We start from the raw sequence: 111768 nt of genomic DNA, 5'->3' as shown, positions 1-111768 counted from the left end.
TTGTCGGTGCGTTTGTCACCGACCTGGTTTTCTGGGGGACTGCCGATGCCTTCTGGGCACGAGCATCGATGTGGCTGATCGGGGCAGCCATAGTAATGGCCCTTCTCGCTGCGACAGCCGGTTTTATCGACTTCCTCAACGAGCCGCGCATTCGCGCCTTGTCCGACGCCTGGTACCACATGCTGGGCAACTTGACCGCGGTCGTTGTGGCACTGATCAATTTCTACCTTCGCTATGCACAAGGCGCCGAAGCCGCGGTCCGCCCATGGGGTGCGCTCTTGTCGTTCATAGTGGTCTGCATACTGCTGTTCACCGGCTGGAAGGGCTGGGAGATGGTGTATCGGCACCACGTTGCAGTTCTGGATACACCAGCGGATGCGCCAGCGAAGCCTTCGACAACCACTGCCACGGATACTCGTCACGCTGGTCGGGACCGGCACGCCGCATGAGGCCATAATCCCGAAAAGTGGATACCGGTTTCCAAAAAGATATCGGTTAGACAAGTAGCGCCCATACCGAATGCATCGGATGGGCGCTACTTTAGATAAGGCCCGACATGTCGGAGAAGGCCATGGCCTTGCGCAGCACCTCGGCGAAGCGCTCGCCGGCGGCTTCACGAGGGCCGCTATTGTCGATCGAGGTGACACCCGGTCCGGACAGCGCCACATTGGCACTGCGCGCCAGCCGTGCCAGCACTTCGCCGCGCGATTCGCGACCGCGCAATGCCAGCCGCTCGGCCAGGATATCCGGTGTAGCCGTGATCTCGACGACAGCCAGATTGGCGTAGCGCTCCCGCAGGGCCGGGATGATCGCGCGCGAGACGTTGGCGATCGCGACACGGCCGTTTGAGACCGACCAATCGACTTCGGCCGGGATGCCATAGCGCAGGCCATGCGCCTCCCAGGAAATCGCGAAGGCGCCATCCGCTTCGGCCTCGACGAAGGCAACGTCGGCGAGCGTGTCGTGATCCTCGGTGGCCGCATCGCTCGGCCGGGTGATCACCCGGCGCACGAACTCCAGCCGGCTCTCGTCGGCAAACACGGCGCGCGCATAGCCGATCACCGTGTCCTTGCCGGCACCGCTCGGCCCGACGACGGCGACGAAGACACCGTCGCGGATCGGAAATCCCGTAGCGGACAATTCACGCTCGACCGATGCCGATACCATCATGCGACTCGGCGTCCCTGCCGCCAGACCGTGCGGACGACCGGGACATGGTCGTCGACGCGCACGCGAACCAGATCGGCGCGCCGGCCGGGCTCGATGACACCGCGATCGCTGAGGCCGACCGCCTCGGCCGGGTTCTTCGAGACCATCGCCACCGCCTGTGGCAAGGAAATGCCCTCGACCACGTCGCCGAGGAAGAAGGCTGACTGGATCAGACTGAAGGGAATGTAGTCCGACGACAGGATATCGAGCAGGCCATCGCCGGCCAGCGTGCGGGCCGAGACATTGCCCGAATGCGACGCGCCGCGCATGACGTTCGGCGCGCCCATCAATACGCCGAGCCCTGCCTCTTTTGAAGCCCGCGCCGCCTCCTCAGTGGTCGGGAACTCGGCGACGCGCACACCTTGCTCGATCGCTTCGTCGACATGGCCGACGGTTGCGTCGTCATGGCTGGCGAGCACGATGCCGCGCTCTTGGCAGGCAGCGGCGATGAAGCTGCGGTTCGGGCTCGAATTCCTCGCCGATTCCGCCATCCGCTTTTCGCAGAATTTCTGGAAATCGTGATCGGTCAGCTTCAGCTTGCGCTGGTAGTAATAGGCGTAGGTTTCCAAATTGACGAACTGGCGCTGTCCGGGCGCATGGTCCATCAGCGACGCCAGCCTGACCCGCTCGTCGCCGTCGAAATTGGCGAAGGCCGTGAGGCAGTCCGGCGCCGAAACCTCGCAACGCAGATGGAGGAAATGGTCGGCCCTGAGCCGGTCCTGCTGCACGCTGTCCTCGATCGCGTCGGCCAGCTTGCGTATGTCGGCGGCCGTCAGGTCGGCATCCTCGTCCATGCCGACGCGCAAGGCGTCGAGCACGGTGGTGATGCCGGCGGTCGCCACCTGCGCGTCATGCGCGAGCACAGCTGCGATCGGGTTCCAGCGCACTTTCGGCCGCGGCGCGTAATGGCCTTCGAGATGGTCGGTGTGGAGCTCGACCAGGCCAGGGATGATGAAGTCGCCGCCCATGTCCTCGCCGCTGCGGCCAGCGCCGGGATCGATGGCGGCGATCACCCCATCGCGCAGCACGATCGACCCTTCGACGATCTGGTCGGCCAGCACAATACGGGCATTGTCAAGAACGGTCTCGGCAGTCATTTCAGGCAGTCCTTGCAGCATTTTGCAGCCAATTGAAAATGAATTGGCGTCGCACCATGCGGTTAAAGCAAATAGTCATTTAGGCAGTTCTTCTGGTCAGGCAGTTCTTCTGGCCGGGCGGCGCCCGAGCGCGTGATGCGACAGCCCCATGAACGGCGCACCCGGTTCAGTTTCCACAAACAGCGTCAGCGCGTCCACCGGCACCGGCCGTTGCAGCACGTCCGCAAACAGGCTGTCGATTGCTAGGCGAAGACGAGGACTTTCCTGTGACGAGACCCGGCCGGACAGCGTCATATGGAAGCGAAACGTCTCGAAGACATAGGGGTAGCCCCACTGGCAGAGATTGCGGAACTCGTCGGGCTTCAGCGAATCGGGGCTGCGCCGCTCGATCTCGGCTTCGGTTAACGGCGCGCGAAAGCGGTCGAAGTCGTGCACCACGTCGTCGGCGAAGCGGTTGAGCGCCTGCAGCGGCGCTTCCGGCACCAGCGCGAAAAAGCCGTCGATCTGGCTGACGATCAGGCGCGGGATGGTCACCACCGGCGTCGCCTCGGCAAAATCGTCGAGTGCTGCGCGAAGCGAGGCTTCCGTCTCGTTGGAAGCCAAGCGGAAAGGCGCCTTCAGCGTCGCATGAAAGCCATAGCGGCGCGCCGAGGCGGTATGGAAGGCAACTTCTGCCGCCGACAACTCGCCCGCAGCCTCGACCGGCTTTGTGGCGGCACCGAATGGGTCGCGACCGAGCCAGTTGGCGGCGATCCGTGCCAGCGGTTCGTCCTGTCGGGGGGTGAAATAGATAGCGTAGCGCATCGAAAGTCCTCGTCAGCCCCGCTGCCATAGGTGATTTCCATGACGAATTGACGAAGCTTTGCGGCGTTTTCGGTAACAAAACCACACGGCCGGGTCGTTAGCCGACGATTTTTCGCTTGGACCAGCGTTGGGGCGAAGGGGAAGTGGTTAGGCCTTCATCAGCCATTCATGCTCGGGCGCGTTGTGGAATTTCCACGTCCGCTTCGGTCCGGCCATGACGTTGAGGTAATAGAGATCATAGCCGTGGCAGGCGGCGCAGGGGTGATAACCCCTGGGTACCAGCACGACGTCGCCGTCCTCGACCGCCATCGCCTCGTCGAGCGAACGAGCACCGCTCTCGTCGGCATCGGTGTAGACGCGCTGGAAAGCAAAGCCCTGTGGCGGGTTGAGGCGGTGATAATAGGTTTCCTCGAGATAGGATTCAGCCGGCAGATTGTCCTGGTCGTGCTTGTGCGGCGGATAGCTCGATGTGTGGCCGCCGGGCGTGATGACCTCGACCACCAGCAGGGAATCGGCCGGCTTGCCTTCCGGCAGGATGTTGGTGACGTAGCGCGTGTTGGTGCCTTTGCCGCGAACCTCCTGGCCGAGATCGTCAGGTCCGATGACACGGACCGGCAGACCGCCGCCCAGTCCTGGCGCCGAACAGACGGCAAGTTCGAGATCGGTATCGGCGCTCACCGACCACTCCGACCCCTGCGGCACATAGACCGACCACGGCTTGCCTTCGAAGGGCGACATGCGCTCGCCGAGCAGGCCGAGTTCCTTGCCGCCGGCCTTGGCCTTACCCTTGCCGGTGACGAACACAAGGCAGACCTCACGATCCGCGGTTTGCCCGGAAGCGCTCTCGCCGGGCCGCAGCCGGTGCAGATCGAAGCCGACATAGGTCCAGCCGGCGCTCTGCGGCGTCACATGGGCGACGCGGCCGTGGCCCTTATTGGCTTTGACGAGCAGCTTAGACATGGTCATTCCTTCGGTTTGGCGTCCGCCGATGGCTTGTCCTCGTCAGCCGGCTTGTAGAGATAGAAGAATTGCCAGACGGCATAGCCGGCGAAGCCGAGCGCGATCACGCCCCAGAACGGTGTGCCGGTAGCGAATTCGATCACCGACCAGACCAGGCAGACCGCGACAACGGCAACGCGCCGCCACAGCGGCCGGAAAAACGGGTGCTCGGAGTCTTTCATCGGATCACCCCCGGGCATCGGATCAGCCCTTCCTCGCGAGCCTCAAGCATTGGGAAAGCCCTGTGTCTCCACCGTGTAGCCCGCCGCCGTCATCACCCGCATCAATTCCTTGTAGCCGACCTGCGCCATCTTGAGCGGCGGGTTCTTCTTCGGATCCTGCTCGGCCTCGACCACGAACCAGCCTTCATAGCCATGGTCAGCTAGCCTCTGGACGATGGCGCCAAAATCCAGCGAACCATCTCCCGGCACGGTGAATGCGCCAAGTGCCACCGCATCGAGGAAGGATTGCTTCTCGCGATCCAGTCCCGCGATCACCTCCATGCGCACGTCTTTCACATGCACGTGGTTGATGCGCCGGTGGTGGTTGTCTATCGCGCGCAGCACATCGCCGCCGGCAAAGGCCAGGTGACCCGCGTCGAGCAGCAATGGAATGCCTTCTCCCGAATAGCGCATGAAGGCGTCGAGCTCTGGCTCGGTCTCCACTACTGCGGCCATATGGTGATGATAGGAGAGCGGCATGCCTTGTTCGGCACACCATTCCCCGAACTGCGTGAGCCGCTTCGCATAGGCTTTCATCTCCTCGTCCGAAAGCCTGGGCTTGCTGGCAAGCGGTTTCGAGCGGTCGCCCTGGATGGAGCGGCCGACTTCACCATAGACGATGCAGGGCGCATTCACCGCCTTGAACAGATCGATCATCGGCTGGATGCGATCCTTGTTTTTCGCCATGTCTTCGTCGACCAGCGTTCCCGAAAACCAGCCGCCGCAAAGCGTCACGTCGGCCTGCCTGAGGATCGGCAGCATGATTTTCGGATCGTTGGGAAAGCGGCGGCCCATTTCCATGCCGGTAAAGCCGGCCGAACGCGACTGGCGCAGGCATTCCTCCAGCGACACATCATCGCTGAGTTCCGCAAGATCGTCGTTCCACCATGCAATGGGGGACATGCCCAGTTTGGCTTTCAAGTCGTCACTCCAGTCTCTGACATTCGAGGCGTTGGCGGGCGCTAAAATCGCCGCCCGCTCAGCGCTTCCTCATATTTCTTGCGCGCCGCATTCACTTGCGGCCGTGCCGAGACTTCCGGCACTGCGACATCCCACCAGCTTCCACCGGCCTCGGTCGAAACCAGTGGGTCGGTGTCGATGACCAGCACGGTCGTTCGCGTATTCTTCTTCGCTTGCGCCAGCGCAGTTTCCAGCCCGGCGATCGACGCGACTTTTTCGGCAATCGCACCCATGCTCGCAGCATGCGCGGCGAAGTCGATCTCGGGCAAGGTCTCGTGACGAGCGTCCTTCAACAGATTGTTGAAGTTGGCGCCGCCGGTCGCCACCTGCAACCGGTTGATGCAGCCATAGCCGCGGTTGTCGAGCAGCACGATGGTCAGCTTGAGGCCGAGCATCACCGACGTCGCGATCTCGGAATTGAGCATCAGGTAGGAGCCGTCGCCGATCATCACGACTACCTCTTCGTCCGGCTTGGCCATCTTGACGCCAAGCCCGCCGGCGATTTCATAGCCCATTGTCGAGAAGCCGTATTCTGCGTGGTAGGAGCCGGGCGCGCCCGCCTGCCATAGCTTGTGCAATTCGCCGGGCAAGCCGCCGGCGGCATGGAGCAGTATCACGCCGGAGCCCATGGCGCGCTGTACGGCGCCGATCACCTGCGCGTCGGATGGATAGGCGGCATTGGTTGACGCCGTCACCTTGCCGGCATCCGCCTGCCAGTCCTTCTTGCCCGTGATCGCATTGTCGGTCCAGCCTGAAGGGGCTTTCCAGCCTTTCAGCGCGGCAGCCAATTCGGCGAGCCCTTCCGCCGCATCGGCGACCAGCGGCAGCGCCTGGTGCTTTCCGGCGTCAAAGGGCTGCACGTTGAGCCCGATGATGGTCCTGCCGGCATGCTTGAACAATGCCCAGGAGCCGGTGGTGAAATCCTGCAGTCTGGTGCCGACGGCAAGCACGACGTCCGCCTCTTCGGCCAGCCCGTTGGCCGCCGAAGTGCCGGTGACGCCGACCGCGCCCATGTTCAACGGATGATCGTCGGGGAGCGAGGATTTGCCGCCTTGCGTCTCACAAACCGGAATGCCGGCGCCTTGCACCAGTTTTGCCAGTTCCTCGGACGCCTGCGAATAGAGTACGCCACCGCCCGCAATCACCAATGGCTTCTTCGCGCTCTTCAGCGCGGTCACTGCAGCTGCTAGCTCTTGGCGGTCCGGGCGCAGCCGGCGCTGGGTCCAGAGTCGCTCGGCAAAGAAGCTCTCGGGGTAGTCATAGGCCTCGGCCTGTACATCCTGGCACAGCGCCAGGGTCACCGGGCCGCATTCGGCGGGATCAGTCAGCACCTGCGTGGCGCGGTTGAGCGCCGGCATGATCTGCTCAGGCCGCGTGATGCGGTCGAAATAGCGCGACACCGGCCGGAGGCAGTCATTGACCGTCGCCGTGCCGTCGGAAAAATCCTCGGCCTGCTGCAGCACTGGGTCGGGAATGCGATTGGCGAAGATGTCGCCGGGGAGAAACAGGACAGGCAACCTGTTTACGTGCGCAAGTGCAGCCGCCGTCACCATGTTGAGCGCACCGGGGCCGATCGAACTTGTCGCCGCCATGAAGCGACGGCGGAAATTGGCCTTGGCGTAGGCGATCGCCGCATGTGCCATCGCCTGCTCGTTATGGGCACGGAAGGTCGGCAGCTCGTCGCGCACCTGGTAAAGCGCCTCGCCGACGCCGGCGACATTGCCGTGGCCGAAGATCGCCCAGACGCCGCCGAAGATCGGCACTTTCTTCCCGTCGATCTCAGTCATCTGCCGGGCAAGAAAGCGGGTCAGCGCCTGCGCCATCGTCAGGCGGATTGTCTTGGTCATGTCGGTTCCTCCGCAGTCCTATTGCCGCGCCTTCTTATGCTGCTTTGCGGCCGCGCGCGGCAAGCCATGCCTCGGTCAGTTTCTCGAAGCGAGAAGCCATGTCGGCAACCGCGTCATCGTCCGACATCTTGCCGGCAAGCCATTGTTCGGCCGCGTTGATGAAGATTGTGCGGCCGACAGCGAAACCCTTGACGATGGGCGCTTTGGCGGTGGCGGCGAAGGCCGCTTCCAGCTCGTCCTGCGGCGCTTCGAGGCCAAGCAGCACAATCCCGCGGCACCACGGATCGTTCTTCAGGATCACCGCCTCGATCTTTGCCCATGCGCCGGCCGATCCCTGCGGTTCGAGCTTCCACCAATCGGGCTTGATGCCGAGTGCGTAGAGTTCCTCGAGCGCGCGCGGTATCGTCATGTCGTCGAGCTTGCCGTGCTTGCCGGCGATGATCTCGACCAGAAGTTCTCTGCCCACTTTCCGCGCGGCCTCGAACAAAGCGCGCAGCTTCTGCTGCTGTTCGGCTTTCAGCTCCGCCGGATCATCGGGATGATAGAAGCACAGGCACTTGATGCAGTGGTCGACCGGCCATTCGGTCAGTTGCGAACCTATGTCTTGCGAGAACTCGAAGCGAAGCGGCCGCGAACCCGGCAGCTCGACCGGCCGGCCGAGCCAGGCGAAGGAATGGTGGGCGAATTCGAACATCGCCTCGCGTCCGTATTTTTCGTCGAGCAGCACGCCGTAGCCGCCGCGGCCGGCCGCGACCTTGGCCGCAGCCTTGACCGTCAGCACCTTGAAAGCTGGGATTCGCGACGGATCGGCGCCGGCTTTTGCCGCGATGTCCTCCAGCTGGACGCGGTGGTCGCAGGCGAACGCCATCAGCGAGGGGATGTCGCGCCGGCGCGTGGTCGCCCAATGGATGTGGTTGATCGCCTCGTCCTTGCGCAGCGCCAGGTGCTTGCTGCCGTTTTTCAGGAAGAACTGCAATTCCTCGAAGGTCGGGTATTCCGGCGCGCAGAGCAGCCGCGATACGGCAAAGGCGCCGCAGGCATTGGCCCAGGTCGCCGCCGTCGCCAGGCTTTCCTCGCCGAGCCAGCCGCGCAGGAAGCCCGACATGAAGGCGTCGCCGGCGCCGAGCACATTGTAGACCTCGATCGGAAACCCCTTGCCGACGACACCGTCCTCGAGGTCGTCACTGATCGGCCCGTCATAGACGATGCAACCCATGGCGCCCCGCTTCAGCACAATGGTTGCCGCCGACAGTGAGCGGATGGTTTTCAGCGCACTCAGGCAATCGTCTGCGCCCGAGGCGATCATGATCTCCTCTTCGGTGCCGACGATGAGGTCACAGTCGGGCAGCACCGTCTTCAACTGCGCCGAGACGCGGTCGGATTTCACATAGCGCTCAAAGCCTTCGGCGTGGCCGGCGAGGCCCCACAGGTTAGGGCGATAGTCGATGTCGAACACCACCTTGCCGCCCTTGGCTTTCATGACACGGATCGCCTTGCGCTGGGCGGCGTCGCTGTTGGGCCGCGAAAAATGCGTGCCGGTGACGACGACGGCGCGTGCCGAAGCGATGAACGCCTCATCGATGTCGTCTTCCGAAAGCGCCATGTCGGCGCAATCGCTGCGATAGAAGATCATCGGCGAGACGCCTTCATCCTCGACCGACAGCAGCACCAGGGCGGTCAGCCGCTCTGGGTCGGTCTTGAGGCCTTGGACCGAAACGCCCTCGCGGGTCAGCTGCTCGCGGATGAAGCGGCCCATCTGCTCATTGCCGACGCGGGTGAGCAGCGCCGAGCGCAGGCCGAGCCTGGCAGTACCGACCGCGATGTTGGCCGGACAGCCGCCGACCGACTTGGCAAAGGAAGTAATGTCCTCGAGGCGCGAGCCGATCTGCTGACCATAGAGATCGACGGAAGCGCGGCCGATCGTGATGATGTCGAGCGGCGCATGTCTCGCTTCCACGGCTTCGCCCATTCGAACCTCCCATCGGCTTGTTGTATTGGGTAACACGCGCGAGCGGCAGCGTGGCGCCGGCAATATGAAATAATAATTCCAATCCATAGTCAATATGGAACGAGCATTCCCAAGGCTGAAAAGTGCTGTGCAAGGCTCGCGCGTTCAGAAACTTTGAGGTCAGACGAACGTCAAGGGTCTACCACTGAAACCAGCTGATTTACCAAGGAAGCGGGCCATCATCGTTGAAGTACCCGGCGGTCGGGCCATCGGCGTCCAAGGTCGCCAGGTGAATGACGATTTCGGCCGCCTGCTGCACCGTGCGGTGACCTTTATACCCGTTGAGATCGGTGGCGGTGTAGCCGGGCGCCGCGGCGTTGACCTTGATGCCTTGGGGCGCGAGTTCCCTGGCGAAAGCCACGGTGATGGCGTTCAAGGCTGTCTTGGAGCTGCCGTAGCCCATCATGTTGACTGCGTGGTTCGCAGTGGTGGGATCGAGCGCCCGGCCGATGGACCCGGTGGAGCTGCTCACCATCACCATCCGGGCAGCAGGTGCTGCCAGCAGCAGCGGCAGGAATGCCTGGGTCACGCGGATCGGGCCGAAGACATTGACGTCGTAGGTGGCCTGGATGTCGGCGATCCGCTGCTGGCTCGGCGGCAGGTCGTAATTGATGGCGACGCCGGCGTTGTTCACCAGCACGTCGAGGCAGGGGCTGGCCTGCCCGAGTGCCTTGGCTGCCGCCGCAACACTGTTTTCCTGCGTGACGTCGAGTTCAAGCCACTCTGCGTCGAGGCCTTCCGCGCGCAATGCCTGCGCCGCCGCCATGCCGCGTTCGGCGCTCCTGGCGCCGAGCCAGACCTTGAAGCCCATGGTCGCCAGTCGCCGGGCGATTTCGCGGCCTATACCCTTGTTGGCGCCGGTCACCAGCGCGGTTTTCGATGTTCTCATAATGGGTGTCTCCATTTTTCTTGTGGAAGACCCACAAATGGCGCGAGGCAGCGGGCGCCGCGCGCCGGAAATTCTCCGGCTCTTGCCTAATCCTCTCACGCCGTTGCGCGGCCGGCGCGAATGCGCGATGCTGGCTCAATGAGCGAAGCGTTGCACGAGTTGATCGAGATCGCCGGCCGCCATGCGCGCGGGCGACGAACAAGCACGGCGGTTCCCCGCGTTTCGATCGGCCGCAGCGAAGTTGCCACGCCGCCATTGCCAGGGGTGTGGGGGTCGGGGATCTTATTCGTATTGCAGGGCGCGAAAACGGTTCTGATCGGCGACCGGGCTCTTCGTTACAATCCGGCCAGCTATTTCATCTACACTGTCGAGACGCCCACCATCAGCCAGATAGTCGAAGCGAGCGCGGCGCGTCCTTATCTGGCCATTGGCTTGACCCTTGACCTGCAAGCCGTCGCCGCGCTCCTCGTCGAGCACGGGCCGACCCTCAGTGGCGACAGTTTCTCCACCTCTCCCGTTGACGACGACCTGCTCGACGCGTTACGTCGAATGATGCGGCTGCTTGACCGGCCAGCGGAGATTCCCGTGCTCGCGACCATGCTCGAGCGGGAGATACTGTTTCGGCTCCTGCAAGGCCCCCAGGGCGGAAAGCTTCGTGAACTTGCGCGTGCCGATGGCCATCTGTCCCGGATTGGCCAGGCGATCGCTTGGATCCGTTCGCATTCCCGTCAGCCGATCCGGGTCGGGGATCTGGCCGAAATCGCCCATATGAGCAGCGCTGCGTTTTATCGTCACTTCAAGGCGGCGACGGCCATGAGCCCAATCCAGTATCAAAAGCAAATCCGCTTGCTGGAAGCCCGCCATCTGCTGATTGCCCAGCCGGGCAACGTGGCGCGTGTCGCCTTCGCTGTCGGCTATGAGAGTGCTACCCAGTTCAGCCGGGAGTATGCCCGCCAGTTCGGATCGCCGCCAGCCCGCGACGCAGCGCGGCTTTTGACAGGAGGCGAAACGGCAATAGAGGTGATCTAAGGCTTGCGCTTCCTGCCGCTATCGCGCCGCTTCTCGCCGACCGCGACGGTCAGCGCCATGGCCAAAGCCATCGTCGCCGACAGCGAGCGGAAGCCGGCGAAATCGGCTTCGGCGACCTCGAACCAGACCCTGGCGAACTGGGCGAGCGGCGAAAAGGAGCTGTCAGTAATCGCCACGATCGGCACGCCTTGCTCCGAAATGACGCGCGCCTCTTCGATGGTGGCCGGGGCATAGGGTGAAAAGCTGATGGCGATGACAGCGTCCCTTGGAGAGGCAAAGCCGATCATCTCTGCATTGAGCCCGGCGGCCGATTCGATCAGTTGATTACGGATCTTGAGCTTACCCAGTGCATAGGCGATGTAGGAGGCGACCGGGTAGGAGCGCCGCTTGGCCAGCACATAAATGGTTTCCGCCTTGGCCAGCACGGCGATCGCATCTTCGAAATGGTCTTCATTCAGCGTGCGCGAAATGTCGTTGAGCGAGGTGCTGGCTGCGGCGACAAAACCGTCGAAAATCGCGCGGTGGCCGGCGCCTTCCTCGGCCTTGGCGCGCAATGCCGCCAGCCTTTCATCGTAGGATGAGTTGCGCTCGCGCAGGCGCTCGCGAAACACCAGCTGCAGGCTGGTGAAACCATCAAAGCCAAGCTGCTGGGCAAAGCGGATCAGGGTCGAAGGCTGGACACCGGCGGAGGCGGCGATGCTGGCAGCGGTGCCGAAGGCGATATCGTCGGGGTTGTCGAGCGCATAGGCGGCGATCTGGGCGATACGTTTCGGCAGGCTCTGACGTCGCTCCAGGATCGTCGCCCGCAGCGTTTCGAAATCGCGAGGCACCCGTTCGTCCATCGTCGCTCCGCCCAGGCTCATCGTTAGTTCCCTCTGTGCCCCATCATAGCGGGCCTGTGCAAGAACACCATAAAAAATGAGGCAAGCGTTCCATTTGCAAACAAAATGGACTAATTCATCCACATAAGTTTGCACACAGGGAGGCAAGGCAGATGGTCAGGGTAGGTCTTATCGGCACGGGCTTCATGGGCAAGTGCCACGCCATTGCCTGGAACGCGGTCGGCACCGTCTTTCCCGATGTCGACAAGCCAAGGCTGGTCCATCTGGGCGAGGTCAACGAGGACCTTGCGAAACGCCGCGCCAGCGAATTCGGCTTCCCCAAGGCATCCGGCGACTGGCGTGCGGTGGTCGACGATCCGGATGTCGATGTCATCTCGCTGACCACGCCGAACCAGTTCCACCCGGAAATGGCCATCGCCATCCTCGAAGCCGGCAAGCATCTGTGGTGTGAGAAGCCGATGGCGCCGAGTTTTGCGGAGGCGCAAGCGATGGCTGCGGCCGCGCAGAAATCCGGCAAGGTTGCCGCGCTGGGCTATAACTATATTCAGAACCCGGCGATCCGCCATATCGGCGCTCTGCTCGACGAGAAGATCATCGGCGAGGTCAACCATCTGCGTATCGAGATGGACGAGGACTTCATGGCCGATCCGGAGGCGCTGTTCTTCTGGAAGCACGAGGCGGCGTCCGGTTACGGCGCGCTCGACGATTTCGCCGTGCATCCGCTGTCGCTCATCGCCGTACTGTTCGGCCGCGTTGCCCGCGTCATGTGCGACATGGCCCGACCCTATGCCGACCGCCGCGTCGCCTCGGGCGTGCGCCGCGCGGTCGAGACCTACGACATCGCCAGCATCCTGATGCATCTCGAAAACGGCATCGCCGGCACGCTACTGGTCAACCGTTCGGCCTGGGGCCGCAAAGGCCGGATCGTCATCCAGATTTTTGGCTCGAAGGGCTCGATCCTGTACGACCAGGAGCGGATGAATGAGTTCCAACTCTATCTGACATCCGACCGGCCGACCGAGCAAGGCTACCGCACCATCCTGGTGGCGCCGCACCACAGGCCTTATGACGCCTTCCTGCCGGCGCCCGGCCACGGCCTCGGCTTCAACGACCTCAAGATTATCGAATGCCGGGAGCTCTTGACGCGGCTTGCCGGCAAGCCGGCGCGGATCATCGACTTCGACGAAGGCCTGGAGATCGAGCGCACCGTGCACGCGATGGCGCGCTCGTTCGCGGAACAGCGCTGGGTGGAGGTGAGGTAGTCTCCCGCTTGGATAGGTCTGGCATCTGCTTTTCGCGATGGTTGCTTCAATCGCCGGCAGCGGGGGCGTTCGTCTCCCAGCCGTTTACCCAGATCTGCCGCAACCGATCGCCTTCGCCCTTGAACCGCAGCCCTGTTGCCCGGCAGTCCCTGATCCGGTCGCTGCGGAAATTGCGGATCGCCTGGCGCAACTCGCACCAGGCGACGATGTTGGCGGTTTCTGCGTAATAGATCAGCGCGATCGGGCGGATGAGGCGCTCGGAGGCGCGGCCAAGTTCGTCGCGATAGGATAGGTCCAGCTTCTCCTCGTCGCGGATGGCGCGCCGTACCAGCGCCAGATCGACCGCGCCGGCCGAAGGCGCGGCGAACCCCCATGCATGCAGCGCATTGGCGTCGAATGTCTGGCGCAAAGGAGGCGGCACCGCGCCGGCGATCTTGACGCTGACGCGTTTGGCCGCCTGCTTGAGCTCGCTGTCGCCCGTGCGCTCCAGCAGTGCGAGCGACAGAACGATCGCCTCCATTTCTTCGATCGAAAACATCAGCGGCGGCAGATCGAATCCGGGGCGCAGGACATAGCCGATGCCTCGCCCGCCCTCAATCGGCACGCGCATTGCCTGCAGCGCGGCAATGTCGCGATAGACGGAGCGCACCGTCACTTCCAGCCGCTCGGCCATCATGGCTGCCGTCACCGGTTGCCTGGCCAGCCGCACGATCTGGATGATCTCGAACAGACGCGACGCCTTGCGCATTTCCTCGCCCGCTTCGATCACAACTGACACTACATCGTCAGTTGAGCTGACCTATACCACTGCTTATCGAATTGAAAATCAACGCATTCCTCAGCGGCTTGACCGGTCGAGGCGACAGGCAACTGACATGGGTTATGCGGAAAATCTCTGGCTGTTCTTCCTCCTCTTGTTCGGCATCATCATCGTGCCCGGCATGGACATGCTTTTCGTGCTCGCCAATGCGCTGACCGGAGGCGGCAAGAGGGGGCTTGCCGCGACCGGCGGCATCATGCTGGGCGGCATGGTGCATACGCTGAACGGCGCTGTCGGCGTCGGTTTGCTGATGCACTTCGTGCCGATCCTCTACAATCCGCTGCTGATTGCCGGCGCTGCCTACATGGCCTTTATCGGCCTGACGCTGATGCGCAGCTCGATCAAGATCGGCCACGAGCGGCTAGCCGGCAGCCGCTCCACTTGGAAGGCGTTTCGCCAGGGGCTGGTGATCTGCTTGATCAATCCCAAAGCCTATCTCTTCGTCTTTGCGGTCTATCCGCAGTTTCTGAAGCCCGCCTACGGCCCGATCTGGATGCAGGCGTCCATCATGGGATTGATGACGATCGCCCTGCAGTTTGCCGTCTATGGCGGGCTTGCCGTTACCGCCGGTCGCAGCCGCAATCTCCTGGTCGCCAATCCCCGGGCGACCGCATTTGCCGGCCGGACGGCCGGACTGCTTCTCGTTGCGGTTTCAGTGCTAACCGCCTGGCAAGGTCTGAAGGCGGCGTGAAGTCCTGGCTTGAAATCAGGAACCCCCGCCTTGTCCTCGCTGGCATCTTCGGCCTCGTCAGGCGGCTCCCGGACGGTCGGCGATCATGGCGCGTCGCACCGACCTGCGCCGCTCGACGGCGTCGGCAAGGCCGTGCAGCACCGTCTCGGTTGTCGCCCAGTCGATGCAGCCATCGGTGATGCTCTGGCCATAGACGAGCGGCTTGCCGGGCATGACGTCCTGCCGGCCGGCGACAAGGTTGCTCTCGATCATGACGCCGATGATGCGCTCGTCGCCTGCCGCGACCTGGCCAGCCACGTCGGCCGCCACCCCTGGCTGGTTTTCCGGCTTCTTGCTGCTGTTGGCGTGGCTGACATCGATCATCAGCCGCGGCGCTACGCCGATCCGGCCGAGTTCCGCGCAGGCAGCAGCAATGCTGGCCGCGTTATAATTCGGCACAATACCGCCGCGCAGGATGACGTGGCAGTCCTCGTTGCCGGTGGTCGTCGCGATGGCACTGCGTCCGCCCTTCGTCACCGCCATGAAATGATGCGGCTGGGCGGCGGATTTCACGGCCTCGGCCGCGATCCGCAAATTGCCGTCGGTGCCGTTCTTGAAGCCGACCGGGCAGGACAGGCCTGATGCCAGTTCGCGGTGGATCTGGCTCTCGGTCGTGCGCGCGCCGATCGCGCCCCAGGCGACGAGGTCGGCGATATATTGCGGGGTGGCCATATCGAGGAATTCGGTCGCCGCCGGCAGGCCGAGATTGTTGACGGCGGAGAGCACGTTGCGGGCCATCCGCAGTCCCTTGTCGATGTTGAAGCTGCCGTCGAGGTCGGGATCGTTGATCAGGCCTTTCCAGCCGACCGTCGTGCGCGGTTTCTCGAAATAGACGCGCATCACAATCTCCAGCCGATCCGACAGGCTTTCCCGAAGCGATGCCAAACGGCTGGCATAGTCTACGGCGGCCGCCGGGTCATGGATCGAACAGGGCCCGACGACGACCACCAGCCGGTCGTCGGTGCCGGTTAGCACGGCGTGGATCGAATTGCGTGACGCGGCAATGGTGCGCGTCGCCGTCAGCGTGCGGGGTATTTCCCGCATCACCTCGTCCGGCGTGCTCAATTCCCTTATTTCTTTGACCCGAAGATCGTCGGTGGTGGTCAACACGGCTTTCTGCTCCTGATTGGGGAGACCTGCCAGCTGAAACAAAAAAAGCCGCCAGGTCTGGCGGCTGTTCGGATTTTTATGCTGCAATCTTCAGATCGAGCGCAATCCTCCCGCCGCCAGCGAGCTCCTAAAGTACCAATACGTGGCGGTCAGGTTGATCATGAGGGCTGATATAGTCGATGCGGAAGCGCTTGTCACGTGCCTGATGAGGAGGAGGTCTACTCCAGCCCATTCGCGATTGGCTGAAGCCCCCCGAACTTCGTCATCCCAGGGCGAAGCAGGAGCGGAGCTCCGTCGCGGAGACCCTGGGATCCATGCCGTTGCCTTGGCCAAGGAGTGCTGCGGAACTGAATTCTGCATTGTAGCGACGCCTGGATGTCACGGCATGGATCCTCGGGTCTGCGCCGCGTCGCTGCGCTCCTTGCTCCGCCCGTGGATGACGAAGTGATGGGCAGCGTTCCGCTAGACTTGCCGGCGTTATTCCGGTGACGCCCCGGCGATGCTCTGATCGTAGTCGACCAGCGACCCGGTCATGACGCCGGACTGCGGGCTGATCATATAGCTGATCAACCGGGCAAGCTGCGCCGGCTTCACCAATTGGCCCATCGGCTGCGCGGCTTCGGCCTTCTCCAACCAGTCCTCCGGCGCGTCGTGCCATTTCTTCTGCACGATCGCCTCGCCCTCGGTGTCCATCCAGCCGGGCAGCACCGCATTGCAGCGGATGCGATTGCCGCGATAGGCATTGGCGACATTCTTGGTCAGTGTCGCCAGCGCTCCCTTGCTCGACGAATAGGGTGCCAGGAACGACTGGCCGCAATGCGCCGACATCGACAGCACGTTGACGATCGAGCCTGGCGCCTGGCGCGCCAGCAGATGCTTCACCACGCCCTGCATCAGAAAGAACGGGCCGCGCACATTGGTCTGGAATATCTGGTCGAACAGATCCTCGGAGGTCTCGACCAGCGAGCCGCGAGCCGAGGTGGCAGCGGCGTTGACCAGCGCGTTGACGGTACCGAAATGGCCAATCGCCGTTTCGACCGCACGCTTGCAGTCGGCCACTTTTGAGACGTCGGCGCTGATGAAGATGGCATCGACGCCTGCGCGCTTGAGAGCGGCGACAGCCTTGTCGCCCTTCTCCTGCGAGCGGCCGATCAGCGCCAGTGCCCGGCAGCCCTCATCGGCCAGCGCTTCGGCGACGGCAAAGCCGATGCCTTGTGCGCCGCCGGTGACGATGGCGCGTGTTTCGGAATTGCGACCGGCTGAACCGTTCATCGCCTTGCTCCTGTGCTTGATAGTCAGATTGTTTTATCGAGGCGGACGGTCTTGCCTTCCTTGGCCGATTTCAGCGCCGCATCTGCCAGCCTGAGCGCCACCAGCCCGTCCTTGCCGCTCGGCGCCGCCTTCGTGCCTGACGTCGCTGCCGCGATGAAGGCAGCGATCTCGTTGGCATAGGCGTCGAGATAACGGGTCATGAAGAAGTCGTGCAGCGGCGGCCGCGTATAGCCTTTCTCATTGGCCAGTTCGATCGACACCGGCCGCTGGTTCTCGGCCGCAATCATGCCTTTCGAGCCATGCACCTCGATGCGCTGATCGTAGCCATAGGTGGCGCGGCGCGAGTTGGAGATGACGCATTGCTTGCCGGAGGCAGTTTCGAGGATGACGCTGACGCTGTCGAAGTCGCCGGCCTCGCCGATCTTCTTGTCGACCAGCACCGAAGCGTGTGCGCTGACCGCCACCGGCTCCTCGCCGAGCAGGAAGCGCGCCATGTCGAAATCATGAATGGTCATGTCGCGGAAGATGCCGCCCGAGCGGCCGATATAGTCGAGCGGCGGCGGGCCGGGATCGCGCGAGGTGATGGTCACCATCTCGACCGTGCCGATGGCACCGTCGTCGATCGCCTTGCGCACGGCGGCAAAATGCGGATCGAAGCGGCGGTTGAAGCCGACCATCAGGGTGGCGCCGGTCTTGTCGACGACGGCCAGGCATTGTTCCACCCTGCCGGCGTCGAGGTCGATCGGCTTTTCGCAGAAGATCGCTTTACCCGCTTTGGCGAAGCGTTCGATCAGATCGGCATGAGTGTCGGTCGGCGTGCAGATGATGACCGCATCGATATCGCCAGCCTTCTCGATGTCATCGATGCTGCGCACTTCGGCGCCATAGGCAGCGGCCAGATCGGCCGCCGCCTTCTCGAAGGCGTCGGCAACTGCAACCAGCCTGGCCTGCGGATTGGAACCAACGGCGCGAGCATGGACCTTGCCGATACGACCGGCACCGAGAAGAGCAAAGCGAAGAGGCATGAAGAATTTTCCTTTGAAGATGGTTCGGAAGGGAAAGCGTGTAAGCGCCTGTAGCCTGGCGTTGGCCGTTACGCCGCAAGCTCCGCTTGCCCGGTCTTGGCACCGGTGATGTAGGAGACGATATCGTTGCCGTCGGTATCCTGCTTGCGCAAATTGGCGACGATGCGGCCGCGCCGGAACACGACGATGCGGTCGACCAGGTCGAACACCTGGCGCATGTTGTGAGAGATCAGGATCAGCGGTTCGCCATTCTCCTTCAGCGTGCGGATGATGTTTTCGACCTGCATCGTCTCCTGCACTCCGAGTGCCGCCGTCGGCTCATCCATGATGATGAGCTTGGAAGCAAAGGTCGCGGTTCTGGCGATCGCTACGCACTGGCGCTGGCCACCCGACATATGGCGGATGGTGTTGGAAAGATTGGGAATCTTGACTGCGGTGCGGACCAAGGCTGCCTCGGTCGCCTTGCGCATGAATTTGCGATCGAGGATCGAGAAGGGTCCGAGATTGAACAGCACTCGCTCGCGGCCGAGGAATAGGTTCGACGGTACGTCGAGGTCGTCGGCGAGCGCCAGGTTCTGGAACACCGTCTCGATGCCCGCCTCGCGGGCTTCGATAGGCCCGGCGAAATTCACTTCCTTGCCGTCGAACCACATCCTGCCGCTGGTGCGCTGCTCTACGCCGGTAATCTGGCGCACGAAGGTCGATTTGCCGGCACCGTTGTCGCCCATGATGGCGACATGCTCGCCCTTGCGCAGCTCGAAGTTGGCACCTTCCAGCGCATGGACGCCGCCATAATACTTGGTCAGGTTTTCGGTCTTCAGGACGATGTCCGACATGATCAAGCCCTCATTGCCCGCAGGCGTTGGCGCCACTGGTCGAGTACGACTGCGCCGACGATGATCACGCCCTTGACCATCTCCTGATAATAGGCGTCGAGGCGCAGAAAGGTGAAGCCGGAGATGATGACGCCGAAGATCAGCGAGCCGATCACTGTCCCGATAATCGAGCCGCGACCGCCCGACAGCGACACGCCGCCGATAACTGCCATGGCGATCGCGTCGAGCTCGTACATTACACCCATGCCGGCCTGGGCGGTGAGATTTTTCGAGCTCAGCACCACGGCGGCGAGCGCGGCGAGGACGCCGGCAATGACGTAGACGAGGATCTTGTGGTTGGCGATGTTGATGCCGGACATGCGCGCGGCGTCCTCATTTGAGCCGATTGCATAGCAGTGCTTGCCATATTTGGTGTAGCTCAGGATCAGCTGGAACAGCACCGCGAGTGATATGAAAATGATGACCGGCATCAGCCCCTTGCCGATGGCGGCGAAACTCTCGGTCGGAAACGAGATCGGCTGTCCCTTCGACCACCATTTGGCGATGCCGCGCGCGGTGACCATCATGCCGAGCGTGGCGATGAACGGCGGAATGCGCGTGTAGGCGATCAATGCACCGTTGACCAGACCGGCCAGCAGACCGCAGCCGATCGCGACCAGCACCGGCACGATCACCGGGAGGTCGGTCCAGCCCTGGGCGATGAACATTGCCTTGGGGTTCGGGTTGCCGTTGACCGTCGCCACCTGGGCGAAGCTCATGGCTATCATCGCCGTGGCGCCGACGATCGAACCCGAGGACAGATCGATGCCGCCGGTAATGATCACCTGCGTCACGCCGATGGCGATGATGCCGACGATCGACACCTGCAGGATGATGATCTGCAGGCGCGCTTCGTTGAAGATCGCATCGATATTGTCGCGGGTATTGAACAGGAAGCTGTCGCCCAGGAAAACCCGGCCGATCAGCTCGAAAGCGCCGACCAGGATGACGAGCGCCAGGAAGACGTTGAATTCGGCCGGCCATGCGCGCCGCTTCGCATCATAGCTGAGCCCGCCGACGCCGTGAGATGTCTGTGCCAATCGTGCTTCCTCCGTCAGCCGCGGTCTCCACTCGGCGCTGTTCACGCCGAGAGGGAAAAAGCGGAGCGGCGCCTGTCTTACTTTGGCGCGCCGCTCCGTATCGGACAGGTCCGCCTCAGTTCTTCTTCAGGAACTTGTCGATGTTTGCCGGCGTGACCAGCTGGAACGGGATGTAGACCTTGTGCTCGACCTTCTCGCCCTTCGCCAGCTTGAGCGCTGCGTCAAGCGCGCCGGCGCCCTGGCCGGCTGCGTCCTGGAACACCGTCGCATCGAGGTCGCCCGACTGCATCGCCGCAAGCGCATCCTGGGTAGCGTCGACGCCGCCGACGACAACCGACTTCATGTCGATGTTGGCGGCCTTCATCGCCTGGATGGCGCCGATGGCGCTTTCGTCATTGTTGGCGATGACGCCGTCGAACGGCTTGCCTGTCGACAGCCAGTTGGTCATCAGGTTCTGCGCTTCTTCGCGCTTCCAGTTCGACGTCTGCTTGTCGATGATCTTGATGAAGCTGCACTCCGGCGTGGCGATCACGTTGTCAATGTCCTTGGTGCGCTGCACCGCTGCCTGGTTCGACAGCTCGCCCATGATCACATAGACATTGGCTTCAGTCTTGTCGGCCTCCTTGAACAGGCGGCAGACCTCCTTGGTCTCGAGCGTGCCGGAATCGGCTTCGTTCGAGGCGACGAAGGCCTGGTTTTCGGGCAGCGTGTCGACGTTGACCGGCTCGCGATTGACATAGACCAGTGGAATCTTGGCAGCGGCGGCTGCGTCCGACATCGCCTGGGTGGCCGAGGTGTCGACCGGGTTGACGATGATGGCGTCGACGCCCGAGGCGGCGAAGTTCTTGATCTGGTCGAGTTGCTTGGCGACGTCGTTCTGCGCATCCTCCACCTGCAGTTCGACGCCGTCCATGCCCTTGGCCTGCTCAATCATGCCGTTGCGCAGCACGGTGAGAAAATTGTCGTCGAACAACGCCATCGACACGCCGATCTTGGCAGCAAAGGCGGACGAACTCATCAGCGCCGCGAACGCGACGCCCAAAAGCAGTTTTTTCATTTTATCTCTCCTCCACATTGGTGTCCGGCTGCACCGATCTACCCGGAATCCCCGATCTCGCAGGGAATTCTCTCCCGATTGCCATTTTCAGTTCCGGAAGGCATTTGCCTGAAACAGATCTTCCGGAACGAAAGAACCAAAATACTCAGTTGGTGAAATATTTATTCCATTTCGCGTGGGCGTCAAGCGAGATTTCGCTATGAGGAATGGATTTTCGGCATTTCGAGCGCTTTTAGACGGACGCTAACGCAAGCCAGGCCTGAAAGCGTTCTGATAGATTACATCATGTCTGCCGCCGATGACCGCGACGTCAGATGTTTTCCGGCAGATAAATGTCGAAGGGCAGAAAGGTCTGGCCCGGCGCATTCGCAGCGCCGGTCTCGATGGCGTGCGCCATCAGCCCGACAAGCTCGCGGCAAAGCGCTGCCAGAGGCGTCGAGATCACCATCGTCAGGAAACTATCCGCCAGCGCCGCGCGGGAGTCGGGCGTGATCTCGTTGCAGACGACCGCTGGCATCTCTGCCGGCTTTGCCTCCCTCAGCGCCGAGATCGCGCCTTCCATGCCGCCACCGGCAACATAGCAGCCGGCAAGATCGGGGTGGCGGGCCAGAAGCTCGATCATTGCATCATGCGTGATCTGGTTCGCTTCCAGATTGACCAACGTCTCGAGGAGAGTGAATTCCGGCGCCTGCTCGCGAAAAAAGGAGCGAAAACCGATCTCGCGAAGCTCGTGGCCGTGGAAGCGATGGCTGCCGACGAAGAGGGCGACCTTGCCAGGTCTCTTCGCGGCCTTCGAGATCATCCAGGCAGCGGTACGGCCGACCTTGCGATTGTCGAGGCCGACATAGCCCTCGCGAATACCGGACGCAAAGTCGGAAAGCAGGGAGAACACCGGTACGTCATTGGCTTTGAGCGCCTCGACGGCGACCGTCAGCGTCGGGTGATCAGGCCCGACCAGGGCGACGGCCCTGGATTTGGCGGCCAGCTTGCGCATCCGCTCGACGATCTCGTCCGGCGCCAGCGAAGCGGCGAAGTCGATGGTCGCCACGCCGCGAAAGCGCAGCGACTGCGATACCGCCAGTTCAAGCTCGCGGGCAAATTCACTGTAGAAGACGTCCTCCCGCCGCAACAGCAGGAACCCGAGCCGGTATTCGGGCAATTCATGGCGCATCCGCTGCTTGATCAGCCCGGCTGCGTGATAGCCGATGCTGGTGGCGGCCTCATAGACGCGGCGCGCGGTTTCCTCGCGCACCGGCAAGCGGTTGTTCAGCACCCGGTCGACGGTGGCAACGCTGACCCCCGAAATGCGTGCCAGGTCGGTGATCGTCGGCCGTTTCGCCATCGCTGCCTCGCTCTACTGTCCGGCTCCTTTTTACACCATTCTGATGGAAAATGATAGAAACTATCTTTGTGATATTGAGCCTATCAGAGCTCGGCGCTATTTTGAACGCTGACCGAATATGATCGAGGCCTCCGCCATGGTGGATATTGGACTCCGAACCGGGAACACGACCTCCGCAGCAGCGTCCCGACGCGACTACAGCCTGATCGGCCGCGACGCGAAGCTCGCCGTCGAGAGCGGGCTGGCGGCGGCCGAGTGGTATCACACCGACGTGCCGCGCAAGCAGATGAAGGAGCTGATGCAGCGCTCCGACGGCCCGGCGATCCGCGATACCATCATCTGGCTCGGCGCCATGATCCTCAGCGGCGCCGGCGCCGCCTGGTTCTGGGGCAGTTGGTGGTGCGTGCCGTTCTTCTTCGTCTACGGCGTCCTCTACGGTTCCTCCACCGATTCACGCTGGCACGAATGCGGCCACGGCACCGCCTTCAGGACGCAGTGGATGAACGACGTGGTCTATCAGATCGCCTGCTTCATGATCATGCGCAATCCGGTGACCTGGCGCTGGAGCCATACGCGCCACCATACCGATACCATCATCGTCGGCCGCGATCCGGAGATATCGGTGATGCGTCCGCCCGATCTGCTGCGCGTCGTGCTCAACTTCGTCGGCATTCTCGACGCCTGGCACGCGATGAGTGACATGCTGCGCAATGCAGCCGGCATCATCAGCCCGGCCGAAAGAACCTTCATTCCCGAGCAGGAGCAGCCGAAGGCAATTCGCATTGCCCGCATCTGGACGGCGATCTATGCCGCGACCGTCGCGCTGGCGGTTTATACCGGCTCGTTCCTGCCGCTGATGCTGGTCGGTCTGCCCAGGCTTTATGGTGCCTGGCATCATGTCATGGTCGGCCTGCTGCAGCATGGCGGCCTGGCTGAAAACGTCACCGATCACCGGCTCAACAGCCGCACCGTCTACATGAACCCGATAAGCCGCTTCATCTACTGGAACATGAACTACCACGTCGAACATCACATGTTTCCCATGGTGCCCTATCATGCGCTGCCCAGGCTGCATGAACTGATCAAGCACGATCTGCCGGCGCCGACGCCGTCCATCCTGGCCGGCTACCGCGAGATGATACCGGCTTTCCTGCGCCAGCTGCGCAATGAGGATTATTTCATCAAGCGCGAACTGCCGCCGACGGCGAGGTCCTATCGCGAGGATTTCCACAACGATAACGCTGCCGCTGCTGTGGCTGCCGAATGACAAGCCTATGCCGAGGGCGCCAAGAATTGGGGGGAGGCGTAAATGAGCGACTGGGTCGAGGCCTGTGACGCCGGGGACATAGACGAAGAGGACGTGATGCGCTTCGACCATGGCGGCCGCACCTTCGCCGTCTACCGCAGCCCCGACGACGAGTATTTCGCCACCGACGGGCTTTGCACACATGAGAAGGTGCATCTGGCCGACGGGCTGGTCATGGATGACATCATCGAATGCCCGAAGCATAATGGCCGCTTCAACTACAAGACAGGGGCTGCCAGGGGCGCGCCGGTCTGCGTCGATCTAAGAACTTATCCGGTCAAAGTCGACGCCGGCAAAGTCCTTGTCCGGATCGGTTGATGATGACGAAGGGAATGGTCATCATCGGCGCCGGCGAATGCGGCGGGCGCGCTGCCCTTGCGCTGCGCGAACTCGACTATGATGGCCCGGTGACGCTGGTCGGCGACGAGCCGCATCTTCCCTATGAGCGGCCGCCGCTGTCGAAAGACGCGATGGTCGCCGACGCGCCCCTGATCAAGGCGATCGCCAGTGAGGCGGTCCTGGCCGAAAGATCGATCAGGCATATCCATTCGCTTCAGGCTGTGGCGATCGACCGCGCGGCGCATGTCGTGCGCCTCTCCGACGGTTCCGTCCTGACCTATGACAAGCTCCTGCTGGCGACCGGTTCGGTGCCGCGCAAGCTGCCGATGCCGGGCCTTGACGGGCGCTGCGTCTATCTGCGGACCTTCAACGACGCGCTGGCCATTCGCGCCCATCTCAGCGCCGGAAATCGCATCGCCATCATTGGCGGCGGCTTCATCGGGCTTGAGCTTGCCGCGGCGGCACGCAGACTGGGTGCGGCGGTCACAGTTATCGAGGCGCAGCCGCGCATTCTGATGCGCGGCGTGCCGGCCGAGATCGCCGAGATCATCCATCAGGCGCATGAAGCCGAAGGCGTCAAAATCCTGTGCGGCAAGGGCATCGCCGCCATTGCCGATGACGGCGCCGAAGTGCGCATCGCGCTTGCCGGTGGACACGACATTGTCGCCGATCTTGCCGTGATCGGCATCGGCGCCGTTCCGGTGACCGGACTTGCCGCGGAGGCGGGGCTGTTCATCGACAATGGCATCGCGGTCGACGCCGAGCTTCGCACCAGCGACCCCGATATCTTTGCCGCCGGCGATTGCTGCTCGTTTCCGCTCGCCATCTATGGCGGCCGGCGCGTGCGGCTCGAAGCTTGGCGCAATGCGCAGGAGCAGGGCGCGCTCGCCGCCAGGAACATGCTTGGCGCCGGCGAGGCGCATGCGGCGGTGCCGTGGTTCTGGTCGGATCAGTACGGCCTGACCTTGCAGATCGCCGGCCTGTCGGACGAAGGCCGCAGCATTGTGCGCCGCGATCTCGGCGACGGCGCCTTCATCCTGTTCCACCTCGCCGAGGACGGCAGGCTGGTTGCGGCAAGCGGCATTGGCCCCGGCAACGCGGTCGCGCGCGACGTAAGGCTGGCCGAGATGCTGATTGCAAAGCAGGCAAAGCCGGCGCCGGAAGCGCTAGGCTCGCAAACGATCAAGCTGAAGTCGCTGCTGGCGGCTTGATCCGCCGCGTGGATAGTTGGCCGAACGCGTTCGGCTAAAACAGCGCCTTCAGCTCCGGCAGCTTGTCGTTGACCAGCCAGCCATAGTAATTTTCCTCCGGCAGCTTTTCCGGCTCGCCCGCGGCGCGGCGCTTGTCGTTCTCGGCTTTCAGCGCATAGGCACGCTGTTCGGGATTGCCGACATTGTAGAGCGTCGACGTGATGCCGGGATTGCCTGAGATGTCGAAGCCGGCAATGCTTTCATAGGCGTCGATCGACTTCCGGATTGTCGCCGCGACATAAGGCAGGGTCAGGTCAGGGTCCATGATGGTCTTGTAGACCGCGTTCGGGTCGCCGACGTCGAGTTCCGGCAGGCCGGAAACCTTGTGCACGAGATCGCTCATCTGCAGCGCCGTCAGCGGATTGAGCTGGCCAAGGCCAAAAGTCTGGCCGGCATAATAAGGTTGGAAGAAAGTGGCGCCGAAGCGGTCGTTGGGAAAGCTCTCGCCGTTGACGGTTTTGCCGCGGAACGACCGGTTCCACACCTGTTCGCGGCACTCCCAAAGATCGTAGCTGTCGGACTTCCCATCGCATTTCGCAAATTGGGGCCGTCGCACGAAATCGGTGATGTCCTCGCCATCATAGGCAAAGGAGAGCTTGCTCGACAGATACGAGATCGCCTTGACGTAATAGGTCTGCAGCCGGTCATAGGCATCGACATTATAGGTATGCTCGCCGACGACGGCTCCAACGATATGCATTGGGTCGATGCCATAGGCCGCGGCTGCCTGCTTGATCTTGCCGCGCAGTTCGGCATCGTTCTGGAGCAGCGCAAAGACTTTTCGGTATTTCGCCTGGAACGTGCTGTTGGTCGCCTGGGTGCGCCGGCTCGATGCGCCCGGTATGTCGGGCTGCTCGGTGTTGCGGTTGCCCGGCGGCACCATCGTTGCCGCTTGCGCGGCGAACATGGCTGCCGCCAGCGTCAGCCCCAAAATGACGAGGATCAGTTTTTTCATGCGCCGCCGCCCAAATAATCGCCGGCAAACTAGGTAATGCTCCACCGGGAGTCGAGAGACGCCTGCACCGGACGGGACGAAAGCTTGCCGGATGCTTCCATTTGGCCACACATCGGGGAGGCCGGGCCGACTTAAGCGGAGACCGGGAGCAATTCCCCGGCCTCTTCGAGGATGGAGCGTCTCCTACAGGATGAAACGCGACAAATCCGTGTTTCTGGAGAGGTCGCCGACGTGCTTCTCGACATAGGCGGCATCGATGGTCACCGAGGTGCCGTTGCGGTCCGGCGCGTCATAGGAGATATCGTCCAGCACCCGCTCCATCACCGTCTGCAGCCGCCTGGCGCCAATGTTCTCGACGCTGGCGTTGAGGTCCACGGCGATGCCGGCCAACGAATCGATCGCGTCATCGGTGAAGACCAGGTCGACGCCTTCGGTCTTCATCAGCGCGATATACTGCTTGATCAGGCTGGCTTCGGTCTCGGTGAGGATGCGGACGAAATCGTCCTTCTCAAGCGCCCGCAGCTCGACGCGGATCGGCAGGCGGCCCTGCAATTCCGGCAGCAGGTCGGAGGGCTTGGCGACGTGGAACGCGCCCGAGGCGATGAACAGGATGTGGTCGGTCTTCACCGGTCCGTATTTGGTCGCAACCGTGGTGCCTTCGACCAGCGGCAGCAGGTCGCGCTGCACGCCTTCACGCGAAACACCGGCACCGATGCCGCCTTCGCGCGAGGCGATTTTGTCGATCTCGTCAAGAAAGACGATGCCGTCATTCTCGGTCGATTCGAGTGCCCTGCGCACCACTTCGTCCTGATCGAGCAGCTTGTCGGACTCGTCGCCGATCAACAGCCCGTAGGACTCCTTGACCGTCGTCTTGCGCAACTTGGTCTTCTTGCCGCCCATCGCCTTCGACAGCATGTCGTTGATATTGAGCACGCCGATATTGGCGCCCGGCATGCCGGGGATCTCGAAGCCGGGCATGCCGCCATTGCCGGTATCGGCCACTTCGATCTCGATCTCCTTGTTGTCGAGTTCGCCGTCGCGCAGCTTCTTGCGGAAACTGTCGCGGGTGGCCGGGCTTGCCGTCTTGCCGACGAGGGCTTCGAGCACCCTTTCCTCGGCGTTGATGTGGGCACGCGCCTTGACGTCCTCGCGCATCTTCTCGCGCACCAGCCCGATGGCGATCTCGACCAGATCGCGGATGATCTGCTCGACATCGCGGCCGACATAGCCGACCTCCGTAAACTTGGTGGCTTCGACCTTGACGAAAGGCGCACCGGCAAGGCGCGCCAGGCGGCGCGATATCTCGGTCTTGCCGACACCGGTCGGGCCGATCATCAGGATGTTCTTCGGCATCACCTCTTCGCGCATCTGGCCCTCGAGCTGCTGGCGGCGCCAGCGGTTGCGCAAGGCAATCGCCACGGCGCGCTTGGCGTCTTTCTGGCCGATGATGAAGCGGTCGAGTTCCGAAACGATTTCGCGGGGAGAGAAGGTGCTCATGTCACTAAATTCCACTTTGCCACTGCCGAATGGACTCGAACGGATGCAGCAGCATGATCACGTTGAGTGTCAGATTGTCCCGGATGAGATAGCCGACACCGAATTCGAAGATGAGGGCGAGGGTTACGATCACCCATATAGGAAGCCTTCGCGCCATGACAAACCCCAGCACCATGGCCAACGTGTCGGACACCGAATTGATGATGCTGTCGCCATAATAGTCGAGCGAGATCGTGCCGGCGCGGTAGCGATCGATGATGAAAGGGCTGTTCTCAAGCAGTTCCCAGCCGCCCTCCACCACCACCGCAAAGGCCAGCCTGAGCCCGATCGGCGAGCGCGGGAAAAGGCACCACGCCAGCGCATAGAACAGGAAGCCGTGAATGATGTGCGAGAAGCTGTACCAGTCGGAAATATGCTGGGAATTTTCCGAGCTCTGCACGATGCCATGCCACAGCTTGACGTAGCCGCAGGTGCAAATCGGCGTCCGCCCCATGCCGTAGAGGACCCCTGCCTGGAAGATGACCAGGCCGAGAACCAGCAGAAGCCCCATTCGCCAGCTGTCTTCGTAGGCCGAGACGGTTTTGTCGCTGGATACGCTCATGCTGCTATTGCCCCTCTTCTGCGTTACCCTGTTCGGCATCACCCTGTTCGGCATCACCCTCTGGGGCATCAATCGCCATCAGCACGGCATCGCCATATTCCGACTTCCTGCGATCGATAGCCGTGAAACCGGCCTTTTCATAGGCACGGATAGCCCGTGCATTGGCGGGATCCGGGTCGATGATGACGCGCGGCGCACCTTCCTCGAAAAGCTGTTTGACGAACTGCCGGACGATCGCCGAGCCGTGGCCGATCCCGACAAGCCCCGGCACGCCGATCGACAGATCGATGCCGAGCGTGCCGAACGGCTGGTCTCTATAGGGATGGCCGTCCTCCAGATGCGGATCGTAGCTCTGCAAATAGCCGAAGGGCTTTCCGTCGAGCTCGATAATCAGCGGCTCGACCGAAATGCTGTCGATATGTTCGCGGATCTCCGCGATCTCGGCCTCTGGATCGTTCCACCATTCGGCGACATGCGGCTCGGCAAGCCAGCCGGCGATCATCGGCAGGTCCCTCTCGGTCACCGGCCGAAAACCATAGCGGAGGCTCCGCTCAGGCGGCATCGAGGGTTTCGACGACGAAGCTGTTGTTGGTGTAGACGCAAATGTCTGACGCGATCTGCATCGCCTTGCGGGCGATCTCCTCTGCGCCCTTGTCGCTATCTATCAGCGCGCGTGCCGCTGCCAGCGCGTAATTGCCGCCCGAGCCGATCGCCATGACGCCAAATTCGGGCTCCAGCACGTCGCCGGTGCCGGTCAGCGCCAGCGACACCGACTTGTCGGCCACCAGCATCATCGCTTCCAGCCGCCGCAAATAGCGGTCGGTGCGCCAGTCCTTGGCGAGCTCGACGCAGGCGCGTGTCAGCTGGTCGGGATATTGTTCGAGCTTGGCTTCGAGCCGCTCGAGCAGAGTGAAGGCATCGGCGGTGGCGCCGGCGAAGCCGGCGATGACGTTGCCGCCCTTGCCGATGCGGCGTACCTTCTTGGCGTTGCCTTTCATGATGGTCTGGCCGAGGCTGACCTGGCCGTCGCCCGCGATCACCACCTTGCCGCCCTTGCGCACGGTCAGGATGGTCGTGGCATGCATGGTCAGTTCATTCGACATTTTCTGCTCCGATAAGCACCGATCCCATCGAGGCGATCGGCGCGTTACGAGTGACTTGATCGGCCATATGTATGCATAGGCCGGACGATTGCAAACCGGCCATCCGCCGGGCCGGATAGTGCTCCGCAGCGGTAACTGGCAATCGCCGGATCATGCTGCTAGAAGGCTTTCGTTTTCAGGCATGTGAACGCCTGAATCGTGCAAATCTGAGACAAGGATGAGGTCATGGCGCCCCGTTCCGCCGAGATAAGCCGCAAGACCAAGGAAACCGACATCTCCGTGTCGGTTCAGGTCGACGGCTCGGGCAAATCCGACATTTCGACGGGCGTCGGCTTCTTCGACCATATGCTGGACCAGTTGTCGCGCCATTCGCTGATCGACATGACGGTGAAGGCCAAGGGCGACCTGCACATAGACGACCACCACACGGTCGAGGATACTGGTATCGCGCTTGGGCAGGCGCTGGCCACGGCATTGGGCGAGCGGCGCGGCATCATGCGCTACGCGTCGATCGATCTTGCCATGGACGAGACACTGACGCGGGCGGCAATCGATGTCTCCGGCCGGCCTTTTCTGGTCTGGAATGTTTCATTCTCGTCGCCGAAGATCGGTACGTTCGACACCGAGCTGGTGCGCGAATTCTTCCACGCGCTGGCGCAGAATGCCGGCATCACGCTGCATGTCACCAATTATTACGGCGCCAACAACCACCACATCGCTGAGACCTGCTTCAAGGCCGTGGCGCGTGTGTTGCGTTCGGCACTTGAGCGCGACCCGCGCCAGCCGGATGCGGTTCCCTCCACCAAGGGATCCCTGAAAGGGTAACGCCATGGCCATCTATGTCGTGATGGAGCCGCCAGGCCGCAGCGAAAGCGTGGACGCCACCTTTGTGCGCGATGGCTTTGCCTGGCTCGGCTTCCTGGTACCCCCGCTGTGGCTGGCCTGGCACCGGCTGTGGGTCGAGGCGGCATTGGCCTTTGTCGCCATGGGGCTGCTGTCGATGCTGGGCGAAAGGCTGGGCCAGGAAACAGCCGGCTCGCTTTTATCCCTGCTTGTCATGCTCTTTGTCGGACTGGAAGGGCAGGGCTTGCGGATCGCAGCCCTGCGCCGTCGCGGCTGGCATGAATGGGGCGTGGTCGAGGCCGACAGGCTCGACGACGCCGACATCCGCTATGCATTGGAAGCCGAAGCCCAGTCGGATGAACAACCGCCGGTGCAACGCATCGTTCCGGACGCAGCACTTGCCCGGCCGGCGCAGATGGGCATGGCGCTGGGGCTGAACCATATTCCGGGAAAGCCCTGAGATGCGGGTCGCGATCATCGACTACGGGTCGGGCAATCTGCGCTCGGCCGCCAAGGCCTTCGAGCGCGCCGCGCATGAAGCCGGCATTGCCGCCGCGATCGAACTCACCGCCGATGCCGAGCGGGTCAGGACCGCCGACCGCATCGTCCTGCCCGGCGTCGGCGCCTATGCCGATTGCGCCGCTGGACTGCGCGCGGTCGCCGGCATGTGGGAAGCGGTGGAGGAGGCGGCGATCGCCAAGGCTCGGCCGTTCCTTGGCATCTGCGTCGGCATGCAGCTGATGTCGGAGCGAGGCCTGGAGAAGACCGTCACAAAGGGCTTTGGCTGGATCGCCGGCGACGTCAAGGAGATCACGCCGGCCGATCCGACACTGAAAATCCCGCAGATCGGCTGGAACACGATTGACCTGAAGCGCAAGCATCCGCTGTTTTCCGGCATTGCGACGGGCGGCAAGGGACTGCACGCCTATTTCGTCCACTCCTACCATCTCGACGCACGGAAGGAGGATGAGGTGCTGGCGGTTGCCGACTATGGCGGCCCGGTAACGGCCGCTGTCGCCCGCGACAACCTTGCCGGAACGCAATTCCACCCCGAGAAGAGCCAGGCGCTGGGCCTGGCGCTGATCACCAATTTCCTAGGCTGGAGGCCCTGAATCATGAGCAAGAAGGGCTATTGGATGGCAATGGTCGATGTCCACGATCCCGAGATCTACAAGCAGTACATCGAGGCCAATGCCGCGGCTTTCGCGAAATACGGCGCGACGTTCCCGGTGCGCGCCGGGCGGTATACCAGCCCGGAAGGGCCGACAGGCAATCGCCACGTGCTGGTGGAATTCGAATCCTATGAAAAGGCGATGGAATGCTACGGCTCGCCTGAGTACCAGGAGGCCTTGAAGTACAGGCTCGCCGGCTCGACCGGCCACTTTGTCATCGTCGAAGGCGCCTGAAGGTGTTTCTGTTTCCGGCGATAGACCTCAAGGACGGCAAATGCGTGCGCCTCCGGCATGGCGACATGGCGACCGCGACGATCTACAATGACGATCCCGCGGCTCAGGCACGCGCCTTCGAAGAGCAGGGCTTCGAATGGCTGCACGTCGTCGACCTCAACGGCGCCTTCAAGGGCCAGAGCGTCAACAGCGCGGCGGTCGGCGCCATCCTCAAGGCGACGAACAATCCGGTGCAGCTCGGCGGCGGCATCCGCACCCTGGCGCAAATCGAGGACTGGCTCGACCGTGGGCTGGCCCGCGTCATTCTTGGCACCGTGGCGGTGCGCGATCCGGATCTGGTCAGGCAGGCGTGCAAGGCGTTCCCGGGCAAGATCGCCGTCGGCATCGACGCCAAGGGCGGCAAGGTCGCGGTCGAAGGCTGGGCCGAGGCATCGAGCCTCGGCGTCATCGAACTGGCGAGGAAATTCGAAGGCGCCGGCGTTGCTGCCATCATCTACACCGACATCGATCGCGACGGGGTGCTGACCGGCATCAACTGGGACGCCACCATCGATCTCGCCGAGGCGGTTTCGATCCCGGTCATCGCCTCGGGCGGGCTCGCCTCGATCGCCGACATCGTGCGCATGACCATGCCCGATGCGCAGAAGCTCGAAGGCGCGATCTCTGGCCGCGCGCTCTACGACGGCCGCATCGATCCGGTCGAGGCACTGGCGATCCTGCGCGGCAAACCGATGGCAGGGGCGTCATCATGAAAGTCTCGATTATCCTCGCTCCCTACGACAGCGGGCACTATCACGAAGGGTGTGGCGAGGGGCCGGACGCCATCATCGGCGGGGGGCTCGTCGAAGCCCTGACCGTGGCTGGCCATGATGTTACCGTCGAAGATATCGGCAAGGTCGGAGACGAGCAGGGGCGCGAAATTGCAACCGGCTTCGCCGTCTGCAACGCCGTCGCGGCCAAGGTCGGCCTCGCCCGCGACGGAGGAGGCTTCCCCATTGTCCTTGCTGGAAATTGCCTGACCGCCGTCGGTGCGGTCGCCGGTGAAGTTGCGGATTCGATCATCTGGATCGACCAGCATGGCGATCTCAACACGCCGGAGACGTCCGCCTACGGCTTTCTCGAGGGCATGGCGCTGGCGGCGACGCTCGGGCTCTGCTGGCGTCCGATGGCGGCAGCGATTCCGGGGTTCCGGCCGATAGACCCGGCGCGCTGCATCCTGATCGATGCCCGCGACCTCGATCCCGACGAAAAGCGCCTGCTGGAAACTTTGCCGATCATGCGCACCGAATGTGCCGGTGCACTCGATAGAGTCGGAAAGCTCACAGCGGCAGGGGCTGTGCGGGCACATCTGCATCTCGACCTGGATGTCCTCGATCCGGATGTGTTGCAGGTGAACCGCTACGCGCATCCGGGCGGCCCGAGCCCGGAACAGCTACGGCAGCTTGCCTGCGGACTGGCCAGGTCAATCCCGATCGTCGGCGTGACGCTCTCGGCCTACGACCCGGCCTTTGATTCCCAGGCCGAGGTTCCGCCCATCGTCGGCCAGCTGCTTGTCGATTTTCTTGCGGCGATCGAGAGGATCTGATGCTGAAAGCCCGCGTCATCCCCTGTCTCGACGTCAAGAACGGCCGCGTCGTCAAGGGCGTCAATTTCGTCGACCTGGTCGATGCCGGCGATCCCGTCGAAGCGGCAAAAGCCTATGATGCGGCCGGCGCCGACGAGCTCTGCTTTCTCGACATCACCGCCTCGTCGGAAAACCGCGAGACCATTTTCGATGTCATCGCCCGCACCGCCGAACAATGTTTCATGCCGCTGACCGTTGGCGGTGGCGTCCGTCAGGTCGCCGACATCAGGAAGCTGCTTTTGGCCGGCGCCGACAAGGTGTCGATCAATACGGCGGCGGTGAAGACCCCAGATTTTGTCGCCGAGGCTGCCGACAAATTCGGCAACCAGTGCATCGTCGTCGCCATCGATGCCAAGAAAGTGTCCGCTGCGAGCGAGGCTGATCGCTGGGAGATATTCACCCATGGCGGCCGCGAGAAGACCGGCATCGATGCCGTCGAGTTCGCTCGGCGAGTGGTCGATCTCGGCGCCGGCGAGATCCTGCTGACATCGATGGACCGCGACGGCACCAAGGCCGGCTACGACATAGCCCTAACCCGCGCGGTCGCCGACGCCGTACGCGTGCCGGTTATCGCTTCCGGCGGCGTCGGCACGCTCGACCACCTGGTCGAAGGCATTCGCGATGGCCATGCCGGCGCGGTGCTGGCGGCGTCGATCTTCCATTTCGGCACCTACAGCATCGCCGAGGCTAAGCTGCATATGGCTCAGGCCGGACTGCCGATGCGGCTGGACTCGCCGGGTAATCGGTCCTAGAGCCTTTCCGGCTAAGAAGAGGCTGTAAACGCCGTCATGACTGAGTTCTCGCTCTCCGATCTGGAGAAGATCATTGGCGAACGCGCACGTTCCGGCGATCCGGATTCGTGGACGGCCAAGCTCTTTCAGCGCGGCATGAGCAAGGCAGCGCAGAAACTCGGCGAAGAGGCGGTCGAAACGGTGATCGCAGCCGTCAGCGCCGACAGGGCCGCGCTTGTTTCGGAAAGCGCCGATCTCATTTATCATTGGCTTGTCGTTCTTGGCGTAGCGGGCATTCCGCTGAGCGATGTGCTCAACGAGCTTGAACGCCGCACCGGTCGTTCGGGCATCGCCGAAAAGGCGTCTCGGCTGGACCGGGGCTGATCGCTGCGGAGGAACTCGATGGACCAGCTCGCTCCTACCGAGAAGTATTCACCCTATCGTTTCTTCTCGGCCGAGCAATGGTCGCGGTTCCGCGCCGATACGCCGATGACGCTGACCGCAGACGAGATCCATCGTCTGCGGTCGCTGAACGATCCGGTCGATCTCCACGAGGTCGAGCGCATTTACCTTTCGATGTCACGGCTGTTGTCGGCCCATGTCGAAGCCAGTCAACTCCTGTTCAGGCAACGCCAGGTCTTCTTCAACGCGCTGGACGTGGCCAAGACACCGTTCATCATCGGCATTGCCGGTTCCGTGGCGGTCGGCAAATCGACCACGGCGCGCGTCCTAAAGGAGCTGCTGGCGCGCTGGCCGTCGAGTCCCAAGGTCGACCTGGTCACCACCGACGGTTTCCTGCTGCCGAACGAAGTACTGCGCCGCAACAATCTGATGGAGCGCAAGGGCTTTCCCGACAGCTACGACGTCGGCGCGCTGCTGCGCTTCCTGTCCGGCATCAAATCGGCGCAGCGTAACGTCCTCGCGCCAGTCTATTCGCACCTGACCTATGACGTCATTCCGGGCGAGTTCCAGACCATTGACCGGCCGGACATCCTGATTTTCGAAGGCATCAATGTCCTGCAGCCGGGCAAGCTGCCGAAGGACGGCAAGATCGTGCCTTTCCTGTCGGATTTCTTCGATTTCGCCATCTATATCGATGCCGAGGAGGTGCTGATCCATCACTGGTATATCGCCCGCTTCATGCGGCTGCGCGAAACCGCCTTCCGCGACCCGGCTTCCTTCTTCCATCGCTATTCGCAACTTTCCGAGGATGCGGCCCGCGCCATCGCCGAGGGCCTGTGGACCAACATCAATCTGAAGAATTTGCGCGAGAATATATTGCCGACCCGCGCCCGAGCCGATCTCATCCTGCGCAAGGGCGCCAACCATCTGGTCGAGGAAGTGGCGCTCCGAAAACTTTGAAATCCTGAGGCATTCCTTAAAGTCATCTTAACCCAGTCTTCCTATTGTCGGGCTTGATCTGCGGGCTCGGCAAACAATGAATGCGCCATTCCTAAATATTGATCGGCCGGCAGCTGGCCGCGCCGCACGTCCGGGCAGCGGCGCCGCAACGATTGCCCTGATCGTGCCGGTCCACAATGAGGAAGGCGCGATTGCCCCCTTCCTGAAGGCCGTGTGTGAAAGCACTGCTCCGCTGAAGGACAAAGGCGTTGCCCTCGAGTTCATCTTCGTCAACGACGGCAGCAGCGATACGACGCTCGAAAAGCTGATCGAAGCTCAACAAACCGATCCACGCATCCACGTAATCGACCTTTCGCGCAATTTCGGCAAGGAAGCGGCGATGACCGCGGGTCTCGACAGCTGCGATGCCGATGCAGCGATTCCGATGGATGTCGATATGCAGGATCCGCCGCATGTCATTCCGCTGCTTGTGGAAAAGTGGCGCGAGGGTTTCGAGGTCGTTCTGGCCAAGCGAGCCAACCGGTCGAGCGACAGTTTTCTCAAGCAGCGCTCCGCCTCGATGTTCTACCGCGTTCACAACTGGATCGCGCAGCAGAAGATCCCGCACGATGTCGGCGACTTCCGTTTGATCGACCGTCAGGTCATCCAGGCGCTGCGGTCTTTGCCCGAACGCCGTCGTTTCATGAAGGGCCTGTTCGCCTGGGTCGGGTTCCGCACCGCAAGCGTCGAATATGTCCGCGATCAGCGCATCGCCGGCCAGTCGAAATTCTCCGGCTGGAAGCTGTGGAACTTCGCGCTCGAAGGCATTACCAGCTTCTCCACCGCTCCGCTTGAAATCTGGACCTATGTCGGCGCAACGATTTCCGCACTGTCGTTCCTCTACGGCCTGCTGATCGTCGCCAAGACAATGATCTTTGGCGTTGATGTTCCCGGCTACGCCTCGCTGCTGGTCAGTGTTCTTTTCCTTGGCGGCATCCAGTTACTCGGCATCGGCATCATCGGACAGTACCTCGGCAGGGTCTACGCGGAGATCAAGCAGCGTCCGATCTACATTGTGCGCCGCAAATATGAGGGAATGAGCTGATGGAGCTCGACGCCTACCGACAGATGGCCGCCACCGAAGACGAGCATTGGTGGTTCTGCGGGCGTCGCGCCATCGCAGAGGCGGTCATTCGCAGCATCGACCTGCCCGAAAAGGCGCGCATCGTCGAGATCGGCGCCGGCACCGGCGGCAACATCCGGATGCTGGAGCAGTTCGGCGCCGTGACGGCAGTCGAGATGAGCGATCTCGCACGCAGGATTGCCTGGGGAAAGACCGGCCGCGACTTCCTTGCCGGACATCTGCCGGACAACATTCCTGTCACGCCGCAAAGCTGCGACCTGGTTTGCCTGTTCGACGTGCTGGAACATGTCGCCGAAGACGAGGCGTCGCTTGCCGCTATCCGCCAGATGCTGAAACCAGCCGGCAGCGTCATCCTTACGGTGCCCGCACACCAATGGTTGTGGAGCACGCATGATGTGGGGCTGCATCATATGCGGCGCTATTCACGCAATCTGCTGCGTGAACGAATTGAAAGGGCTGGTTTCACGATCGACCGGCTGAGCTACACAAATGCCGCACTCTTTCCTGTAGCGGCGCTGGCACGGCTGGTGGACAGGTTGCGCAAGTCGGCCTTGCCAGCCGGCCATGCCACGCCGCCGAAACCACTGAATGCGGCGATGAAGGCAGTGTTTTCGGCGGAAGGCCGCATCATACCAAATGCAAGCCTGCCCTTCGGTGTTTCGCTGCTGGCGGTATTCCGCAAGGACGACGCCGTCGAAACCGGTCGCCTCGACGAGAAATTGGCAGCTTGACCGCGTAATGGGCACCGGCTCGTATCGTCGACTATCGCGCTTTGCGCTAATTGGCATTGCGTCGACGCTGATCTATGCCGTTTGTGCTTTCCTACTGTCGCGTGGGCAGGCAACGGCGGCCCTGCCGGCGGCGCTCACATCGTTTGCGGCCTACGCCGTTGCCGCGCTGTTCTCCTACACCGGACATAAATATTTCACCTTCACCTCGGGCGGCAGCCACGCGATGGAACTGCCCCGCTTCCTCCTGCTCACTGCTTCCGGCCTCGCTGTCGCGATCGCCCTGCCAGGGCTTTTGACCCAGATGCTCGGCGTCCCTGCCGCAGTCCCGATCCTGCTTACCTGCATTGCCGTGCCGGTCATCAACTATGTCGTCCTCGGGCGCTGGGTGTTTCGTGGTTTCTAGCGCGCGATCGCTCAGTGAACTGCTGCCCGGCGCCAACCGCTTCGCGCCGTTTGCGGGCGTAGCGGGTGCTCCGTTGCTGCTGGCCAGCCTGGTCGTCACATACGCCGTCTGGCTATCGACCGTTGCAATTCCGGCCAATGTCGACGTGTCGTGGCTTCTGGTTGTCTGCGACCGCCTGCTTGGCGGGGAGCGGCTCAACACGGACATCGTGGAGACCAACCCACCTTTCTCGATCTGGCTCTACATGCCGTTCATGCTGCTGGAAAAGCTCACTGACATACGTGCGGAATTCTGGCTGACGCTTGGCGTCGTTTGCCTGAGCCTGGCCAGTCTTTTCGTTTTCGTCCGCATTCTCGCGCGCGATGAACCGGTCTACCGGCAGCCCCATGCGCTGTGGGCGGCAGCGGCGGCCCTGTTTTTGATCCTCTGTTTCATGCCGGATCAATTCGGCCAACGCGAGCACTTCGCATTGATTGCCATTTTGCCTTGGCTGGCGTTGCAATGCACACGTCAGCGGACCCCGGATTTCAGCGCGGGCTCGCGCCTGGAGCACATGGTCGCGGGCTTCGGCGCGGCGGTCGTGGTCATCGTCAAGCCGCCCTATTTTGCGCTGGCCTTCATGTTGCCGTCACTCTGTCTTGCGGTTGAAAGGCGGTCGCTGAAACCGCTCTTCGTCGTGGAGAACGTGCTTGGCGCTGCGATCGTGGCCGCCTATGTCGCGTCCATCGCGCTCTTCGACCGCGCTTATGTCGGCGAAGTCCTGCCCTTGGTCAGAGAGGTCTATCTTCCGTTGAGGGCCTCTTCCGCCGATATGCTGGCAAACTGGCCAAAAGTGGTGCTGCTTCTGGCCGCCGCCACCGTGCTTGTGGCCGGCGGCCTGAGACAGACGAGCTGGGACGTCAGGATTCCGCTTCTGACCGCACTGGGGTTCATTCCGGCGTTCATCATCATGGGCAAGGGTTGGCCCAATCACGCGTTGCCGATGGTCGTTGTTGCAGCACTTGCATTTGGCATCCAGCTTGTGCGGTTCGGCACATTCCGCAGTGCAGGCTTCGTTCGTAAGGCCGCCCTGATCTTCGGTTGCGTGCTGGTGCTGCAAATAGCGGTCAGGGCACAGTACGCGGCGCTGACGACGGACGACGGCCCGATCGCCCGGTCTGTCGCCGCGATCCGCTCGACGGTCGAAACCCCGACCATCATGTCGATTGCCGACCAGATGCAGGTTGCCCATCCCCTCGCCAGGCTGGTCGACGGCAGGTTCATATCACGCCATCCGAGCGCCTGGGCGGTCTCCAACGCGGACACGCTCGCCCGCGTCACCGGCGATCTCGAACGGAGACGAGAACTTGAAAGCATCCGCGATCGGGTGATCGGCGAATACGCCGCCGAGATATCAGCGAAGAAGCCCGATATCGTGCTGTCAGGCTCGCCCGCGTGGACTGCCCTGATGCTGCAGGACAAGCGGATCGCTGCCGCTTTGGCCGACTATCGTCTGCTGCACGCCGAGCCGGAAATCACTGTCTATCTGCATTACACGGGGTCCGCACCGCTCCAAACCGATTGAGCAGAGGCTACCAGAAAACCATGGCACGGCTGGATCCAATCGCTCCGCTGAACGACATATGGCTCGAGCTCGAGAGCCTCGGTGCAACATCATGAGCGTCTCGAACGACATTGACGGCTTGAGCCGCTGGCCCGGCCGGGATATCGCAGCGTCGCTGCTTCCTAGCCGCAATGTCCTGGCCGTTGCCACAGTCATCGTCTTCTCGATCTTCTGGCAGCGGCGTTGGGGGACTGTTCCCGATACCAGCTGGCTGATCACGGTCTGCGAGCGTATGCTGTCCGGTGAGCGGCTTTACTCGCAAATCTATGAGACCAATCCTCCATTCAGCGTCTGGCTCTATCTGCCACCAGTGGCTGCGGCCAGAATGCTGGGCGCCGCGCCGGAAATCCTGGTTGAGGCCTGGACATACCTTGCCGTGCTTATCGGACTTTCGCTCTCGGGCGTGATCGTCAAGCGTGCGGGTTTCACCGAAACTGCATCATTGTTTGCACTGGGGCCGGCGTTTTGCGCAATGTTGGTGATCTTCCCCGGCAACGCCTTCAGCGAGCGGGAGCATATCGGCATGGCGCTTTTCATGCCGCTGCTGGCGCTTCATGCCTGGCGCGCGCGCAGAGATGCAGCTGCCCAACCAGGCCCGCGGCTTGCCTTACTCGCCGGCCTGTCGGGCAGCATTCTGCTGCTGGTCAAGCCCTACTATGCGATCATGGTGTTGGCGCCGGCGCTGGTCGTTGCAGTGCGCCGGCGCAGTCTGAAATCGATCTTCGCCCTGGAACACTGGGTCATTGGCGGCATCTGCGTTGTCTATCTCAGCACGGTCACGCTGATCCATCCGGAATTCATGCGCGATATCTATCCCCTCTTGGCCGATGTTTATGGAAAGATCGGCATCTTTTGGCCGATTGTGATCGGCTACGGTTTCTCGTGGTGTTTCCTTGTCTTCCTGATCTGGCGGCTGTGGCCTGCCATGCGGTTTCCAGAGCTGGCGGCGGTAGCGTTGGCGGCATCGATCGCCGGCATGTTTCCTCTGTTCTACCAAGCGAAAGGCTGGTCTTATCATGCCTATCCCGCGATCTTTTGCGCCGTGGCAGCCATTTTCTGCCTGCTGGCGGTGCCCAGGATCGTGCAGCAGCAGCCAAAGCTGTTGGCGTTCGTGACGGCTCCTTCGCGAGCTTGGGCACTGGCGGGGGTGGCAATCGCTTTCTTGCCGTACTGGAGCACCCAGAAACCAGGGCCGGCGCTGGTTGCCACCATTCGCGCCGCCACCGATCGGCCGACCGTAGCGTTGGTCAGTTCGGATATTTCCTCGGGACATCCGTTGAACCGCATGATCGATGGGCAGTTCGTTTCGACCCATGTCAGCGATTGGCTTGGAGCGTTCGCACTTTCCCTGTCCCGGCAGGCAGCCCTCTCGGGTGACACCGCCGAAGCCACGCGTTACCAGGCCATCATGGCGCGTTACGTCGAAAGCAAACGCGAAGAATTCGCGCGTCTGCGTCCGGATGTCGTCGTCTTCAAGAAAAACAACACAATGTGGACAAGCCAACTGATGGGGCGTTTTGGCTTCGACGCCATCCTGGCGCACTACCGCATTCTCGTCGAGGACGAGACCGAGCGCATCTATCTGCGCGATGATTATGTCCGCCCGGGCCACCGGCCACCCGAACAGCCTATTTCGGCACCGTCACCCGTCGCAGCGTCAGATTGATGCGGCCGCCATTCCTGAGCAATGCCGAGGTCGACGGGTAGATACGGTCGACGCCGTGAAAGCAGAGCCGCCCTTCGCCGCCAAGCACGACGACGTCGCCGCTCTTCAGCCTGAACGATTTGGTGGCGCCGTCGCGCGTCGTCTGACCGACCCGGAACAGGCAATCGTCGCCGAGCGACACCGAGACGACGGGCGCGGAGAAATCGCTCTCGTCGCGGTCCTGGTGAAGACCCATCTTGGCATCCTGCGAATAGAAATTGACCAGGCACGCCTCTGGCGGGTGCGCATAGGCAGCTACGTCCCGCCACAGTTCGAGCAGCATCTCCGGGATCGGCGGCCACGGCCTTCCGGTCACGGGGTGAGTCGGCTGGTAGCGATAGCCCTGCTCCTTGTCTGTGACCCAGCCAAGCGGGCCGCAATTGGTCATGCGCACGCTCATCTCCTTGCCGGTGCGCGGCATCGCCGGCACGAACAGTGGGGCCTCCTGCACGACCTGCCTGATGTCTTCCACCAGCACTTCCTGCATGGCGCGCGACAGGTAGCCGGGCATATGGCGGACGCCTTTGGGCAGTACGAGCATCGCGTCGCTTGATCCGTTGGTCTGGAGAAATCAGAATGCCACCGTCAAACGAAAACGGCGACCCCGAAAGCCGCCTCCGACGGTGGCTGCGCGCTTTAACCGGCGATCTGGAATCCGAAGCCGCTTCGGCTGTCAGTCATCCCCGACCCGGCCGCGCAGTTTCTTGATCGAACCGCGCCCGGCCTTGGTCTTCAGCCGTCTTTCGACCGCGCCCTTGGACGGCCTTGTCTTCTTGCGCGGCGGTGGTGGTGGTTCGGCGGCCTTGGCGACCAGTGCCGTCAGCCGCGCCCGGGCGTCCGCCCGGTTCTGCTCCTGGGTGCGGAAGCGTCCGGCTTCGATGACGATGACGCCGTCCTTGGTGGCGCGCTGGCCGGCGAGCTTGATGGTCCGTTCGCGCACACGCTCCGACAGGCCTGGAGCATTGGCGGCATCGAATCGCAATTGCACCGCCGTCGCCACCTTGTTGACGTTCTGGCCGCCCGGGCCCGACGAACGGATGAAGTCCTCGTGCAGGTCGCCCGGATTAATCACCGCATCGTCGGTGATGATGATCTTGTCGTCGGCGTTCATGCCGCAGTCATGGCGCGGCAGGCGAAAAAAGAAAAGGCCCGATCGAAGCCGGGCCTTGAAGCATCACCAGGGGCGACGGCTATTCAGCCGCTACCTGCATGCGTGGTGCAGCGCCGAGCACGGTGGCGTCGACATGGGCCTCGAACTTTTCGAAATTGTCGACGAACATGCCGACCAGCCTTGCCGCCTGCCGGTCATAGGCGGGCTTGTCGATCCAGGTCGATCTCGGGTCGAGAATGGCGCGGTCGACGCCGGCAACCGTCACCGGTACGTCGAAACCGAAATTGGCGTCGGTCCGGAAGTCGGCCGCTTTCAGCGAGCCGTCGAGCGCTGCCGCAAGCAGCGCCCGCGTTGCCTTGATCGGCATCCGCTTGCCGGTGCCGTAGGCGCCGCCGGTCCAGCCGGTATTGACCAGCCAGCAATCGACACCGTGGTGTGCGATGAGCTCGCGCAGCAGATTGCCGTATTCCGATGGATGCCGCGGCATGAACGGTGCGCCGAAGCATGTCGAAAATGTCGCTTCGGGTTCGGTAACGCCCTTCTCGGTCCCCGCCACCTTGGCGGTATAGCCGGAGAGGAAATGGTACATAGCCTGCGCCGGGGTCAGCCGCGCGATCGGCGGCATCACACCGAATGCATCGGCGGTCAGCATGATGATGTTTTTCGGGTGGCTGGCGCGCCCCGTCTTGCTGGCGTTGGGGATGAAGTGGAGCGGGTAGGCGCAGCGCGTGTTTTCGGTCAGCCCGCCGTCGTCGAAATCCGGCACGCGACCGGCGTCGAGCGCCACATTCTCCAGCACCGTGCCGAAGCGCTGGGTGGTGGCGAAGATCTCCGGCTCGGCTTCGGCCGAAAGCTTGATCGTCTTGGCATAGCAGCCGCCTTCGAAATTGAAGATGCCGTGCGGTCCCCAGCCATGCTCGTCATCGCCGACCAGCGTGCGCGACGGATCGGCCGACAACGTCGTCTTGCCGGTCCCGGAAAGGCCGAAGAAAACGGCCGCGTCGCCGGCCGGCCCTTCATTGGCCGAGCAATGCATCGGCATCACGCCTTTTGTCGGCAGCAGATAGTTGAGCACGGTGAACACCGACTTCTTCATCTCGCCGGCATAGGAGGTACCGCCAATCAACACGATCATGCGCGAAAGATCGACGGCAATCACCGTTTCGCCGCGCGTGCCGTGGCGGGCGGGATCGGCGCGGAACGACGGCAGGTCGATGATCGTCAAATCGGGCATGAAATGCTCGAGTTCGGCGGCTGCCGGTCGGATGAGCAGATTGCGGATGAACAAGGAGTGCCAGGCAAGCTCCGTGATCACCCTGGTTGGCAGCTTCAGCTCCTCGTCGGCACCGCCGACCAGGTCCTGCACATAAAGGTCCTTTTCAGCCGCATGGGCGCGAAAATCGGCAAGCAGCGTATCGAACTGTCCTGGCGAAATCGCCTTGTTGTTGTCCCACCATACATGCGGCGCCGTGCTTTCGTCGCGCACCACGAATTTGTCCCTGGGCGAGCGGCCCGTGTGCTGTCCGGTTTCGGCGGCAAGCGCGCCATGCGCGGTGAGTCGGGCCTCGCCACGGCGGATTGCCTCCTCGTAGAGCGCGGCCGCGCCGAAATTATAGCGCACCACGCCAGTGGTTCTCAGGCCGATCCGATCGATTGCGCATGCAGGATTGCGTTTGCCGGCTTCCGACATGGGTGTCCCTTCTTCGATTTACCGCGTCTTTACCGGCGAATTCCGGAACTCCCATTGCAGGAGCTAAAAAAGTCAAAACCAGAAAAGGCGAATGATATCAAATCATTAATCGATTTAAATATTTTGAAAGTTGTTTAAATCGTTTATATGTGCAAAAACACTGATGGTTGCCCAAAGGATTGGTGATGTTCATTCGTCCGAGGTGCAATTGTGGCCGCCGGCATGCCGCGCGTGACAGCGGATAGAGCCTATGCCACATTTTGTACCTAATTTGTCCTGCAAAAGCCCCTTCTCGACGAAAGAAGGGACAGCTCATGAGGGAGCCGCTTGAAATGGCAACAATCGCGCTTGTCGACGACGATCGCAACATTCTGACTTCGGTTTCGATCGCCCTCGAATCCGAGGGTTATCGGGTCGAAACCTACACGGATGGGGCGTCGGCGCTGGAGGGACTGGCGGCGCGCCCGCCGAACCTCGCCATCCTCGACATCAAGATGCCGCGCATGGACGGCATGGAGCTGCTGCGCCGGATGCGTCAGAAATCCGACCTGCCGGTAATCTTCCTGACCTCCAAGGACGATGAGATCGATGAACTGTTCGGCCTCAAGATGGGCGCCGACGACTTCATCCGCAAACCCTTCTCGCAGCGTCTTCTGGTCGAACGCGTCCGCGCCGTGCTGCGCCGCGCCAGCACCCGCGAGGCGGCGGCCAAGGCGCCCAACCAGCAGGCTCGGTCGCTTGAGCGCGGCCAGCTTGTCATGGACCAGGAGCGCCACACGTGCACCTGGAAGGGCGAGCCGGTGACGCTTACCGTCACCGAGTTCCTCATCCTGCATTCGCTGGCCCAGCGTCCGGGCGTCGTAAAAAGCCGTGATGCGCTGATGGATTCGGCTTATGATGAGCAGGTGTATGTCGATGATCGCACCATCGACAGTCACATCAAGCGGCTGCGCAAAAAGTTCAAGGCCGTCGATGATGACTTCGAAATGATCGAAACCCTTTACGGAGTCGGGTATCGGTTCCGCGAAGCATGAGTTAATGCATGTCGCCCAAAAGTGGTCCCGGTTTTTGGGACAACGACATGCATCAAAACGCTAATGCATGTCGCCCAAAAGTGGTCCCGGTTTTGGGGCAACGGCATGCATCAAACTAAAGACTGAGCGGGGGCTGCTATTCGATGGCAGTGCAAGTTGAGCGAGTGAGACGGTCGGGCGCCGCCAGGCGCCCGCCGCGGATTCTGCCCGCCTTCGTGTCGAAAATTACGGTGCCGATGCGCCGGTTTCTCGGCCATCACATCTTTTCCAGCCTGACGCGGCGCATCCTCTTTCTCAACCTTGCCGGCCTTGCGGTCCTGGTCACCGGCATTCTCTATCTCAACACCTTTCGCGACGGGCTGATCGACGCCCGTGTCGAGAGCCTGATGACTCAAGGCGAGATCATCGCCGGCGCGATCGCCGCCTCGGCGACGGTCGAGACCGATTCGATCAGCATCGATCCGGAGAAGCTGCTCGAGTTGCAGGCCGGCGAAAGCCTAGGCCCCGGCTCCGACCAGCTCGACAACCTCGATTTCCCGATCAATCCGGAGCGCGTGGCGCCGGTGCTCAGGCGATTGATCTCGCCGACGCGCACACGCGCCCGCATTTACGACCGCGACGCCAACCTGCTGCTCGATTCCCGCCATCTCTATTCGCGCGGCCAGATCCTTCGCTACGATCTGCCGCCGGTCGAAGAGGAACAGCCGGATCTTCTGGAGCGCATCCAGAAATTCGTCTTTGATTTCTTCCGCAACAAGCAGCTGCCCGTCTATCGCGAGCAGCCGGGTGGCAACGGTGCCGCGTTTCCGGAAGTGGTCAAGGCGCTTACCGGCAGTCCGTCGACGATCGTGCGGATCTCGGAGCAGGGCGAGCAGATCGTTTCAGTGGCGGTGCCGATCCAGCGCTTCCGTGCCGTTCTCGGCGTGCTGATGCTGTCGACCGAAGGCGGCGACATCGACAAGATCGTCGCGGCCGAGCGCAAGGCGATCCTGCGCGTGTTCGGCATTGCCGCCCTGGTTACCGCCATCCTGTCGATGCTGCTGGCCTCCACCATCGCCAACCCGCTGCGCCGGCTTTCCGCGGCGGCGGTCAGGGTTCGCCGCGGCGTCAAGAACCGTGAGGAAATCCCCGACTTCTCCGACCGCCAGGACGAGATCGGCAATCTGTCGATCGCCGTGCGCGACATGACCAATGCACTCTACGCCCGCATCGAGGCGATCGAAAGTTTTGCCGCGGATGTCTCGCACGAGTTGAAGAACCCGCTCACCTCGCTGCGCAGCGCGGTGGAAACATTGCCGCTGGCCAGGAACGACAATTCGCGTAGCCGGCTGATGGATATCATCCAGCACGATGTGAGGCGGCTTGACCGCTTGATCACCGATATTTCCGATGCCTCCCGTCTCGATGCCGAACTGGCGCGGGAAGACGCGGGAACCGTCGACCTGAAGAAGTTCATCACCGATCTGGTCGCCGTCTCGCGCGAGGCCACGCGCAACAAGAAGGCGGTCGAGATCGAATTCAAGGTCGCCAAACTGCCGCAGGGCGTGAAAGGCTACTTCGTCGTCGGCCATGATCTGAGGATCGGCCAGGTGATCACCAACCTGATCGAGAATGCCCGCTCGTTCGTCCCCGAAGAACGTGGCCACATCACCATATCGCTGGCGCGCGCCGGCAAGTTCAACATCGTCACCGTCGACGACAATGGGCCCGGCATCCGGGCCGATAACATCGATCGCATTTTCGAGCGGTTCTATACCGATCGGCCGGCCGGCGAGGCGTTCGGCCAGAACTCGGGCCTTGGCCTGTCCATATCCAGGCAGATCGTCGAAGCCCATGGCGGCACGCTGAGCGCCGAGAACATCCCGGGCACCAAGCCTGGCGAGATCAAGGGCGCGCGCTTCGTGGTAACGCTGCCGGCCGAAGGCTGACGGATGAATTCCAATCACGCCTGGTCCTATTGTGCAGCCTGAAAATATTCACGGCACCGCGATCCTGATAGGTGATCGCGGCATTCTCATCACCGGACCGTCCGGCTTGGGCAAGACGACGCTGGCGCTCGCCTTGATCGATCATTGCAGCCAGCGCGGGCTGTTTTCCCGGCTGATCGGCGATGACCAGCTCTATGCCGCCGATTGCGAGGGGCGGCTGGTCTGCCGCGCACCAGCCAGCATAGCCGGCCTCGTCGAGGTGCCGGGATTCGGCCCCAAGCCGATACAGTTCGAGCCAAGCTGCGTGATCGACCTCATTATCCGGCTGGTGCCAGCCGGCAAAATGGCCCGCTTCCAGGAAGACTGGAGCGAACTCGTTTTCGGCGTACCAGTGCCGCGCATCGATCTTGCCGGGCGCAATGTCGCGGCGGCCTTGCCGGCAGTGATGTCGCGCCTGTCGATTGCGCCTTTCCTGTGATCCGATTTCGATTTTTTGCTGCAATGCGTCAAATTGGCCTGGGCCGGCGCAATTTTGGGCTTGTCAACGGGCCTTGCGTCGACAAGATAGCGCTCCCGCCACCTGGAACGGTCGGCGAGCATAAAATGCGCCTGTGAAGCGGCCATGACGGGAGCCACCAAAGAATGATCGGACTCGTGCTTGTAACGCACGGTCAACTGGCCGCCGAGTTCCGCAATGCGGTGGAACATGTCGTTGGGCCACAAGACAATTTCGAGACCGTGGCGATCGGTGCCGACGACGATATGGAACAGCGCCGCCGCGACATTATCGACGCAGTCGGCCGCGTCGATACGGGATCAGGCGTCATCGTTTTGACCGACATGTTCGGCGGCACGCCCTCCAACCTCGCCATTTCAGTGATGGAATCCGGCCGTATCGAGGTCATTGCCGGCATGAACCTGCCGATGCTGATCAAGCTGTCCAGCGTTCGCAAAGGCGACAACATGACGGCCGCGCTGGATGAGGCGCAGGCTGCCGGCCGCAAATACATCAATGTCGCCAGTCAGCTCCTGAGCAGTAAATGAGTGCGCTGTTGCCGGAAAAGGACAAGATCGTTCGCGACTTTCCGATCGTCAACCAGCGCGGCCTGCACGCGCGCGCCTCTGCCAAGTTCGTTCAAATTGCCAGCGGCTTCAACGCCACGGTCCAGGTCGAGAAGGACGGGGTCAAGGTCGGCGGCACCTCGATCATGGGTCTGATGATGCTGGCGGCGAGCCCCGGTTATTCGATCCGCGTCACCGCCACCGGCCCGGAGGCCGAAGAGGTCATCGATGCGCTGGAGCAACTGGTTGCTTCCCGTTTTGGCGAGGAATGCTGACGTGTTGGTCGCCGCTTAAGACATGCACGGATAAAGATTTCTTTATATCCCATTGTCGTCCGACTCTCGATCTGCTAGTCAGGCCGGCAACTCGCGCCCTCCGGCACGCCTTCGGGGCGGGCGCGTCCCGCAATCAATTCGCATCGGAGCACTGCCATGACGGGTAGCAAGGACTATGTGGTCGCAGACATCGCGCTTGCCGGCTGGGGCCGCAAGGAGATCGAGATCGCCGAAACCGAAATGCCGGGCCTGATGGCCTGCCGCGAGGAATTCGGTGACAAAAAGCCGCTCAAGGGCGCGCGCATCACCGGCTCGCTGCACATGACCATCCAGACGGCGGTGCTGATCGAAACGCTTAAGGCGCTCGGCGCCGATATCCGCTGGGCTTCCTGCAACATCTTCTCGACCCAGGACCACGCTGCCGCGGCCATTGCCGAGGCCGGAATTCCGGTGTTTGCCGTCAAGGGCGAGACGCTGGAGGATTATTGGGTCTACACCGACAAGATCTTCCAGTGGGCCGATGGCGGCACCTCCAACATGATCCTCGACGACGGTGGCGATGCCACCATGTACATCCTGATCGGCGCCCGCGCCGAGGCCGGCGAGGATGTGCTGTCCAATCCGGGCAGCGAAGAGGAAGAGATCCTGTTTGCCCAGATCAAGAAGCGCATGCAGGCATCGCCCGGCTTCTTCACCAAGCAGAAGGAAGCGATCCGCGGCGTCACCGAAGAGACGACGACCGGCGTCAACCGGCTCTATCAGTTGCAGAAAAAAGGCCTGCTGCCGTTCCCGGCGATCAACGTCAATGATTCCGTCACCAAGTCGAAATTCGACAACAAATATGGCTGCAAGGAATCGCTTGTCGACGGCATTCGCCGCGGCACCGACACGATGATGGCCGGCAAGGTCGCGGTCGTCTGCGGCTATGGCGACGTCGGCAAGGGCTCGTCGGCTTCGCTCAAGGGCGCCGGCGCCCGCGTCAAGGTCACCGAGGTCGATCCGATCTGCGCGCTGCAGGCGGCGATGGACGGTTTCGAGGTGGTCACGCTCGAAGACGCAGCGCCGACGGCCGACATCGTCATCACCACCACCGGCAACAAGGACGTCGTTACCCTCGAACACATGCGCCTGATGAAGGACATGGTGATCGTCGGCAACATCGGTCACTTCGACAACGAGATCCAGGTGGCGTCGCTGCGCAACCTGAAATGGACCAACATCAAGCCGCAGGTGGATATGATCACCTTCCCGGACGGCAAGCGGATGATCCTTTTGTCGGAAGGCCGTCTGCTCAACCTCGGCAACGCCACCGGCCACCCGAGCTTCGTCATGTCGGCGTCCTTCACTAACCAGGTGTTGGCCCAGATCGAGCTGTACACCAAGCCCGGTCAGTACGAAAACCAGGTCTATGTCCTGCCGAAGCATCTCGACGAAAAGGTCGCGCGCCTGCATCTCGACAAGCTCGGTGCCCGCCTGACCGAACTGTCCGGCGAACAGGCCGCCTATATCGGCGTCACTCCGCAGGGACCGTTCAAGCCGGAACACTACCGCTATTAACCACGGCGAAACTTACCACTAGATATTGAAGCCGGGCGATTGACTTTTCGCCCGGCTTTATTTTTGCGCTGATTGATTCTTCACGCCGATTCGCGCAAGCGCTATGGTGCTGATTCGCGGTCCGGGGACGAGGCCCGGGCGCACGCATCAGGGCGGTCTTGCATTCAGGCGGCGAAGAGGACCAAGACATGCCGGGGGATAACCCGCCTTGCGCGGGACAGGCCGTTTCCGGCGGCCATAACGATTCAATCACGGGCTCCGCTGCCAGAGGCGGCAGCCTTTTATGGCGTGCCGGCAGCCGTGTCGGGGTGCTGCTTGCTTCTTCCGCGCTGGTTGGTCCGCTGCTTGGCTTTACTGCACATGCCCAAACCCGCGTGGCGCAAAAGGCCGGGCTGTCGGTCAGCACGGTCGAGGTCATGCAACTCGCCATGTTCGTCGGCGTCATGGGGGCGGCATTGCTATCGGCCATCTTTCTGATCCGCGAAAGGGCGCGCACCTCGGCGGAAAATGCCGAGCTCAGGACCCGCATCGCCGACGTTAATGCCGCGCTGCAGCGCTCGGAAGCGCTGCTCCATTCCCGCGATCAGCGCGTGGTCGTATGGGCCGCCGAGAACAAGAAACCAGAGCTTGTCGGGACATTGCCGATCGAGAGCGGCGCGCCAGAGGACCGGGCGGCCTTCCTGGCTTTCGGACGCTGGCTGATGCCGCGTTCGGCGGCCGCACTCGAACATGCCGTCGCAGCGCTGCGGGACAAGGCAAAGCCCTTCGATCTGGTCATCGAATCGCAGGCCGGCCAGCCGCTCGAGGTTCACGGCCGCAAGAGTGCGGCGCATGTATTAGTTCGCTTCGTCTCGCTGTCGGAGACACAGCGAAGCCAGGCCAGGCTGAAGATCGAGAACCAGCGCTTAGCCGCCGACCATGAGACGCTGATCGGCCTTCTGGATGCGCTCAAGATGCCATCATGGCTGCGCACCGTCGACGGGCGGCTGAAATGGGTCAACCGGGCCTATGCCGAAGCGGTCGAGGCCGAGAATGCCGAAGCGGCGGTCCGTGACGGCAAGGAATTCCTCGGCGGCCAGGCGCGCGACACGATCGCTGCGCAGCACAAGTCGCACCCCGTCTTCGAACAGGCGCTCTCCACGGTGATCGAAGGCGACCGGCGTATGTTTGCCGTGACCGACTTTGCCGGGGCGGATGGTTCGGCTGGTCTTGCCTGCGACATCAGCGCCATCGAGGCCATTCGCGGCGAGTATGAGCGGACCGTGCAGAGCCACGCCGATACGCTCGATCAGCTCAACACTGCCGTGGCGATTTTCGATACCGACGAGAAATTGCGGTTTTTCAATCAGGCGTTCCAGAAACTATGGGGCCTCGACAGCGGCTTCCTGCACAGCGCGCCGGACAACGCCTTGCTGCTCGATCGCCTGCGCAGCGAAGGCAAGATTGCCGAGCAGCCCGAATGGCGGCGCTGGAAAGAGAGCTTGCTCGGCGCTTACCGCGCGGTTGAATCGCAGGAGCATTGGTGGCATCTGCCGGACGGCAAGACCATTCGCGTCGTCGCCAACCCGCAGCCCAAGGGCGGCGTGACCTGGGTGTTCGAGAATTTGACCGAGAAGATGGACCTTGAAAGCCGCTACCAGACCGCCGTCCGGGTTCAGGGTGAGACGCTCGACAACCTTGCCGAAGGCGTCGCTGTGTTCGGTCCCGACGGCAGGCTGAGATTGTCCAACCCGGCCTTCGCGGCACTGTGGGGGCTGGATGCCGATGCCTCAAAACCCAACGTCCATGTCTCGACGATCCGCGACCTTTGCGACCGGCGTGCCGTCGACAGTCCGTGGGGCGGGTTCGTTGCCGCCATCACCGGCTTCGACGACGAGCGCCGCGACCGCCACGGCCAAACCGAATTGAACAACGGCACTGTTTTGCGCTACGCCGTCATCCCTTTGCCCAACGGCCAGGTGATGATGACCTTCGTCGACGTTACCGACAGCGTCAATGTCGAGCGGGCGCTGAAGGACAAGAATGAGGCGCTGCAAAAGTCCGACCAGATCAAGAATGAATTCGTGCAGCACGTCTCATATGAGCTGCGCTCGCCACTAACCAACATCATCGGCTTTACCGAGCTTCTTTCACTGCCGTCGACTGGTCCGCTGAACCAGAAGCAACGCGAATATATCGGGCATGTCGGCTCGTCCTCCTCGGTCCTTCTCACCATCGTCAACGACATCCTCGATCTGGCGACGGTGGATGCCGGCATCATGGAACTCGACATTTCCGAAGTTCACATCGATCGAACCATTACGGCCGCCGCCGAACTGGTCGCCGACCGGCTGGAGGAACATGCGATCAAGCTTAGGATCGACGCGGCTGCCGCGCCGAAAACCTTCCATGGCGACGAGATCCGCGTCCGTCAGATACTCTACAATCTGCTTAGCAATGCCGCCAATTACGCGCCGGAGGCGAGCACCATAACGCTCGCCTGCCGCCAGCTTGCCAACGGCGTGGAATTTTCCGTTCACGATGACGGTCCCGGCATGCCGCCGGACCTGCTTGACTCCGTGTTCCGGCGCTTCGAGCCGCGCACCAATGGCGGCCGCCGCCGTGGCGCCGGGCTCGGCCTGTCGATCGTCAAGAGCTTTGTCGAACTGCATGGCGGCAGCGTCCGCATCGAGACCGGCAGGGATAAGGGCACCACGGTTGTTTGCGCCTTTCCCGACACGCCGTCCGGCATCCGCGCGGCGGCCGAGTAGCGCGTTCGATGGCGGTATTGGTGCTGGAGCGTCTTCTCGCCGACGAGGCTGCGACGGCAAGGCTCGGCGAGGATCTCGCCATGTCGCTGCGCATCGGCGACGTGCTCGCTCTCAAGGGCGATCTCGGCGCCGGCAAATCGACCTTGGCACGGGCGCTGATCAGGGCATTGGCCGACGATGCCGGCCTCGACGTGCCGAGCCCGACCTTCACCCTGGTCCAGAGCTACGACGCGCGTGTGCCGGTCCATCATTTCGATCTCTACCGCCTGGGCACGGCATCCGAGCTGGACGAGATGGGCTTCGACGAGGCGCTGACGCAAGGGGCTGCACTGGTCGAATGGCCGGAGCGGGCAGAGGCATATTTGCCGAAAACCTCGGTGCTGGTCGAACTTCTCCAGCAGGGCGACGGCCGACTGGCGAGACTGTCGGGAGAGGGCGCCGCCTTCGAGCGCGCGGCGCGATCGCTGGCGATGCGCGATTTTCTCGGCCAGGCCGGTTGGGGCGAGGCGCAGCGGCGATATTTCATCGGCGATGCCTCGGCTCGCTCCTACGAGATCGTCACGCTTGCCGGCTTTCCGCCGCGCGTGCTGATGAACTCGCCAAGGCTGGTGCTCGGACCGCCAGTCCGCGACGGCAAACCCTATGCCGAGATCGCCCACACCGCGCAATCCGTTTCGGCTTTCGTGGCCATCGACCGGGCCTTGCGGGCCGGCGGTGTCAGCGTCCCGGAAATCCATGACCAGGACCTCGACCAGGGTTTTCTCCTGCTGGAACATCTCGGTTCCCAAGGGTTTCTGGACAAGCGCGGCCAGCCGGTGGCCGAGCGTTATGCGGCGGCGGCCGAACTGCTTGCCATGATGCACGGCAAAACATGGCCGGCCCGCATGCCGGCCGGCCCCGGCGTCTTCCACGAGGTGCCGCCTTTCGACCGCGACGCCATGATGATCGAGGCCGAATTGCTGGTCGACTGGTATGTCCCGGCGATATCAGGCGCTCCGCCAAGCGAGGCGCTGCGCGCCGGTTACCGCAGCGAATGGAATGCGGTGCTCGATCGGCTCGAAGGGCGCGAATACACGCTTATGTTGCGCGACTTCCATTCGCCCAACCTGATCTGGCGCGCTGACCGTTCCGGTCACGATCGCCTCGGCGTCGTCGATGTCCAGGACGCGCTGATCGGACCGTCCGCCTACGACGTCGCGTCGCTCGCCATGGACGCGCGCGTCACCATTTCACCCGAAATCGAAAAGCACACGCTCGCCGCCTATATCGCCGCGCGACGCGCCGCCGGCGCCTTCGACGAGAACGAATTCCGCGAAACCTATGCAATCATGGCCGCACAGCGCAATTCCAAGATCCTCGGCATTTTCGTGCGGCTCGAAAAACGTGACGGCAAGCCTTATTATCTGAAGCATCTGCCGCGTATCCGCGATTATCTTCGCCGGGCGCTGGCGCATCCGGCGCTGGCCGGGCTGCAGGATTTCTACATCGCCCACGGCTTGCTGGAGGAACGCTCGATTTGACGGCTAAGGATTTGGGCCTGAAGGCGTCGGATGAGCAGCCGATGCCGACGACCGCCATGGTGCTCGCCGCCGGGCTCGGCAAGCGCATGCGGCCGATCACCGACACCATGCCGAAGCCGCTGGTCAAGATCGCCGGCAAGACATTGCTCGACTGGGGGCTGGACTGCCTAGCCGAAGCCGGCGTCGCCAAGGCCGTCGTCAACGTCCATTACCTGCCGCAACAGATCGTGGACCATGTAGCCCGCCGCAGTGCGCCGAGAATCGTCATCTCGGATGAGAGCAGCGGCCTGCTCGACTCTGCCGGCGGTATCGTCAAGGCATTGCCCAGCTTAGGGGCGCCCTTCTATGTGCTTAACGCGGACACCTTCTGGATCGACAGCGGCGTTTCCAATGTCAGGCGACTTGCCCTTGCATGGGAGGGCGCGACAATGGACATTCTGCTGATGCTTGCGGATCTCCAGTCGGCAACCGGACATAGCGGCGGCACCGATTTCCTGATGGCGCCGGATGGCGCCTTGCGGCGTGCGAACAACGATCCGGCCGGCCTGATCTATGCCGGCGCCGCAATCATCCATCCGCGCATCTTCAAGGATGCGCCGGCCGGTCCACACTCTCTCAACGCCTATTTCGATGCGGCAATCGCCGCCGGCCGCCTGTTCGGCATGACGATGCGTGGCCACTGGATCACTGTCGGCACACCTGACGCGATCCCGCGGGCGGAAGCAGCGGTCGCCGCTGCGCTTGCCGGCACGCCCGATGCTCTTGCTGAGGCACCCGGCGCTCTTACCGAGTCGAAATGAGCGGCTCCCGCCGCGTTTTCTCGATCCCGCCCGGAGCGCCGTTCCTGCCGACGCTGGCCGAGGCGCTGCTTGCAGGGCGCCTGGTTCCCGGCTTTGCCTATGATGGCGATCCGCTGGTGCTGGCCGATCTCACCATCTATGTGCCGACGCGCCGTGCGGCGCGGGCGCTTCGCGGCGTCTTCGTCGATGCTCTCTCGCGCTCGGGAAGCCGCTCGGCGATCCTGCCGGTCATCCGCCCGCTTGGCGAGTTCGATGAAGATGAAGCCGCCTTCGAGGCAGGAGCTTCGGCCGCCATCGACCTTGCGCCGCCGATCGCCGCGGTAGAGCGTCTTCTGCTGCTTGCGCCGCTGGTGCGGGCGTGGAAACGGCGCCTGCCGGCACATGTCGCGGCATTGTTCGACGAGGAGATAGTCATCCCGGCCTCCGCCGCCGATGCCATCTGGCTGGCGCGCGACCTTGCACGCCTGATGGATGAGATCGAGACCGAAGGCACGGATTGGGCAAGGCTCGCCGACCTTGTAACCGGCAATCTTGCAGGCTGGTGGCAGGTGACGCTCGATTTCCTGAGCATCGTGACCGAGAACTGGCCAAAGCTGCTCGAGGAACGCCATCGCTCCAATCCGGCCGCGCATCGTAATGCCCTGATAAGGCTGGAGGCGGCGCGGCTGAAGCGTAGTCCTCCGGCCGGACCGGTGATCGCCGCCGGTTCCACCGGCTCCATTCCCGCTACCGCCGAGCTGCTTGCCGTGATCGCCGGTCTGCCCAATGGCGCCGTTGTGCTGCCCGGGCTCGACCGGGCGCTGGACGAGCCGTCCTTTACCGCGATCACCACACCGGGCGCGCGCCCGGCCCTGCTTGGCCACCCGCAATACGGCCTGGCAAAGTTGATCGGCAAGATCGGCGTGCCGCGCGCCGATGTCGAGGAGATCGCTGTTGCGCCGCGACCGCTTGCGCTGCGCGCCGCACTTGTCGGCGAAGCGCTGCGGCCGGCGGAGACTACCGAGCTGTGGGCGCAGACGCGCGCCCGCTTTACGGCCGGCGATATTGCCGAGGCCTTCGCCGATGTGACGCTTCTCGAAGCGGCCAGTGAACGCGACGAAGCTGTGGCGATCGCCGTCGCGCTCAAACAGGCCGTCGAACAGCCCGGCCAGCGCGCCGCACTCGTCACCGGCGACCGTGCTCTGGCGCGGCGCGTCGCGGTTGAGCTGTTGCGCTTCGGCGTTGCCGCCGACGATTCCGGCGGCACGCCGCTCATCAACACGCCAGCCGCCAGCCTGCTCAGGCTGGCGCTTCAGGCAGCCTTCCGCCCCGGCGACCCCGTCGCCCTGCTGTCGCTGCTCAAGCATCCGCTGCTTGGCCTCGGCCTGGAGCGGGCAAGCGTGCGCCATGCGGCCGAGATCGTCGAACTCGTGGGGCTGCGCGGCGGCACAGGGCGTCCGGACGTGGCGTCGCTGCCGCAGCTCTTCGACACCCGGCTCCTCGAATTCGACGGCGGCGGCAATCGCCGCCCGCCTTTCTGGCGATCGCGCCTCTCGGTCAGGCGCATTGAGCAGGCCCGCGACCTGCTGATCCGGCTGACGGCCGCGCTGGCGCCGCTGGTTGCTTTTCGAGGCGAGGAGAATGCCGATCTTGCCACGCTTGTGCGCGCCAGTGTCGACGTGCTCGAAAGCCTCGGACGCGCTGCTGACGGCAGCCTTGGCGAGCTCTATGCCGGCGATGCCGGCGAAAAGCTTGCCGAACTCTTGCGCGGTCTGGTCGCGGCCTCGGTGTCGTTCTCCTTCGCCGCTGACGAATGGCCTGACGTGATGGAGGCGCTGATCGCGCCCGAGACGGTCAAGCCGGCGCAGGGCACCGACAGGAACATCGCCATCTGGGGCGTGCTGGAAGCGCGGCTTCAGGACGTCGATACGCTGGTCGTCGGCGGGCTCAACGAAGGCGTGTGGCCGCGCAAGCCGGAGAGTGACCGCTTCATGTCGCGGCTGATGAAGACCGGCATCGATCTTGAACCGCCGGAGCGGCGCATCGGCCTTGCCGCCCATGATTTCCAGATGGCCATGGGCGCCAAAAAAGTGGTGCTGGCTCGCTCCGCCCGTTCCGGCGACGCTCCGTCGGTGCCGTCGCGCTGGCTGCAGCGTATCCTTACCTTCGTCGGCGAGGACCATTCTGCGGCACTTCGCCGGCGCGGCGATGAACTGCTTGCCTGGGCCCGTGCGCTCGATGCCGGCGAAAAGCAGGACTTTGCGCCGCGGCCGCAGCCGAAACCGCCGCTCGCCGCACGGCCGCACCACTTCTCGGTCACCGAAATCGAAACGCTACGTCGCGATCCCTATGCGGTCTATGCCAGAAGGATACTCGGCCTGATGCCGCTCGATCCGGTCATTCGCGATCCGGGCGCCGCCGAGCGCGGCACGCTGTTTCACGCCATTCTCCACTTGTTCTCGCGGACGGTGGCCGACCCGCGCGCGCCGGAGGCGCTGGACGGGCTCATCGCCGCCGGCCGCTCCTGCTTTGCCGACGCGGCCCTGCCCGCCGATGTCGAGGCGGTGTGGTGGCCACGCTTCGAAAAGCTTGCCGCCGGCATCATCGAATGGGAGCGCGGCCGGGCCGCAGCCGTGGCACGGCGGCACGCCGAGGAACGCGCCGAAAAGACCGGTGTCGGCCGATCCGGCGTGACCCTGTCCGGCTATGCCGATCGCATCGATCTGCTGGCTGGCGGAATGGCCGACATCCTCGACTACAAGACCGGCTCGTCGCCATCGAAGGCGCAGGCGCACACGCTGCTCGCGCCGCAACTGGCGCTGGAGGGCGCGCTGCTCAGGCGCGGCGCTTTTGCGGAGCTTGGCGCGCGTGAGCCGTCGCAACTGGCCTTCGTGCGGCTGAAGCCGAATGGCGAGGTGTTCGAGGAATCGATCCTCGAATACAACCGCAAGCCGCGAACCGCCGCCGATCTTGCCGAAGAGGCGTGGGCGCGGCTGGAAAAACTGCTGATCCACTATGCCGATCCGGCGACTGGCTATCTGTCGCGGGCGCTGCCGTTCCGCGAGGGTGAGACCGACGGCGACTACGACCATCTCGCCCGCGTGCTCGAATGGTCCGCCGGCGGCGACGCCGATGACGAGGGAGGGGAGGCGTGAAGAAGGCCTATCCCATTCCGAGCGACACCGCCGCCAGCCAAGCGAGTGCCTCCGACCCGCGAAATTCCGCCTGGGTGTCGGCCAACGCCGGATCGGGCAAGACCCATGTGCTCGCCCAGCGCGTCATCCGGCTTTTGCTGCGCGGCACCGATCCGTCCAAGATCCTGTGCCTGACCTATACGCGTGCCGCCGCCGCCAACATGTCCAACCGGGTGTTTTCCACCCTGTCGCAATGGACGGCGCTTGGCGATGCCGAGCTCGCGGGACGGATAGAGGCGCTGGACGGCCGCCAGCCCGACCGCGAAACCATGCGCCGGGCGCGGCGGTTGTTTGCCGAGGCGCTGGAAACGCCGGGCGGGCTGAAGATCCAGACCATCCACGCCTTCTGCGAATCGGTGCTGCATCAGTTCCCGCTGGAAGCCAATATCCCGGCGCATTTCGAAATGCTTGATCCACAGATGGAGGCTTCGCTGTTTGCCGCCGCCCGCCGCGACATGATTTCGGGCGGCGTTGCAGGCGATGCGGCATTGGCCGAGGCCTTCGCCACCGTGCTGGAGCGCGGTGGCGAACATGGGCTCGACGCACTGCTGGCCGAGATCGTGCGCAAGCGCGATGGTTTGCGTGCGTTCATCTCCGCAGCCGGCGGCCATGGTTTTCAGGCGCTGTTCGACGAGTTTCAGTTTCGCGCCGGCCAGACCGCCGAAGGCATAGCCGCCTCGGTCTGGCCGCTGCCCGGCTTCCTGCCGGATTATCTCGTCACTTTTTCACGGGCGGCCGAGGCCGCCGATGCGCGCATCGTGCTGAACAATCTCTTGCCATACGCCCGTCTTGCCTTCGCCGAGGAGCATCCGGTCCGTCGCCTGAATTTGCTCTCCAAGGCTTTCCTGAGGGCCGACGGCGAGCCTTACGATCCGGCAAAGACGTTTAAAAGGGCATTGCTTGACCGGCTGCCCGATCTTGCCGAACGTTATCTGGCGGCGGTCGACGCCATTCTCGAAATCTCCGACCGGCTGGCCTTGTTCAGGATGCTGGATGGCACGCGTGCCGCGCTGACCATCGCCGACTGGCTGATCGCCCGCTACGAGCAATTGAAGCGCGCCCGCGGCTTCCTCGACTTCAACGACCTGATCACCCGCACGGTCAATCTACTGGCGCGGCCCGACGCCGGCCCATGGGTGCAGTACAAGCTCGACCAGGGCATCGACCACATCCTCCTCGACGAGGCGCAGGACACCAGTCCCGACCAGTGGGAGGTGGTCAAGCGGATGGCGGAGGAGTTCTTTGCCGGGCTCGGCGCACGCGACGCCGTCCACCGCACCATCTTTGCGGTCGGCGACGAAAAGCAGTCGATCTATTCCTTCCAGGGAGCCGCCCCGGATTCCTTTGCCGACAGCCGGCTTTTGTTTGCCGGCAAAGTTAGATCTGCCGCCGCCGCCTTCGCCGATCTCAAGCTGACCTGGTCGTTCCGCTCGACCGAGGATGTTCTTGCCGCCGTCGACCGGGTCTTTGCCGACCCGAACGTGCGGCGCGGCATCAGCCACGATCCTGATCCGCTCGACCACAAGGCGATCCGCACCGATGCGCCGGGTCATGTCGAGGTCTGGCCGTCGCTCGGCGCCGACGTCGTCGACGAACCAGACGATTGGACGCAAGCGGTCGACCATGCCCACGCGCCGGCAGTTCGCGTCGCTGAAAACGTCGCAGCGACCATTGCCGGCTGGATCGGCGGCGGCGAGGTCATCGAAGGGCGTGGCAAGAAACTCCGCCCCGGCGACGTGCTGGTGCTGGTGCGCAAACGCGATCGCTTCGTCCATGCGCTGACGCGGGCGCTGAAGCGCCGCGACATTCCGGTGGCCGGCGCCGACCGGCTCAGCCTGCCCGGCCACATCGCGGTGAAAGACCTGATCGCACTTGGCCATTTTCTCATCCAGCCCGAGGACGATCTGTCGCTGGCCGCCGTGCTGCGCAGCCCGATCTTCGATGTCTCGGAAGAGCAGCTTTTCGCGCTTGCTGCTGAGAGGCCGCCGGGCGTCTCGCTGATCGCCTCGCTGCGCCGGCATGCCGGCGAAAGCGATGCGTTGGCCGCCGTAGTCAGCCGGATCGACACATGGTCGAACGAAGCCGCATTCAAGCCGGTGTTCGAATTCTATGCCGCGGCTCTCGCCCGCGACGGCCTGCGCAAGAAGATGATCGCGCGGCTCGGGCCGGAGGCCGGCGATATCCTCGACGAATTTCTGAATTTCTGCCTGGCCGAGGAGCGAACCGGCCTGCCAGGGCTGGAATCCTTCCTGTCGACGCTGGAAAACGCCGGCCCCGAGATCAAGCGCGAAATGGACCAGACCCGCGACGAGGTTCGCGTCATGACCGTGCATGCCGCCAAAGGCCTGGAAGCGCCGGTGGTATTCCTCGTCGATGGCGGTTCCGCGCCGTTCAGCGACCAGCATCTGCCGAGATTGATGCCGTTCGAAGGCTCGGGCGACTGCTGGGAGGGCAAGGGCTATCTCTGGCGCTCGGGCGGCGATGTCGCCAATGGATTTTCACGCGCCGCATCGGCCCGCGCCCGCGAGCTCGCCGACGACGAATACCGCCGGCTGCTCTATGTCGGCATGACCCGCGCCGAGGATCGGCTGATCGTCTGCGGCTACCATGGCAAGCGGGCGCCGAATACCGGCACCTGGCATTCGATCGTCAGCCGCGCACTGGTCGGTGCCGCGGAGAGCGAAGAACGCCGGCATCGCGCCACTGGCGAGACCGTGCATCGTTTCCAGGTGACGAAGCTGCCGCCCATGCCACTGGCGGCAGTGGATGAGGCACGACAGGCGGAACGCTTTGCGCCACTGCCTGAAACCCTGTTCCGGCCTCTGCCGCCCTTCGAGGAATTGCCGCGGCCGCTCTCGCCGTCCGGCGCCTCGGTGCTGATCGACGAGGCGCGGCAAGCGGTGGCCGACACGCGTTCGCCGGTACTGGATGCCGACGCCGAGCCCGGCTTTGCCGTCATGCGCGGGCTGGCGCTGCACAAATTGCTGCAGATGCTGCCCGGGATCGCCGAGGGAGAACGCCGGGATGCCGCCGAACGCTATCTGGCAAGAGCCGGCGCGGAATGGCCCGACGACGAGCGCGACAAGGCCTTGGCTGGCGTTTTCAGAATTCTTGCCGACAGCCGCTTTGCGCCGCTGTTTGCACCAAACTCGCGCGCTGAAGTCGCCATCATGGGCAGCCTGGGAGTGAGGGGCAAACTGCGCTCGATTTCCGGCAAGATCGACCGGCTGGCAGTGACGCCGGACAAGGTTTCGATCGTCGACTACAAGACCAATCGGCCAGCGCCGGCTACGCTCGCCGAAGTGCCGCAGGCCTATGTATTGCAGCTCGCACTCTATCGCGCGCTGCTTCAGCCGCTCTATCCGGGACGCGAGGTCTCGGCGGCGCTGCTGTTCACCGAGGCGCCGCGGCTGATCGAGCTGCCGGCGGCGGCCATGGACGACGCGCTTGCTAGACTCACGGGAGCGTGACACAACACTTGCTTGAACACGGACGCGATCACCACCACATTTGGTGCGACGAACAAATCGAAAGGATCTCAGCATGGCCACCGTCAAGGTCGACAAGAGCAATTTCCAGGCCGACGTGCTCAACGCCAAGGAGCCGGTCGTGGTCGATTTCTGGGCGGAATGGTGCGGCCCGTGCAAGATGATCGCCCCGGCGCTCGAGGACATTGCCATTGAACTCGGCAGCAAGATAAAGATCGCCAAGCTCAACATCGACGAGAATCCTGAGCTGGCCGCGCAGTTCGGCGTGCGCTCGATCCCGACACTGATGATCTTCAAGGGCGGCGAAGTCGCCGACATGAAGGTCGGTGCTGCGCCGAAAACGGCATTGTCGCACTGGATCAACGGCAGTCTCGCCTGATCCGATCAAAATTTTGCAGAAAAGCCCGGCCTCGCGCCGGGCTTTCTTGTGGCGTCACCGATCCGCAGATCTGGCACTCGCCACTTGCCGTCTCATGCTCTTGTCTGGCTTAAAGCAGGAGAAGCGATATGACCGGATCCGCCAAGGCCACCGTCTTCATCGACAATGAGCGCGTCATCGTCACCGAATACCGCTTCGCCCCGGGCGACAACACCGGCTGGCACCGCCATGGCCACGACTATGTGATCGTGCCGTTGACCGACGGCAAGGTGAAGCTCCTGACCAAGGATGGCGAATCCTTCGCCGAGATGAAGAAGGGCGCGCCGTATTTCCGCAACGAGGGCGTCGAACATGACGTCATCAGCGCAAACGATGGCGAATTCGCCTTCATCGAGGTCGAGCTGAAGTAGTCCACCAACCATCGGCTGCGCCGCTACAATTGTCCGGCGAGGCGCGATCACCAATCCGCGATACGATCGCCGCCGACGAATTGTGCGCTTTTCTCAGTATATTCGAACAGTTCGATCTTCACGCCGTTGGGGTCGCGGATCCAGGCCTGGTAGGTGTCATCGCACGCGCGTTTCTTTGAGGTGATATCAACGCCCTTTGACCTGAGATGGGCGATCGCGGTGTCGATGTTTTCCACTTCGAGGCAGAAGTGGTTGATCTGGTTCAAGTCGCTATAGCTGGCGCCGTCTTTCTGGAACACCTCGACATGGCTACGGCTGCCGCAATTGAGGTAGAAGCCGAAAATCTTCCCGTCGCGCAGGAAATTGAACTGCGTATCCATGCCGAGGACGTCCCGATAGAAGCTTCGCGTCATCTCCAGGTCATTCGCGAAAATGCAAACGTGAGCGAGCTGCTTTACCTTGATCATGATTGGCTCCTCGCGGTGGTCTGATAGGTGTGGCGTTATCGTGGCCAGGCTGAAGCACGCCTCAAACCGGCGGCGTGCCGTTTTCGGCCAATACCGCACCGGCCAGGTAAAGCGATCCGCCAATCAGGATGCGTGGCGGCGGTCCGTCCCATGTGTCGCGCAGCAGCATCAGCGCATTGGCGACGGAACTGACCGGTTCGGCCGACAGGCCGGCCTCGATGGCGCGGGTCGCCAGTTCGTCGTTCGGCACGCCGGCGTCGCTCAGGCTCACCGGCACGGTGTAGACATGCCGGACCAGCCCTTTGAAGGCGCGGAAATAGCCGCTCTGGTCCTTGGTGTTGATCATGCCCGAGATCAGGAACAGCGGCCGCGGGTTCTTTTCCTCCTGCTCGGCCAGCGCCTCGGCGACGACCACGCCGGCGCCGGGATTGTGGCCGCCGTCGAGCCAGATGTCGGCGCCCTTTGGCGCCAGTTCGCTCAGCCGGCCCTGAGGCAGCTTCTGCATCCGGCCCGGCCAGGCAACATTGGCCATCGCCTTCTCGGCGGCGCGGTGGCTGATCTCGAAACCCGCCGCCTTGACCGCCGCGATCGCCGCCGCCGCATTGGCGAATTGGTGGCGTCCCGGCAGGCGCGGCGGCGGCAGGTCCATCAATCCGTCTTCGTCCTGATAGACCATGCGGCCGTTTTCCTCATAGGCAAGGAAGTCCTGGCCATAGAGGAAGGCGGGGCAGTCGAGCCGCTCGGCGGTTTCGATGAGCACCTGCTGGGCCGTCTCGCTTTCCTGCGCGCCGATGACGACCGGGCATCCGCGCTTGATGATGCCGGCCTTTTCGGCGGCGATCAGCTCGACGCGGTCGCCGAGATAGGCTTCGTGGTCGAGCGACACCGGCATGATCACCGACACGGCCGGCTCGGCGATGACATTGGTGGCGTCGAAGCGGCCGCCAAGGCCGACCTCGAGGATGACGGCATCGGCCGGATGTTCGGAAAACAGCAGGAAGGTGACGGCGGTGAGGATTTCGAAGACGGTGATCTTCTGGCCTTGATTGGCTTTGGCGACGCGGGCGATGGCTTCGGCGAAGACCTTGTCGTCCACCAGCTTGCCGCCGCCATCGGCGGCCAGCCGGTAGCGCTCGTGCCAGTTCACCAGATGTGGCGAGGTGTGGACGTGGACGCGGTAGCCGGCGGCTTCGAGCAGCGCCCGTGAAAAGGCGGCACAGGAGCCCTTGCCGTTGGTGCCGGCGATGTGGATGACCCGCGGCAGCTGGTCCTGCGGATTGCCGAGCCGCTCGAGCAGCCGCGAAATGCGGTCGAGCGAAAGGTCGAAGCCCTTCGGGTGAAGCGCCATCAGGCTTTCGATTTCGCGGTCGGCGGCAAGCGTGGTCATGGGAGAATCCTAGGCGCGTGCGCAACGGCACACAACAGCCGCTGGCGCCGCGTGATGTCGCGTCAGGCGTGCGGCCGTGCTTCGGCCGGAATCACCGACGGCGGCAGGATTTCCGGCTCCTGCGGTTTTTGCTCTTCTGGCAGCTTGAGCAGCATTCTCAGCAGCCGTGCAATCGTCTGACGCATCTCCAGCCGCGACACCACCATGTCGACCATGCCATGTTCCATCAGATATTCGGCGCGCTGGAAGCCTTCGGGCAGCTTTTCCCTGATCGTCTGCTCGATGACACGCGGTCCGGCAAAGCCGATCAGGGCGCCTGGTTCGGCAATATGCACGTCACCCAGCATGGCGTAGGAGGCGGTGACGCCGCCGGTCGTCGGGTTGGTCAGGACGACGATGTAGGGAAGGCCGGCCTCCTTCAGCCTGTCGACGCCGACCGTGGTCCGCGGCAACTGCATCAGCGACAGGATGCCTTCCTGCATACGGGCGCCACCGGAGGCTGCAAACAGAATCAGCGGCCGCTTGCGCTGCAAGGCGACCTCGAAGGCATGCACGATGGCGTCGCCGGCCGCCATGCCGAGTGAGCCGCCCATGAAGGCAAAATCCTGCACCGTCACTACCACCGGCAGACCTTCGACGGCGCCCAGCGCATTGATGATGGCGTCTTCCATGCCGGTCTTGGCCTTGGCATCCTTCAGCCGGTCTAGATAGCGCTTCTCATCGCGGAACTTGAGCGGATCCTGAACGACCTTGGGGTTTTCCAGCGTCTCGTATTTGCCGTCGTCGAGGAAGAATTTCAGCCGTTCCTTGGCCGATATCTTCATATGGTGGCCGGAGGACGGGATGACGAACTGGTTCTGCTCCAGATCCTTGTGGAACACCATTTCGCCGGTCTCGGGATCCTTGATCCACAGGTTTTCCGGCATGTCGGTGCGGCGGCCGAGCATCGAATTGATCTTCGGGCGGACGTAATTGGTGATCCAGTTCATCGCTTCGGCTCCTGTCCTTACGAAGAGTTAGACCATGATCCCGAAAAGTGGAAACCGGTTTTCGGCAAAGATCATGGCCAACCAGAAGATCAAGATTATTCGGCGGCAGCAAGGCGTGCCGCGCGAACCCCTTGCGAAAGTCCGCTGACCAGCGTGGCGACGGCCTCGGCCGGATCGGCGGTCTTTTCGCCCTTCGGCCCGAGCACGTTGGCGACGGCATGGACAATCGCGGTGCCGACGACGACGCCGTCGGCCGACGCGCCGATGGTGCGCGCCTGCTCGGCGGTCTTGACGCCGAAGCCGACGCAGACCGGCAGGTGGGTATGGCTCTTGATGCGCTTGACCGCCGCCGCCACCTTGCCGGTGTCGGCCAGCGCCGAACCGGTGATACCGGTCATCGAAACATAATAGACGAAGCCGGAGGTGTTCTGCAGCACCTTGGGCAGGCGCTTGTCGTCGGTGGTCGGCGTCGCCAGCCGGATGAAATTGATGCCGGCCTTGAGTGCCGGGATACAAAGTTCCTCGTCCATCTCAGGCGGCAGGTCGACGACGATCAGCCCGTCTATCCCGCTGGCCAGCGCATCGCTCAGGAAGCGCTCGACGCCGTAGATGTAGATCGGATTGTAATAGCCCATCAAGACGATCGGCGTTTCATTGTCGCCGGCGCGGAATTCCGAGGCCATCTTCAGCGTTTTGACCAGTGTCTGGCCGCCCTTCAGCGCCCGCAGGCCGGCCGCCTGGATCGCTGGGCCGTCGGCCATTGGATCCGAAAACGGCATGCCGAGCTCGATGATGTCGCTGCCGGCGCCGGGCAGCGCCTTCATGATCGACAGGGACGTGTCGTAGTCCGGGTCGCCGCCCATGAAATAGGTGACGAGTGCCGGTCGACCTTCGGCCTTCAGCTTTGCCATGCGGCGGTCGATACGGGTGGCCATGATCAGATCTCCATGCCCAGCATATTGGCCACCGTATGCACGTCCTTGTCGCCGCGGCCGGACAGGTTGACGATGACGATCTGGTCCTTGTCCATATCGGGCACGATCTTCACCGCCTGTGCGATGGCATGGGCCGATTCAAGCGCAGGAATGATGCCCTCGACGCGTGTCGTCAACTGGAACGCCTCCAGCGCCTCTTCGTCGAGGATCGGCACATAGTCGACGCGGCCGGAATCGCGCAGCCATGAGTGCTCCGGCCCGACGCCGGGATAGTCGAGGCCGGCCGAGATCGAGTGGCCGTCCATGATCTGGCCGTCGGCGTTCTGCAGGAGGTAGGTGCGGTTGCCATGCAGCACGCCGGGCGCGCCGGCACTCATCGAGGCGCAATGCTCGATGCCGTCGAGGCCGCGGCCGCCGGCTTCGACGCCGATGATGCGCACCTGCCTGTCGTCGAGGAAGGGATGAAACAGGCCGATGGCGTTGGAACCGCCGCCGACACAAGCGATGATGGTGTCCGGCAGCCGGCCTTCCTGCTCGAGGATCTGGGCGCGCGCCTCGGTGCCGATCACCGACTGGAAGTCGCGCACCAGCTCCGGATAGGGGTGCGGGCCGGCGGCGGTGCCGATCAGGTAATAGGTATCCTCGACATTGGTCACCCAGTCGCGCAGCGCCTCGTTCATGGCGTCCTTCAGCGTGCCGTGGCCGGCGGTCACCGGCCGCACCTCGGCGCCCAGAAGCTTCATGCGAAACACGTTGGGGCTTTGCCGGGCGACATCGGTTGCACCCATATAGACTATGCAGGGAAGCCCGAAGCGCGCCGCCACTGTAGCGGAAGCGACGCCATGCTGGCCGGCACCGGTCTCGGCGATGATCCGCGTCTTGCCCATGCGCTTGGCGAGCAGGATCTGGCCGAGGCAGTTGTTGATCTTGTGCGAGCCGGTGTGGTTCAGGTCCTCGCGCTTGAAATAGACCTTTGCGCCGCCCCCGAGGCCCTTAGCCGCGGAAACCCCGCGAAGATGCCGGGTAAGGCCTTCGGCGAAATAGAGCTTCGAAGGCCGCCCGGCATAGTGCGTCGAGAGATCGGTCAGTTCTGCCTTGAAATCCGGGTCGTTCTTCACCTCGTTCCAGTGCCGCTCCAGCTCGAGGATCAGCGGCATCAGCGTTTCGGCAACGAAACGACCGCCAAAAATGCCGAACATGCCCTGCTCGTCGGGGCCGGTGCGGAAGGAATTGGGTGTCGCCGGCCTGTCCATCGCCGATCTCCTGGTCTGTGGTTTGAAGCGCGGTCAGGCGGCGCGGTTGTCGCGTGCTGTCCCGACGGCCCGGAAAAATTGTTCGATCAGCGCCGGTTCCTTGACGCCCGGCGCGCTCTCCACGCCTGAGGAAACATCTATTCCTGGCGGGTTCGCCAGCCGAAGGGCGTCGCCGATATTGCCGGCATTGAGCCCACCGGAAAGCATGTAATCGACGCCGGCGTCAAGGCCAGCCAGAACGCGCCAGTCGAAGGCGAGACCGTTGCCGCCCGGCAATTCCGAACCCTTAGGCGGCTTGGCATCGAACAGGAAACGGTCGGCAATGCCGATGAAGGGTTTGACCCGCTCGAGATCGGCAGCCTCGCTGACCGGCAGCGCCTTCATCACCGGCAAGCCGTAGCGGGCCTTCACCTCGGCCACCCGCCCGGGCGTTTCGGCGCCGTGAAGCTGCAGCATGTCGGGCTGCATCTTTTCGACGATCTCATCCAGGAACACGTCGCTGGCGTCGACCGTCACCGCAACCGCCTTAGCCTTGGTGCGCGCCGCTTCGCGCAGGCGGCCGGCTTCCGCCGGCTCGACATAGCGCGGGCTTTTGGCAAAGAAAATGAAGCCGACATGGCTGGCGCCGCCGGCCAATGCCGCAGCCAGTGCCTTGTCGGTCTTCAACCCGCATATCTTGATGTCGAGCGCCATGGCGCGGGATTGGCACGAAACGGCCAAAGAGTCGAGAAAAAGCATCCTGTTTGCCGCCAGCGCGGAACGCGCTACCTTGCTAATGTAAGAGCGGAACGCGCCACCTTGCTAATATAAGAGCGCAACGCGCTACTTGCTCAGGCACAAAGGCGGGAGAACAAAGACCATGCCGGAAAAGACCGTCGCGGAACTCAGGCACAAGCTGGCGCAGGCCCATGAGGTCATCGCTCATTTGATGGACAAGGCCGCTTTCAACGGCGCCGAGGCGCACCGGGCGCTGGCCTATTTCAGCAACGACACCTTCGAGCAGGATTTTCTGCCCTGGCCGCGCCATGTCGATGAGGGGTTGCGGCCGGAGGAGTTGAACGCGGCGAATGACGATTGATCGGACAACTACTCGAACGTGATCGCCTGCAGCGCGCCGCCATTGCGCTTGAGCCAGTCCTTGCAGCGGTCAGTGTCCGGGCAAAGCTGCTCGCATAATTTCCAGAATTTCGGGCCGTGGTTCATCTCCTTGAGATGCGCCACCTCATGCGCGACGAGGTAGTTTATCACCGGCCGCGGCGCCATCATGATGCGCCAGGAAAACGACAGATTGCCCTCCGACGTGCACGATCCCCAGCGGCTCGACGTATCCTTGAAGCGGATCGCCTTGGCGCGCTTGCCGACCGCAGCACTGTGCTTGGTCACCAGCGCCTCGATCTCGCGCTTGGCTTCGCGCTTGAGGAAATCGGCGATGCGGCGCGGCAGATGCACGCGTTCGCCATGCACGATCATCAGCGGCCCGCGCTCGTCGCGGGACAGCGTGACGGTGCCGCGTTTCGACGGTTCATGGACGATGCGATGCGGCACGCCGCGCATCGGTATCTTGATGCCGGGCCGCACCTGCGGCCGATTAGGCACTTTGGCCAGCCTTTGCTCCAGCCAGTCCTGATGGCGGTCGAGGAATTTTTCGACCTCGCCGCGGCGCAGCCCCGGCGGCACGGTGATGCGCAGGCCGCGGCCGCCGGAATCGATGCGCAGCGTCAGGCGCCGCGCCCGGTCGTTCTCGACGATCTTGAGCGGCAGAGTGCGGCCGGCAACACAATGCTCGCGCTCCACGACGGGCGTGGGCTTGGGTTTCGTCGGGGTGCGAAAGAAGCCGAAGGACATTCCGGGACGATACGTGATTCGAGGGAAACGACTAGAACAAAAAAGAAACGGCGCCGCTGACGCGACGCCGTTGGATTATCTATCTGCGCACGGGACCTTACTCGTCGAGCAGGCCTGGCGCGCCGCTGGATTTGTTGTTCGTCGTCGACCCGGTGGTGGGTGACGTCGACTTGTTGCGGTTGGCCATGAAGCGGTCGAACTCGTCCTGGTCCTTGGCGCGGCGCAATTCGCGGGCATATTCGTCGAACTCGCTCAGCATCTCGTCGAGCTTGCGGCGTTCCTCGGCAAGCCGCTCGAGTTCCTTTTCGCGCCAGTCGTCGAAAGCGACGTTGCCGGTGCGGGCGGAGCCATGACCCCAGCGCGCGGCCTTGTCGGAACCGCGGCGGCAGCCGGCGAAGATGCCGTCGGTGGCGCGGTTGACGTCACGCTTGAAGCCGTCGAGCCTGTCGCCCCAGATGATGTAGGCGAGCATGGCTAAGCCGAGCGGCCAGAACACCATGAACCCGATCACCATCAACGCGATGGTCGCCGGCGTCCAGGCCGGACGGATCAATGCAGATGTGTTCATTTCTCCCAATCCTTCAGTTGGAGACAGCCAAATCCGGCTGCGTGGAATCGAAATGGGATGGAGAAAACGGCGATTCAAGACAGCAACCGCCAAAACCGGACAAAGGGCTGAAATGATTATCGCTTTTTGAGCTTTTCGAGGAAAAGCACGACCAATCCCGCAATCAGCCCCCAGAACGCCGCGCCGACGCCGAATAACGTCAGCCCCGATGCGGTGACGGCGAAGGTGACGGTGGCGGCCATCCGCTCGTCCTCGTCTTTCAGGGCGATCGATAGCGCATTGGCGAGCGGTGCCATCAGCGCCAGGCCGGCGACCAGCGCGATCAGGCTCGGCGGCAATACGGCGAAGATCGCCACGAGCGAGGCGCCGAACAGGGCAAAGACGAGGTAGGCCAGCGCGTAGAACGGCCCGGTCTTCCAGCGCTCGGCCGGATCGGGATGCACGTCGGGTCCGGTGCAGATCGCTGCCGAGATCGCCGCCAGATTGGTGGTCGAGGCGCCGAACGGCGCCGTCAGCAGCGAAAACAGGCCGGTGACGCCGATCAGCGGCCCGGGTTCGGGATGATAGCCGGCTGCCCTCAGCACGGCGAGGCCGGACAGGTTCTGCGAGGCCATGGTGACGAGGTAGAGCGGCAAAGCGAGGCCGATGATCGCGGTGGCGGTGAACTGCGGCATCACCAGCGTCAAGCTCGAGAGTTCCGGTGCCGGCAGACCGCCGACCCTGCCGGTGAGAAAGGCCGCGAGACCGCCGCCGATCAGCACCAGCAGCACCGACAGCGCCGGGTTGAACAGGCGGATGACGAAGAACGCCGCAACCAGCGGCAGGATCAGCCACGGGTCGACGGGAACGGTTTTCACCGCATTGATGGCGAAGGTGACGACGATGCCGGCCAGCATTCCGGACGCGACCGAAGCCGGTATCCTGGCGATCAGCTTGGTCAAGGGCCGGAACATGCCTGTGGCGATCAGCAGGACCGCGGTGACGATGAAGGCGCCAACCGCCTCGCCCATCGAAAAGCCGGTCGATGCAGCGATCAGCGCCACGCCCGGCGTCGACCAGGCGGTGATGACCGGCATTTTTGTGCGCCAGGACAGCCACAGGCTCTCGATCGCCATCGCCAGGCAAAGCGCCGTCGCCCAGCTTGCGGTCTCAACCTGCGTTGCGCCGACCGCCTTGGCGGCGGCGATGACGATGGCCAGCGTACCGCCGAAGCCGACGATCGCCGCCACAAAGGCAGACATCGGAATGGAAATGCGCATGTCCTTATCCCGCCTGCCGCACCATCGCGTCCACCGCCCGCACCAGCATGTCGAGATCCTGAGGCCGCGACAGACGGTGGTCGCCGTCCGGAATGAGCGACAGCGTGACGTCGTCGGCCGGCAGCAGGCTGACCAGCTTCAGCGCATGGCTCGACGGCACGTCGGGATCGGCCAGTCCTTGCAGGATGTGGACCGGGCAGTGCGTGTCGATCGGCCCGGTCATCACCCGGTTGCTGCGGCCGTCCTCGATCAGTGCGCGCGTGTAGATGTAAGGCTCGGCTGAATAATCCGACGGCTCTTCGAAAAAACCCTTTTTTCTGAGGTCGCGCTTCTGCGCCCCGGTCAGCACCGGCTCCACCAGTTCGAACGTGAAATCAGGCGCCGGGGCCAGCAGCACAAGGCCGGCAACGCTGTTCTCGCCCGCCTTGCGCAATTCCTGCACCATGCGCAGCGCGATCCAGGCGCCCATCGATGAACCGACCAGGATTTGCCTGCCCTGGGTGAAGCGACGGTAAACGGCAAGGCTCTCGTCCACCCATTTCGAGATGGTGCCGTCGGCAAAGGCGCCACTCGATTCGCCGTGGCCGGAATAATCGTGGCGCAGGAAGGCGCGGCCTTGTTTGCGCGTCCATTCCGACAGGGTTTCGGCCTTGGTGCCCAACATGTCGGATTTGTAGCCGCCAAGCCAGACGATGCCGGGCTCGGCACCTGCCGCATGCCTGACGGCGATGCTCGTCCCGTCGACGTCCAGGAAGACCGGGGTGGTGACGCTCATGGTGTATTCCCTCACGCCGGTCTTTTGGCACAAGCGGGGGTTCAACGAAAAGTGCTCTGCTACTTTCTTCGCTTGGTGCAGAGGAGCATTCATCGAGCAGGTGATTTCCTGAGAATGCTGTGCTATTGACTCCGACCGCGCGCTCACCACATTGCGCGTTCGCAATTCTGAACTGAAGAACCCCTTAACGAAACGGCTCAAGGAGACCACGACCATTCGCAGACCTTTCAAAGCAGCGGCGCCCACCAAGGAAGGCCCGCGCTCCAACCGTGACATCCGGGTTCCCCGGGTCCAGCTAATCGACGCCGAAGGCCAGAACCGCGGCGATGTCTCCATCAACGACGCATTGCTGCTCGCCGAAGAGGCTGGGCTCGATCTGGTCGAGATATCGCCCAATGCAGTGCCGCCCGTCGTAAAGATCCTCGATCTCGGCAAGCTGAAATACGCCAACCAGAAGAAGGCGGCCGAGGCGCGCAAGAACCAGAAGGTCATCGAGATCAAGGAGATCAAGATGCGCCCGAACATCGACAGCCACGACTATGAGACCAAGATGAAGGCCGTCCGGCGCTTTTTCGAGGAAGGCGACAAGGTCAAGCTGACGCTGCGCTTCCGCGGTCGCGAGATGGCGCATATGGAACTCGGCATGCAGCTTCTGAACAAGGTTCGCGAGGAAGTGGCGCCCATCGCCAAGGTCGAAGCCGAACCGAAGCTCGAAGGCCGCCAGATGATGATGGTGCTGGCGCCCCGCTAAAGCGCGTTGCGCTTTAGTTCTGTTTTGTGCATGTCGTTGTCCCAAAACCGCTGCGCATTTTTGGGCAACATGCATTAAATCTGCCTGAATCATGTTGCAAGGCGTCCCGGCGATCGGCGGGGCGCCTGTTTCTTGGCCAGACGCTGCGATCGCGAGAGCAAGACGCACTGGTTCCCTCGACGATCGGATTCCCGACATGGTCAATGACGTCAAGCATTCGGAAGCCAAATATGGGCTGGGCAGCTACCAGCACACGCGCAGGATGGTGCTTGCCGTCGCCGTCGTCGTCCTGTTCGCGATGCTTCTGTTCGGGCAGTCGGTTTTTCCGCCCGATACGCCAGTGCATGAAACGATCGAAATGCTCGGCGTCGTGCTGATCTTTCTCGGCATCGTCGGGCGCTTGTGGTCGACGCTCTATATTGGCGGACGCAAATCCTCCGAAGTGGTGACCGGCGGACCCTATTCGATCACCCGCAACCCGCTCTATGTCTTCTCTACCTTAGCTGCCGCCGGTGTCGGCGCACAGATCGGCTCCATCACCGCCACGATCGGCTTTGGAGCGCTCTGCGCGGGTGCCTTTTACATCGTTATCCTGCGCGAGGAGAAATTCCTCAAGGAGGTTCTCGGCGCGCCATACCAGGCCTACCTGGCGAAAGTGCCGCGCTTTTTTCCGAAGCTGTCGCTGTATCAGGAAGGCGACACCGGCGGCTTCAAGCCGCGCCTGCTGCGAACCACGCTGCTGGACGGTCTGGTCTTCCTGGTTGCCTTGCCGGCTTTCGAACTGATCGACGGCGCCCAGCAGTCCGGCATATTGCCGGTGCTGTTCCGTTTCCCCTGAGTACAGTGTTGCTGAGTACAGTGTTGCCGAGCACGGGGTGTTGCGCGCCAGCCCGCTTTGACGTATAGGACCGCCGTTCCCAAAAAAACCGCCCGGCAGGGCATGCCGTGGCGGTTTCATTTGCTTTTCGGGCTTTGGTCGGCCTGAAGCGAACAAAAAGCGCATTGGTGCGCATATAAACGGAGTAGCAAAATGCCCAAGATGAAGACCAAATCGGCCGCCAAGAAGCGGTTCAAGATCACAGGTACGGGTAAAGTTCTGTCGGCTGCGGCCGGCAAGCGTCACGGCATGATCAAGCGTTCCAACAAGTTCATTCGAAATGCCCGCGGCACGATGGTTCTGGCTGAACCGGATGGCAAGAAGGTCATCAAGAATTTTCTGCCGAACGGCCTCTAGGGCATGATGCCAAAAAGTTGCAGACTTTTTGGAAACATCATGCGCCAAAATAAGAGCATTCGGTCTGGACACGCATTTGTTTTACGCAATTCCGAACGGAAAACCGCTAGGCACTTTTCCTGGAATTGCTTTTAAGGAGATCATGACATGGCACGCGTAAAGAGAGGCGTCACCTCGCACGCCAAGCACAAGAAGGTCCTGAAAGCCGCCAAGGGTTTTTACGGCCGTCGCAAGAACACCATCCGCATCGCCAAGCAGGCGGTGGAAAAGTCGCTGCAGTACGCCTATCGCGACCGCAAGAACCGCAAGCGCTCGTTTCGCGCTCTGTGGATCCAGCGCATCAACGCGGCGACGCATGAGCATGGCCTGACCTATGGCCGCTTCATCGACGGTCTCAACAAGGCCGGCATCGAGATCGACCGTAAGATCCTGTCGGATATGGCCATCCACGAGCCGCAGGCCTTCGCCGCACTCGTGGCCAAGGCCAAGGTTGCACTCGAATACCTCAAGAACACCACGCCGAATGCTTTTGAAAGCGCTGTCGCTTAAGACCAGCGCTTCCCAAGCTATTCGACACTTGATTTGGGAAACCCGCGCTGGCAGGGCTGGCGCGGGTTTTTCTTTGCTTCCAATCGGATCTGGAACATGAGTGACATGGAAACTCTCGAAAATTCCCTGATGGCCGAGATTGCCTCGGCCGCCGATGAGCAGGCGATCGAGGCGGTGCGTGTCTCGGCACTCGGCAAGAAGGGCTCGGTTTCCGAGATACTGAAGACACTCGGCTCGATGAGCGCCGAGGAGCGCCAGGTCAAGGGCCCGGCGATCAACGGCCTCAAGAACCGCGTCACCGAGGCGCTTTCTGTTCGCCGCGCCGAGCTGAAGGACGCGGCGATTACGGCACGGCTTGCCGCCGAGAAGGTTGACGTGACGCTGCCGGTCAGGCAATCTCCGGCCGAGCGCGGCCGCATCCATCCGATCAGCCAGGTTATCGACGAGATCGCGGCGATCTTCGGCGATCTCGGCTTTGCCATCGCCGAAGGTCCGGACATCGAGACCGACTATTACAATTTCACCTCGCTGAACTTCCCGGAAGGCCACCCGGCGCGCGAGATGCACGACACCTTCTTCTTCCAGCCGGACGAGCAGGGCGAGCGCAAGCTTTTGCGCACCCACACCTCGCCGGTGCAGATCCGCACCATGGAGATGCAGAAGCCGCCGATCCGCATCGTCATTCCCGGCAAGACCTACCGGCAGGATTCCGATGCCACCCACTCACCGATGTTCCATCAGGTCGAGGGGCTGGTGATCGACAAATCGGCCAACGTCGCCAACATGAAATGGGTGCTGGAGGAGTTCTGCAAGGCCTTCTTCGAGGTGCCGAGCGTCAAGATGCGCTTCCGGCCGTCCTTCTTCCCGTTCACCGAGCCCAGCCTCGAGGTCGACATCCAGTGCGATCGTTCGCGGCCGGGCGAAGTGCGCTTCGGCGAGGGCTCGGACTGGATGGAGATCCTCGGCTGCGGCATGGTCCACCCCAATGTGCTCCGCTACGGCGGCCTCGATCCAGACGAATACCAGGGCTTTGCCTGGGGCATGGGCATCGACCGTATCGCCATGCTGAAATACGGCATGCCAGATCTGCGCGCCTTCTTCGACGCGGATGTGCGCTGGCTGTCGCATTACGGTTTTAGGCCGCTCGACATGCCGACGCTGTTCGGGGGCTTGAGCGCGTGACAACCGGGCCGCAGCAAATCCGCGGGCAGCTCGCCTTCCTGCACATGTCCGACGCGCGGCCGCATAGCTTCAAGTGCAGCGTGCCTAGACCAGACGGAACACAGTCATGAAACTTACCCTCTCCTGGCTCAAGGATCATCTCGAGACCGACGCCTCGCTGGCGGAAATCGTCGAGCGTCTCACCTCGATCGGCCTCGAGGTCGAGCATGTCGACGACCGGGCGAGCCTAGCCCCCTTCGTCATCGCCAAGGTGGTGACGGCGGTGCAGCACCCAGACGCCGACCGGCTTCGCGTGCTGACCATCGACACCGGCGACGGCAAGCCGCCTGTGCAGGTCGTGTGTGGAGCGCCGAACGCCCGCGCCGGCCTGATCGGCGCCTTTGCAGCACCCGGCACCTATATTCCCGGCATCGACGTGACGCTGACCGTCGGCAAGATCCGCGGCGTTGAAAGCCACGGCATGATGTGCTCCGAGCGCGAGCTAGAACTGTCCGAGGAGCATGACGGCATCATCGACCTGCCGGCCGATGCGCCTGTCGGTACCAGCTTCGCCGCCTATGCCCATCTCGACGACCCGCTGATCGAGATCAATCTGACGCCGAACCGGCCGGATGCGACCAGCGTCCATGGCATCGCCCGCGATCTGGCGGCGAGCGGGCTCGGCACGCTGAAGAGCGCACCGATAGAGCCGGTCCCCGGCAAGGGCGAGACGCCGGTCAAGGTGACGATCGAAGCGCCGGAGCTCTGTCCCGGTTTTGCGCTGCGCCTGGTGCGCGGCGTCAAGAACGGCCCGTCGCCGAAATGGCTGCAGCAAAGGCTTCTCGCCATCGGCTTGAGGCCGATCAGCGCGCTCGTCGATATCACCAATTACGTCACCTTCGACCGCGGCCGGCCGCTGCATGTCTTCGACGCTAGGAAGGTCACCGGCAATCTCGCCGTGCGCCGGGCGCGTGACGGCGAAAAGGTGCTGGCGCTCGACGGCCGCGAATACACGCTTACGCCGGAGATGTGCGTGATCGCCGACCAGGACGGCATCGAATCGATCGCCGGCATCATGGGCGGCGAGCATTCCGGCTGCGACGAGAACACCACCGACGTGCTGATCGAGTCGGCGCTTTGGGACCCGATCGCGACCGCCCGCACTGGCCGCACGCTCGGCATCATCACCGATGCACGCTATCGGTTCGAGCGTGGCGTCGACCCGGAAATGATGATTCCCGGCGTGGAGCTGGCGACGAAGCTGGTGCTCGATTTCTGCGGCGGCACGCCGGCGCAAACTGAAGTCGTCGGCTATGCCGGCCATCAGCCGAAGATCGTCTCGTTTCCGTTGTCGGAAGTGAAGCGGCTGACCGGCATCGAAGTGCCGCGCTCGACGAGCCTCGACATTCTTGCCCGCCTCGGCTTCGAGCCGGAGGGCACGGGCGATGTCGTCAATGTGGCGGTCCCGTCCTGGCGGCCGGATGTCGCCGGCAAGGCCGACCTGGTCGAGGAGGTCATGCGCATCCACGGCGTCGACAATATCGCGCCGCAGCCGCTCGGCAGCCACGACGCGGTCAACGCCAAGATCCTGACTGTGCTGCAGATCCGCACCCGCGCCGCCAAACGGGCACTTGCCGTGCGCGGCATGATGGAGGCCGTCACCTGGTCGTTCATTCCGGCAAAACACGCCGAATTGTTCGGCGGCGGCCAGCAGGCGCTGAAGCTTGCCAACCCGATCGCCGCCGATATGTCCGACATGCGGCCATCACTGCTGCCGGGGCTGATCGCGGCAGCGCAACGCAATGCCGACAAGGGCATCGGCGATGTCGCGCTGTTCGAAGTGTCGGGCACTTACGAGGGCGACGGCGCCGACCAGCAGCGGCGTGTTGCCGCCGGCGTGCGGCGCGGCACCGCCAAGCTCGAGGGCTCCGGCCGTCATTGGGCCGGCAACGCCGGCGCGGTCGGTGTCTTCGACGCCAAGGCCGACGCGATCGCAGCACTCGAAGCCTGCGGCGCGCCGGTCGAGCGGCTGCAGATCGAGGCTGGCGGCCCGGCCTGGTATCATCCCGGCCGCTCCGGCACGATCAAACTCGGGCCGAAGGTCGTGCTTGGCACATTCGGCGAATTCCATCCGAAGACGCTGGAGGGGCTGGACGTCTCCGGCCCGCTCTGCGGCTTCGAAGTGTTCATCGATGCGGTGCCCGAGCCGAAGGCCAAGCCGACGCGGACGAAGCCGAGGCTCGATCTGTCCCCCTTCCAGGCGGTCAAGCGTGATTTCGCCTTCGTCGTCGACAAGGCGGTCGAAGCCGGCACACTCGTTCGCGCTGCCCTTGCCGCCGACCGGAAGCTGATTTCCGGTGTCTCGGTGTTCGATGTTTTCGAGGGTGCAGCGCTCGGCGCGGCGAAGAAGTCGATCGCCATCGAAGTGTCGATCCAGCCGGTCGAAAAGACGCTGACCGATGAGGATTTCGAGGCGCTTGCCAAGCGCATCGTCGAGAATGTCGGCAAGCAGACCGGCGGCGTGCTCAGAACCTAGAACGGATGCGATGATGGTTCACACCAGCAAGCTCTCCATCACCTGGCTGGCAACTCACATCGGGACGATCGACGGCTTCCTGGATGACCAGGAATGCGCCGATCTGATCGCTGACAGTGAACGGCGCGGTTTCGAGGCGGCCAAGGTGAACAGCTCCGGCGGCGCCACCGTCCTGAAGGAGCTTCGCAACAACGACCGGGTTGTCTTCGATGACGAGGACCTTGCGGATTTGCTCTTCGTACGGGCGCGGCCTCTGCTCTATCGTGGTCTCGGCGACTGGCGCTTGACCGGGCTGAATGAGCGTTTCCGTTTCTATCGCTATGGGCCGGGCCAGAAGTTCGATTGGCACCATGACGGCTATTTCGAGCGCCACGCCTTGGAGCGCAGTCAGTTCACGTTCATGATTTATCTATCGGATGGATTTGAAGGGGGAGGAACCTCGTTTCGCGGCGAGATGCCGGGCTATGCCGGTAGCAGTCTTCTGGTGAAGCCGAAGAAAGGAATGGCACTGGCGTTCTACCATCCGATCGAGCATCGCGGCGACGAGGTGCTGTCGGGGCGCAAGTACGTCATCCGAACGGACGTGATGTACAAGCGCCAATGAAAGGCTGTTCGTTGTGCCGCTGAGCGAGATGCACCTGACCCCGCTGGAAGTGTTTTTCGTCCAGGAGTTCTGCCGTTCCGCCGGCATTTCTCCTGACATGATGAGTGCGCTGAAAGTCAAAGAACGCAGCCGCGATCCTGTGGGATTCATGACCAGAGTCACTCCCTCATCGGTTGCTCCGGAATTGCGATGCGAGAGTCGGGTGTTCAGTTCGCCCAGGGCAGCGCATGTCGGACCCGACCGGCTTCCTTGCGGCATGGTTTTGTTCTTCGACGAAATTACAGGAAGGCTCGCCGCCATCGAGGGCTTTGTATATGGCGAAGAATGGCCCTCAATCGAAGAACCGGTCTTCTGGGCAGAGCCTGACGAATAATGAACTGATGGATTGCGGAGGCATCGCGAATCGCCTTCCAAGAGCCGATGGACCATCTGCGCTATTCCGGGCTCTCCTTCGAAACTCAGCGCACGGCGTTTCTCGACATCGTCTCGAAAGACGCCCTGATCCATGAAGCGCTGGTTCGCGCGCGCGGTCTCTACCTCCCGGACTGGCTGATCGTTTCCGGCGCGCTCTACAACGGCGTCTGGAACCATCTGACCGGCAAGCATTCGGGCTATGGCATCAGGGATGTCGACCTGTTTTATTTCGACGAAAGCGATCTGTCGTACGAGGCCGAGGATTTGGTCATCCGCCGGGCGGCGAAGCAGTTCGAAGGACTGACGCTGCCGGTCGAAGTGCGCAACCAGGCACGGGTGCATCTGTGGTACGAAGCACGCTTCGGGGAAGCCTATCCCCGCCTTGCTTCGTCCGCCGAGGCGCTATCCTGGTTCGCCTCGAAAACCCACGCGGTCGGCGTCCGCTTCGATGCCGCCGGGCAGCTTGATCTGGTGGCGCCGTTCGGGCTCGACGATATCTTTTCGTTTCGCATCACCCCGAACCGGGCGCTGAACAATCAGCGGACGCATGAGGCCAAGGCTGCGCGGGCGCAGGAGCATTGGCCGCAGATATCGGTCGTACCGTGGTGACTTCCTGAAATTGGAAAATGTCGGCGCGAGGCACCCCCCTCTGTCCTGCCGGACATCTCCCCCTCAAGGAGGGAGATTGGACGTCACCTCGTCTTTCGCCAATCGCGGACGTTGCAGGAGTGAGCGGAGAGCCTAAGCTGCCAATCTCCCCCCTTGAGGGGGAGATGTCCGGCAGGACAGAGGGGGGCGCTGTCCCGCCGACGTCTCGCGACTTTCTGCACCGTGCGGCGTTCAAATGGGGCGCCGAAACGCCCCGTTTCGACTACTGTGTCGTTCACCCATTGACCAGCGCCAGCAGCTCTTCGGTGTAGCGCTTGCCCACCACCTTCTCCGGCGACAGGGCGTCGCCGATGGACGCCACTTCGGCCTGGCTCAGCACGATATCGGCTGCCGCCGTATTCTGCTCCAGATGGCGGATTTTTCGTGCACCAGGGATTGGCACGATGAAGTCGCCCTGATGCAGCACCCAGGCGAGCGCCAGCTGCGCCGGCGTCACGCCCTTCTCGGCGGCCATCTTTTCCAGCACGGCGACGACCGCCGCATTGGCCGCCATGGCGTCGGCCTGGAAGCGCGGCAACCCGCGGCGCCAGTCGTCGGCGCCGAGAACATCGGGCTTGGCGATCGTGCCGGTGAGCAGGCCGCGGCCGAGCGGGCTATAGGGGACAAAGCCGATGCCGAGCTCGCGGCAGACGGCAAACACTTCTTCTTCCGGATCGCGGGTCCACAGCGAATACTCGCTCTGCACGGCGGCGATCGGATGCACGGCATGCGCCCGGCGGATGGTAGCCGCACTCGCCTCCGACAGGCCGAGCGCCCGCACCTTGCCCTCGCGCACCAGCTCGGCCATGGCGCCGACCGTATCCTCGATCGGCACGTTGGGGTCGACGCGGTGCTGGTAGTAGAGGTCGATCACTTCAGTATCCAGCCGCTTCAGCGACGCTTCGGCAACCGCCTTGACATGTTCGGGGCGGCTGTCGACGCCGGCCATGCGCTCCATGCCGCTGCCTTCCTCGAGGATCTTGAAGCCGAATTTGGTTGCGATCGTCACCTTGTCACGCACCGGCTTCAGCGCCTTGCCGACCAGGACCTCGTTCTCGTAGGGGCCATAGACTTCGGCCGTGTCGAAGAAATTGACGCCGATCTCGACGGCGTGGCGCAGCGTGGCGATCGCGTCTGCCTCCGGCTGGCCGCCATAGGCAAAGCTCATCCCCATGCAGCCGAGGCCGACCGGGTAGACGTCGAGTTCATTGCCAAGCTTGCGGGTTTGCATCACCTGTCTCCTTGTTGTGATGGTTGTGATGCCGCAGAGATAGCCTCTTGCGCTGCGTTCGATAATCGGCTCTCATCTGCACGGGCTGTTCCAAGAAATAGATCAATGAAGCGAACCCATCTTTCACAGCTCGCTGTGCTGGCAACTGTCGCCCAATGCGGCAGTTTTCGCGGTGCCGCCAAGGAGCTGGCAATCGCGCCATCCGCGGTCAGCCATGCCGTTTCCAGCCTCGAAGCCCGCCTCGGCGTCCGTCTTCTGGCGCGCAGCACGCGCAGCGTCGCCCCGACCGAGGAAGGCGCGCAGCTGCTCGAGCGTCTCAGGCCGGCGCTGTCGGAGATCGACCTGGCGCTGGAATCGGCGATCGAGGCGCGCGACCGGCCAGCCGGCAATCTGAGGCTCAACGTGCCGCGCACCGCGGCCCATCTGACGCTGACGCCTCGACTCGGCGCCTTTGCCGCGGCCTATCCGGACATCGTGCTGGAGATCGTCATCGAGGACCGCTTCACCGATGTCGTCGAAGGCGGCTTCGACGCCGGCGTGCGGCTGGGCGAGAGCCTGCAGCGCGACATGATCGCGGTGCGTATCGGGCCGAACCTCCGCGGCGCCGTGGTCGGCGCGCCATCCTATTTCGAGACCAGGCCCAGGCCGATCCATCCGCACGATCTTGCCGGCCACCGCTGCATCCGTTTCCGCTTCTCCAGCGGCATTCTCTACCGCTGGGAATTCGAGAAAAACGGCGAAGAGATCGAGATAGCGGTGCAAGGGCCGCTGATCCTCGACGAGGACCATCTGATTGCCAACGCCGCGGTTGACGGCGCCGGGCTCGCCTTCGTGTTCGAGGACTATGTCCGCGACGCGCTAGCCGCCGGGAAGCTCGTTCGCGTGCTGGAGGACTGGTGCCCGCCCTTCGACGGCTTCTTCGTCTATTACCCCAGCCGCCGCCAGATGCGGCCGGCACTCAGGGCCTTTGTCGATTTCTTCGGGATGAGTGCATAGGGGCACCGTCGGAACAGCGGAGGGCAATCTCTTCAGGCTGAATGCTCATCTCACGGCCGTTGGCGGCGCCAGCGCCGGCAATTATTCGTCTCCAAACACAAGTGGAACCGCCTTTCTGGCCTGGAAGAAACCCGACCTGGCATTCGTTCACCGACCATGTCTGCACTGCCCAAAAACCAAACGGCCGGCTACGGCTGGACGGCGATCATCCTTCACTGGCTGATCGCGGCGATCTTTATCGGCCAGTTCGTGCTCGGCTTCGTCATGGTGCGGCTGTCCAGCCAGCGCACCGCCTTCGAGCTGATCCAGCTGCATAAATCCTTCGGCTTTCTGCTGCTTGGGCTGGTCATCCTGCGCATCGCCTGGCGCCTAGGCAGACCGGCCCCGCCGCTGCCGCGCTCGGTCGGGCCGTTCGAGCGCCGGATGGCGCCGCTGGTCCATCTCGCGCTCTATGCGTTTCAGCTCGCTCTGCCGTTGTCCGGCTGGGCGCTGGTCTCGGTCTCGGTGCTGGAGATCCCGAGCGTGCCGTTCAATCTGTTTGTCATGCCCAATCTGCCGCTTGGCGTATCGGACATGGCAGAAAGCTTCTGGGCAGCGACGCACTGGTATCTCGCCTATGCCGGCATCGGACTTGTCGCTTTGCATCTCGCCGCAGCGCTGCGCCACCATTTCTGGCTGAGGGATACCGTGCTGACGCGCATGATCACGGCTTCGTCAGATCGCGACACGGAATAGAGCGGACGGCTCATTCGTTGATGGGGCGAGGACGCAAGAAAGCGTTGCCTACCAAGAGGACCATTTCCATGTACGCGCGCATCTTCGGATTTGCGGCCGCCGCCGCTTGTTTTGCCATACCTGTTTTCGCCGCCGTTGCCCTTGGCGACGCGGCCGGCAGCTACACCATCAGCCCGGGGAGTTCCAGCATCCACTTCTCTATCGGCAAGCTCGGCGGCGGCGGGCTCGACGGCGCTTTCTCCCGCTTCAAGGGCAGTATCCTCATCGACAACAGCGATGTCGGCCGGTCCCAAGTCAATTTCACCATCTTTCCCGAAAGCGTCGGTACCGGCCAAAGCCGCATCGACGCCTTTCTCCGCTCGGACGCGGTTTTCGACGCAGCCAACAATCCGGAGATCCAGTTCCGTTCGACCAGCGTCAAACGGACCGGCGACACGTCAGCCCTTGTCACCGGCCGGCTGACGGCGCGCGGCAAGACCTTTCAGGAAAAATTCACGGCCGAGCTTGGCGGCCTCAAGGCGGGCACGATAAAATTCCACGTCACCGGCAAGGTGTTGCGGTCGCGCTATGGCATGGATGTCGGCACGCCGATTTATTCCAACGTCGTCGACTTCGACATGACGCTGACGGGTAGAAGGGGATAGCCTTTGCAGAACCTGGGTTCCTCGCCCCCGCAAAGCGGGGGAGAGGTGGCCCGGCGAAGCCGGGACGGAGAGGGGGACGACGGCCGCCAAGCCAGAATCCTGCAGGGGCAGGGCGCGGACTGATTATGGTGCGAAGCCCATAACGGGCGCGTGAACAGCCAATTCGGCCGCCGCAAAGGCCCCTCTCCGTGGCGGGCTGCGCCCGAGCCACCTCTCCCCACTTCGTGGGGCGAGGAACCCAGGTTCCGCAAGGGCGCCGGCATCCGGACAAGCCGCAGACGATCGCCCTGTTCGCCGCCATGCTCCCGCATTGGCTTTTCTCTTGAATTAGGGCAAACCTCCAGGCCTGCAATCGAGAGGAGAAAGCTGATGTTCCGATGGGGTGTTTTGTCGACGGCCAAGATCGGCCGCGAGCAGCTTTTGCCGGCAATCGTCGAGGCGGAAAATGGCGTGCTGTCGGCGATCGCCAGCCGCGATCTGTCGAAAGCCCGGGCACTCGGTGAACGCTTCGGCGCGCGCCACGCTTTCGGCTCCTATGAGGAGCTGCTCGCCTCCAGCGACATCGACGGCGTCTACATTCCGCTGCCGACCTCGCAGCATGTCGAATGGACGGCCAAGGCGATCGAGGCCGGCAAGCATGTTCTGGTCGAAAAGCCGCTGGCGCTCGATGCCAAGGACATTCCGCCGCTGATCAAGCTGCGCGATGCCAGGAAGGTTCTGGTCTGCGAAGCCTTCATGGTCGTCTACCATCCGCAATGGATCAAGGTGCGCGAGCTGATCGCCAACGGCGCCATCGGCCGGCTGCGCCATGTCCAGGGCGCGTTCTCCTATTACAATGTCGATCCCAACAACATGCGCAACAAGCTCGATCTCGGCGGTGGCGCGCTGCCCGACATCGGCGTCTATCCGACGGTGTCGACACGCTTTTCGACCGGCAAGGAACCGCTGCGCGTCCAGGCGACGATCGAGCGCGACAAGACATTCGGCACCGACATCTATTCCTCGATCCGCGCCGATTTCGGCGACTTCGAGCTGTCCTTCTACCTGTCGACGCAGATGGCGGCGCGGCAGGTGATGGTGTTCCACGGCGAGAAGGGCTTCATCGAGGTGTTCTCACCGTTCAACGCCGGGCTCTACGACCATCACCGCGTCGAGCTGCACAACCAGAACCACAGCGAGGCGCAGGTGTTCCGCTTTCCCGGCACGCAGCAGTACCGGCTGGAAGTCGAGGCCTTCGCGCGGGCTGCGCAGGGCGGCAAGGACCGAGTCTTCACCCTGGAAGAATCGGTGCTCAACCAGAAGGTCATCGATGCCGTCTTCCGCGCCGGCGAGAAGGAAGGCTGGGAGGCAGTCTAGGCCGGCCGTGATCCCACAACGGGACCGGTTTTTGGACGAGATCATGGCCAAATAAAATGCCCGACGACGCGGATGTGATCATTGTCGGCGCCGGCCTTGCCGGTCTTGTCGCGGCGGCCGAACTGACTGCGGCCGGCAAGAAGGCCATCATCGTCGAGCAGGAGCCGGAACAGTCGCTTGGCGGCCAGGCATTCTGGTCGCTCGGCGGCATCTTCCTTGTCGATTCGCCCGAACAGCGGCGCATGCGCATCCGGGATTCGTATGAGCTGGCGCTCGAGGACTGGCTGGGCACCGCAGCCTTCGATCGCGCGGAAGATCTCTGGCCCCGCCGCTGGGCCGAGGCCTATGTCGGCTTCGCCGCCGGCGAGAAGCGTTCCTGGCTCATGCAGCGCGGCCTGAAATTCTTTCCGGTGGTCGGCTGGGCCGAACGCGGCGGCGGCAATGCCGTCGGCCACGGCAATTCGGTGCCGCGCTTCCACATCACCTGGGGCACCGGGCCTGGCGTGCTCGAACCGTTCGTGCAGCGCGTGCGCGAGGCCGTCAAGCGTGGGCTGATCCGCTTCAAATTCCGTCACCGGGTCAACGAATTGACCCGGACGGGCGGCGTCGTCAACGGCGTGCGTGGCGACCTATTGGCGGCGAGCGATGCCGAGCGCGGCCGCAAGAGCTCGCGCGAGATCGCCGGCGATTTCGAGCTGAAGGCGCAGGCCGTCATCGTCGCCTCCGGCGGCATCGGCGCCAATCACCAGCTGGTTCGGGAGAATTGGCCGCAGCGGCTGGGTGCGCCGCCGAAACGCATGATCACCGGCGTTCCCGATTATGTCGATGGCCGCATGCTGGCGATCGCCGAGGCTGCCGGCGGCAGGCTCATCAACCGCGACCGCATGTGGCACTATGTCGAGGGCGTCAGGAACTGGGCACCGATCTGGACCGATCATGCGATCCGCATCCTGCCCGGCCCGTCATCGCTGTGGCTCGATGCGCGCGGCAAACGCCTGCCGGTGCCGCTCTATCCCGGCTTCGATACGCTGGCGACGCTCAGCCGTATCATGAGCACCGGATACGACTATTCCTGGTTCATCCTGACCAGAAAGATCATCCAGAAGGAGTTCGCGCTGTCGGGCTCCGAGCAGAACCCCGATCTGACGGGGAAAAGCTGGCGCCAGGTGCTTGGCCGCGCCACCAGCGGCGTGCCCGCGCCGGTCAGGGCGTTCATGGAGAAGGGCGATGATTTCATCGTCGAGCCCGAGCTGCCGGCGCTGGTCGCCCGCATGAACGCATTGGCCGGCGGCGAGCCGCTGCTCGAACTGGGGCAGGTCGAGCGCGAAATCCGCGCCCGCGACCGGCAGCTCGACAATCCGTTCTCCAAGGACATGCAGATCACCGCGCTGCGCGGTGCGCGCGCCTATCTCGGCGACCGGCTCATCCGCACCGCAAGGCCGCACAAGCTGCTCGATCCCGCCAATGGCCCGCTGATTGCCGTCAGGCTCGGCATCCTGACCCGCAAGACGCTCGGCGGGCTTGAGACTGACCTCGACAGCCGCGTGCTGGGCACCGGCGGCCAACCGGTCGAGGGGCTGTACGCGGTGGGCGAGGCCGCCGGTTTCGGCGGCGGCGGCATGCACGGCTATGCAGCGCTCGAAGGCACGTTTCTCGGCGGCTGCATCTTTTCCGGCCGCAGCGCTGGACGGGCGGCGGCACGCGCGGTGGGGTGAAACAAAGTCGACCGCAACGCGCTTTAGGCGAAGGGCTGCAAATTGACGTCCTGAAGCTTGGAGCCGGCAAGCAAAGCCTCGAGCACCTGCTTTTTGAGAAACAGGCACTGCGAACGGGCAAGTTTGACGATGCCGGAAACGTCGCCTGCTTCGCAGGCAAGAACCAGTTCCTTTTGCTGGGCGATGATCAACTGGGTGAGGTCGCGCGACTTGAACCCGAGGTGGAGAACCCGCGCCGACTGGTCGAGTATCTGGTCCAGCAGATGCGCCAGTCGTAGATTTCCCGAGAGCTCCGCAAGGGCCAGACGAAAGGCACGATCGGCCGCCAGGAAGGCGACGTGGCTGCGTAGCGTCTCCGGCTTCAGCACCTTTTTCGCTGCCAGCCCGATGTCCTCCAGCCCGCGCTCGGTCATGTTCGATGCCGCCACCTTGAACACTTCCGGTTCGATCAAGCTGCGGACATCGAATATCTCGTTGACGTCGCGCAGGCTGAGCGTTGCAACGACGTAGCCGCGGCGCGGCTCGCTCCTGACCAGCCCTTCCTGCATCAGACGGGCCAACGCCGCGCGGATGGTCGCCTTTTTGATCTGGTATCGATCGCCGATCTGTTTCTCGGTCAGCGCTTCACCGGGGCGCAGCACGCAGGCAATGATGTCGTTCCTCAGCTGCTCATATGCCTGTTCCCTGCGAAGGACGTCGGCGGCTGACAGTGCTGTCGCCTCGACCGTGGCCGGCCTTGCCGGTTCGGCCGTCAACTTCGTCGTTTTCATATTTTGTCCGTCTGGCTGTCCGGTTGACGCTGGCATCGGCATTCGCTAGCGTGAGATGCTCAGATTGGTAATCTGAGCATCTCAGGGAGGATAACTGATATGCCTTTACCCGCCAACTCGCCTCTCTACGCCGTTGCCGACGATATCGTCAATGCCGCGAGGGGACCAGATCCCCTCGAAGCGGTAAGGACGGTCCTGGGCGACTACACCAACCGCTTTCACGCATCGGGAACACTCGCTCACGAAGAAGACGACGACGAGGTGCTTCTGCATGCGAGTCCGAACCTGACGATCTATCACATCACTCTGTCGCCCGGCCTGCAGTACCCGCCTCACAACCACCTGATGGATGCCTTGATCGGCATCTACAAGGGCAGCGAGACGAACTTCATCTATCCCGTTGCCGGCAGCGAACTCGATGTTCCCGAAAGGCAGGACATCGCAGCGCCTGCCGTGGTGCACATGGCGTCAAATACCGTTCATGCGGTTGCGAATACGAGCGGTGCGCGATCGGGTGCGCTGCATGTCTACCTCGGCGATCTTACCCGAACCCACCGGCAGCTGTGGAGTCCGGATAGCAACCAGGCCGAGCCGTTTGACAATGACCGCTATCTGGCCGGCGCTCGGCCCATTCAGCAGTCCGGGCACGAATGAGCGCAGGGGCGTCGCCGGCGGCGAAATTGGCCGTGATCAGCGGACCCGTCGGAATCGCGTCACACTTGTCACTCTCGCCAATCCGCTATCGCCCCTATCCTGGCTCACGACCCAACCCGTCGCGCCTGCGGCGACAAACCAGCAAGGGAGATGCACAATGACGGCACATCAGAATGGCACAGGCGAGCAGACGACGCGGCTCGCGATGAAGACACCACCGGTCGTTTCGCCTGACGCGTGGGAGGCCGCGCGCCAGCAGTTGCTCGTGAAGGAGAAGACCGTGACCCGGGCTCGCGACGCACTGGCCGCCGAGCGCCGGCGGATGCCGTGGATGGCGGTGGAGAAGACCTATACGTTCGAAGGGCCTGACGGAAAGGTGAGCCTGCTCGACCTGTTCGAGGGCCGCCGTCAACTGATCGTCTACCGCGCTTTCTTCGAGCCCGGCGTATTCGGCTGGCCCGACCACGCTTGCCGCGGCTGCTCGCTGGGGGCGGACCAGGTCGGCAATCTTGCCCATCTGAACGCCCGCGACACCACGCTTGCCTACGCCTCGCGCGCACCGCAGGCCGACATTGCGCGGCTGAAGGCGCGGATGGACTGGAAGATGCCCTGGTACACCATCACCGACAGCTTCGATGCCGACTTCGGCGTTGACGAATGGCACGGCCATAACGTGTTCATCCGCGATGGCGATCGCGTGTTCCGTACCTACTTCATCAACAACCGCGGCGACGAGGCGATGGGGACCGTATGGAGCTATCTCGACCTGTCGCCGCTCGGCCGCCAGGAGGTTTGGGAGGATTCGCCCGAGGGCTATCCGCAGACGCCGACGTACAAGTGGTGGAACTGGCACGACAATTACGGCGCCGAAGCCGTTCCCGACAAAAAGTGGGTCGAGGTGTCGGACGCCGGAGAGGCCGCGTTCCGGAACCGCACCGAATAGAACGTCTTTGGCGTCGCGGAAATGCGGCTAGGGCAAATGGATGGAGCGGGATGCACGGTTCGACCGCATCCCGCTCGCTATGTAGGACTACGGACATGAGCGAGATTCATGCAGGCGGATCCACCGGCGATGCGACCCCGGCCGGCCATAGTGCAGCCGATTGGCTGTCCTTTGCGGCCGCGCCGACCTTCGCAACCATGGCGCTGCTGACGCTTCTCGGCGGCGCGCCGGACATGATGTGCTCGACCGGGCAAGAGGCGTCACCGCTGGGCGGCATGGTCCCGATGTACCTGCTGATGAGCGGCTTTCATTTAGGACCTTGGCTGAAGCAGGTTTCCGGCCGGCGACGCCGCCGCAAATAGAGCTGTACCGGCCGACAAAGGCCCGTTCTGGTCGGGAAGACATCCCTCACCATATCCACTCGCCCCTTCCCAAAACCGCTACCGCATCGACAATCCGGGTAAAGCTCGAGCGGGCGCGGCCGGCCGTGTGCCTGGCGCGCAAATAGCCATGCACCAGCCCCGGCTCCTCGAGCCACCAGGCGCGCCCGCCCGCGGCAACGATGCGGTCGCGATAGGCTTCGCCGTCCGACGACAGCGGGTCGCATTCAGCGGTGATCACGACGGTGGGCGGCAGATTGGCGAACTCGGCGTCGGCGAGCGGCCACAGAGTGAGATCGCCGGTGCGATCCTCGCCACCGGTCCTGATGTCCCTGTAGAAAACGAGGTCGCGCGCGGTAAGCATCGGCGCTTCCGCGTGGGTGACGTAGGAACCGGCGGAGCTGTCGCCGCCAAGGCCGGGATAGACCAGAATCTGGCCGATCGGCTTGCGCGCATGGCCGCGCGTTGCGTGACTGACAGCGGCGGCGAGATTGCCGCCGGCACTGTCGCCGCAGAGCAGGACAGGACGCTCGTAAGTCGCCGCCGCCCATTCGAAGGCGCTGATGGCATCGTCGAAGGCGGCCGGATGAAGGTGTTCCGGTGCCAGCCGGTAGTCGACCGAAACCACTTCGTAGCCGGTGCGGCTGCAAAGCTCGGCGCAGAGGTCGTCATGGCTGTCGAGCCCGCCGAGGATAAAACCGCCGCCATGGAAATAAAGCACCATCGCCGCCGCTTCCGGCGCCGGGGCGCGGTAGACGCGGATCGGAATGTGCCATGGTGTGGCAATGGCGGTGGTTTCCGCCGTGACGCCTTGGGGATAGCCGGCAAAGAACTCGCGGCACATCCGGTTATAGATCTGGCGCTGCTCGGCGATGGTGTAGTCGATCGTATCGGGCGGATAATAAGAATTGGTCCGCTCGATGAAGGCCCAGGTCTCGGCGTCGATGAGGGTTTTGTAGTCGGTCATGGGCGCTGGATGGATCGCAATGAATCCGCCTGAACACCCCCCTCTGGCCTGCCGGCCATCTCCCCCTCAAGTGGGGAGATCGGCAGCTTCGGCGAAACCGCCTTTTCTCCGGCGTCGACAATTGGCGAAAGCGATGATGACATCCAATCTCCCCCCTTGAGGGGGAGATGTCCGGCAGGACAGAGGGGGGTGAGCGCCATCATTCCTGCAATACCACTACTTCCCCTTCCACACCGGATCGCGCTTTTCGGCAAAGGCGCGAAAGCCCTCGAGATTGTCCTCCGAGCCGTAGAGTGCGTCAACCGTCGACAGTTGCCGGCGCGTCACCCGGTTCATCGCGTCCTGGAAAGTCAGCGATTCTGCGACCCGGGCCGTCTCCTTGATCGCGGCGAAGACCAGCGGCGGGCCGCTGGCGAGCAGCCGCGCGATCTCCCAGACGCGGTCCTCCAGCCTGTCCTTGGGCAGCACCTCGTTGACCAGGCCCCAGCGATTCGCCTCGGCGACGTCCATCCAGCGGCCGGTGAGCAAAAGGTCCATGGCGACATGGTAGGGGATGCGCTTCGGCAGCTTGATCGTCGCCGCATCGGCCAGCGTGCCGGCGCGGATTTCGGGCAGCGCGAAGGAGGAGTGGTCCGACGCATAGATGAGGTCGCAGGATAGCGCCAGTTCGAAGCCGCCGCCGACCGCCATGCCGTTGACGCAGGCGATCACCGGCTTGTTGAGGTCGCGCAGTTCCTGCAGCCCGCCGAAGCCGCCGACGCCGTAGTCGCCGTCGACCGCGTCGCCGCCGGCCGCGGCCTTCAGGTCCCAGCCGGCGCAGAAGAACTTGTCACCGGCGGTCTTGACGATGGCGACGCGCAAGTCGGGATCGTCGCGAAACGCCTTGAAAGTCTCGCCCATCAGCCGCGACGTCTTCAGGTCGATGGCATTGGCCTTGGGCCGGTCGAGCGTGACTTCGAGGACAGCGCCTTCGCGGCGGGTCGAAATGATTTCAGACATTCTTCTTGTCTCCAAGTACCAGCAGCGCATCGGCGATCCAGGCGCCCTTGCCTTCGGTGCAGACGATCAGCGGATTGATGTCGAGTTCCTCGATCTCGCCGGCGTTTTGCTGCACGAAAGCGGCAATGCCAGATATCGCATCGATTGCCGCTGCAACATCGGCCTTCGGCCGACCGCGATAGCCGTCGAGCAGCGGGAACAGTTTCAGCCCGCGCAAAGCGGCCTCGATATCGTCGCGGGTCGCCGGCAGCATCAGCGTGACGCTGTCGCGCAACAGCTCGACCAGCACGCCGCCGGTGCCGAGCGTCATCACCGCGCCGAACATCGGGTCGCGGGTGAAGCCGACGAGCAGCTCGGCGACGCCGTCGCGCACCATGCGCTCGACATAAAGGCCCGTGCCGAGCGGGCCGAGATCGTGGGCGGCGGTGCTGACGGATTCGGCATCCCTCAAATTGAGCCGGACCGCGTCGAGCTCGGACTTGTGGATGACACCAAGGGCCTTCAGCGCCACCGGGAAGCCGAGCGCCATCGAGGAGATGACAGCTTCGACCGCGTTGCCGGCGCGCTCGCCCTTCGGCACGGGGAGCCCGGCCTCGATGAGCCGCGCCTTCGCCTCGGCCTCGTCCGGCGTGACATGGTCGCCGGCCGGCGCGCCGGACGCCGAAGTGTCGATCGGCTGCGCCTGCGGCTCGCGCCAGGCCCAGCCGATGAAGGCCGCCGCCTGGGCGGCGTCAATGGCTTCGGAGATGCCGAACAGCGGCACCATGCCCCGCGCCATCAGCCCGGCAGTGTATTCCTCGGGCAGGTTCTCCGGCAGCGAGGAGACGATCGCGCCTTGCGCGCTGTTGGTCTTCAGCGCCGATTCGAAGGCACGCAGCGTCGCCCACCAGTCGGTGTCCGAGCAGCGGTCGGGGCGCGGGAAATCGAGCACCAGCATGTTGAGGTCGAAGCCGCCCGACACCATCGCGGTGAAGGTGGCGGTCATCGCCGGCTCGTTGTTCCAGATGAAGGTGTGGTAGTCGAGCGGGTTGGCCACCGCGACCAGCGGCCCGAGCGTCGATTTGACATGCGCGCGGTGCTCGGGGGTGAGTGGCGGAAACGTCACCCAGCGGCCTTCGGCGCTGTCGGCCATCACTGACGCCTCGCCGCCCGAACAGCTCATCGACGACAGCCGGTAGCCGGGCAGGGGGCCGGTGACGTGCAGCAGCTTGAGCGCCTCGATGAAGGCCGGGATCGAATCGATGCGCGCGATGCCGAGCCGCTTCAGGAAGGCGCCGGACGCTGCGTCCGAGCCGGCCAGCGACGCGGTATGGGAAACGGCCGCCTGCCGCGCCTGCTCGGAGCGGCCGACCTTCATGGAGATGACAGGCTTTTTCAGCTCGCGCGCCCGTGCCGCCAGCCTTTCGAAGCCGGCTACCGAATCGAAAGCCTCGATATGCAAGCCGAGCGCGGTGACACGGTCGTCCTCGATCAGGCCGAGCGCCATTTCGGAAAGCCCGGTCTGCGCCTGGTTGCCGGCGGTCATCAGAAAGGCGATCGGCAGGCCGCGCTTCTGCATCGTCATGTTGATGGCGATGTTCGACGACTGGGTGATGATGGCAACGCCGCGACCGCCTTCTGGCAGCCTGATGCCGCCATGCTGGTCGGGCCACAAAAGCGCGCCGTCGGCATAGTTGATGAGCCCGTAGCAGTTCGGCCCGATGATTGGCATTTGGCCCGCCGCCGCGACCAGCTCGGCCTGCAGCCGCTCGCCGTCCTCGTCATAGGCCTCGGTTTCGAGGAAGCCGGCGGCGAAGCAGACCGCACCGCCGGCGCCGCGCTCGGCCAGTGCTTTGACCACTTCGATGGTCAAGTGCCGGTTGACGCCGACGAAAGCGGCATCCGGCGCACCGGGCAATTCGGCCACCGAGCGATAGGCCTTGCGGCCGGCGACCTCGGCCTTGCTCGGATGCACCGGCCAGATCTCGCCGGCAAAGCCCATCTTGATCGATTGCGCGACGACGGCGGCAGCCTGCGCACCACCGAAGACCGCGATCGATTTCGGCCGCAAAAGACGTTCAAGCCTGTGCACGAAGACCCCCCTCTGCCCTGCTGGGCATCTCCCCCTCAAGGGGGGAGATTGGCAGCTGGGCCGCCGGCCCGAGGCATGCAACGGTAATAACTGGCGAAATCAGGAATGGCGGCCGATCTCTCCCCTTGAGGGGGAGATGTCCGATAGGACAGAGGGGGGTGGGAAGGAATGCAAACATTGCGCTGTTCAGCCCCCGAACGGGCGCAGCAGCGCCCGCGAGATGATGTGGCGCTGGATTTCCGAAGTGCCTTCCCAGATGCGCTCGACGCGGGCGTCGCGCCAGATGCGCTCGAGCGGCAAATCGTCCATCAGCCCCATGCCGCCATGGATCTGGATCGCCTCGTCGGCGACGAAGGCAAGCATCTCGGTGGCCTTCAGCTTGGCCATGGCCATGTCCTGGTCGGTGACGGTGCCCTGATCGTACTTCCAGCCGGCTTCGAACACCATCAGGTCGGCGGCCTTCAGCTCGGTCGCCATGTCGGCGAGCTTGAACGACACGCCCTGGAACTTGCCGATCGGCTGGCCGAACTGCTGGCGCTGCGCGGCGTATTCGATGGCGTGGCCAAGCGCCCGCTCGGCGCGGCCGAGGCAGGTGGCGCCGACCTGCAGGCGCGTCGCGCCAAGCCATGAATTGGCGACATCGAAGCCTTTGTGGACCTCGCCGAGCACTTGGGCCCCGGGCAGCCGGCAATCGTCGAATTCGAGGATGGCATTGGTGTAGCCGCGATGCGAGACGTTGCGGTAGCCGTCGCGCACCGTAAAACCCTTGGTGCCCTTGTCGACAAAGAAGGCGGTGATCTTCTTGCGTTTTCCACGCGAAGACTCTTCCTCACCCGAGGCCATGAAGACGATGGCGAAATCGGCGAGGTCCGCATGGCTGATGAAATGCTTGGTGCCGTTCAGCACCCAGTCGTCGCCGTCTTGCACGGCGGTTGCCTTCATGCCGCGCAGATCGGAGCCGGCGCCCGGCTCGGTCATTGCCAGGCAATCCCATTTCTCGCCGCGAATGCAGGGAAACAGATATTTTTCGCGCTGCTCCAGCGTGCCGGCGAGAAGGATGTTCGAAGGCCGCGCCACGCAGGTCCAATGCAGCGCGTAATTGGCGCGGCCGAGTTCCTTTTCATAGAGCAGCCAGGTCACCGTATCGAGCCCGGCGCCGCCGACATCGGCCGGCATGTTGGCGGCATAGAGGCCGGCTTCGATCGCCTTGGCCTTGATCTCCTCGATCAGCTCGCGGCGCAGCACGCCGGTACGCTCCACTTCGCGCTCATGTGGGTAAAGCTCGTTCTCGACGAAGGCCCGCGTCGTCTCGACGATGAGCTTCTGCTCCTCCGAAAGACCAAAATCCATGGTCTCAGCCTTTCTTCCTTTTCTTCGGCTTTTCAGCCTTTGCCTTTTCGGCCGCCTTGGAGGCGGTGGGCTTCTTGGCCGCGAGCTTGGCCAGCTGCCTGGTGTAGTCCTTATGCAGGGCGCCGGCACCCCAGCCTTTGCCTTTGTTCTGCTTCGACAGTGCCTCCATGATGGCGACCAGATTGTCGTCGCGGATCTTTTCGAGCTCGCGGATCGACAGACCGTGCGCCTGATCGTCCGACTGGGTGGCGATCAGCTCGACCAGCTCATCGTTGAACTCCGGCACGTCCATCAGCTTGGTCCACGGCCATTTCAGGCACGGGCCGAACTGCGCCATGAAGTGGCGCATGCCGGCCTCGCCGCCGGCGACGCGATAGACTTGGAACATGCCCATCTGCGCCCAGCGCAGGCCGAAGCCGTAGCGCATGATGTCGTCGAGCTCCTCGACCGTGCAGATGCCGTCCTTGACCAGCCACAGCGCCTCGCGCCAGGCCGCTTCGAGCAGCCGGTCGCCGACGAACGCTTCGATCTCCTTGCGGATCACCACCGGCTTCATGCCGATCGAGGCATACATCTCCGTGGCGACTTCGATCGCCTCGGGAAAGGTCTGTTCGCCGCCGACGATTTCGACCAGCGGCAGCAGATAGACGGGGTTGAACGGATGGCCGACGACCAGCCGCTCCGGGTGCTTCTTCATCGCCACCTGCATGTCGGTCGGTTTGATGCCGGAGGTGGAGGAGCCGATAATGGCGTTGGCCGGTGCATAAAGGTCGATCTCGGCCAGCACGCGGTGCTTCAGGTCGAGCCGCTCCGGCACGCTTTCCTGGATGAAGTCGGCGTCGGCCACCGCCTCGGCGATCGTCTTGGCGAAGGTAAGCTTGCCCTCTTTCGGCAGGCCGCCGGGCAGCATCTGCTTGTAGGCGCGGCGTGCGCCCTTCATCACCTCGCCGACCTTGCGTGACGCCTCGGGATCGGGATCGAAGATCGACACGTCGATGCCGTTGAGCAGCAGCCGCGCCACCCAGCCGGCGCCGATGACGCCGCCGCCGATCGCGGCCGCCTTGTTGATGATGCTCATGCGGAAGCTCCGGTTCTTGTGCGGGCTGTTGCGGGGTCGGTGAGGGCGACACGCTCGCCGGCACGGATCACGGATGCGTCATAGGCCTTGCGCGCGAACACTTCGAGCACGAAGGGCCGGAAGAAATCGATCGGCAATGTCTCGTAGTCGGGATCGAAGCTCGACTGATCCCAGCGTTCGCAAAACTTATCGCAATCGTCGAAGTAGATGTGCCCGGCGAAACGGTCGCGGGCGTGTGGATTGCCGCCGAGGTGGTGGGCGTAATAGAGGCGCTGGAAATCGCCGTGCTTCTCCACCACCCAGGTGCATTGCTCGCGCACAAAAGGCTTCAGGATCGACGCCGCATACTCGTCGTGGTTATAGGGCGCGTAGATGTCGCCAATATCGTGCAGCAAGGCGCAGGCAATCCAGTCGGTGTCGGCGCCGTCGCGCCAGGCCCGTGTTGCCGCTTGCAGTGAATGGCCGAGCCGGGTGATCTTGTAGCCCGAGAGGCCCGCATCAAGCTGGACGAGCGCGTCGAGCAGCCGCTCGCCGGTCTTTGCCGCATAGTCGATCTCGTGCTCGGTGAGGAAGGCATAGTCCTCGCGGTCGCCGTCCTTCATGGCGGTGAATTTCACGGTCTTCATCGGCGGCTCCTCCCAACCGGCTACCGGCTTTCAAAGCGGTGCGCGCTTCGTCAGGTTCAGCTTCTTGCGGACTTCGTCCGGGCCGATGACCCTGGCGCCCATATTCGACACGATGCTGACCGCCCGCTCGACCAGCTGCGCATTGGTCGCCAGCACGCCCTTGTCGAGCCAGAGATTATCCTCCAGTCCGACGCGGACATTGCCGCCGGCCAGCACCGCGGCTGCGACATAGGCCATCTGGTTGCGGCCAATGGCAAAGGCCGACCAGTTCCAGGTCGACGGTACATTGTTGACCATGGCCATGAAGGTGTTGAGGTCGTCCGGCGCGCCCCACGGCACGCCCATGCACAATTGCACCAGCGCGTCCGGCTTCAGCACTTCTTCCTCGACCAATTGCTTGGCGAACCACAGATGCCCGGTGTCGAAGGCCTCGATCTCCGGCTTGACGCCGAGCGCCGTCATCATGCCGCCCATGGCACGCAGCATGCCGGGCGTATTGGTCATGACATAATCGGCCTCGGCGAAATTCATGGTGCCGCAATCGAGCGTGCAGATTTCCGGCAGGCACTGGCTCACATGTTCCATGCGGTTGCTCGCGCCGCCCATGTCCGTGCCTTTTTCGTTCAGCGGCAGCGGCTTCTCCGGCGGGCCGAATACCATGTCACCCCCCATGCCGGCGGTCAGGTTCAGCACCACGTCGACGTCCGCCGCGCGGATGCGCTCGGTTACTTCGCGATAGAGATGCACGTCGCGCCTAGGCTTGCCGGTCTCGGGATCGCGCACATGGCAGTGCACGATTGCAGCACCTGCCTTTGCCGCCTCGATAGCCGAATCGGCGATCTCTCTGGGCGAGCGCGGCACATGCGGGCTGCGGTCCTGCGAACCGCCGGACCCGGTCACGGCACAGGTAATGAAAACCTCACGGTTCATCGCTAACGGCATCGGACTCTCTCCCAATAGAACGTAGGGCAAGAATGCCTGACTTGCCGGAAACTGTTTTGCGTTTTACGAAGATCGTGTGACCAAAAACGAAAAACCGACGATCTTTCGGGCCGAGCGTTTGCCGCTCAAGGTAACGCTGCTGGTATTCTCCGGCTCGTCGATCATGTGCGTCGCGTCGGCCGTCGATCCGTTGCGCGCCGCCAACCGCATTGCCGGTGAGACGCTGTTTGATTTCAGGCTGGTCTCGGTGACAGGCGAGGCGCCGGTCACCACATGCGGCCTGCCGGTGGCGGTCAGCGGCCGCTTCGATGCGGCTGACACAACCGATATGCTGGTCGTCGTCGCCGGCTTCGGCACGCAGAACTACGCCACATCGGCCCTGCTGTCCGGACTGCGCCGGGCGGCGCGCGCGGCACGCGCCTGCGGCGGCGTCGAGGCCGGCACCTGGCTGGTTGCCCGCGCGGGTCTGCTGGAGGGGCGCAGCGCCACCACCCACTGGGAGGACATGGAGGATTTCTCGTCGGCCTTTCCCGGCGTCGACGTGCGCCCCGACCGCTACGTCATCGATGGCCCCGTGTTCACCACCGGCGGCGCCTCGCCGACCTTCGACCTGATGCTGCATCTGATTCGCACGCGGCTCGGCATGGCCGTGGCGCTCGATGTCGCGAGCGTCTTCATCTACGATCAGGCGCGCGCCGCGACGGACGCGCAACCGCTGGTCTCGCTCGGCCGTCTCGACGGCTACGATCCCAGGCTGGCGCAAGCCATTCGGCTGATGGAAGCGCATGTCGACCAGCCGCTGACTATCGCCGCCGTGGCAAAGCGCGCCGGGGTGACGGCACGGACGCTGGAAAGCATCTTTCGCAAGTCGATCGGCGAAACGCCCGGCGCTTATTACCTCAGGCTGCGCCTCGGCGCCGCGCGCCGGCTGGTGGTCGACACGCGCATCGCCATGGCGGACATTGCCGGGCGAACGGGGTTTTCGTCCGCCGCGGCATTTTCCAGAGCGTTTTCAAGAGCGTTCGGCGAAGCGCCGGTCAGGCTGCGTCGGGGATAATGCATGTCGCCCAAAAGCTTGGCCACGGGCTTGACCCGAGGGTGCGGAGCGGTTTTGGGATAACGACATGCATAGACAAAGGTAGATCAGGCAGCGTCCTGGCGGTCGCTGCTGCCGTCGATCTGCGAGCGCATCTGTCTCGCAAGATGGGTCTCGAAGCGGCTGGCGACCGCGCGATCCCATTCGTTTGCACTCAGCGCACCTTGTTTCGGGTGCGGCAGCGCCATCAGCCGGTCGATGATCGATCCAGCCTCGCCAGATGAGAGCAGGGCGTCGATTTCGCGTTCGTGCTGCATATCGTTTCGCCTCCTTCTTTCTGAATCCCGCCACGAACCACACTATAGGAGGTTCGTGACGGCTGTTTGAAGGCAAGAGCGAGGCGATTGATGGGCGATGCCGGGCAAAGTTTTGTCCGCCGCCGCCCATCTTGGGCACGATCGTTCCGGCAGGTCAGGCAGTGCTTCAGCCAAGCCGCATCGACAGTTCAACATCCTCGCCGAACGGCGTGGACATGTAGCCACTCCCGGTCGAGCGCACCCGCTCGAGGTATTCGGGGCAAAGATCTGCGTTGTCGGCAACGACGAAGGCGCCCGGCCTGAGGCGGCTTTCAACCAGACTCAAGATCTCGGGATAGAGCGCTTTGGCGCCGTCGAGCAGAAGCAGGTCGACGCTTTCGGGAAGATCGACGCTTAATGTTTGCAGCGCGTCTCCTTCGCGGATTTCCACCATGTCAATGAGACCGCCTGCTGTCAGATTGCGCCTCGCGCGCGCGACCTTGGATGGCTCGAACTCGCTGGTGATCAGGCGGCCGCCGCCATTGTCCCGCAAGGCTGCGGCAAGGTGCAGGGTCGAGATGCCGAACGAGGTTCCAAATTCAACGATCGTCCTTGCGCCGCTGCCTCGTGCCAGCATGTAGAGCAGCATGCCGGTCTCTCGCGAGACGGGAAGCCAGAGGTCCTTTAGCCGCCCATAGAAATCGAGGTATTCGGTCTTGCTTCGAATGAGGCGGCTCCGCTCCTCGGCGGAGAGTTCCGCCACCGCGGGGCTCGTTGCGGCAGCGGCTTCCTCGAACAGGCGGTCCAGCAGGGGCGCGAGCGGCTTTGTCGTCAGTGTGGTCACAGCGGTCTCCAGTCAAAATTGAATGCGTTCTTGTGCGGCACTCAAAATACGACTAATCATTCGCATTCACTAATCGCATTGGCGCGGCTCTCAATGAGCGATCACCGAAGTCCGCGGATTTCCTCGCGAAAACAGCCGAGGCAGGCCCGCTCGACGGAGCTCGTCGCTGCGATTTTGCAGGCTGCTGTTCAGGTTTTGGCGAAAGAAGGCGCGCAGCGCTTCACCACGGCGCGGGTGGCCGAGAAGGCCGGCGTCAGTGTCGGATCGCTGTATCAGTATTTTCCGAACAAGGCGGCGATCCTGTTCCGGCTCCAGAGCGACGAATGGCGGCAGACGACCAGTTTGCTGCGCGATATCCTCGAGGATATCAGGAAACCGCCGCTTGACCGGCTGCGCGACCTGGTCCACGCCTTCCTCCGCTCGGAGTGTGACGAGGCCGCGGTTCGTGTGGCGCTCGACGACGCCGCGCCGCTTTACCGCGATGCGCCCGAGGCGCAGGCGGCAAGGGCGTCCGGAGACCGCACCATCCAGCTCTTCATGCAGGAGGCGTTGCCCAACGCCTCGCAAGCGACTCGCGAATTGGCCGGCGACTTGATCGTGACGACGCTCAGCACGGTGGGGAAGCAGTTCTCGGAGGCGCCCCGAACCTCCGCGGAGATCGAAGCCTACGCCGACGCCATGGCCGACATGTTTTGCGCCTACCTGTGAGGCTTCGATCACGACCAAGACCGGTCAGCGAACAGGGTCACGTGAATTCGCACGGGGCAAACCTTGGCGTCGGTTTCAGCCCCGCGGAAGTCGTCTTTAGCCGCGTCCGTTGAAAATGCGGCCGCGAACCGGGTACGCCTCAGACGTACCGGTTGACGATGTTCTCGAGCAGTTCCTGGCGGCCGGATCTGGGCTGCGGCTCGATCTTCTCCTTGACGACGCGCTCAGCGATCTCCTCCAGCGTGCGCTTGCCGGCAAGCATCGCCTTGGCCTCGGCCGAATCCCAGCCGGCATAGCGCTCGGCGAGCGGGGCGGACAGCGCCTTGTCCTCGACCATGCGCGCTGCCGCCTTGAGGCCGCGAGCGCAGCAATCCATGCCGCCGATATGGCCGATCAGCAGATCCTGCGGATCGAGCGACTGGCGCCTGAGCTTGGCGTCGAAATTGGTGCCGCCGGTCTTGAAGCCGCCGGCCTGCAGCACCTGGTAATAGGCCAGTGCCATCTCCGGCACATTGTTGGGGAACTGGTCGGTATCCCAGCCCGACTGGTAGTCGTTGCGGTTCATGTCGATCGAGCCGAAAATGCCGAGCGCATTGGCCAGCGCCAGTTCATGCTCGAACGAATGGCCGGCCAGGATGGCGTGGCCCTGCTCGATGTTGAGCTTGACCTCATTCTCCAGTCCGAAACGCTTGAGGAAGCCATAGACGGTGGCGACGTCGTAATCGTATTGGTGCTTGGTTGGCTCCTGCGGCTTCGGCTCGATCAGGATGGTGCCTTCGAAGCCGATCCTGTGCTTGTAGTCGACGACCAGATTGAGAAAGCGGCCGGCCTGTTCCTGCTCGCGGCCAAGGTCGGTGTTGAGCAGCGTCTCATAGCCCTCGCGGCCGCCCCACAGCACGTAGTTCTCGCCGTTCAGCCGCTTGGTGACGTCGATGCAGTGTTTCACCGTCGCCGCCGAATAGGCAAAGACGTCCGGATCGGGATTCGTGGCGGCGCCCGACATGAAGCGGCGGTTGGAGAACAGGTTGGCCGTGCCCCACAATAGCTTGACGCCGGTCTGCTTCATTTTTTTAGCAAAATAATCGGCGATCTCGTCGAGCCGCGCCGCACTTTCGGAAAAGTCCCGGCCCTCCGGCCGCACATCGGCATCGTGGAAGCAGAAATAAGGCGCGCCCAGCAACGAAAACATCTCGAAGGCGACGTCGGCCTTGAGCTTGGCCAACTCCATCGTGTCGGTGCCGCCGGCCTTCGGAAACCACGGCCGCTCAAACGTCTGGCCGCCGAACGGATCGCCGCCCGGCCAGGCAAAGGAATGCCAATAGGCGACGGCAAAGCGCAGATGGTCTTCAAGCCGCTTGCCGGCGACAATCTCGTCGGGATTGTAGAACCGGTAGGCCAGCGGATTGGTCGAATCCGGTCCCTCGTATTTGATCTGCTGGATGTCGCCGAAAAAACCGCTGGTCATGTTCTTTTCCTCTCGCATGGTTCGGCCTGATTACCTCAGGCGTAATTGGTTTCGCGTTGGCGCTGGGTGAAAAGGCTCATGTCAAAGCCACTCAACGAAGGAGACAGACCATGACCGACCTCAACACCATTGCCGAAAACTACATCGCCGCCTGGAACGAGAGCGACGCCGTGCGCAGGAAAGCCTTGCTCGAGGCGACCTTCACCGAGGACATCGGCTACCGCGATCCGATCATGCAGGGCGACGGCCATGACGGCATCGCGGCGCTGATCGACGGCGTGCAGCAGCGCTTTGCCGGCTTCAGGTTCTCGCTGAAAGGCAAGCCGGACGGCTTCGCCGATACCATCCGCTTCTCGTGGAACCTCGGGCCGGACGGCGTCGAGTCCATCATCGAAGGCACTGATATCGGCGTCATCGAAAATGGCCGGCTGAAAAGCATCACCGGCTTTCTCGACAAGGTGCCGGCGCAGTGAGGAAATCTCGGCAAAGTGGGGGCCAAGCACCCCCCTCTGCCCTACCGGGCATCTCCCCCTCAGGGGGGGAGATTGGCTGGCTTTTCTGCTTTCGCCAATCTCCAGCGCAGCAAGCTTGGCATCAGCGCTGGAACTGCTGATCTCCCCCCTTGAGGGGGAGATGCCCGGCAGGGCAGAGGGGGGTAAGCGCCAGCTCACGCGGTTGCAGCCCTGATCGCCGGATAAAGCGCCCGGTAGCGCTGATAAGCATCCGCATAGGCATCGCCGAGGGCGGCGACCGGCTCGACCGTGGTGTCTGTCGCCGGCGCCGTGCACACGGCGCGCGGATCGGCACCGGTCGCCGCAATCAGGCCAAGCCGGGCCGCACCGAAGGCGGCGCCGAAATCGCCGTCGGCTGGAATATCGACTGGCAGGCCAAGCGCGGTGGCGATGGCCTTCAGCCAGTAGCGCGAACGCGAGCCGCCGCCGATCGCCGTCACCCGGGTCAGCGTCGTGCCGGCCTTGGCCAGGGCTTCGAGGCTGTCGCGGAAGGCGAAGGCGACGCCTTCGAGCACGGCCTGGGTCAGCGCCACGCGGCCGGACTCGTGTGCAAGCCCGGTAAACGCGCCACGAATGGCCGAATCATTGTGAGGCGTCCGCTCGCCTGAGAGGTACGGCAGGAAGGAGACGCCGGTCGGCGCCTGCAGCGCATCGCCGAGTTCGGCGGTCAGTTCGCTGGCGCTTTTTCCAGCGATCCCCGACAGCCAGTTGAGCGAATCGGTCGCAGACAGGATGACGCCCATCTGGTGCCAAGTGCCGGGCAGCGCGTGGCAGAAGGTGTGTACCGCACTTTCCGGATTGGGCAGATAGGACGCGTTGGCGGCAAAAAGCACACCGGACGTGCCGAGCGAGACGAAAGCCTGGCCGGCGCCGACCGTGCCCATGCCGCAGGCCGAGGCCGCGTTGTCGCCGGCGCCGCCGGCGATCGGGGTGCCCGTCTGCATGCCCCATTTCGCAGCCAGTTCGCTGCGCAAGGCACCGGCCTTTGCCGTGCCTTCGACCAATGACGGCATCTGCCTTTCGTCGAGCGACGTGGCGGCGAGCAGTTCGGCGGACCAGGCTCGTTTGCCGACATCGAGCCACGACGTGCCAGCCGAATCCGACATTTCCGAAATACGCTCGCCGGTGAGCCAGAGCCGCAAAAAGTCCTTCGGCAGCAGGACCTTTGCCACCTTGGCGAAAACAGCCGGTTCGTTGTTTTTCACCCAGGCCAGCTTCGGCGCGGTGAAGCCGGGAAAGACGATGTTGCCGGTCAGCTTGCGAAAGCGCGGGTCGGCATCGAGCGCGGCCGCCTCGGCGTGGCTGCGTGTGTCGTTCCACAGAATGCAGGGGCGCAGCACCTGGTCGGCGGCATCGAGCAGGGTGGCGCCATGCATATGGCCGGAAAGGCCGATGCCTTTGACCGCCGCGAGCTCCTTCGCATGCGCGGACCTCAGCTCGGCGATCGCCGCTTCGCAGGCGCGGATCCAGTCGGCCGGGTTCTGTTCGGACCAGCCGGGATGCGGGCGCGACACGTCGAGCGGCGCATGGCCGGAACCGACGATGCTCTGCCTTGCATCGATCAGCAGCGCCTTGACGCCCGACGTGCCGAGATCGAGGCCGAGATACATGTTTCCTCCCATGTCCGTCAGGCCTGGCGGCGACGGTCTGTCTTGCTCCCCCGCCTCTGCCTGCGACAAAGGCGGCGAAGATATCCCGGCAATCGTGCCGCCGGACAAGCGCTCCGGTCAACACGCGAAGATTTTTTCGACACTCGAAAAAATCTTGCCGGGGCAGTTTTTAAGGCAAGATTTAGTCTTGGTCAATTCGCCGCGAGAGCGGTTGCGCGCTGTGAAAACAGCGCCGACAACGGGCTGTCCGGCCGTGCAAGCGCGCGTTCCGCCGCAAGCGCCCTCGCCAGCGCGCCATCACCGGAACGCAATGCCGCCTCGATCAGCGTCAGGTCGATGACGTCGCGTTGGGCGTGGCTGCCGCCGAAGCGATGGGCGATTGCCCGGATCGGCCGGATCAGGCGTATCGTCCCGGCATAATTGCCCTCGCCGAATGCCTTGATGGCGAGCGTCAAGGGATGGCCGACATCCCTGGTGAAAGCAGCGTTGTCGTCTTTGCCCTGCATCGCCTCGCGCTGCGCCTCGAGCAAGCCGCTGGCCGGCGCTTCGAGGCCGGCGCCGGTAAACGCCATCATCGCGTGGGCGTCGTTGAAGGCATAATGGCCGGCGCTGGCCTTGGGCAACCAGTTGGCGGCGAGTGCCGTCCAGCGCTCGCCGACATCGACGCCGCCGAGATGCAGCCGCCACAGGATCGCGGAGGCATCGACCATGTTGAGCGCCAGCGTCGAGCGCTCGCCGTAGATCGGCCCGTCATAGAGCGTCAGCACCTCGTCGGTCTCGCCGAGATCGTAATGGAACAGGGCCAGGTGCCACCAATTGTGCACCTGCAGGAAGCTTTCCCGCGTCCACGCTTCGGGATTGGCGCGCATCCACAGAATGCCGTCCTTTTGCCGGCTCTGCATCTCCATGACATGGGCCACCGCATGCTGGGCCCAGCCGTCGCGCGGCTCGAGATCGACCGCCGTGCGGCCAAGCCTTTCGGCACGCGCGTAGTCGCCCATTTCCTCCAGCCCAAAGGCCTGCATGCCGAGTATGGCGTGGTAGCCCGGCATGCCGCTCTGCCAGGACGGCAGCGCGCGGCCGATGCGGTCGCGCAGCATGCGGGCATTGCCGGTGAAGAAGTCGATCTGGTGGCCGGTCTGCAGCGCCAGCGCATCGAGCGGGAACTCGATGGCGATATCCTCCAGCAGCCGAGCGGCCTCGTGCCAGCGTCCCTCCGCAAGGTGGCCAAGGGCGGCGACATGCGCCTGCTCGCGTGTCGTCGCGACAAGCGGCAGCGCTGCCTCGTGGCATGCCTTGGCCACCGCGGTCGCCTCTCGCTCGGTGGCAAGGCCAAAGAGATAGCCCTTGAACACATGCGCCATGACGAAGCCGGGATCTTCGGCGATTGCGCGGTCAACGGAACCGACAGGGTCGCCGATGAAGCACTGCAATTCGCGAACAGCCCGGCTGTAGGGCGAGAGCCCGGCCTCCGTGGCGCCGGACAGTGTCAAGCCGAATGCATCGCTGACCGCCATGGTCTGTCCTCAGTTGCCCGATCGCATCGCCACCGTCGCGATCCCGGCGCCGACCAGCAGCGTGCCGCCGGTGCGATTGAAGATGCGGATCGCCTTTGGATTGCGCACCACGTTGCGCGCCCTTGCCGCGATCAGCGCATAACCGAAGGCATTGGCGAAGGCGAGCGCCAGGAAGGTCGTCTCGAAGATCAGCATCTGTGTCCAGAAATCCGCGTGCCGGTCGAGGAACTGCGGCAGGAAAGCGACGAAGAAGGTGATGCTTTTCGGATTGAGCGCGGTAACCAGCCAGGCGTGCGCCGTCATCTTGGCCGATGACACCGCATCGGTGCGCGGTTCGGCCCTGAGCGCACCGCCGGCGCGAAACAACTTTATGCCGAGATAGATCAGATAGCCGGCGCCGATCACCTTCAGCACGGTGAATACGGTGGCCGACGCCGCCAGCAGCGCGCCGATGCCCAGCATCGACAGTGTCATCGCGGTGAAGTCGCCGAGCGCCACGCCGACTGCCATCGGCAGCGCGGTACGCCAGCCCTGGCCGAGCGCATAGGACACCACCAGCAGGATGGTCGGGCCCGGGATGACCAGAAGGACTGCCGGCGGCAAAGGCGGCCCAGTTTTCGAAGGACATTTTCTTCTCCTCGAGCTCAAAGAAGAGGATAAATCCTTGGCCTCGCGCAGATGTAAAGAGGCAAAAATCGAAAAAGCCCCTCGTTAACGCCAGGCGGCCGGCCTTCACGCTTTTTCAACCATGATTGGTGAAAATACCTGCTATCCGGCCGGACCGTGTTTCCCGCCGATAGCGTAGGGTTTGGGTAAATGCGTGAGTTGCCGCAAGGTCTGTCGCTGCCGCGTAATGGCGACGCAATCGAAACCGAAATACAGCTTTCCCGCCGCACGGTGCTGTCCGGCGGCGGCGCACTGGCGCTGCTCGGCGTCGCCGGCTGCAGTCAGACGCTGGATCTGCCGTCGCTCCAGCTCGACGATGTCACCACCGGCTCGATCCGGCCGATCCGCCCGAGCATCAGCGTCGACAAGAACATCACCAGCCCCGACGTGATGTACGCTTCGCTCACCGACGGTGGCTTCAATGTGCCGGAAGTGCCCTATCTCAAGGTCAAGCCGGAGTTCCGCCGCCAGATCGTCGTCGATCCGACCGGCGAGCAACCCGGCACGATCGTCGTTCACTCGCAGGAGCGGCTGCTCTATCTGGTGCAGCCCGGCGGCGAGGCAATCCGTTACGGCGTCGGCATCGGCAAGGACGGGTTCCGCTGGTCCGGCCGCGCCAACATCCAGTACGGCAAGGAATGGCCGGTCTGGACCCCGCCGCCCGAGATGATCGCCCGCAGGCCGGAGCTGGTAAAATGGCAAAGCGGACAGCCGGGCGGCCTCGACAATCCGCTCGGCGCGCGCGCCCTCTACATCTATCAGAACGGCAGCGACACCGGCTATCGCATCCACGGCTCGCCCGAATGGTGGAGCATCGGACAGGCGATGTCGTCGGGCTGCGTGCGCCTGATCAACCAGGACATCATCGATCTCTACAGCCGCGTCTCCAAGAAAAACCCGGTCGTCGTCGTCTGAACGGCGGCTTCGCTTTCAATGATCACTCTGCCGTTGCGCGATGCCGCAAGACAGGCGAATGTGCCTGCGATTTTCATCGCCCCGGGAGACGTGAACAATGGCCGGAACTTTTGTCATCGCGCAAGGCGGCGGCCCGACCGCCGTCATCAACCAGACCGTGGTGGGCGCCACGCTCGAAATCCGCAAGCGGCATCCCGGCGCCAAAGTCCTTGGTTCCATCCACGGCGTGCGCGGCATTCGTGACGGCAATTACGTCGATCTTTCAGCCATCCCCGAGGACCGCCTGCGGCTGATCGCGGCGACCCCGAGCGCCGCGCTTGGTTCGACGCGCGACAAGCCGGATGCCGCCTATTGCGACCTCATCCTCAACGGCTTGAAGAAAGCCGGCGCCGACGCCTTCATCTATATCGGCGGCAACGACACCTCGGGCACGCAGCAGATCCTGACCGACGCCGCCGGCGGCAAGATCGCCTTCGTGCACGCGCCGAAAACCATCGACAACGATCTCGAGGAGAACGATCACACGCCCGGCTTCATGTCGGCGGCCGAGTTCGTCGCTGGCGCATTCCTTTCGGTCGATCTCGATTTCCGCGCTTTGCCCGGCATCTATGTCGGCATCGTCATGGGGCGGCATGCCGGTTTCCTGACCGCCGCATCCGCGGCATGGCAGCTCGACCAGGACAGCGGCCCGCATCTCGTCTACGTGCCGGAGCGGCCGTTCTCGGCGGCAGGTTTCATCGACGACGTGCGCGCCACGCTCGACCGCCACAAGCGCTGCATCGTTGCCGTCTCCGAAGGCGTCAGCACCGCCGACGGCAAGGCGCTGGTCGAAAGCCTGGTGCCGCCGGAAAGGCTGGAGCGCGACCAGCACGGCAACGTCAAGCTGTCGGGCAGCGACCTGCCGGCAGCCTTGGAGCGCGCGCTCGCCGAGGGGCTGCCGGGCAAGCGGGCGCGCGTCGATGCGCTCGGTTACATGCCGCGCGGCTATGTCGGCGCCATCAGCGCGGTGGACGCGCAGGAGGCCTTCGACGCCGGCGCCTTCGCGGTCACGGTGGCCGACGAGGGCGGCGGTTCGGTGGCGCTGCAATATGACGGCAAGAAAACCGTGCTGAAGAAGGTGCCGCTGAAGAACGTCGCCGGCAAAACGCGCCATATGCCGGATGATTTCATGCTGCCCGATGTCAACCGGCTGTCCGATGCGGGGATGGCCTATCTGAAGCGGCTGGTCCCGCAAAAGTACAAGATCGGCAAGCCGTTCGTCTGATGCCGGCCTTGATCTGATGGACAGCTGGTTCAGCAAAACCATCGTCGATGCCAAGACGACGATGCTGACCGAGCCCTTCGTGCATGAATTCGTGCGCGCCAACATCTGGCATTTGCGCGGCCGCGATGTCGACCTGCTGGTCGACACCGGCATGGGGATCTGCCCGCTGGCGCCGCAGATCGATATGCCGGCCGGCAAGCCGCTGCTCGTCGTCGCCACGCATATCCATCTCGATCATGTCGGCTCGCTGCACGAGTTTCCGTTGCGGGCAGGGCCGCGCCACAGCGCCGCGCAGTTCGACAGCATGGATGAAGCGGTGACCTACGCCTACATGTTCCATGATCTGGAAGGCGCCGTCTCCAGGCTGCCGGCGGAGGGCTGGAAAGCGGCCGATTACAGGATTCAGCCGGCGCCGCTGACTAGGACCCTGGACGAGGGCGATAGGATCGACCTCGGCGACCGTCAATTCCGCGTCCTGCATCTGCCCGGCCACTCTCCGGATTCGATCGCGCTGTTCGACGAGGCAGACGGCCTGTTCTTCGCCGGCGACGCCATCTACGACGCCATGCTGATCGACGACCTGCCGGATTCGGATCGTGCCGCCTATCGCCGCACCATGCAGCGCCTGCTCGAGCTGCCGATCCGCATCGGCCATGGCGGTCATGGACCGAGCTTCGACGGCAGGCGAATGCGCGAGATCGCCACCGCCTATCTCCGCCGGACCGACCGGAAAGGCGAATAGGAGGCCTCTGCTGAGGCGGCGCAAATCTGAAGCGATTTGTCTTGCTCAGCTATTTTGTTCTTGCTTTGTGCCGGCAGCTATGCTAGTAATTTGGGTATGGTGCTGATTCGCCCCAACGACCCGCCGCAAGGCGGGTTTTTGTCTTCGGGTTTCGGCGCCAGCCCGGCAGGGCGGTTGCCAGCCGGAAATTAAATCTTCGTAATATTATCTGGAAACCACGATCGGCGCCCTAGATGCGGGGCTGTCGATCCGGTCGGCCGCCGTGCCAGGCGAGACAGGCAAGGCCGACACGTCGATAAAGCGTTCCGGTGATGGAAAGCTGCGGCGCCCGATCAATCTCTCGCCCGGACAACGGCCATGTCACCAATCAAGACCCTTCGCAGACATCGCGTCGCCGCTCTGCTGGGCGCCGCGCTGATCGTCAGCCCCTTTGCTTTGCCCCTCGCTCCCAGGCTGAATGATGTCCTGGCGGCAACGGTGACCCCTCCCGTCACCGGCATGACCGCTCCCAGCGGTTCGTTCGCGCCGGTCGTGGCGGCCGACAAACCGGCGGTGGTGACCATCACGACGGTCATGGAAGCACAACAGCCGGACACCACGAGCGACGCCTCTCCCTTTGGCGGAACCTCCCCTTTCGACGACTATTTCCGCCATTTCTTCGATGACCAGGGACAGCCCGCCCCCAAGACACCGCCGGAGCAGGCGCCGCGCGCCGAGGCCCTCGGTTCAGGTTTCGTCGTCGGCGCCGACGGCACCATTGTCACCAACAATCACGTTGTCGACGGCGCCCAATCGATCAGGGTGACGCTCGACGACGGCACCGAGCTTCCCGCCAAATTGATCGGCCATGACGCCAAGAACGATCTTGCCGTGCTCAGGGTCAAGGCCGGCAAGCCCTTGCCGACCGTCAAATGGGGCGATTCCGACAAGCTCATGCCGGGCGACCAGGTGCTCGCCTTCGGCAATCCTTTCGGCCTTGGCACCACGGTCACGGCCGGCATCGTCTCGGCCCGCGGCCGCGACCTGCACAGCGGGCCGTTTGACGACTTCATCCAGATCGACGCACCGATCAACCGGGGCAATTCCGGCGGCCCGCTGACGGATGTGAACGGCAATGTCGTCGGCATCAACACGGCGATCTTTTCGCCGAATGGCGGCAGCGTCGGCGTCGGTTTCGCCATTCCCTCGGACCAGGCGCAAAAGGTCGTCGCCAAGCTGATGAAGGGCGGCTCCATCCAGTACGGCTATCTCGGCGTCCAGATCCAGCCGGTGACGCCTGACATGGCGAGCGCCATCGGCCTCGATCACCCCGCCGGCGTGCTGGTCGCGCAGGTCAGCGACGGATCGCCGGCCGCCAAGGCCGGCATCGAGACCGGCGACGTCATCACCAGCTTCGCTGGTCGCGACATAAAGGATCCAAGGGACCTGTCGCGCGGCGTCGCAGACGTTGCGCCCGGCACGAGGGAAACCCTCAATGTCTGGCGCAAGGGGCAAAGCCTGCAGATCTCCGTCGAGGTCGGGCGCAACGAAGACGACATGGCAACGGGATCGGTGACCGGCGATCAGGGTCAGCCGTCGACGGAGCCGGGCCTTCGCGCACCGGCGCTCGGTCTCGGCCTGATGGATGTCACCCCGGATGTGCGTCAGGCAATGAACCTGGCAGGCAACCAGCATGGCGCGCTGGTCGAGCGCGTCGACCCGAACAAGGCGGCGTCGGCTTCCGGCATCCAGCCCGGCGACATCATCGTCGCCGTCGACCAGCATCCGGTGAGAAGCGCCAGGCAGGCTAACCAGGCGATTGTGCAGGCTGCGAAATCCGGCAAGAAATCGGTGCTGCTGCTTGTCGAGCGCGGCGATGCCCAGATGTTTGTCGCCGTGCCCTTCGCCATTGGCTGAAGCAGACGCCGCGCTGCCAAGATCGATGTAGAGCATTGCCGCCGGGCCGGAGCCCAGATTTCGGTTGCCCGCGCGCGCGTCTTCGAGAAAACTGACAAAGGTCGATTGGACCTTGCGCAAATGGATATTCTCGATGGTTACCCGAGGCTTCTCTTCCGGACGAAAGCCCCCGACGGATACGGATGCACGTATCCCGCCGGGGCAATATCTCGAGCAAGGTTTCCCGGTCCTGTCGGCCGGCCCGACGCCGCATGTGCGCACCGAGGATTGGTCGTTCACGCTTAAGCACGGGGCGCGGCCGATCAAGAAGTGGAACTGGGCCGAGTTCAACGCGCTGCCCTTGACCAAGATGACGCGCGACATCCATTGCGTGACCGCATGGACCAAGTTCGACACGGCGTGGCAGGGCGTGCTGGTCGACGACATCCTTGCCGACGCCGGCATCGAGCCGCCCACCGCCTTCACGCTGGCGCTGGGTTTCGACGGCTATTCCACCAACGTGCCGACGAAGGATCTCACCGGCGGCAAGGCGATGGTGGCACTGCTTTACGAAGGCAAGCCGATCACGCCTGACCATGGCGGCCCGGCACGGCTGCTCGTTCCGCATCTCTATTTCTGGAAATCGGCCAAATGGCTGAACGGGTTGCAGTTCACCGAGCGTGACGAGCCGGGTTTCTGGGAGTTGCGAGGCTATCATATCTATGGCGACCCGTGGCGCGAGCAGCGCTACACGAACGATCCATGAGCGACGCACCGGCGGCGCAGTCGCCCTGGCAGACGGTCACCATCACCCGCATCCAAAAGCGCACGCCGCGCGTCACCAGCTTTTTCCTGCAGCCATCGCGGCCCTTCGCTTACCGTGCCGGACAGCATGTCGATGTCAGGCTGACGGCGCCTGACGGCTATCAGGCGCGGCGCTCCTATTCCATCGCCTCGGCACCGGAGACCGGCGAGACCATCGAACTGGCAATTGAAAAACTCGAGGACGGCGAGGTCTCGCCGTTCTTTCACGAGATCGCGGCAGTGGGCGACGAGGTCGAATTGCGCGGGCCGCTCGGCGGCCATTTCGTTTGGTCCGACGGCGATGGCGGCCCGCTCCTGCTCGTCGGCGGTGGGTCGGGCGTGGTGCCGCTGATGTCGATGGTCCGTCACCGGGCGATACGGGGGTCGCTGGTCGCCGCCGCCCTGGTGTTTTCCGCGCGAGTTTGGGACGAGGTGATCTTTCGCGACGAGTTGATCGACCTCGCCGAGCGCCGGGATGGCTTCGA

Annotated in this window: 111 protein-coding genes and 1 pseudogene (2 of these 112 cut by a window edge); 61 read left to right on the top strand and 51 right to left on the bottom strand. The window is 63.4% G+C overall.

Annotated elements, in window-relative coordinates; all coding sequences use genetic code 11:
* A protein-coding gene (locus NKJ40_RS03490) for a DUF2231 domain-containing protein (protein ID WP_352464794.1) crosses the window boundary here: on the top strand, positions 1-449 show its 3' portion. The gene continues 82 nt to the left of window position 1, outside the view; only the last 449 of its 531 coding nucleotides appear in the window; the start codon falls outside the window, past its left edge; it ends in the stop codon at positions 447-449.
* Between the two features lie 91 nt (positions 450-540).
* On the opposite strand, the gene phnN is transcribed toward NKJ40_RS03490, so the two are convergent.
* From phnN to NKJ40_RS03445, 9 genes are all read right to left on the bottom strand, one after another.
* Positions 541-1170 (bottom strand): phosphonate metabolism protein/1,5-bisphosphokinase (PRPP-forming) PhnN, encoded by a 630-nt coding sequence (gene phnN / locus NKJ40_RS03485; protein WP_352464731.1) that lies wholly within the window; start codon positions 1168-1170, stop codon positions 541-543.
* Positions 1167-2306 (bottom strand): alpha-D-ribose 1-methylphosphonate 5-triphosphate diphosphatase, encoded by a 1140-nt coding sequence (locus NKJ40_RS03480; protein ID WP_352464729.1) that lies wholly within the window; start codon positions 2304-2306, stop codon positions 1167-1169. The genes phnN and NKJ40_RS03480 overlap by 4 nt, the downstream gene beginning before the upstream one ends.
* Positions 2307-2402: 96 nt before the next feature.
* Positions 2403-3110: a DUF1045 domain-containing protein gene (locus tag NKJ40_RS03475; RefSeq protein WP_352464727.1), complete on the bottom strand. Its 708-nt coding sequence runs from the start codon at positions 3108-3110 to the stop codon at positions 2403-2405.
* 147 nt (positions 3111-3257) lie between these two features.
* A complete protein-coding gene (gene iolB, locus NKJ40_RS03470) occupies positions 3258-4070 on the bottom strand; it encodes a 5-deoxy-glucuronate isomerase (protein WP_352464725.1) in 813 nt (270 codons plus the stop codon).
* Between the two features lie 2 nt (positions 4071-4072).
* Complete coding sequence (locus tag NKJ40_RS03465) at positions 4073-4291, bottom strand: DUF3329 domain-containing protein (protein WP_254815905.1); 219 nt, start codon at positions 4289-4291, stop codon at positions 4073-4075.
* 42 nt (positions 4292-4333) lie between these two features.
* On the bottom strand, positions 4334-5251 hold the full coding sequence (iolE, locus tag NKJ40_RS03460; protein ID WP_352464723.1) for a myo-inosose-2 dehydratase: 918 nt from the start codon (positions 5249-5251) through the stop codon (positions 4334-4336).
* A 41-nt stretch (positions 5252-5292) separates the two neighbouring features.
* Positions 5293-7137 carry a 3D-(3,5/4)-trihydroxycyclohexane-1,2-dione acylhydrolase (decyclizing) gene (gene iolD / locus NKJ40_RS03455; RefSeq protein ID WP_352464721.1) on the bottom strand — a complete coding sequence of 615 codons (1845 nt, stop codon included), beginning with the start codon at positions 7135-7137 and terminating at the stop codon, positions 5293-5295.
* Between the two features lie 34 nt (positions 7138-7171).
* A complete protein-coding gene (locus tag NKJ40_RS03450; RefSeq protein ID WP_352464719.1) occupies positions 7172-9106 on the bottom strand; it encodes a bifunctional 5-dehydro-2-deoxygluconokinase/5-dehydro-2-deoxyphosphogluconate aldolase in 1935 nt (644 codons plus the stop codon).
* A 199-nt stretch (positions 9107-9305) separates the two neighbouring features.
* Positions 9306-10034 carry an SDR family NAD(P)-dependent oxidoreductase gene (locus NKJ40_RS03445; RefSeq protein WP_352464717.1) on the bottom strand — a complete coding sequence of 243 codons (729 nt, stop codon included), beginning with the start codon at positions 10032-10034 and terminating at the stop codon, positions 9306-9308.
* A 138-nt stretch (positions 10035-10172) separates the two neighbouring features.
* Here NKJ40_RS03445 and NKJ40_RS03440 point away from each other — a divergent pair, with 138 nt between their 5' ends.
* Positions 10173-11063, top strand: a complete 891-nt coding sequence (locus tag NKJ40_RS03440) for an AraC family transcriptional regulator (RefSeq protein ID WP_352464715.1) — start codon at positions 10173-10175, stop codon at positions 11061-11063.
* Here the strand turns inward: NKJ40_RS03440 and NKJ40_RS03435 are convergent.
* A complete protein-coding gene (locus NKJ40_RS03435) occupies positions 11060-11905 on the bottom strand; it encodes a MurR/RpiR family transcriptional regulator (RefSeq protein ID WP_352464792.1) in 846 nt (281 codons plus the stop codon). The genes NKJ40_RS03440 and NKJ40_RS03435 overlap by 4 nt on opposite strands.
* A gap of 152 nt (positions 11906-12057) precedes the next feature.
* Here NKJ40_RS03435 and NKJ40_RS03430 point away from each other — a divergent pair, with 152 nt between their 5' ends.
* A complete protein-coding gene (locus NKJ40_RS03430; RefSeq protein WP_352464714.1) occupies positions 12058-13167 on the top strand; it encodes a Gfo/Idh/MocA family protein in 1110 nt (369 codons plus the stop codon).
* Between the two features lie 46 nt (positions 13168-13213).
* On the opposite strand, the gene NKJ40_RS03425 is transcribed toward NKJ40_RS03430, so the two are convergent.
* Positions 13214-13915, bottom strand: a complete 702-nt coding sequence (locus tag NKJ40_RS03425) for a helix-turn-helix transcriptional regulator (RefSeq protein ID WP_352464790.1) — start codon at positions 13913-13915, stop codon at positions 13214-13216.
* A 127-nt stretch (positions 13916-14042) separates the two neighbouring features.
* Here NKJ40_RS03425 and NKJ40_RS03420 point away from each other — a divergent pair, with 127 nt between their 5' ends.
* Positions 14043-14678: a LysE family translocator gene (locus NKJ40_RS03420; RefSeq protein ID WP_352464713.1), complete on the top strand. Its 636-nt coding sequence runs from the start codon at positions 14043-14045 to the stop codon at positions 14676-14678.
* Between the two features lie 57 nt (positions 14679-14735).
* Here the strand turns inward: NKJ40_RS03420 and NKJ40_RS03415 are convergent, their stop codons facing one another.
* The 7 genes from NKJ40_RS03415 to NKJ40_RS03385 all read right to left on the bottom strand — a co-directional run bounded on the left by NKJ40_RS03415 (position 14736) and on the right by NKJ40_RS03385 (position 22438).
* Positions 14736-15827 (bottom strand): 3-deoxy-7-phosphoheptulonate synthase, encoded by a 1092-nt coding sequence (locus NKJ40_RS03415; RefSeq protein ID WP_352464711.1) that lies wholly within the window; start codon positions 15825-15827, stop codon positions 14736-14738.
* A 477-nt stretch (positions 15828-16304) separates the two neighbouring features.
* Positions 16305-17099, bottom strand: coding sequence for an SDR family oxidoreductase (locus tag NKJ40_RS03410; protein ID WP_352464709.1), 795 nt, complete (start codon positions 17097-17099; stop codon positions 16305-16307).
* 23 nt (positions 17100-17122) lie between these two features.
* A complete protein-coding gene (gene iolG / locus NKJ40_RS03405; RefSeq protein WP_352464708.1) occupies positions 17123-18124 on the bottom strand; it encodes an inositol 2-dehydrogenase in 1002 nt (333 codons plus the stop codon).
* A 68-nt stretch (positions 18125-18192) separates the two neighbouring features.
* Positions 18193-18960 carry an ATP-binding cassette domain-containing protein gene (locus NKJ40_RS03400; protein WP_254815918.1) on the bottom strand — a complete coding sequence of 256 codons (768 nt, stop codon included), beginning with the start codon at positions 18958-18960 and terminating at the stop codon, positions 18193-18195.
* 2 nt (positions 18961-18962) lie between these two features.
* The gene (locus NKJ40_RS03395; protein ID WP_292655972.1) at positions 18963-20039 is read right to left on the bottom strand and encodes an ABC transporter permease; all 1077 of its coding nucleotides are present in this window, start codon (positions 20037-20039) and stop codon (positions 18963-18965) included.
* 115 nt (positions 20040-20154) lie between these two features.
* Complete coding sequence (locus tag NKJ40_RS03390) at positions 20155-21096, bottom strand: sugar ABC transporter substrate-binding protein (protein ID WP_352464706.1); 942 nt, start codon at positions 21094-21096, stop codon at positions 20155-20157.
* A gap of 310 nt (positions 21097-21406) precedes the next feature.
* Positions 21407-22438, bottom strand: coding sequence for a LacI family DNA-binding transcriptional regulator (locus tag NKJ40_RS03385; protein ID WP_352464704.1), 1032 nt, complete (start codon positions 22436-22438; stop codon positions 21407-21409).
* Positions 22439-22574: 136 nt separating this feature from the next.
* Between NKJ40_RS03385 and NKJ40_RS03380 the strand changes: the two genes are divergently transcribed.
* From NKJ40_RS03380 to NKJ40_RS03370, 3 genes are read left to right on the top strand one after another with little or no spacing between them, the layout of a single operon-like run.
* Positions 22575-23705 carry a fatty acid desaturase family protein gene (locus NKJ40_RS03380; RefSeq protein WP_352464702.1) on the top strand — a complete coding sequence of 377 codons (1131 nt, stop codon included), beginning with the start codon at positions 22575-22577 and terminating at the stop codon, positions 23703-23705.
* A 42-nt stretch (positions 23706-23747) separates the two neighbouring features.
* Positions 23748-24062, top strand: coding sequence for a MocE family 2Fe-2S type ferredoxin (locus NKJ40_RS03375; RefSeq protein WP_352464700.1), 315 nt, complete (start codon positions 23748-23750; stop codon positions 24060-24062).
* A 2-nt stretch (positions 24063-24064) separates the two neighbouring features.
* A complete protein-coding gene (locus NKJ40_RS03370) occupies positions 24065-25294 on the top strand; it encodes an NAD(P)/FAD-dependent oxidoreductase (protein WP_352464789.1) in 1230 nt (409 codons plus the stop codon).
* 34 nt (positions 25295-25328) lie between these two features.
* Here NKJ40_RS03370 and NKJ40_RS03365 read toward each other — a convergent pair whose 3' ends face one another.
* The 5 genes from NKJ40_RS03365 to hslV all read right to left on the bottom strand — a co-directional run bounded on the left by NKJ40_RS03365 (position 25329) and on the right by hslV (position 29489).
* Positions 25329-26288 carry a DUF1402 family protein gene (locus NKJ40_RS03365; RefSeq protein ID WP_352464699.1) on the bottom strand — a complete coding sequence of 320 codons (960 nt, stop codon included), beginning with the start codon at positions 26286-26288 and terminating at the stop codon, positions 25329-25331.
* 183 nt (positions 26289-26471) lie between these two features.
* Positions 26472-27785, bottom strand: a complete 1314-nt coding sequence (gene hslU / locus NKJ40_RS03360; RefSeq protein ID WP_352464697.1) for an ATP-dependent protease ATPase subunit HslU — start codon at positions 27783-27785, stop codon at positions 26472-26474.
* Between the two features lie 4 nt (positions 27786-27789).
* On the bottom strand, positions 27790-28386 hold the full coding sequence (locus NKJ40_RS03355) for a DUF2585 domain-containing protein (RefSeq protein WP_352464695.1): 597 nt from the start codon (positions 28384-28386) through the stop codon (positions 27790-27792).
* Between the two features lie 4 nt (positions 28387-28390).
* On the bottom strand, positions 28391-28948 hold the full coding sequence (locus NKJ40_RS03350) for a GNAT family N-acetyltransferase (protein ID WP_352464693.1): 558 nt from the start codon (positions 28946-28948) through the stop codon (positions 28391-28393).
* The gene (hslV, locus tag NKJ40_RS03345; RefSeq protein ID WP_352464691.1) at positions 28938-29489 is read right to left on the bottom strand and encodes an ATP-dependent protease subunit HslV; all 552 of its coding nucleotides are present in this window, start codon (positions 29487-29489) and stop codon (positions 28938-28940) included. The genes NKJ40_RS03350 and hslV overlap by 11 nt, the downstream gene beginning before the upstream one ends.
* A gap of 225 nt (positions 29490-29714) precedes the next feature.
* On the opposite strand from hslV, the gene hisB reads away from it, so the two are divergent.
* From hisB to NKJ40_RS03275, 14 genes are all read left to right on the top strand, one after another.
* Entirely contained in the window at positions 29715-30314 is a 600-nt protein-coding gene (gene hisB, locus NKJ40_RS03340) for an imidazoleglycerol-phosphate dehydratase HisB (protein WP_352464689.1), read from the top strand.
* 4 nt (positions 30315-30318) lie between these two features.
* Positions 30319-30792, top strand: a complete 474-nt coding sequence (locus tag NKJ40_RS03335; RefSeq protein WP_352464687.1) for a DUF2628 domain-containing protein — start codon at positions 30319-30321, stop codon at positions 30790-30792.
* A 1-nt stretch (position 30793) separates the two neighbouring features.
* The gene (gene hisH, locus NKJ40_RS03330) at positions 30794-31444 is read left to right on the top strand and encodes an imidazole glycerol phosphate synthase subunit HisH (RefSeq protein ID WP_352464685.1); all 651 of its coding nucleotides are present in this window, start codon (positions 30794-30796) and stop codon (positions 31442-31444) included.
* Between the two features lie 3 nt (positions 31445-31447).
* Complete coding sequence (locus NKJ40_RS03325; RefSeq protein WP_352464684.1) at positions 31448-31738, top strand: DUF1330 domain-containing protein; 291 nt, start codon at positions 31448-31450, stop codon at positions 31736-31738.
* 2 nt (positions 31739-31740) lie between these two features.
* On the top strand, positions 31741-32490 hold the full coding sequence (gene hisA, locus NKJ40_RS03320) for a 1-(5-phosphoribosyl)-5-[(5-phosphoribosylamino)methylideneamino]imidazole-4-carboxamide isomerase (protein ID WP_352464683.1): 750 nt from the start codon (positions 31741-31743) through the stop codon (positions 32488-32490).
* On the top strand, positions 32487-33323 hold the full coding sequence (locus NKJ40_RS03315; protein WP_352464681.1) for an arginase family protein: 837 nt from the start codon (positions 32487-32489) through the stop codon (positions 33321-33323). The genes hisA and NKJ40_RS03315 overlap by 4 nt, the downstream gene beginning before the upstream one ends.
* Positions 33320-34114: an imidazole glycerol phosphate synthase subunit HisF gene (gene hisF / locus NKJ40_RS03310; protein WP_352464788.1), complete on the top strand. Its 795-nt coding sequence runs from the start codon at positions 33320-33322 to the stop codon at positions 34112-34114. The genes NKJ40_RS03315 and hisF overlap by 4 nt, the downstream gene beginning before the upstream one ends.
* 36 nt (positions 34115-34150) lie before the next feature.
* Complete coding sequence (locus NKJ40_RS03305; RefSeq protein ID WP_292660336.1) at positions 34151-34477, top strand: phosphoribosyl-ATP diphosphatase; 327 nt, start codon at positions 34151-34153, stop codon at positions 34475-34477.
* Between the two features lie 18 nt (positions 34478-34495).
* Positions 34496-35455 carry a type I pantothenate kinase gene (gene coaA / locus NKJ40_RS03300; RefSeq protein ID WP_292660333.1) on the top strand — a complete coding sequence of 320 codons (960 nt, stop codon included), beginning with the start codon at positions 34496-34498 and terminating at the stop codon, positions 35453-35455.
* Between the two features lie 76 nt (positions 35456-35531).
* Positions 35532-36539, top strand: a complete 1008-nt coding sequence (locus NKJ40_RS03295; protein ID WP_352464679.1) for a glycosyltransferase family 2 protein — start codon at positions 35532-35534, stop codon at positions 36537-36539.
* Positions 36539-37309, top strand: coding sequence for a class I SAM-dependent methyltransferase (locus NKJ40_RS03290; protein ID WP_352464677.1), 771 nt, complete (start codon positions 36539-36541; stop codon positions 37307-37309). Before NKJ40_RS03295 ends, NKJ40_RS03290 begins: the two co-directional genes overlap by 1 nt.
* A 7-nt stretch (positions 37310-37316) precedes the next feature.
* A complete protein-coding gene (locus tag NKJ40_RS03285) occupies positions 37317-37712 on the top strand; it encodes a GtrA family protein (RefSeq protein ID WP_352464675.1) in 396 nt (131 codons plus the stop codon).
* Positions 37702-39276: a hypothetical protein gene (locus tag NKJ40_RS03280; RefSeq protein WP_352464673.1), complete on the top strand. Its 1575-nt coding sequence runs from the start codon at positions 37702-37704 to the stop codon at positions 39274-39276. The genes NKJ40_RS03285 and NKJ40_RS03280 overlap by 11 nt, the downstream gene beginning before the upstream one ends.
* Before the next feature lie 91 nt (positions 39277-39367).
* Positions 39368-40981, top strand: a complete 1614-nt coding sequence (locus NKJ40_RS03275; protein ID WP_352464671.1) for a hypothetical protein — start codon at positions 39368-39370, stop codon at positions 40979-40981.
* On the opposite strand, the gene NKJ40_RS03270 is transcribed toward NKJ40_RS03275, so the two are convergent.
* From NKJ40_RS03270 to NKJ40_RS03260, 3 genes are all read right to left on the bottom strand, one after another.
* Complete coding sequence (locus NKJ40_RS03270; protein ID WP_352464669.1) at positions 40944-41561, bottom strand: alpha-ketoglutarate-dependent dioxygenase AlkB family protein; 618 nt, start codon at positions 41559-41561, stop codon at positions 40944-40946. The two genes, NKJ40_RS03275 and NKJ40_RS03270, sit on opposite strands and share 38 nt — an antisense overlap.
* Positions 41562-41693: 132 nt before the next feature.
* Positions 41694-42131 (bottom strand): alternative ribosome rescue aminoacyl-tRNA hydrolase ArfB, encoded by a 438-nt coding sequence (gene arfB, locus NKJ40_RS03265; RefSeq protein WP_352464667.1) that lies wholly within the window; start codon positions 42129-42131, stop codon positions 41694-41696.
* Positions 42132-42210: 79 nt separating this feature from the next.
* On the bottom strand, positions 42211-43821 hold the full coding sequence (locus NKJ40_RS03260) for a phosphoenolpyruvate carboxykinase (protein ID WP_352464666.1): 1611 nt from the start codon (positions 43819-43821) through the stop codon (positions 42211-42213).
* A gap of 332 nt (positions 43822-44153) precedes the next feature.
* Here NKJ40_RS03260 and NKJ40_RS03255 point away from each other — a divergent pair, with 332 nt between their 5' ends.
* The 13 genes from NKJ40_RS03255 (at position 44154) to NKJ40_RS03195 (ending at position 62197) form a co-directional block, all read left to right on the top strand.
* Positions 44154-44855, top strand: a complete 702-nt coding sequence (locus NKJ40_RS03255; RefSeq protein WP_023677547.1) for a response regulator transcription factor — start codon at positions 44154-44156, stop codon at positions 44853-44855.
* A 143-nt stretch (positions 44856-44998) separates the two neighbouring features.
* Complete coding sequence (locus tag NKJ40_RS03250) at positions 44999-46783, top strand: sensor histidine kinase (RefSeq protein ID WP_352464664.1); 1785 nt, start codon at positions 44999-45001, stop codon at positions 46781-46783.
* 31 nt (positions 46784-46814) lie between these two features.
* Positions 46815-47261: an HPr kinase/phosphorylase gene (locus NKJ40_RS03245; RefSeq protein ID WP_352464662.1), complete on the top strand. Its 447-nt coding sequence runs from the start codon at positions 46815-46817 to the stop codon at positions 47259-47261.
* Between the two features lie 164 nt (positions 47262-47425).
* Positions 47426-47827: a PTS sugar transporter subunit IIA gene (locus tag NKJ40_RS03240; protein WP_254815942.1), complete on the top strand. Its 402-nt coding sequence runs from the start codon at positions 47426-47428 to the stop codon at positions 47825-47827.
* Positions 47824-48120, top strand: a complete 297-nt coding sequence (locus NKJ40_RS03235) for an HPr family phosphocarrier protein (RefSeq protein ID WP_023677551.1) — start codon at positions 47824-47826, stop codon at positions 48118-48120. Before NKJ40_RS03240 ends, NKJ40_RS03235 begins: the two co-directional genes overlap by 4 nt.
* Before the next feature lie 156 nt (positions 48121-48276).
* Complete coding sequence (gene ahcY, locus NKJ40_RS03230) at positions 48277-49677, top strand: adenosylhomocysteinase (protein ID WP_352464660.1); 1401 nt, start codon at positions 48277-48279, stop codon at positions 49675-49677.
* A gap of 188 nt (positions 49678-49865) precedes the next feature.
* Positions 49866-52427, top strand: a complete 2562-nt coding sequence (locus NKJ40_RS03225) for a sensor histidine kinase (protein WP_352464658.1) — start codon at positions 49866-49868, stop codon at positions 52425-52427.
* A gap of 8 nt (positions 52428-52435) precedes the next feature.
* Positions 52436-53947 carry a tRNA (adenosine(37)-N6)-threonylcarbamoyltransferase complex ATPase subunit type 1 TsaE gene (tsaE, locus tag NKJ40_RS03220; protein WP_352464657.1) on the top strand — a complete coding sequence of 504 codons (1512 nt, stop codon included), beginning with the start codon at positions 52436-52438 and terminating at the stop codon, positions 53945-53947.
* A 56-nt stretch (positions 53948-54003) separates the two neighbouring features.
* Positions 54004-54747 (top strand): nucleotidyltransferase family protein, encoded by a 744-nt coding sequence (locus tag NKJ40_RS03215; RefSeq protein WP_352464787.1) that lies wholly within the window; start codon positions 54004-54006, stop codon positions 54745-54747.
* Positions 54744-57881 (top strand): double-strand break repair protein AddB, encoded by a 3138-nt coding sequence (gene addB, locus NKJ40_RS03210; protein WP_352464655.1) that lies wholly within the window; start codon positions 54744-54746, stop codon positions 57879-57881. The genes NKJ40_RS03215 and addB overlap by 4 nt, the downstream gene beginning before the upstream one ends.
* Positions 57878-61390 (top strand): double-strand break repair helicase AddA, encoded by a 3513-nt coding sequence (gene addA, locus NKJ40_RS03205; RefSeq protein WP_352464653.1) that lies wholly within the window; start codon positions 57878-57880, stop codon positions 61388-61390. The genes addB and addA overlap by 4 nt, the downstream gene beginning before the upstream one ends.
* Positions 61391-61463: 73 nt before the next feature.
* Complete coding sequence (gene trxA, locus NKJ40_RS03200) at positions 61464-61787, top strand: thioredoxin (protein ID WP_023677558.1); 324 nt, start codon at positions 61464-61466, stop codon at positions 61785-61787.
* Positions 61788-61915: 128 nt separating this feature from the next.
* On the top strand, positions 61916-62197 hold the full coding sequence (locus NKJ40_RS03195; protein WP_023718287.1) for a cupin domain-containing protein: 282 nt from the start codon (positions 61916-61918) through the stop codon (positions 62195-62197).
* 47 nt (positions 62198-62244) lie between these two features.
* Here the strand turns inward: NKJ40_RS03195 and NKJ40_RS03190 are convergent, their stop codons facing one another.
* The 6 genes from NKJ40_RS03190 to NKJ40_RS03165 all read right to left on the bottom strand — a co-directional run bounded on the left by NKJ40_RS03190 (position 62245) and on the right by NKJ40_RS03165 (position 67921).
* Positions 62245-62664: a VOC family protein gene (locus NKJ40_RS03190; protein ID WP_352464652.1), complete on the bottom strand. Its 420-nt coding sequence runs from the start codon at positions 62662-62664 to the stop codon at positions 62245-62247.
* Positions 62665-62725: 61 nt separating this feature from the next.
* Positions 62726-64051, bottom strand: coding sequence for a bifunctional folylpolyglutamate synthase/dihydrofolate synthase (locus tag NKJ40_RS03185; protein WP_352464651.1), 1326 nt, complete (start codon positions 64049-64051; stop codon positions 62726-62728).
* Between the two features lie 62 nt (positions 64052-64113).
* Complete coding sequence (gene accD / locus NKJ40_RS03180) at positions 64114-65040, bottom strand: acetyl-CoA carboxylase, carboxyltransferase subunit beta (RefSeq protein ID WP_352464650.1); 927 nt, start codon at positions 65038-65040, stop codon at positions 64114-64116.
* Between the two features lie 95 nt (positions 65041-65135).
* Complete coding sequence (trpA, locus tag NKJ40_RS03175; protein WP_352464648.1) at positions 65136-65975, bottom strand: tryptophan synthase subunit alpha; 840 nt, start codon at positions 65973-65975, stop codon at positions 65136-65138.
* Positions 65976-65977: 2 nt separating this feature from the next.
* Positions 65978-67228: a tryptophan synthase subunit beta gene (trpB, locus tag NKJ40_RS03170; protein ID WP_352464646.1), complete on the bottom strand. Its 1251-nt coding sequence runs from the start codon at positions 67226-67228 to the stop codon at positions 65978-65980.
* 33 nt (positions 67229-67261) lie between these two features.
* Positions 67262-67921, bottom strand: coding sequence for a phosphoribosylanthranilate isomerase (locus NKJ40_RS03165; protein ID WP_352464786.1), 660 nt, complete (start codon positions 67919-67921; stop codon positions 67262-67264).
* A 166-nt stretch (positions 67922-68087) separates the two neighbouring features.
* Here NKJ40_RS03165 and NKJ40_RS03160 point away from each other — a divergent pair, with 166 nt between their 5' ends.
* Complete coding sequence (locus NKJ40_RS03160; RefSeq protein WP_352464644.1) at positions 68088-68306, top strand: hypothetical protein; 219 nt, start codon at positions 68088-68090, stop codon at positions 68304-68306.
* A gap of 8 nt (positions 68307-68314) precedes the next feature.
* Here NKJ40_RS03160 and NKJ40_RS03155 read toward each other — a convergent pair whose 3' ends face one another.
* The 4 genes from NKJ40_RS03155 to NKJ40_RS03140 form a co-directional block, all read right to left on the bottom strand.
* Positions 68315-69073, bottom strand: coding sequence for a M48 family metallopeptidase (locus NKJ40_RS03155; RefSeq protein ID WP_352464642.1), 759 nt, complete (start codon positions 69071-69073; stop codon positions 68315-68317).
* A gap of 97 nt (positions 69074-69170) precedes the next feature.
* Positions 69171-69641, bottom strand: a complete 471-nt coding sequence (locus tag NKJ40_RS03150) for a DUF2852 domain-containing protein (protein WP_352464641.1) — start codon at positions 69639-69641, stop codon at positions 69171-69173.
* Between the two features lie 116 nt (positions 69642-69757).
* Positions 69758-70900: a benzoate/H(+) symporter BenE family transporter gene (locus tag NKJ40_RS03145; RefSeq protein ID WP_352464639.1), complete on the bottom strand. Its 1143-nt coding sequence runs from the start codon at positions 70898-70900 to the stop codon at positions 69758-69760.
* A 4-nt stretch (positions 70901-70904) separates the two neighbouring features.
* The gene (locus tag NKJ40_RS03140; protein WP_352464637.1) at positions 70905-71675 is read right to left on the bottom strand and encodes an alpha/beta hydrolase; all 771 of its coding nucleotides are present in this window, start codon (positions 71673-71675) and stop codon (positions 70905-70907) included.
* 214 nt (positions 71676-71889) lie between these two features.
* Here NKJ40_RS03140 and infC point away from each other — a divergent pair, with 214 nt between their 5' ends.
* The 9 genes from infC (at position 71890) to NKJ40_RS03095 (ending at position 79533) form a co-directional block, all read left to right on the top strand.
* Positions 71890-72426 (top strand): translation initiation factor IF-3, encoded by a 537-nt coding sequence (gene infC / locus NKJ40_RS03135; RefSeq protein ID WP_023677573.1) that lies wholly within the window; start codon positions 71890-71892, stop codon positions 72424-72426.
* A gap of 196 nt (positions 72427-72622) precedes the next feature.
* The gene (locus NKJ40_RS03130) at positions 72623-73264 is read left to right on the top strand and encodes a methyltransferase family protein (RefSeq protein ID WP_352464635.1); all 642 of its coding nucleotides are present in this window, start codon (positions 72623-72625) and stop codon (positions 73262-73264) included.
* A gap of 192 nt (positions 73265-73456) precedes the next feature.
* Positions 73457-73660, top strand: coding sequence for a 50S ribosomal protein L35 (gene rpmI, locus NKJ40_RS03125; RefSeq protein ID WP_006201248.1), 204 nt, complete (start codon positions 73457-73459; stop codon positions 73658-73660).
* Positions 73661-73807: 147 nt separating this feature from the next.
* On the top strand, positions 73808-74209 hold the full coding sequence (gene rplT / locus NKJ40_RS03120; protein WP_006201247.1) for a 50S ribosomal protein L20: 402 nt from the start codon (positions 73808-73810) through the stop codon (positions 74207-74209).
* 96 nt (positions 74210-74305) lie between these two features.
* Positions 74306-75391, top strand: coding sequence for a phenylalanine--tRNA ligase subunit alpha (gene pheS / locus NKJ40_RS03115; RefSeq protein ID WP_352464633.1), 1086 nt, complete (start codon positions 74306-74308; stop codon positions 75389-75391).
* A 106-nt stretch (positions 75392-75497) separates the two neighbouring features.
* Positions 75498-77906: a phenylalanine--tRNA ligase subunit beta gene (pheT, locus tag NKJ40_RS03110; RefSeq protein ID WP_352464631.1), complete on the top strand. Its 2409-nt coding sequence runs from the start codon at positions 75498-75500 to the stop codon at positions 77904-77906.
* Positions 77869-78510, top strand: a complete 642-nt coding sequence (locus NKJ40_RS03105) for a prolyl hydroxylase family protein (RefSeq protein ID WP_352464629.1) — start codon at positions 77869-77871, stop codon at positions 78508-78510. Before pheT ends, NKJ40_RS03105 begins: the two co-directional genes overlap by 38 nt.
* Positions 78511-78523: 13 nt before the next feature.
* Positions 78524-78883, top strand: coding sequence for a hypothetical protein (locus tag NKJ40_RS03100; RefSeq protein WP_352464628.1), 360 nt, complete (start codon positions 78524-78526; stop codon positions 78881-78883).
* A 47-nt stretch (positions 78884-78930) separates the two neighbouring features.
* A complete protein-coding gene (locus tag NKJ40_RS03095) occupies positions 78931-79533 on the top strand; it encodes a nucleotidyltransferase family protein (RefSeq protein ID WP_352464626.1) in 603 nt (200 codons plus the stop codon).
* Positions 79534-79807: 274 nt separating this feature from the next.
* Here NKJ40_RS03095 and NKJ40_RS03090 read toward each other — a convergent pair whose 3' ends face one another.
* Entirely contained in the window at positions 79808-80803 is a 996-nt protein-coding gene (locus NKJ40_RS03090) for an aldo/keto reductase (RefSeq protein ID WP_352464624.1), read from the bottom strand.
* 105 nt (positions 80804-80908) lie between these two features.
* On the opposite strand from NKJ40_RS03090, the gene NKJ40_RS03085 reads away from it, so the two are divergent.
* From NKJ40_RS03085 to NKJ40_RS03065, 5 genes are all read left to right on the top strand, one after another.
* The gene (locus NKJ40_RS03085; RefSeq protein ID WP_352464622.1) at positions 80909-81799 is read left to right on the top strand and encodes a LysR family transcriptional regulator; all 891 of its coding nucleotides are present in this window, start codon (positions 80909-80911) and stop codon (positions 81797-81799) included.
* Positions 81800-81955: 156 nt separating this feature from the next.
* Entirely contained in the window at positions 81956-82534 is a 579-nt protein-coding gene (locus tag NKJ40_RS03080) for a cytochrome b (protein WP_352464620.1), read from the top strand.
* Positions 82535-82602: 68 nt separating this feature from the next.
* A complete protein-coding gene (locus tag NKJ40_RS03075; RefSeq protein WP_352464618.1) occupies positions 82603-83178 on the top strand; it encodes a YceI family protein in 576 nt (191 codons plus the stop codon).
* Between the two features lie 369 nt (positions 83179-83547).
* Positions 83548-84534, top strand: coding sequence for a Gfo/Idh/MocA family protein (locus NKJ40_RS03070; RefSeq protein ID WP_352464617.1), 987 nt, complete (start codon positions 83548-83550; stop codon positions 84532-84534).
* A gap of 56 nt (positions 84535-84590) precedes the next feature.
* Positions 84591-86249 carry an FAD-binding dehydrogenase gene (locus tag NKJ40_RS03065; protein WP_352464616.1) on the top strand — a complete coding sequence of 553 codons (1659 nt, stop codon included), beginning with the start codon at positions 84591-84593 and terminating at the stop codon, positions 86247-86249.
* A gap of 23 nt (positions 86250-86272) precedes the next feature.
* Here the strand turns inward: NKJ40_RS03065 and NKJ40_RS03060 are convergent, their stop codons facing one another.
* On the bottom strand, positions 86273-87019 hold the full coding sequence (locus tag NKJ40_RS03060) for a GntR family transcriptional regulator (RefSeq protein ID WP_352464615.1): 747 nt from the start codon (positions 87017-87019) through the stop codon (positions 86273-86275).
* 99 nt (positions 87020-87118) lie between these two features.
* Here NKJ40_RS03060 and NKJ40_RS03055 point away from each other — a divergent pair, with 99 nt between their 5' ends.
* The 3 genes from NKJ40_RS03055 (at position 87119) to NKJ40_RS03045 (ending at position 88978) form a co-directional block, all read left to right on the top strand.
* The gene (locus NKJ40_RS03055; RefSeq protein WP_352464613.1) at positions 87119-87673 is read left to right on the top strand and encodes an autotransporter; all 555 of its coding nucleotides are present in this window, start codon (positions 87119-87121) and stop codon (positions 87671-87673) included.
* Between the two features lie 157 nt (positions 87674-87830).
* The gene (locus NKJ40_RS03050) at positions 87831-88616 is read left to right on the top strand and encodes a DUF899 domain-containing protein (RefSeq protein WP_023677589.1); all 786 of its coding nucleotides are present in this window, start codon (positions 87831-87833) and stop codon (positions 88614-88616) included.
* 95 nt (positions 88617-88711) lie between these two features.
* Complete coding sequence (locus NKJ40_RS03045) at positions 88712-88978, top strand: hypothetical protein (RefSeq protein ID WP_352464611.1); 267 nt, start codon at positions 88712-88714, stop codon at positions 88976-88978.
* A gap of 46 nt (positions 88979-89024) precedes the next feature.
* Here the strand turns inward: NKJ40_RS03045 and NKJ40_RS03040 are convergent, their stop codons facing one another.
* The 7 genes from NKJ40_RS03040 to bcoG all read right to left on the bottom strand — a co-directional run bounded on the left by NKJ40_RS03040 (position 89025) and on the right by bcoG (position 97029).
* A complete protein-coding gene (locus NKJ40_RS03040; protein WP_352464610.1) occupies positions 89025-89963 on the bottom strand; it encodes an alpha/beta hydrolase in 939 nt (312 codons plus the stop codon).
* Positions 89964-90179: 216 nt separating this feature from the next.
* Positions 90180-90962 (bottom strand): carnitinyl-CoA dehydratase, encoded by a 783-nt coding sequence (locus NKJ40_RS03035; protein ID WP_352464608.1) that lies wholly within the window; start codon positions 90960-90962, stop codon positions 90180-90182.
* Entirely contained in the window at positions 90955-93033 is a 2079-nt protein-coding gene (locus NKJ40_RS03030; protein ID WP_352464606.1) for an acetate--CoA ligase family protein, read from the bottom strand. Before NKJ40_RS03030 ends, NKJ40_RS03035 begins: the two co-directional genes overlap by 8 nt.
* A gap of 186 nt (positions 93034-93219) precedes the next feature.
* Positions 93220-94383, bottom strand: a complete 1164-nt coding sequence (locus NKJ40_RS03025) for an acyl-CoA dehydrogenase family protein (RefSeq protein ID WP_352464604.1) — start codon at positions 94381-94383, stop codon at positions 93220-93222.
* Positions 94384-94387: 4 nt separating this feature from the next.
* Positions 94388-95461, bottom strand: a complete 1074-nt coding sequence (locus tag NKJ40_RS03020) for a carnitine 3-dehydrogenase (RefSeq protein ID WP_352464602.1) — start codon at positions 95459-95461, stop codon at positions 94388-94390.
* Positions 95458-96087 (bottom strand): HD domain-containing protein, encoded by a 630-nt coding sequence (locus NKJ40_RS03015; protein WP_023677594.1) that lies wholly within the window; start codon positions 96085-96087, stop codon positions 95458-95460. Before NKJ40_RS03015 ends, NKJ40_RS03020 begins: the two co-directional genes overlap by 4 nt.
* A 30-nt stretch (positions 96088-96117) precedes the next feature.
* Positions 96118-97029 carry a 3-dehydrocarnitine:acetyl-CoA trimethylamine transferase BcoG gene (gene bcoG, locus NKJ40_RS03010; RefSeq protein ID WP_023677595.1) on the bottom strand — a complete coding sequence of 304 codons (912 nt, stop codon included), beginning with the start codon at positions 97027-97029 and terminating at the stop codon, positions 96118-96120.
* A gap of 76 nt (positions 97030-97105) precedes the next feature.
* Between bcoG and NKJ40_RS03005 the strand changes: the two genes are divergently transcribed.
* Positions 97106-98086 (top strand): GlxA family transcriptional regulator, encoded by a 981-nt coding sequence (locus tag NKJ40_RS03005; protein WP_352451614.1) that lies wholly within the window; start codon positions 97106-97108, stop codon positions 98084-98086.
* Between the two features lie 86 nt (positions 98087-98172).
* On the opposite strand, the gene NKJ40_RS03000 is transcribed toward NKJ40_RS03005, so the two are convergent.
* On the bottom strand, positions 98173-98382 hold the full coding sequence (locus tag NKJ40_RS03000; protein WP_023680243.1) for a hypothetical protein: 210 nt from the start codon (positions 98380-98382) through the stop codon (positions 98173-98175).
* A gap of 166 nt (positions 98383-98548) precedes the next feature.
* Positions 98549-99205 (bottom strand): O-methyltransferase, encoded by a 657-nt coding sequence (locus tag NKJ40_RS02995; protein WP_352464601.1) that lies wholly within the window; start codon positions 99203-99205, stop codon positions 98549-98551.
* Positions 99206-99298: 93 nt separating this feature from the next.
* Between NKJ40_RS02995 and NKJ40_RS02990 the strand changes: the two genes are divergently transcribed.
* Positions 99299-99913: a TetR/AcrR family transcriptional regulator gene (locus NKJ40_RS02990; RefSeq protein WP_352464785.1), complete on the top strand. Its 615-nt coding sequence runs from the start codon at positions 99299-99301 to the stop codon at positions 99911-99913.
* A gap of 139 nt (positions 99914-100052) precedes the next feature.
* Here the strand turns inward: NKJ40_RS02990 and xylA are convergent, their stop codons facing one another.
* A complete protein-coding gene (gene xylA / locus NKJ40_RS02985) occupies positions 100053-101378 on the bottom strand; it encodes a xylose isomerase (protein WP_352464600.1) in 1326 nt (441 codons plus the stop codon).
* Positions 101379-101488: 110 nt separating this feature from the next.
* Here xylA and NKJ40_RS02980 point away from each other — a divergent pair, with 110 nt between their 5' ends.
* Entirely contained in the window at positions 101489-101851 is a 363-nt protein-coding gene (locus NKJ40_RS02980; RefSeq protein ID WP_352464599.1) for a nuclear transport factor 2 family protein, read from the top strand.
* Positions 101852-102045: 194 nt separating this feature from the next.
* On the opposite strand, the gene xylB is transcribed toward NKJ40_RS02980, so the two are convergent.
* The 3 genes and pseudogenes from xylB to NKJ40_RS02965 form a co-directional block, all read right to left on the bottom strand.
* Positions 102046-103500: a xylulokinase gene (gene xylB, locus NKJ40_RS02975; protein ID WP_352464784.1), complete on the bottom strand. Its 1455-nt coding sequence runs from the start codon at positions 103498-103500 to the stop codon at positions 102046-102048.
* A gap of 191 nt (positions 103501-103691) precedes the next feature.
* The gene (locus tag NKJ40_RS02970) at positions 103692-105017 is read right to left on the bottom strand and encodes a tetratricopeptide repeat protein (protein WP_352464598.1); all 1326 of its coding nucleotides are present in this window, start codon (positions 105015-105017) and stop codon (positions 103692-103694) included.
* 9 nt (positions 105018-105026) lie between these two features.
* Positions 105027-105645, bottom strand: a pseudogene (locus NKJ40_RS02965) (LysE family translocator).
* Positions 105646-105833: 188 nt separating this feature from the next.
* Here NKJ40_RS02965 and NKJ40_RS02960 point away from each other — a divergent pair.
* The 6 genes from NKJ40_RS02960 to NKJ40_RS02935 form a co-directional block, all read left to right on the top strand.
* Positions 105834-106598 (top strand): L,D-transpeptidase, encoded by a 765-nt coding sequence (locus NKJ40_RS02960; RefSeq protein ID WP_352464597.1) that lies wholly within the window; start codon positions 105834-105836, stop codon positions 106596-106598.
* Between the two features lie 97 nt (positions 106599-106695).
* Positions 106696-107862, top strand: coding sequence for a diphosphate--fructose-6-phosphate 1-phosphotransferase (locus NKJ40_RS02955; protein WP_352464595.1), 1167 nt, complete (start codon positions 106696-106698; stop codon positions 107860-107862).
* 16 nt (positions 107863-107878) lie between these two features.
* Positions 107879-108604: an MBL fold metallo-hydrolase gene (locus tag NKJ40_RS02950; RefSeq protein ID WP_352464593.1), complete on the top strand. Its 726-nt coding sequence runs from the start codon at positions 107879-107881 to the stop codon at positions 108602-108604.
* A gap of 357 nt (positions 108605-108961) precedes the next feature.
* Positions 108962-110500, top strand: coding sequence for a DegQ family serine endoprotease (locus tag NKJ40_RS02945; RefSeq protein ID WP_352464591.1), 1539 nt, complete (start codon positions 108962-108964; stop codon positions 110498-110500).
* Positions 110501-110633: 133 nt separating this feature from the next.
* Positions 110634-111245, top strand: a complete 612-nt coding sequence (locus NKJ40_RS02940; protein WP_352464589.1) for a molybdopterin-dependent oxidoreductase — start codon at positions 110634-110636, stop codon at positions 111243-111245.
* On the top strand, positions 111242-111768 hold the 5' portion of the coding sequence (locus tag NKJ40_RS02935) for an FAD-binding oxidoreductase (RefSeq protein WP_352464587.1). It continues 220 nt past the right edge of the window; 527 of the gene's 747 nt are visible here — the first part of the coding sequence; its start codon is at positions 111242-111244; its stop codon lies beyond the right edge, outside the window. The genes NKJ40_RS02940 and NKJ40_RS02935 overlap by 4 nt, the downstream gene beginning before the upstream one ends.

The sequence above is a fragment of the Mesorhizobium sp. M0119 genome (assembly GCF_040322615.1).
GTDB lineage: Bacteria > Pseudomonadota > Alphaproteobacteria > Rhizobiales > Rhizobiaceae > Mesorhizobium.
This window is presented reverse-complemented; position numbering and strand designations above follow the sequence as displayed.

Coding starts and splice junctions, on each gene's coding strand:
- iolB (WP_352464725.1), bottom strand. CDS start 4,070: ATGTCTAAGCTGCTCGTCAAAGCCAATAAGGGCCACGGCCGCGTCGCC.
- NKJ40_RS03425 (WP_352464790.1), bottom strand. CDS start 13,915: ATGCGCAAGGCGTCGCGTCTGTTCGAGATCATCCAGATCGTGCGGCTG.
- NKJ40_RS03365 (WP_352464699.1), bottom strand. CDS start 26,288: ATGAAAAAACTGATCCTCGTCATTTTGGGGCTGACGCTGGCGGCAGCC.
- NKJ40_RS03045 (WP_352464611.1), top strand. CDS start 88,712: ATGAGCGAGATTCATGCAGGCGGATCCACCGGCGATGCGACCCCGGCC.
- NKJ40_RS03065 (WP_352464616.1), top strand. CDS start 84,591: ATGCCCGACGACGCGGATGTGATCATTGTCGGCGCCGGCCTTGCCGGT.
- trpB (WP_352464646.1), bottom strand. CDS start 67,228: ATGGACAGGCCGGCGACACCCAATTCCTTCCGCACCGGCCCCGACGAG.
- NKJ40_RS03050 (WP_023677589.1), top strand. CDS start 87,831: ATGACGGCACATCAGAATGGCACAGGCGAGCAGACGACGCGGCTCGCG.
- NKJ40_RS03450 (WP_352464719.1), bottom strand. CDS start 9,106: ATGGGCGAAGCCGTGGAAGCGAGACATGCGCCGCTCGACATCATCACG.
- trpA (WP_352464648.1), bottom strand. CDS start 65,975: ATGGCCACCCGTATCGACCGCCGCATGGCAAAGCTGAAGGCCGAAGGT.
- NKJ40_RS03255 (WP_023677547.1), top strand. CDS start 44,154: ATGGCAACAATCGCGCTTGTCGACGACGATCGCAACATTCTGACTTCG.
- NKJ40_RS03400 (WP_254815918.1), bottom strand. CDS start 18,960: ATGTCGGACATCGTCCTGAAGACCGAAAACCTGACCAAGTATTATGGC.
- NKJ40_RS03185 (WP_352464651.1), bottom strand. CDS start 64,051: ATGACCACGCTTGCCGCCGACCGCGAAATCGAAAGCCTGATGGCGCTT.
- NKJ40_RS03410 (WP_352464709.1), bottom strand. CDS start 17,099: ATGAACGGTTCAGCCGGTCGCAATTCCGAAACACGCGCCATCGTCACC.
- NKJ40_RS03380 (WP_352464702.1), top strand. CDS start 22,575: ATGGTGGATATTGGACTCCGAACCGGGAACACGACCTCCGCAGCAGCG.
- NKJ40_RS03305 (WP_292660336.1), top strand. CDS start 34,151: ATGACTGAGTTCTCGCTCTCCGATCTGGAGAAGATCATTGGCGAACGC.
- NKJ40_RS03350 (WP_352464693.1), bottom strand. CDS start 28,948: ATGCCGCCTGAGCGGAGCCTCCGCTATGGTTTTCGGCCGGTGACCGAG.
- pheS (WP_352464633.1), top strand. CDS start 74,306: ATGAGTGACATGGAAACTCTCGAAAATTCCCTGATGGCCGAGATTGCC.
- NKJ40_RS03315 (WP_352464681.1), top strand. CDS start 32,487: ATGAAAGTCTCGATTATCCTCGCTCCCTACGACAGCGGGCACTATCAC.
- NKJ40_RS03445 (WP_352464717.1), bottom strand. CDS start 10,034: ATGAGAACATCGAAAACCGCGCTGGTGACCGGCGCCAACAAGGGTATA.
- accD (WP_352464650.1), bottom strand. CDS start 65,040: ATGAACTGGATCACCAATTACGTCCGCCCGAAGATCAATTCGATGCTC.
- NKJ40_RS03355 (WP_352464695.1), bottom strand. CDS start 28,386: ATGAGCGTATCCAGCGACAAAACCGTCTCGGCCTACGAAGACAGCTGG.
- NKJ40_RS03225 (WP_352464658.1), top strand. CDS start 49,866: ATGCCGGGGGATAACCCGCCTTGCGCGGGACAGGCCGTTTCCGGCGGC.
- NKJ40_RS03440 (WP_352464715.1), top strand. CDS start 10,173: ATGAGCGAAGCGTTGCACGAGTTGATCGAGATCGCCGGCCGCCATGCG.
- NKJ40_RS03195 (WP_023718287.1), top strand. CDS start 61,916: ATGACCGGATCCGCCAAGGCCACCGTCTTCATCGACAATGAGCGCGTC.
- NKJ40_RS03075 (WP_352464618.1), top strand. CDS start 82,603: ATGTACGCGCGCATCTTCGGATTTGCGGCCGCCGCCGCTTGTTTTGCC.
- NKJ40_RS03290 (WP_352464677.1), top strand. CDS start 36,539: ATGGAGCTCGACGCCTACCGACAGATGGCCGCCACCGAAGACGAGCAT.
- phnN (WP_352464731.1), bottom strand. CDS start 1,170: ATGATGGTATCGGCATCGGTCGAGCGTGAATTGTCCGCTACGGGATTT.
- NKJ40_RS03060 (WP_352464615.1), bottom strand. CDS start 87,019: ATGAAAACGACGAAGTTGACGGCCGAACCGGCAAGGCCGGCCACGGTC.
- NKJ40_RS02940 (WP_352464589.1), top strand. CDS start 110,634: ATGGTTACCCGAGGCTTCTCTTCCGGACGAAAGCCCCCGACGGATACG.
- rplT (WP_006201247.1), top strand. CDS start 73,808: ATGGCACGCGTAAAGAGAGGCGTCACCTCGCACGCCAAGCACAAGAAG.
- NKJ40_RS03270 (WP_352464669.1), bottom strand. CDS start 41,561: ATGCTCGTACTGCCCAAAGGCGTCCGCCATATGCCCGGCTACCTGTCG.
- NKJ40_RS03385 (WP_352464704.1), bottom strand. CDS start 22,438: ATGGCGAAACGGCCGACGATCACCGACCTGGCACGCATTTCGGGGGTC.
- NKJ40_RS03105 (WP_352464629.1), top strand. CDS start 77,869: ATGTCGGCAAGCAGACCGGCGGCGTGCTCAGAACCTAGAACGGATGCG.
- NKJ40_RS03020 (WP_352464602.1), bottom strand. CDS start 95,461: ATGAGCATCATCAACAAGGCGGCCGCGATCGGCGGCGGCGTCATCGGC.
- NKJ40_RS03000 (WP_023680243.1), bottom strand. CDS start 98,382: ATGCAGCACGAACGCGAAATCGACGCCCTGCTCTCATCTGGCGAGGCT.
- NKJ40_RS03145 (WP_352464639.1), bottom strand. CDS start 70,900: ATGCGCATTTCCATTCCGATGTCTGCCTTTGTGGCGGCGATCGTCGGC.
- NKJ40_RS03190 (WP_352464652.1), bottom strand. CDS start 62,664: ATGATCAAGGTAAAGCAGCTCGCTCACGTTTGCATTTTCGCGAATGAC.
- NKJ40_RS03085 (WP_352464622.1), top strand. CDS start 80,909: ATGAAGCGAACCCATCTTTCACAGCTCGCTGTGCTGGCAACTGTCGCC.
- hisB (WP_352464689.1), top strand. CDS start 29,715: ATGGCGCCCCGTTCCGCCGAGATAAGCCGCAAGACCAAGGAAACCGAC.
- NKJ40_RS03480 (WP_352464729.1), bottom strand. CDS start 2,306: ATGACTGCCGAGACCGTTCTTGACAATGCCCGTATTGTGCTGGCCGAC.
- NKJ40_RS02960 (WP_352464597.1), top strand. CDS start 105,834: ATGCGTGAGTTGCCGCAAGGTCTGTCGCTGCCGCGTAATGGCGACGCA.
- NKJ40_RS03015 (WP_023677594.1), bottom strand. CDS start 96,087: ATGAAGACCGTGAAATTCACCGCCATGAAGGACGGCGACCGCGAGGAC.
- bcoG (WP_023677595.1), bottom strand. CDS start 97,029: ATGCCGTTAGCGATGAACCGTGAGGTTTTCATTACCTGTGCCGTGACC.
- NKJ40_RS03140 (WP_352464637.1), bottom strand. CDS start 71,675: ATGAGCGTCACCACCCCGGTCTTCCTGGACGTCGACGGGACGAGCATC.
- NKJ40_RS03375 (WP_352464700.1), top strand. CDS start 23,748: ATGAGCGACTGGGTCGAGGCCTGTGACGCCGGGGACATAGACGAAGAG.
- NKJ40_RS02955 (WP_352464595.1), top strand. CDS start 106,696: ATGGCCGGAACTTTTGTCATCGCGCAAGGCGGCGGCCCGACCGCCGTC.
- NKJ40_RS03240 (WP_254815942.1), top strand. CDS start 47,426: ATGATCGGACTCGTGCTTGTAACGCACGGTCAACTGGCCGCCGAGTTC.
- NKJ40_RS03275 (WP_352464671.1), top strand. CDS start 39,368: ATGAGCGTCTCGAACGACATTGACGGCTTGAGCCGCTGGCCCGGCCGG.
- NKJ40_RS03430 (WP_352464714.1), top strand. CDS start 12,058: ATGGTCAGGGTAGGTCTTATCGGCACGGGCTTCATGGGCAAGTGCCAC.
- addB (WP_352464655.1), top strand. CDS start 54,744: ATGAGCGGCTCCCGCCGCGTTTTCTCGATCCCGCCCGGAGCGCCGTTC.
- NKJ40_RS03025 (WP_352464604.1), bottom strand. CDS start 94,383: ATGGATTTTGGTCTTTCGGAGGAGCAGAAGCTCATCGTCGAGACGACG.
- NKJ40_RS03095 (WP_352464626.1), top strand. CDS start 78,931: ATGGACCATCTGCGCTATTCCGGGCTCTCCTTCGAAACTCAGCGCACG.
- NKJ40_RS03295 (WP_352464679.1), top strand. CDS start 35,532: ATGAATGCGCCATTCCTAAATATTGATCGGCCGGCAGCTGGCCGCGCC.
- xylB (WP_352464784.1), bottom strand. CDS start 103,500: ATGTATCTCGGCCTCGATCTCGGCACGTCGGGCGTCAAGGCGCTGCTG.
- NKJ40_RS03420 (WP_352464713.1), top strand. CDS start 14,043: ATGGGTTATGCGGAAAATCTCTGGCTGTTCTTCCTCCTCTTGTTCGGC.
- coaA (WP_292660333.1), top strand. CDS start 34,496: ATGGACCAGCTCGCTCCTACCGAGAAGTATTCACCCTATCGTTTCTTC.
- arfB (WP_352464667.1), bottom strand. CDS start 42,131: ATGAACGCCGACGACAAGATCATCATCACCGACGATGCGGTGATTAAT.
- hslV (WP_352464691.1), bottom strand. CDS start 29,489: ATGTCGAATGAACTGACCATGCATGCCACGACCATCCTGACCGTGCGC.
- NKJ40_RS03475 (WP_352464727.1), bottom strand. CDS start 3,110: ATGCGCTACGCTATCTATTTCACCCCCCGACAGGACGAACCGCTGGCA.
- NKJ40_RS03090 (WP_352464624.1), bottom strand. CDS start 80,803: ATGCAAACCCGCAAGCTTGGCAATGAACTCGACGTCTACCCGGTCGGC.
- NKJ40_RS02950 (WP_352464593.1), top strand. CDS start 107,879: ATGGACAGCTGGTTCAGCAAAACCATCGTCGATGCCAAGACGACGATG.
- NKJ40_RS03155 (WP_352464642.1), bottom strand. CDS start 69,073: ATGTCCTTCGGCTTCTTTCGCACCCCGACGAAACCCAAGCCCACGCCC.
- pheT (WP_352464631.1), top strand. CDS start 75,498: ATGAAACTTACCCTCTCCTGGCTCAAGGATCATCTCGAGACCGACGCC.
- NKJ40_RS03165 (WP_352464786.1), bottom strand. CDS start 67,921: ATGGCGCTCGACATCAAGATATGCGGGTTGAAGACCGACAAGGCACTG.
- hisH (WP_352464685.1), top strand. CDS start 30,794: ATGCGGGTCGCGATCATCGACTACGGGTCGGGCAATCTGCGCTCGGCC.
- NKJ40_RS03260 (WP_352464666.1), bottom strand. CDS start 43,821: ATGTCGGAAGCCGGCAAACGCAATCCTGCATGCGCAATCGATCGGATC.
- ahcY (WP_352464660.1), top strand. CDS start 48,277: ATGACGGGTAGCAAGGACTATGTGGTCGCAGACATCGCGCTTGCCGGC.
- trxA (WP_023677558.1), top strand. CDS start 61,464: ATGGCCACCGTCAAGGTCGACAAGAGCAATTTCCAGGCCGACGTGCTC.
- NKJ40_RS03390 (WP_352464706.1), bottom strand. CDS start 21,096: ATGAAAAAACTGCTTTTGGGCGTCGCGTTCGCGGCGCTGATGAGTTCG.
- NKJ40_RS02990 (WP_352464785.1), top strand. CDS start 99,299: ATGAGCGATCACCGAAGTCCGCGGATTTCCTCGCGAAAACAGCCGAGG.
- NKJ40_RS03370 (WP_352464789.1), top strand. CDS start 24,065: ATGACGAAGGGAATGGTCATCATCGGCGCCGGCGAATGCGGCGGGCGC.
- xylA (WP_352464600.1), bottom strand. CDS start 101,378: ATGACCAGCGGTTTTTTCGGCGACATCCAGCAGATCAAATACGAGGGA.
- NKJ40_RS02945 (WP_352464591.1), top strand. CDS start 108,962: ATGTCACCAATCAAGACCCTTCGCAGACATCGCGTCGCCGCTCTGCTG.
- NKJ40_RS03285 (WP_352464675.1), top strand. CDS start 37,317: ATGGGCACCGGCTCGTATCGTCGACTATCGCGCTTTGCGCTAATTGGC.
- NKJ40_RS03465 (WP_254815905.1), bottom strand. CDS start 4,291: ATGAAAGACTCCGAGCACCCGTTTTTCCGGCCGCTGTGGCGGCGCGTT.
- NKJ40_RS03160 (WP_352464644.1), top strand. CDS start 68,088: ATGCCGGAAAAGACCGTCGCGGAACTCAGGCACAAGCTGGCGCAGGCC.
- NKJ40_RS03435 (WP_352464792.1), bottom strand. CDS start 11,905: ATGGACGAACGGGTGCCTCGCGATTTCGAAACGCTGCGGGCGACGATC.
- hslU (WP_352464697.1), bottom strand. CDS start 27,785: ATGAGCACCTTCTCTCCCCGCGAAATCGTTTCGGAACTCGACCGCTTC.
- NKJ40_RS03150 (WP_352464641.1), bottom strand. CDS start 69,641: ATGAACACATCTGCATTGATCCGTCCGGCCTGGACGCCGGCGACCATC.
- NKJ40_RS03035 (WP_352464608.1), bottom strand. CDS start 90,962: ATGTCTGAAATCATTTCGACCCGCCGCGAAGGCGCTGTCCTCGAAGTC.
- NKJ40_RS03130 (WP_352464635.1), top strand. CDS start 72,623: ATGGTCAATGACGTCAAGCATTCGGAAGCCAAATATGGGCTGGGCAGC.
- NKJ40_RS03235 (WP_023677551.1), top strand. CDS start 47,824: ATGAGTGCGCTGTTGCCGGAAAAGGACAAGATCGTTCGCGACTTTCCG.
- NKJ40_RS03080 (WP_352464620.1), top strand. CDS start 81,956: ATGTCTGCACTGCCCAAAAACCAAACGGCCGGCTACGGCTGGACGGCG.
- tsaE (WP_352464657.1), top strand. CDS start 52,436: ATGGCGGTATTGGTGCTGGAGCGTCTTCTCGCCGACGAGGCTGCGACG.
- iolD (WP_352464721.1), bottom strand. CDS start 7,137: ATGACCAAGACAATCCGCCTGACGATGGCGCAGGCGCTGACCCGCTTT.
- NKJ40_RS03070 (WP_352464617.1), top strand. CDS start 83,548: ATGTTCCGATGGGGTGTTTTGTCGACGGCCAAGATCGGCCGCGAGCAG.
- iolG (WP_352464708.1), bottom strand. CDS start 18,124: ATGCCTCTTCGCTTTGCTCTTCTCGGTGCCGGTCGTATCGGCAAGGTC.
- NKJ40_RS03325 (WP_352464684.1), top strand. CDS start 31,448: ATGAGCAAGAAGGGCTATTGGATGGCAATGGTCGATGTCCACGATCCC.
- NKJ40_RS03335 (WP_352464687.1), top strand. CDS start 30,319: ATGGCCATCTATGTCGTGATGGAGCCGCCAGGCCGCAGCGAAAGCGTG.
- NKJ40_RS03250 (WP_352464664.1), top strand. CDS start 44,999: ATGGCAGTGCAAGTTGAGCGAGTGAGACGGTCGGGCGCCGCCAGGCGC.
- NKJ40_RS03215 (WP_352464787.1), top strand. CDS start 54,004: ATGGTGCTCGCCGCCGGGCTCGGCAAGCGCATGCGGCCGATCACCGAC.
- NKJ40_RS03055 (WP_352464613.1), top strand. CDS start 87,119: ATGCCTTTACCCGCCAACTCGCCTCTCTACGCCGTTGCCGACGATATC.
- NKJ40_RS02980 (WP_352464599.1), top strand. CDS start 101,489: ATGACCGACCTCAACACCATTGCCGAAAACTACATCGCCGCCTGGAAC.
- rpmI (WP_006201248.1), top strand. CDS start 73,457: ATGCCCAAGATGAAGACCAAATCGGCCGCCAAGAAGCGGTTCAAGATC.
- NKJ40_RS02970 (WP_352464598.1), bottom strand. CDS start 105,017: ATGGCGGTCAGCGATGCATTCGGCTTGACACTGTCCGGCGCCACGGAG.
- NKJ40_RS03040 (WP_352464610.1), bottom strand. CDS start 89,963: ATGACCGACTACAAAACCCTCATCGACGCCGAGACCTGGGCCTTCATC.